The organism is Robinsoniella sp. KNHs210, from assembly GCF_000686105.1.
Lineage (GTDB): Bacteria > Bacillota > Clostridia > Lachnospirales > Lachnospiraceae > Robinsoniella > Robinsoniella peoriensis.
Genome location: NZ_JMLZ01000002.1, coordinates 4,335,687 through 4,451,029, shown reverse-complemented (window position 1 = coordinate 4,451,029; position 115,343 = coordinate 4,335,687). Strand labels below are relative to the sequence as shown.

Sequence of the window (115,343 nt, the reverse complement as noted above, 5' to 3'; positions counted from 1 at the left end):
ATGGCCCGTATTCGCTTCATCTGACTTCCAAGTACAGGGGATACCCGCAGCATCTGTGTATGCTGCCATTTATCCTTTTCCTTTGTCCAGGTACCTTCTGCTACTTTCTTAGGTGCAATAACCAAGACCTTTCTGACTTGAAAACGGTTATACTTAAGTTCTTTTACTGCTGTCAATGTGGTAATTGTTTTTCCTAAACCTTAACCCATATCAAGAAACAGGCCTAATTTCTTCACTTCAATTATCTTGTTGATACAGTGTTCCTGATAGGCATGTGGCTTGAATATCATAGGGCATCACCTCCTCTGTCCGATCATAATTTTACAATTTGCGTTCAATTGCTTTGCTTACTTCTTCATATCCCAGTCCCCGAAAATACTGTGCTAAGTCATTTAATCCATATATGATTTCTACCGGCTGCCCTAGTTTTATCAACCGGTCGCATTGTACTCTTTGCAGGGCACTTAATTTCCCGGTATCTGTTTTCAGTTCTACGAATACGGGTTGCCTGTTAGGCAGAACCACTATTCTGTCCGGAACCCCGCTGTTACCCGGGCTCACCCATTTGTACGCCAGACCTCCCAGCTTTTTAACACTGGTGACTAATATCTTTTCTATATCCTTTTCTAACATCTGCTTACCTCCTTAAAACCTTCTGTACCCAAACGTCTTACACACGTATATGATGTGTCGCATTAGGTGTATTAGGTAATACGCTATACTACCTAATATACCTATTTATATAATTTCCTTTATAACTTTGGGTACATTGGGTACATATATTATAATTCCTAGTATTTATGGGGTTTTAAGTGTTCCCAAAGTATGTACCCATTCATAAATTTTATGGGTACATTGGGTACACTTCCCGTACCCAATGTTTATCACGGTGTACCCAAGACTAACACGACTTTGGTCACATCTTTGGGTACACCTTTTGGCACGCTCTTTCAAAACCTCTCTGTGCACCGTATGGACCGTATCTGCGTTTATCCTTGTTCCGATACCAGCCTTTTAAGCTCAGTAGTGCGTTGTTAATCTCTGTGCTGTCATTTCTTTTCATATAACCTGGATTTCCTCCAAAGCATTCCACAAATATTTCCACAGCACACACTTTATCCCGCTCCACAAGAACGATTTCGTCCGGTACTCTGGTTTGCCCATTAAGAAACATTTTCCTTGCTTGAATGGTCATCTGGTCCCAGTTAGAAGGTATTTTCTTTTCTAAAAACTCCCGGATAATTCCCTCTTTTCCGGATGCCTCTCTATGGCTTTCCTGCTGTTCAGCTGCCATTGCTTCCAGTTCCTTTGATAAATATAATGATTCTCCAAGCATCCAGTAGGCATATGCTTCCGCCCAGACCTGGTCTACCTCTCGCGGTAATAATTCCCAAACAGATTTTTTAGCTTCATAGACACCAACGTCCACCGGCCAAAACCTCCGGTTCCCTGTTACATCTTTTAAGAAATCATCCTCATTCGAAGTGCCAAAGAATACACAGTGCCTGGGATACTTATCTGTGCGCCTCCCATATGCTGCCCGATAAATATCTTCACGTTTACTTAAAAACTGTTTTACCGCATTCGTCTCCTGCTTTGACATAGCTGTTAGTTCCCCTACTTCATTAATCCATGTCCCTTGTATCAGCTCCGCCGCATCTTTTCCTTCGAACGTTGTAAGGCTGTCAGAAAACCAGTCCTTTCCTAAAATTGATAAAAAGGTACTTTTTCCGATTCCCTGTGGTCCCGTAAATATCGGCATGTAATCATATTTAACCCCGCCAATAATTCCCCTGGCTACGGCTGCACACAATGACTTCCGCATTACCGCTCTCGTATAGTCGTTATCCTCTGCGCCTAAATAATCAGGCAACAAGGTATCCAGCCGTTTTATTCCGTCCCATTTAAGCCCTTGTAAATACCGTTTAACATCATTTATTTTATTTTGACTGCTTACAATTAAAAGTCCTTTATCCAGTTTGTCCCCAGAAGAAATACCATAAAAAGTTTCCATGTATCGGTAAAATCCTGCGTCATCTTCGTCCTTCCATCGCCGCCTGCCATTTGATTCATTCCACGGAAGCGTGCCTAATATCATGCCGCAACTTGCAAATTCATCTGTTACAATCTTCCCTTTTAACAAAGGGTCATTTTCCAATATAATCACAACATTATTGATTGTTTTTTCAAATTTATTGTTTCCATCAACGGTTAATCGGTTGATCCAACTAAGATCCGGTTCATGGGTATCCGGTTCATTGCCAGGTGTAGAGAAAGCCTCCTGAGCTTTCTCAAACCGTTCCTTGGCCATCAGATCTGATACCAGCTTATCAGACATAGCTAGCTTACTCATTGCCACAAAAGACGGCAATTTATTAACCGGTGTTCCTTCCTTTGCACCATTATCCACGTCCCCGTACATGTGCAGACGTATCAGATCAAATGCATTCACCAGAAGCCCGGAACATGGATCTGTAGCATGATGGGAATATAAAAATAAATCTCCGTCATATACAACCGCTCCACCCACTGTGGAACCTCCTGTATAGGTATATCTGCCGGGCATTTCAGTTTCTTCATACATACCCGGTATAAATTTATCCATTGCCTGTGTAATGCTATACGTGCGGCAGAATGCTCCGATAACCCCTCGTTTTCCTGTTGGATCCTCCTGCTTCGCCAGCCTGCGCCGTTCTATAGCATCTGTCCCTGGCACCTGCGGCCATTTGGCAACGTCATGCCAGTCTTCGTACATTCCCAGAAGTGCATCAAGACTGCAGAAAGAATTGTCATATATTTCACAAACATACTGACCGTCGCAGCATATACTTGGCCAATACATCAGCCTGGACGCTTCAAAAGTAGTAGGATCGCAAAATTCAACACCAACAAGACTTGCTAGTTTCCTTGCAGCCGGTTCATATTCATCCGCTGTCGATGCCCTGTCAAGGGGAATAATTACCCTTAATCTGGGTGCATAATCTGTATGCTTGCGTGTACTGTAAACTACTGTGGCACATCCTAAACCGCTTACCCTTTTCAAAATATCCCCGGTTTGCCCAGCCGGAATATTATCCAGATCCAGGGTTATCAGGTCTCTTCCTTCTACATTGGAAGCTTTTCTGCGGTCTCCCACAAAGGTTCCCCCAACAAAACCTCCCACATCTTTAAGATCATCCTGTTTTGCTTTTGGCATCGCGAAGTATTCGTCCATGGTTTCCGGGCTACGGACGGGAACTTTTAGTTTTTCCACAAACTCAGTCCACATGATTTCACTTTTTGGCCAATAAGTAGCTTTCCTGCTTCCTCCGGTACTGATTAGCAGCTTTCGGTTATTCTGCAATATGAGTCCCCTCCTTCCGTTTAATCTTTCATATAATAACTGCTTTCGAATCCCGCGCCTTTCAGGATCAGGCCCGGTGCCCATGTTATTGGCTCTGCCATGAGGTCACATATCTGTTCCACAGATACTTCCTTTGGTGCATCAATGATGACCTCGTCATGCACATGGAAAACCACCTGTAATCCAAGTGCATCTATTCTCTGCAACGTTACCGCCAGACAGTCCCTGGCAATCGCCTGGATAATGTTTTCTGTCATCTTACCCCCATAAGTCCCGGTTACTTCCCATTTTTTTGTCTGCTGTCCTACTGTATAGTAGTGAACAGCCATTTTTCCAAACTGATTCTCCTGTAGAAATGGTTTCGGATAGAATAGCTTTCTTCCGGAAGGGAGCTGCACCGTTAAAAAAGACTGCCCATAAATCAAATCACCTTCAAGGGCAAATATTAGTCCTCGTATCGCCTGCGGCTGCGCGGTATTCATGGCCGCAAGTGCAGCCTGCTCCACGGAATACCACAAGTCTACGATCCGCCTGTTTGCCTGTCTCCACCTCTGAACAATATCCGGAAGTTCATCTTCTGTGAGTCCCATATTGAGTGCTCCCATTGCGATCAATGCATTTGAGCCCCCCTGGTACCCTAACGCAAGAGTTGCAACTTTCCCTTTCTGTCTTAAACTGTATTCTGGATTTCCCTTCGTAATCTTCTCAATTGGAACGTGGAACATCTGGCTTGCGGTTGCTTCGTAGATCCTGCCGTGTGTGGCAAATACTTCATTTACCCATTGTTCACCTGCCAGCCAGGCGATCACACGGGCTTCTATGGCGCTAAAGTCTGCTACCACGAATTTGTTTCCTTTCGATGGTATAAAAGCGGTTCGGATCAATTGTGATAAGGTATCTGGTACGTTTCCATACAGAAGTTTGATCCCGGAATAATTTTTCTTCTTCACAGTCTCCCTCGCATAATCCAGTGTTTTAAGATAATTTCTCGGCAGGTTTTGCAGCTGTACCAGTCTGCCTGCCCATCTCCCGGTTCTGTTTGCCCCGTAGAACTGTGTCAGCCCTCTTATGCGCTCCCCTTCCCCCATTGCGGTATCCATGGTTACGTACTTGCCAATACTTGTTTTCCCAAGCTGTTGCCTGATTTCCAATACTCTTTTTACATTTGCCGGATAGTCCTTTAATAAAAGTTCTTCCACAGTTGCTTTCTGCAGATTTGGTATTATTTCACCTGCTTTTTGTTCCAGCCACTCTGTCAGCTGTTTCGGGCTTTTTGGATTTGAAAGCCCGGTTATTTTTATTGCTTCCTCAGTCAAATTTTGTGCACTAACATTGTCTATATAGAGCGCCCCGTCAATTAATTCTCTGTCTGCTTTTACTCCGAAAGCATTCATTTTAATGTCCATCTGCCAGAGCTTTTCTTCTTCATCCGGGACAGGGAACTGGTTAAGGCGTTTCAGGATCGCCCGCTCTGTAACCACATCCTGAATACAATACTCTTTAAATAATTCCCATTTATCCGGAGCATGTTTTGGAAGGTTCCATGTTCTACCCCCATTGCTTTTTGTTGCTTTACATGGTACACAAAAGTACCGTATCAGTGCCTTTCCGGTTGTAAGTTTCTGTTTATCCTGCGGCAGACCGATCGCTCTTCCGGTAGCATCCAGCCCGGCAGTATACCCACAATACAGACCATGGAACATGGTGCATTTCCACTGTTCAATAGGTGTTAAATACCCTGCCCTGTTCAAGCAGTACCACTCAAAAGCTGCATTGTATGCATGTTTCACTACATCAGGATTAGAAAGCGCGGTGATAATCTTCTCGGGAATCTGCCCCCCTTCTGCAAGATCCACTATTTTAACTTCTGAGTCATCCCACTGATATGCAAATAAAAGGATTTCAAAATCTTCTGATTGTGCATAACGATACGAACCGGCTTTTCCAATATCAATACTGCTTTTCGTCTCTATATCAATTGAAAGATGATGTTTCATATGCATATTTCCTTCCTGTCTATAAAAGGGGCTCACGCCCCTTTTATATTTACATTGGTAAACCGGTTATAGGATTAATAGCAGGTTGTGCCTGTGGCATACCTTGGGTTACATTCGTAAAACCCTGTGTCTGATATGACTGGGTATATCCCTGCCCTACAGGCGCATTCTGTGCCGGCTGAGATCCAAAAGCCTGTGATGCGGATGGTGCACTTCCTCCCAGGGCTTCCCCGTCTGCATACTTCTGCACCGGGCCAAGTCCGCACCCAATTCCTTTCTTTCCTCCAAATGCATATGGAAAGAATGTTACATTTACACGGGCATAAACACCACTATAAATCTCAGACTGGTTAATAATCGGATTGCCCTGGAGATCAACGATTTCAGGTGGATAATCTGCTTTTGCACTGGCGGTAAATACCCAGTGCCCTTTACACTCGGGTCCAAATGGCATTCCATCAGATGGTTTTACTCCATCCCCATCATGCACTGGGGTAGGGATCACAGGTGGCTGCACACCGCCCCATTTATCTGATACTCCCTTTGCCTTTGCTGCTTCAATGGCTGCGTTAATGCGTGCCATAGTGTCTGTATCTGTCTTTGGTACTAAAACTGTACAACTGAATTTTTCTTCCTGCCCCGGTGTAAATGCGTATGGTTTAAATAAATGTACAAATGATAATCTTACCTTTCCTGTTGTTACATTTGTTAAATTTTCCATGTTATATTTCCTCCTTGAATGCGTCTTTTGCGCTTATTATGTTTGTTATTGGTTCTCGTTTATCTGTTTCTTTCGCAAGTGTTGGTTTTCCTGGATTTTTAACCACGAATTCTCCAACAGTGTCTATAAAATCTTTCTTGCCCACCAACTTTTCTACCTGTGCAAGTGTAAGTGGTTTCCTTTCGTACAGCATTACGGTATCAGCTATCCCCGTCTTTTCGAGTTTCTCAAAAGCCTGATCCATATCTGTCCAATCACGTGATCCTCTTCCCTCAACTGCTTTCCACCCTGGGACATCTTTCCCTGCAAGGCATTCTGACAATGCATAATCCTGCAGATCCTTCAGCCATTTGGCAACATCTTCACCCTGTGACAAATACTGACCAACCTCATCATTGCTGATTAATGGTGGCTTTTTATCTGTCATAAATGCCAGTTTTACATTTTCTTCAGCCCTTGCCCGACACTGCCCTCGCGCCCTGCACCATTTGCAGGTCCTTGGTGTGGGAAGATATTCACCCTCTCCTTTTATTGCAAGTGCAGCACGTGCCTTCACGAACTCCCCAAATGAAAGCAGTTCTTCAATAGAACACTCCCACTCCGAAACCCCATCAGAAAGTCTTGGTTGAACAATGACCAATTTTACTTTTTTAATCAGGTACAGCATTTTATAGGCTTCACAAGCACCAAGGGCATAAAGTGACAGCTGTGGATTTCCTTCTGCAGATACTCTCCCGTCCGGGCTTTTACCATACTTAAAATCAATCACGTACATTGTATCTCCACATAACAGAATACAGTCTGCTGTACCAAATCCTTCCGGTACGTATGCACTAAAGTCCACACGTTTTTCAATTGCTACATAGGGGGCTGATGATAGTTTCAAAGCAGTTGACTTTATATAATCTAGATATTCATCTGTATAACCCATCATCTCGTCATTCCACAATTCATTTTCCTTAAGTTTCTTTATCGCATTGCTTAGCTTGCGTTTACCGAAATCAACTGTGTAAAAATAGTTTCTAACCTTAAGCTCCGCAAGTTCATGCGCAAGCGTACCTTCCTCCGCAGCTTCCGATGTCGTATCCGGAAACTGCTGTTCCAATAATGCACTCGGAGGACAATGTATCCACCTGTGTGCACCTGACGCACTTAAAAGCGCATGTGCCCTTTCAGAATGATTCATTATATCTGTGCCCCCAATCCCCTTAGTTCTGTGGCAAAAGTTCCGTACTGTTCTAATGGTAACTGGGGAAGAGCCTCAACCCCGTGCTGTGCTAGGAGTTGCTGTAACTGCAGCTGTTTACCGGCATCCATTAAAGTCATAGCAGCCCTCGCCAGGTCATCCAGTGTATACGCTGTAGATGTTGTCTGAACAGCCTGTGCTGCGGGCTGTACGGATTGTTGCGGCGCGGGTACCGGCTCTGGCTGTGGTGCCGGTTGTGGTTGCCGTGCAGGCTCCGGCCGTGGTACATTCTCCGAGTTAACTTTCTCTTGAATGGTCTCCGCCGTCTCCGTGACCTCTAATCCTTCCAGACTTACAATACTTTTTGCAAAGCCTAACATTTCCTCAATACTTGTAAATTCCACTCCTATTTTCATTAATCCAATCCTCCTATAAATTTGCTTTTAAGAACTGCAGTTCTTCTTCGGTTAATGTGGTTCCTTTAGTCATCTTGGTATGATCTGCGTTCCAACCTCTTAAATCATATTTGGCTTCGCGTCCATCCCATTTGACTAGATTTAATTCTTTGCGCCATTCCCCATCCGCCGGGAAAATTATTAATGTCTTTACAATTTGGAAATCTATTTTACTCATGCTTTTCCTCCGATGAATTTCCTGTGAGTGATCACATACAGTTGCCGTAAATTCGAAATATCCGTTATTTTATTAACCATAATTTTGATATACCTTCTATAATCCTCTTCTGACATTTCTTTGACAGAATAACTCGTATCTGCAGTCATTAACCTTTCCTCCCTTTCCTCGACAAAATGCCACTAATAAGATAGTGCACAGACAATATTTCACTGTCTGACAAGTCGCCGTTTGTCAGTTTGTTGACTATTGAGTATTTATAAAATCCGTTCTGCTCCATCACTTCATCATTTGCAAACTCTTCGGATAAACGGTGAAGCGTCTTCAGGTGAAAAACATTTTTGATCTTATCCGCATTTCCCGCTATGGCCCTACGATAATCATTCTTATGGATAGGCTTTGTAATGGTTTTTCGGTGGCTCCGCTCTGCTTTTGTTCCCTGCATATATCCGTAACGAAAGGAATAACTTATCATATCGCATATTCCAGGTGACCCGTTTTTAATTTCATTCATTTGAAATATGCTCATATCATAACGCGAGTCTATTTCTTCCTGCCCTAATCTGATCTTTTCTAAAAAATTCATAATGTCCTCCCCATATTAGATCTTCGATATTACCTTCATGCCTTTAATATCTATTTTTATCGGTTCCACACGAAGCAGATCCCGTAGCTCACCTGCATCATATGGTTTACCCGTATCGAGTAGCTTTTCAAGTTCCTTTTCTGCATCTGCCATACGACTATTTAATATCGATGTGAATAACTGTGAAATCAGGTCCCTTTGTCCTGGATCTAAACAACAATCTTTTAAATAGGAAATGGAACTTAAACCGTCCGGTGATTTAATACTTAACGCTTCAACTCCGTAACGCTTCAAATCGCTTAGAATATTTTGACAATTATCTATTGCCTCCCTTTGAATCTCTATTTCTTCAACTCTTTTTACCGCCAGCTCTAAAATTTTATTGTTCATATTGACTGTCCTCCTGTAACCCCTTATAATAGAGGGTGAATAATAGTTTTTAGTTACTTGAATCCTTAGAAGTTGCCGCTTCCTGGGATTCTTTTATTTCCTTAACATCTTCTATCCATATCATTGTTATCACCTACCCTTTGTTGACTTCACTTTCTTTTTTTAGATAATCCACCATTTCTTGCGCATTTACAAACCACAGAACTCCAACTTGATACGATGGAAAGCCTTCTTTATGAAACAATCTGCACGCTGCTGATCTACTAATCCCATATATCTCCATTACATCTTTTATCTGGTATACCTCAGTCGGTTTGATTTTTAATTCAAGAACACTAGCTATAATTTTAAGCTCTTCAACTTGTTTTTTAAGTTCATTTATTTCACACATTGTTGCCCCTCCTTACACTGGATCTGATATATGAACTGCACCATTTTCGCTTATCGATAAAATTATATTGCAATCATTTTGAGAATCATAAAATACTATCTGTACGAATTCATATCCAGCTTCTCCTACGTGTTCTGTAATTTTAGTTACCATGCAATCTTTGATGACTTCCAATTCATCCTTGCATAAGCTGATTTCATGTAACACAAAATCTTTTTGCACTTCTTCTATTTCTAACCCAATAATCTTCATCAGTTCCGGTAGATTGACCTTTCCCGGGTTGTCTTCAAAATATACCAGCATCCCTGAAAAGTCTTTGGGTACAGACATACATCCCTGACCATCGCAGATATCGTCATCCCCGCATTCGGACACATTCTCATATCCTAATTCCCGTAACCTTCTACATATAGTAGACTTTCCTAACCCTGGTCCATAAAAGCGCACCGGTGTTCCACTTTCAATAACATTAAATAAATCATTACCATTCATTTGCATTTCCTCCTTTTATCCACATATTTGATACGCCCAGACATTCGCATAAATTTTAAATAATTCAAATAATTCATCTGCTTCATCAATGGTGTATACCAAACTTGTTATGTTTGCCTGTCTGCTGGTCTTTTTGGCATATGTCTCCCGCGCTATTCTATTACACTCAGAATGCATACACCAAAACTTGCATTTGTACTTCGCTTCAAGTTCCGTTACGTAACACTCACACTTCCTTTTGAAATAGTTGTAAGGTAATACACCTTTTTGCTGATTTGATTCGATAATATAAATGTTCATCTGTTCTCCTTTCTTATCCAACCTGCCTATTGCTGTTATCCACCATCTTATATACTTCATCTGATACTGAAATATTAAGGTTGAACTTTTCTTTGACTGCCATTAAATCAACTGTATCGTCCAATAGCTCCTGACGGTCAGCCAGCATTTCCGGTGTCATATCAGCTTTCTTAACCATTTTGGGATGACCATACTTTGTGGATACTGCTTTATTGGCTATGACATTGGCTTTTATGAAATCCACCCTGACCGGTTTCTTTAATGTGTAACAGAGTTTCGACATTGCTTCTCTTTGGTGTTCTTTATCCAACATACGGAAGATCTGGAATCCTTCTAATCCTGCTGACCGGCGGAGTTCTTTTAATATTTCATAAACCCAGTCTTGAAATTCTTCTGCTTCTTTCTTATGGCTTTTGAAAACTAATTTAAAAATTCCCGATTCACTTATCACAAGCATATCTTGTTTGCCACCCGGGGTATTTACTTCGCATATACCCTTTTGAGATTCATTTAGACCTTTGCTTCCATTTTTCTGCTTTCTTCTGGTGTTATTTCCATTGACTGCCAGAGATACATTTTTAATATCCAGTGCGGTGCACACATCAGCGGCAACCGCCCACCACTCGCTGTCTTTCTCAACGAATCGGATGTCATAACCGTTCCAATTTTCTACTTTCATCATGTGTCCTCCCTTCTTACTGCACTTTAAATGTAACATCGTGACCGGGATTCTCTCTTATAAGTTTTTCCTTAAGGTCTGCGACCGTCACATTATTGTCTAATGCTGCCTGAACTACGTCTACAAGCCTTTTTCCATAAAGATAAGCCCATACGGTTTTTCTTTTCTGCCTCATCGCTTTTCATCCTTTCATAATTCATATATTTCTTTTTGTAGCAATAATGCGACTTTATTTAAAAAAAATATTAATGGCATCTTCAGTACTTAAAGGAATTACATCAACCATCTTTTTCATCTGCTCTACCGTAAATGTATTTCCCATGTTTTTCATTTTCCTATAAAAAGTACTCCTATTCATTCCTATTGTATCAGCAATTGCTTCCTGGGTTGTACATGCCTCCACTATCTTCCCTTTCAACATCTGAACATTCATAATCCATTCCTCCTTTCTGTTGTAGCGTTTTTGCAACTCCATGTGTATATAATACAACCGAAAGATCTATAAGTCAATACAAAAATTGCATAAACGCTATTTTATATGTTGCATTTTTGCATCATATATGCTATTATAATTTAAAACGGAGGTGACCATATGTTAACTACAGGCCAAAGGATAAGGGATCGTCGCAAAGAATTAGAATTAAGCGCCGATGACGTAGCTATTGATTTAGGAGTTTCGAGATCTACTATATTCAGATATGAAAATGGGAGTATAGAAAAAGTTCCGGCCAATGTTTTAGAAAGGTTAGCTGATATATTAAAAACAACTCCTGGATATCTGATGGGGTGGGAAGATGATCCTGATGACTATGATAATATGGATATTGATATTCCAACGTGGTGGTCCGGATCTCCTAAGGGATATTTAGATTTTCTAAAAGCTGTTAAGGAGGATAATAAGAGAGAGACTAACGAAAAACAATTTTTACAATCTTTCATCTTATTGAATGATAAAAATAAGAAAAAGACTGTAAGTTACGTGGAAAATCTTCTAAGCATACAAAGATTAGATGCTGAACAAGATGATCTTCTTAATGCTGCTCATGAACGTACTGATATAGAAGTAACGGCTGAAATGCACAAAGCTGATGACGATATCATGAATGATGACAATTTTTAATTAGGTGGTGGATTACTTGAATACTTATGAGAAATTATTAGTGAAAGCTGATAATATTGGAATTATAGTTAAAGAGAAGCCTCTTCAAGGTAGCGACGGGAGGATCAAGGGGAATAAAATTGCCATCCGGAAAGATATTAATACCTCTATAGAAAAAGGCTGTGTAACTGCAGAGGAAATCGGACATTTTTATACGACCACTGGAAATATATTTGACCAGGCTATAGAGGAAAATCGAAAACAGGAATTAAAAGCCCGGCTTTTTGCATACCAACAGCTTGTTACACCTGAAAAACTGATATTGGCTAAAAAATACGGATGTAGAAACGTCTATGAAATAGCGGAGTTTTTAGAAGTTACAGAATCTTTTTTGCAGTCAGCCATTGATGCGTATCGGTGTATTTATGGTTGTGCACAACAATTCGGTGACTATCTATTTACATTTGATCCTACATTTAATATTTATAAAATGCAATAAAAACCGCCCGGTGCTGGACACACCGAACGGATTTATATAGATGTAACCTATCAACCACAAGGGTGTCAGATACAACCAATCGTATAAATTGTATCATACATCCTGGAGATTTGCTAGGGTGTATTTTTTATACCCAAAAATAAGGAGGTTTCATAATGATTAAAGCAAAGAAACGATCAGATGGCAGATATGCCAAACAGATTACCATTGGCTACAAAGAAGGAAAACCACATCGGAAAACCATTTATGCCGCAACACTCAAAGAATTAGATAAAAAGTACAGAGAATTTATGGATCTTAAGGAATCCGGAAAACTTATCGAAAACGAAAAAATGATCTTTAGAAAACTATCCGAACTATGGCTCGTGAACACAAAGAAGGGAGAGGTCAAAGATCAGTCTTACAATAACATAAGCAGCCAAATAAAGGGCTTAAATCACTATCTTGGTGATTTATATGTATATGATATTAAACGGTCCCATATTGAGCAAATTCGCTCTGATCTAATATCAAAGAACCAGATAGATAAATACAATAAAGCCCTGAGCAATGCACGAGCGATATTCGATTATGCTATCAGTCTAAACTTAATATCCAAGAATCCTACATTCGGCATGAAACGGATAACCAAAAAAAGTAATAAGAGAGCATTGACAATAGAAGAACGTCACCTTATTGAAAGTACTGAACTTGACGAATTTGAAAAGTGTTTTACTACACTATTACTATATACTGGAATGCGTAGGAGTGAAGCCCTGGCTCTCAACGTAAGCGATATAGATTTTGACAAAATGCGCATAACAGTAAATAAAACATTAGTACTTTCCAAGGCTTCTACCAGTTCGGAAATACTGCAAGACAATACTAAAACTGATGCTGGAACACGTTTTCTTCCGATCACACATGACCTTCTCCCGGTTATAAAAGAATATTGTAGAAACCGTGTTGGCATTTTATTTCTTTCAGAATATGGTAATTATATAGGGACTTCAACTTTTAGAAAACGCTGGCTTAAATTACTTAGCAAGCTCAAGAGCAAGAATGGCGGCGTACTCGCTGATGACATAACCCCTCATATATTCAGACACACATATGCGTCTGATCTATATAAAGCAGGTATTGATATTAAAACAGCTCAGTATCTTCTTGGGCATAAAGATATAAAAACCACACTGGATACATATACCCATTTCGGATACGTAGATGTAAAAATAGATAAACTCGAACAGTACTACAAGTCTGATGCAGTCAAAATGCAGTCAGACAAAAAAATAATCCCCATAAACGCCTAAAATATAGGTGTCTACGGGGATTGCTAATCATCAGATTATTTTAATGTGATCTTAGCGCCTTCTGCTTCTAATTTAGTCTTTAATTCTTCAGCTTCTGCTTTAGAAACGCCTTCTTTAACAACCTTAGGAGCTCCGTCAACTACTTCTTTAGCTTCTTTTAAGCCTAAGCCTGTAGCTTCACGAACAACTTTGATAACTTTAACTTTGTTTGGTCCAACTTCTGTTAATTCTACGTCGAACTCATCTTTTTCTTCTGCTGCTTCTGCTGCTCCGCCTGCTGCTGCTACTACAACACCTGCTGCTGCAGATACACCAAATTCTTCTTCACATGCTTTTACTAAATCGTTTAATTCTAATACAGATAATTCTTTAATAGCATCAATAAATTCTGCTGTTGTTAATTTTGCCATTTTATTTTCCTCCATTTAATTTTTTAAGTTATTTTTTCGGATATCCGATTTCCCGGTTCCACGTTTTACGTTGAATTCTTAAGCTTCTTTTGCTTCTGCAATCTGATTAAGAACACGAGCAAGATTTGTAATAGGTGACTGGATACTTCCAAGTAACTTGCCAAGAAGTTCTTCTCTTGACGGAACGGAAGCCAATGCCTGTACGCCTGTCTCATCGTAGTAAGCTCCTTCTACGACACCTGCGATCAATTTGATTGCCGGAACAGTCTTTGCATGTTTTGCTAAGATTCTTGCCGGAGCAGTTGCGTCTTCTTTCGAAATTGCAATTGCATTTGGTCCTTCCAGATGTTTGCTGAGTGCTTCGCAATCTGTATCTTTGAATGCAAAGTTCATCATTGTATTTTTGTATACTTTGTAGACAACGCCAGCTTCTCTAAGCTCTTTACGAAGAGCTGTGTCCTGTTCCACGCTGATTCCACTATAAGTTACTAAAATAACTGATGCTGCATCTTTGATACTTGCGCTAATCTCTTCAACAACTGGTTTTTTAAGTTCAACTTTTGCCATGAATGGTGCACCTCCTTATGTTAGTATGTGTACCGCCGTAAAAAACCTCTTTGTACAAGACAAAGAGGTTTCATAAATCATTCTTATTAGAACTCATTACTCCTCGGTAGGCGTTTTCACCTTATGCCTTACGGCACCTACTGTCTTCGGCAGTTTTCTAATAGACTATAGCATAGTCTGTCTGAATTTGTCAAGCAGATTTTATAACTTTTTCTGTTGGCAGGCATTATTCTTTGATTTTTTTATGGAACTCCTGTAATGAATGAACCTCTAAACGTTCTCCCATCTTTACTGCCTTAATGCCTTCTGCCGTAGCTTTTGCCGCTGCCATTGTTGTCATGTAAGGTATTTTTTCCTTGATAGCAGCCTTACGGATATAACTATCATCTGTTGCACCTTTTTTATCAATTGGTGTATTGATGATCATTTGGATCTTTTTATTGGTGATGGCATCCAGGATATTCGGTCTTCCCTCATTAATCTTAGATATCTTCTCGGCTTCAAGTCCGGCTTCCTTAATCAGTTCATAAGTACTTCCGGTCGCCATCAGCTTAAATCCGCAATCATGAAGTTCCTGTGCCACTTCTTTTACTTCCGGCTTGTCTCTGTCACTTACGCTGAGGAGTACGGTACCTTCTAATGGAAGTTTGGTCTGAGTAGCTTCCTGCGCTTTATAGAACGCTTCACCGAAACTTTCTGAAATACCAAGTACTTCTCCGGTAGAACGCATTTCAGGTCCTAATAAAGGATCTACTTCCGGGAACATATTAAACGGGAAAACAGCTTCTTTTACACCATAGTGTGAAAACTTCTTCTCTTTTAAATCAAGTACCGGAGACGGTCTTCCAGTTAAATAAGAAGTCATGATATCTGTTGCCAGTTTAACCATTTTAATATTACATACTTTTGATACCAGCGGTACTGTTCTGGATGCACGCGGATTTGCTTCAAGTACATATACTACTCCGTCTTCAATGGCATACTGCATATTCATAAGTCCGACTACATTCATTTCTGCTGCAATCTTTCTCGTATAATCTTTGATGGTTTCGATCTGTTCTTCTGTCAGATTCTTAGACGGAAGAATACATGCGGAGTCACCGGAATGAACACCTGCAAGTTCAATATGCTCCATTACCGCCGGAACAAATACATTAGTTCCATCGCTGATGGCATCAGCCTCACACTCAGTAGCATGATGTAAGAAACGGTCGATCAATATCGGTCTGTCGGGAGTAACTCCAACCGCTGCCTTCATGTAGAATGTCAGAGCCTCATCATCATGAACCACTTCCATGCCTCTTCCGCCCAAAACATAAGAAGGACGTACCATAACCGGATATCCGATCTTATTTGCAATCGCAAGCGCTTCCCCTACGTTAACAGCCATTCCTGCTTCCGGCATAGGAATATTCAGCTTCTTCATCATGTCACGGAACAGATCTCTGTCTTCTGCAAGATCAATCGTTTCCGGTGTTGTTCCAAGAATATTGACACCCGCTTTTTTCAGGTCATATGCCAGATTCAGCGGCGTCTGTCCTCCAAACTGTGCAATAACTCCTACCGGTTTTTCCTTGTCATGGATACTCAGTACATCTTCCAGGGTCAGTGGTTCAAAATACAATTTATCAGAAGTGTCATAATCTGTAGAAACAGTTTCCGGATTACAGTTAACAATGATAGTTTCAAATCCCAGCTCTTTCAATGCAATTGCTGCATGTACACAGCAGTAGTCGAATTCGATTCCCTGTCCGATACGGTTTGGTCCACCACCTAAAATCATGATCTTCGGTTTATCATTATTAACCGGGCTCTCATCTTTCATATGGTAACTGGAATAATAATATGCAGAATCCTTGGTACCGCTTACGTGAACCCCTTCCCAGGCTTCAACGATTCCGGCTTCTATTCTTGTACGTCTTACTTCATCTTCTGTTACTTCCAGGATCTGGCTCAGGTATTTATCAGCAAAACCATCTAACTTCGCCTGTTTCAATAAGTCTGTCTGCGGAACCTTTCCCTTTAAAGCCTTTAATGATTCCTCTTCTTCTACCAATTCTTTCATCTGTTCAATGAAGTAATGCTTAATTTTCGTTAATTCAAATAATTCCTGAACGGAAGCACCTTTTCTCAATGCTTCATACATAATAAACTGACGTTCACTTGTAGGAACGGCAAGCATTTTCAAAAGTTCTTTCTTCGACTTGGTTGCAAAATCCTTTGCATTGCCAAGTCCGTACCTGCCGGTCTCAAGACTTCTGATTGCCTTCTGGAAAGCTTCTTTATAAGTCTTACCGATACTCATAACTTCACCAACGGCACGCATCTGGGTTCCAAGCTTATCCTCAGATCCTTTAAACTTCTCAAACGCCCAGCGGGCAAACTTAATTACAATGTAATCACCGCCTGGAACATACTGGTCCAGAGTTCCATACTTGCCGCACGGAATTTCATCTAAAGTCAAACCACTTGCAAGCATTGCGGAAACCAGAGCAATAGGGAACCCGGTTGCTTTTGATGCCAACGCAGATGAACGTGATGTCCTTGGATTAATCTCAATTACGATAATGCGGTCACTGACCGGATCATGTGCAAACTGTACGTTGGTACCACCAATTACTTCAATGGCTTCAACGATTTTATAAGCCTGCTCCTGAAGTCTTTTCTGAACCTCTCCGGATATGGTCAGCATCGGTGCAGAACAGAAAGAATCGCCTGTATGAACGCCCAGCGGATCAATATTTTCAATAAAGCAGACTGTAATCATGTTGTTCTTCGCATCACGGACAACTTCTAATTCCAGCTCTTCCCAGCCGAGAATTGATTCTTCAACTAATACCTGGCCTACCAGACTTGCCTGTAATCCTCTGGCACATACCGTCTTTAACTCTTCAACATTATATACCAGTCCGCCGCCTGCACCACCCATGGTATATGCAGGACGCAGAACTACCGGATAACCCAGATTGTCAGCAATTTTCACTGCCTCTTCTACGGTATATGCCACTTCACTTTTTGCCATTTCGATTCCCAGGCTGTCCATAGCCTTTTTGAATTCGATACGGTCTTCTCCACGCTCAATAGCATCTACCTGAACACCGATAACCTTTACGTCATATTTTTCCAAAACACCGGCTTTTGCCAGTTCGGAACACAGATTCAGACCGGACTGTCCACCCAGGTTTGGCAGTAACGCATCCGGACGTTCTTTTTCAATAATCTGAGTCAGACGTTCCACATTTAATGGTTCAATATAAGTAATATCCGCTGTTTCCGGATCTGTCATGATTGTTGCCGGATTGGAATTTACCAGAACAATTTCATAACCAAGGTTTCTTAGCGCTTTACACGCCTGTGTTCCGGAATAGTCAAATTCGCATGCCTGTCCAATGATGATAGGACCGGAACCGATAATAAGTACTTTGTGAATATCATTTCTCTTCATGGTTTTACCTCTCATAATATCTTTTTGTATACTATACTACACAAAATCATTAGGTCTATTATACGTTATTGTAAGAGATGTGTAAATATATAATTTTATCCCATGATAAAATTCTGCCTCAGGCGCGTTCTCTTCGCTTATACTTCCTCAGAACTGCTTCAAAATACTCCAGCATTTCCTCTCTTTCATATACCATTGTCCCCTCTTTCAAGGTCTCCATATAATCCTGCAGCATATCATAAGTTTTCTTTTCACTGATTACAACTCTCTGACTCTTGCCTTCCCCGTTTCTTACAAATACCTGTGCCTGGTCCTTGTCGAATACCTCCATATAGATATTCTTCATGGTTCCCGCCTCATCTGTCCTTAACATATAACCTTCCGAGCCGCCTTTTTTTATTTCTGTATAGACCTGCTCCAGAATCTGATATGTATGGCGCAGTCCAAGTGGATGCTGCTCCGCCTCCGGTACTCCAACTATCGTTCCCTGCCTGGCAAACTCTTCCAGTCCGGTATCCGGAAAATAAAACCTGAATTTTCTTTTCCCCTGTATTTCTCTCATATCCCGATTATTGTCATTCATCATCTCACACTACCTCCACCAGATAGATTGTATGTTTAGTTTCTTTTTTCCCTCAAATAATCCTTATATCTTAATATCCTTTTAATATTAAGAATTATTATAACATGTTAACACTTTCATAACAACATCCGATCGAACATGTGACCGTTTTTTGTAAAAAACAGAAGAGTATACTCAGATTCGAATACTCTTCTGCCTTTATTTATGTTCACTTCCTGCAGTCTCTTTCATTGCTTCTACCGTATTTCTGTCACATTCTCCAATGCCATATCTCGCCATCTCATAATATTCGGTCATTTTCGGTCCGCCGGATACCTCGGGAAATAATTCTATGCGAATTTCTTCCGGCGTACAGGATGCTGGCAAATTCCTGCCCTTTTTCATTCTCCCTTTCACAAATTTTTTATACATCTTTCTTATTTTCATGTTATTGCTGCCGGTAAAAAGTTCCCGGATTGTTCGTCTGTTTTTTCGTTTCTTTACCCTTTCCTCTTTCCACAGAAAAGTGCTGGACTCCTGTATCTCTTCGTCCGGCATCTTCTGTTTATATTTCCGGTAGATTCTGTAAATTCCATATGCTGCCAGAAATACAATTCCTGCAGCTACAGCAGCTTTTAAAACCGTTGCAAGAATTTGCTCCAGTATCTCGAGCCACTGACTTTTTTCACTTATTTCCTGCGTGAACATATCAGCCATTTGATTCTGTGCCTGGAATGCCTCTGTCTGCGGCACATCATTGGACTCTTTTAAGAAAAATGCCAGAAGCCATCCCACAATCCCCAGCATTATGTTTTTTAATGCAGTCAGGATCAGGTCCGGGGATAAGTCTTTAAATAGAAAAATTACTGCTGCCCCGCAAAACAGAAAAACCAGCATCATAACATTTCCCACCCATTGAATCCGCTCATAGGGAATACTGGTATTCCTTTTGTTTTTCACAAAAAACTGACGCATATTTTCTAAATATATGAGAATCATTTCAGATAATCCAAAAACGCTGACTGCCAGTACGCTGACCCCCTTCAATATTTCGCTGTTGGTATACCCCCCTATCCCGTAGGACACAAGAAAAACACCTGCCCATGCCAGCCAAGGACGCTCCTGTTTATTCTGTATACGCAGAAACAAAGAAATAAGTGCTGAGAGTCCTGTACAAAAAGCCAGAAGCAGACCGGCAGATTTATCCGGTATTAAAATATACATCCCAGCCGTTATCAGTATATGAAGCATAAGGAACACTATAAAACTTACAGTTGTTTTTCTCAAAATATAAAATACAACAAGCGGAACCACAAACACAATCCCTTTTACAAACCAATCCTTACTCAGCACATTCCCTTTGCAAAGTCCGGCCAGCACCGAAGCATAAATCATATAGTACAGACATGTCTGTGCCGCAATTTCCAAAAATGCCGTATGAAACTGCTGCCTGCCCCCTTTTGATACCATTTTGGACAATTTTTTCACCTGCCTTTTTACCTGCACTCTCAACCGCCTCTTTCTACTTCCCAGCAAATCATGTCACCTGCGATTCCGGGATGCATATCTAACAACGTTCCACGATAAACAGGTGCGATCCAAACAGACCCCCTGCTCTGTTCCCGAAGCCTTAAAAAATCTTCCTGCAGTTCATCCCTGCAGCTGGTGGATACAAAAACATAAAGGACATTTTCGCTTTTCCCATTACAAAGTTCTTCCATACGGCCATGAAAACGCTCCGCTTCCAGAGTCAGATCCATCCTTGCCAGCTGCTCATCCAGCATTTCCCCGTGAGCCTCACCGCTGCCGGCACGAAGGTACAGACTTTCTTTTGTTATTTTGTCTTTCCCATTGGTTAGAAACTGAACCGGAACACCCTGCTCTAAAAACTGTCTGGCTAAAGTACTTACTATACGGATGCCTTCTTCCAGCAGATCATCATGATGCCAAATCGTATCCTGATCCGCATTAAATAGAAAACAAATAGCCTGAGAAGCTGTAGCATCATGTACATTTACCATGTAAGTGCTGTTCTTCGCAGAAATTTTCCAGTTGATGCTCCTCATGGAATCATAACTTTGATATTCTCTTATACCGGCAAATGCAAAAGGATCCTCCTGAAGGTATTTCCTGGTCTGTATATTCCCCATTATCCTTTCATAAGGAACATCTGTCCGTTCCAGATCCGCCTTTGCAGGAAACACATACAGCCTCGCCTTATTTTCACAGGTGCTGTAATATTCCCCGGAAAACCAGATATCACCTGCCGTCAGATCTAATTCATCCACATCATACAATCCCCGCTTTGCACAGGTGACCTTATGACGCCGGACTATTTTTTGATACGGAAACAGCGAAAATATGTCACATTTATAACAGTAATCCGTTATTTTCATATTCTCCTGTTTTTCAAAATGAAGTCCTTTATCGGTCTTAAACATCACTTTTAATGTGGGCAGGATCATCCATTTACGATTGCTTACCATTTCAAACAGAATCGTTTCGCTTCCTTCCGTTACGGCACCGTGTTCAAATGACACCTCCGCATTCAGTCCTTTTTTCCAGTTCTTTTCATATACCAGCCGCTGTATAAACCAGACTATAAATAGTCCCAAAATAATCAGAATAATTTTCATCTTTATACCCATTGTATATTGCAGGCCTGCCTGCAATACTGCCACAAAATAATAAGGTTTCACGTATCACAGTGTGGCTGCCTTCCATCTGAAATTTTCTTTTACCCTTTCTCCATGCATGTCGCAAACAGGCTTGCCATACTTCCCTTACTTTTCCCAGTTCTCAGTAGGAACCGGTACCTGATCCAGGATTTCTTTTATTGTATTTACCGTGTTCCGGGATCGGTTCATTCCGCCGTACATTACCAGGCGGTGTGCCATTACAGGAACGGCAAGTGTTTTCACATCCTCAGGAATAACGTAATCCCTGCCCTCTATGACAGCATAAGCCTGTACTGCTTTTACAAATGCCAGCGTTCCCCGCGGGCTGACTCCCAGTTTGATCTTCTCATGTTTTCTGGTTTTGGTAATCAGTGCCAGTATATATTCTCTGATCCCAGCATGAACAAATACATCTCTATGTACCTGACTCATAAGAAGCAGGGTTTCTTTTGAACACACCGGTTCTATTTCATCCAGCGGATCTCCTTTGATAAAGCGCTCCATCATCTGCAATTCTTCCGACTCTTGTGGTACTCCCATGGACAGCTGCATTAAGAATCTGTCCAGCTGTGCCTCCGGCAACGGATAAGTTCCTGCTGTTTCTATGGGGTTCTGAGTCGCAATAACCAAAAAGGGTTCCTCCAGATGCATGGTCACACCATCTACTGTTACCTGCTTTTCCTCCATGCATTCCAGCAGACTTGACTGGGTTCTGGGTGTGGCCCTGTTGATCTCATCCGCCAGAACAATATTTGCAAAAACAGGTCCCTCACGATATACAAATTCTCCCTGCTTCTGATTGTAGTAATTGATACCGGTTATATCTGATGGCAGTAAATCCGGCGTAAACTGGATTCTGCTAAAGGGAAGATCCAGGGATCTGGCAAGAGACTTTGCCAGCTTTGTCTTTCCTGTACCCGGTACGTCTTCTAACAGTATATGCCCACCTGCTAAAAGTGAAGTCAGAACCAGGTCTATCACTTCTGATTTACCTATGATCACCCTATTTATATTTTCCTTTATGGATTGTGCCGCTGCTGCTGCCTGAACGATATCCATTTATCCTGTCCTCCTGTTCCAGAGCATGTCAGAACAATCATTACACGGTCACATCCTGCCAGGGGCGCAGTCAGTCCGGTGCAAGCCGTTTCTAATACACTCTAATACTGTTTTTATTTTACTACGAATTCAGGAAAATTACTATTTTAATTCAAAAAGATAAAAAAGCAAAAAAAGGGGGCCATCGCACTAAATCTTAATGCGATGACCCCTTTATAAGGGTTTATGCAAATTTTGCTGTGTTAAGCTTCACACCAGGTCCCATTGTAGGAGCGACTGTTACGCTCTTTAAATACTGTCCTTTAAGTGCTGAAGGTTTCGCTTTTAAAATTGCACCCATAAGCGTCTGGAAGTTGTCCGCTAACTGCTCCTCTGTAAAAGAAGCTTTTCCGATTGGCACGTGGATAATGTTTGTTTTATCTAATCTGTACTCAATCTTACCTGCTTTGATTTCCTGAACTGCTTTTGTTACGTCCATAGTTACCGTACCAGCTTTTGGGTTTGGCATTAAGCCTTTTGGTCCAAGTACACGACCAAGACGTCCAACAACACCCATCATATCCGGTGTAGCTACAACTACATCGAATTCAAACCAGTTTTCGTTCTGGATCTTTGGAATTAATTCCTCTGCTCCAACGTATTCAGCGCCTGCTGCACGAGCTTCATCAGCTTTTGCATTTTTAGCGAATACTAAGACACGAACTTTTTTACCGGTACCGTGTGGTAACACAACAGCTCCACGGATCTGCTGATCCGCATGACGGCCATCACAGCCTGTTCTGATATGAGCTTCGATTGTTTCATCAAATTTAGCAACAGATGCTTTCTTTACTAAAGAAATAGCTTCTGTTGTATCATAAAGATTTGCGCGGTCGATTGCTTTTGCAGCCTCTGCGTATCTTTTTCCTTTTTTCATATTAAATAACCTCCTGGTGGTATTTGCGGGAATTTCCCTCCCACTTTTCATTGTTTAGTTTACGTTTTGCTTGATTGCCAAGTATATTATTCCTCAACAGTGATACCCATGCTGCGTGCGGTACCTGCGATCATGCTCATAGCAGCTTCAACAGATGCTGCATTTAAATCTGGCATTTTCATTTCAGCGATCTCTTTGATCTTTTCTTTGCTGATTGTAGCAACTTTTGTTTTATTTGGAACGCCTGAACCTGATTTCAGGTTGCATGCTTTCTTTAATAAAACTGCTGCCGGAGGAGTTTTTGTAATAAAGCTGAAGCTTCTGTCTGCATATACAGTAATAACAACCGGGATAATTAAATCGCCTTTGTCAGCTGTTCTTGCGTTGAACTCCTTTGTAAACTGAACGATGTTAACACCGTGCTGTCCAAGTGCCGGACCAACTGGTGGAGCTGGTGTAGCCTTTCCAGCAGGAATCTGTAATTTAATATAACCTGTTACTTTTTTTGCCATTTTTAGGCACCTCCTATGTGGTATTGGCGGGGGATTTCCCTCCCACTAATCCGTCAGACTGCGAATATTACCCGACGGTCTAATATCATGTTACATTTTTTTAATCTCTGTGAAACTTATTTCTACTGGTGTTTCACGACCGAATAACTCAACATTAATGGTAACGATCTGTTTACCATGATTGATGGACTGAATTACTCCAACGGTATCTTTCCAGACTCCGCCGGTTACAGTAACGGCATCTCCCTCTGTGAAATCCACCTGGACATCGTCCGCCTGGATTCCAAGATTCAGCATTTCCGCTTCGGTAAGTGGCACTGGTTTTGATCCAGGACCAACAAATCCGGTAACACCTCTTGTATTTCTAACGACATACCAGGTGTCATCATTCATGACCATATTCAGAAGTACATAGCCAGGAAACAGTTTCTTCTGAACCTGCTTCTGCACGCCATTTTTTACTTCTACAACATCCTGCATCGGAACTCTGACCTCAATGATCTGATCTTCTAAATGCCGGTTTTCAATCGTTTTCTCAATGTTGGCCTTAACCTTGTTCTCATACCCTGAATAAGTATGAACTACATACCAGTTTGTTTCTGACATAAAATCACCCTTGCCCTTACTTTATTAAGAAATCAATACCATACTGTACAATAACATCAATAATGGTTATAATGACACCTAATACACAAGAAACGGCAACAACCGCAATGGTCTGTTTGCCAAGTGTTTTTTTCTCCGGCCAGATAATTTTCTTAAATTCAGATTTAAGACCTTCAAACCAGCTTTTCTTGGGGGCTTTTTCTGTTTTTGCAGTTTCTCCCATTACATTCACTTCCTTTGCATTATCACTAACAGTTATTTGGTTTCTTTGTGTGATGTGTGTGTTCTACAGAATTTACAGTATTTTTTTGTTTCCATTCTGTCCGGATGATTTTTCTTATCCTTCGTCATGTTGTAGTTACGTTGTTTACATTCCGTACATGCCAATGTGATTTTAACGCGCACAACTTCCACCTCGCCTTCTTTGTAATTTGGTAACAGCTTGCGTAGGCTGTTGAATTTTTAGGCATAAAAAAAAGACCTACTTCCATTCGCTCGTTTATCTTATCATATACAATAGCTGGAAGTCAAGTCTTTTTTTGACAAGATCCATGATCTTATGCAGTGTTTTAATTACAAATATCTCAGAAATCTGCCTGAAGTATCATTCAGATACGCTCCGGATCAGCGGAATTTTTCCTGTCCCTGTTTTAATGATACTTCCCTGCCGAATGCTGTGGCTGCCAGGCCGCCTTCCCCCGTTTCCCGCAGGGAGACATTCATCAGATCTCCGACTTCTTTCATGGCATCAATCACCTGATCAGGGGGAATCCGGCTTTCTATTCCAGCCAATGCCATATCGGCACATGCCAGTGCGTTCACCGCCCCGATCACATTCCGCTTCACACACGGAACCTCTACCAAACCGGCTACCGGATCACAGACCAGTCCCAGCAGATTTTTAAGAGACATCGCGGCCGCATGAGCGATCTGACCTGCATTTCCGCCTCTGAGATGTACCATTGCCCCTGCCGCCATCGCACTTGCCGAACCTATTTCCGCCTGACAGCCGCCGGAAGCTCCGGCAATATAAGCACGGACAGCTATAACCTGTCCAATTCCAGCAGCCACATACAGTGCTTCTCCAATACGTGCATCCTCTGTCTGCTCATTCTTGTAAAAAGGGACCAGTACAGCAGGAAGTACGCCGCAGGCACCAGCTGTGGGTGCAGCCACAATCCGTTTCATGCAGGCATTGGATTCACCCATCTGCAGTGCAGCCGCAATGACCTGTCCCATAAATGCACCGCACAATGGTGTTTCCTTTTGAATATACTGTTCCATAATACCGCCGCTTCCGCCTACCAGACCGCTGTTGGAAATCAGTTTTTCATCATATGCTTCACTGGACGAAAGCATCGCCCGCCACATACCCATCATCTTCTCAAAAGATTCCTCTTTTGTAACTTTCCGCTCATTCATATCATCCTGCAGGATGGTTTCCCAGAATGGAATCTGTGATTCCCTGCATACTTCTAAGATTTCTTCTAATGAGTTATATGCCATGTTACCGGTTCCCTCCTATATCAATATATGTTACCTTCAGTATGCCCTCTTTCTGCTCCAGCCACTCAATGGATTCCTTTGGAATCTTCTGGTCTGTCTCTATGATCATCACCGCATAGCCCCCTCGTTTTTTCCGGTGCAGGGACATATTGGCAACATTCACGGACTTCTGAAAAAGCATGGATGCCACCTCGGCAACATAACCGGGCTGATCCATGTTATGAATAATTAATGTGGGATTCTCACAGGTACAATTGACCTCCACATCATTGATTTTATTCAGCATAATCCGACCGCCACCCAGAGAAGAAGCCTGAACTGTCAGCTTTCTGTGCTGGCCATCCTCCAGTACCATCTGTACGGAATTAGGATGTGCCCCCTTTAAAGTTGTCTCTTCAAATGTAAACTCTAATCCCTTTTCTCCTGCCATTTTAAAGCTTTCCGGAATCCTTACATCATCCGGCTCCATTCCAAGCAGGCCTGCTACTATGGCTTTATCTGTACCATGTCCTACTCCGGTCGCCGCAAAGGAGCCATGCATACAAATCCGTGCTTTTAAGGGCATACATCCCAGCAGCTTTCTCCCCATCAGCCCGATCCTTACTGCCCCGGCCGTATGAGAGCTTGATGGTCCAACCATAACAGGTCCCAAAATATCGAATATGTTCATCCGTTTTTTCTCCTTAGCGTAAATTGAAAGGGAACGCCGAACGCTCCCTTAAAGAATATATTCATTATTATATTTTATCAAATCCCTGTCAAAAAGTATAGGGGGCAGCTAATTTTTTTCTGCGGTTCCCACTCGCAGGGAAACTAGCGTACGAAAAACCTTTTCTTCCTCTTTACACTCCATACTGCCTTCGTATTTTTTTACAATTCCCTTTACAATGTCAAGTCCCAGACCATGGCAGAACTTATCTTTTTTAGAAGTTTTAAAGTTTCCTTCCCGTTTAGCTTCCAAAGCTCTGGTCTCACCGGATCTGGCATTACAAAAAATCAGAACCTGATAGCCTGCACGGTACTGGCTTTTCACATTAATAAAGCGCTCCTGGGAATTCTCCATGCGCATGCAGCTTTCAATTGCATTATCAAATAAATTATAAAAGATACTGAGCCAGTCAACATCATCGACTCTTCCACTGACAAAATGTGCCATGTTTAACTGCAGTTTAATTTTATTTTTCGCACACTCTGTAATTTTATTATGCAGTACTGCATCAATCATTACATTTCTGCTGATATTGCTTTGCAGAAGCTTGTCATATTCTTTATTCAGTCGTTTTGTGATTTCACCCATAGATTCTGTATGATTATCCCGTACCAGCCTTTCTATGGTCTGAAGATGGTTTCCAATATCGTGGCGCATTTTCTGCACCAGTTCGTTTTGCTCTTCCAGAACCTTATAATGCTCTCTCAAAAGCTTTTGCTGCATCAGCAGATATTGATTCTCTCTTTTAAGGTTTTCTCTGCTGTACCAGGTCAGCAATCCGCCGAATACGCACAGCATAGCTACCACATACATCAGTACCCAGGGTTCGAGAAGCCGGTTTGCATTTTCATTCATCATAAAGACAGTTGCAGCCAGATTCACAAATACGGATACAATAGCAAATACCTTCCAGATCCACAAAGGAATTTTTTCAAATACGCAGAATTTAATCACAACACATATGATCGCGGCAGCAAGAATATTTTTAGCCCCGTTTACGGCAGTCACTAATAAAATATTCTCGCCACTGTAAAGAGCAGCAGCGCCGCCAAAACCAAATATGTTGTTCGTAATCAGACTGAACGCCGCACCGATAATCCCAAAAAATTCTATAAATGCGTAAAATTTCACAAAATCATTTACCGGTTTCACCGATATTTTATAGATGACTGCCATCCACAGAATGATTTCTGCCACATAGACCAGAAATGCAGAACCGCCGTTCTTTACAGGCAGCATCAGCAAACCATCCACCACAGCAAGAAGAAGCAGAATCATCCGCTTCTTTCTCAAGTCCATATTTCCGGTATCTACGCACCGAATGGCAAAAATATAGAATATAACAGTTTCTAACAGGGCAGCAACACATTTTCCGGTAAATACCGTCATTATTTCACCTCACATTAGATTGTATTCTAGATATCTTCCCCCAGCCACCTGGCAAATGCCCTGCGGACATCATTCAGATACCTTCGGCTGATCGGAACCTTTTTCCCATTGCGCAGAATCAATTCATTCCGGCAAAATTCTTTTACAAAATTCAGATTCACAATATAACTGTTATGGCATCTTACAAAGTAATCCGATCCAAGCTGTGCCTGCAGTTCGGTCAATCCGGAAGATGTTCTGACAGTTTCTCCGACGCAGACCGCAAGTGTACTGCGCTTTTCCCTTTCTAAGTACTGAATATCCATAGGAAGCAATATAATCTTTCTTCCTTTTACCATGACAACAATACGTTCTCTGGCAACCTTACTTTTCTGTTGGATTTGCTTTTCAATAATCTTTGGCAGATATTTTTCCAGGTCTTTTTTCAAAACAAAATAGCAGTAGTCAACCTCATATACTTTTGAACTGTAGCAAAGATAGTTCGTCAAAAACACAATTTTTGTTCTGGTATCTAATGCTTCCAGCTTTTTCGCAACCTCAACCCCGTTAGATTCACCTATTTCAATATCCAGAAACAGTAAATCCAAATCATAAATACTTTCCCTTACGTAATGGTATAACTCCTCCGGATTCAAAAATTCATGAATTTCATACTCACACTTGTTTTTCTTCAAAAATTTCTCAATGAAATCTTTGCTTACCTGAACCGCCTTTGCTTCATCGTCACATATCCCGATTCGCATCATGATTCATCCCACCTTACTTATTTCTTTTCATTACCCGAATATAATTGCACAATTATATTTCTTGGAATTATACCATCCGTATCACAGTAAATGCAATGCTAAATACACTTTTAACACAGTTCGTGTAATATTTAACCAAAGTTTGTCGATTTCATTAAAAAATAGTCAAAAAATGGTAAATACTTCCATCCATTATAATCCACAAGCTATTTTTTAGGTTATAGATTATTATAATATAACAAAACAAATAATACAATACTTAATAAGTAATTATACAGGGGGTAAGTATGACAATTGATTATACCGCTATCGGACGCAGAATCCGAGCCATGAGATTAACCCAGAAAATTACACAAGAACGGCTCTCCGAACAGGTAGATATCTCTACACCACATCTTAGCAATATCGAAAGAGGGGTCACCCATGTAAGCCTGCCTACATTAATCACTATTGCAAATGCACTCCACACTACGGTAGACAATCTATTGTGCGACAGCCTTCCCGAAGCAAAGTCTTTCTACGTGAAAGAATTAAGGGATTTGTTAAACGACTGTGACGAAAAAGAGCTCCGCATATTGACGGAAACTTTAAGATCTCTGAAATCTTCCCTTCAGGATACTTATGGACAATGAATCATCGCTTGCATAATGACTGATAAAACAAAAAAGGACATTCCATTTGGAATTATCCTTTTTTTATTACCAAGCCGATACCTTTTCTGGCCTTGCACCCGGTATGTGTTCATCCAGTTTCCGAAAAGCTGTTACACTTCTTAGGATATATTATTCAGTATTCCATAAATATAAGTATCTTTCCAGACAGGCTGATTATTCTCATCCTTCCAGAAATATACGTTCTTTCTTAAATATCCTTCCCTGATAAATCCCAATTTCTCCAATAATCCCCAGGAATTCTGATTGTCCGGATCACAGTACGCACAAATCCTATGGATTCCATTTTCAAATGCCCATATAATCAGCTTTTCACAGCTTTCTTTTGCATATCCTTTTTTCCAGTAATTTTCATTAAACACATATCCGATTTCCAGAGAATTACAATCGCATTTGCCCAAATAAACATTACCTATCATTTTACCTGTTGATTTTAGCTCAACCGCAATCATTTCATCCGTTGAAATTCTGGATTCCAGATTTTCCTTAACCTCTTCCATTGACATCGGCTTATATGGCTCATATTCCAGGACTTTCGGATTGGACAAGTATTCATATAGGTCCTGTAAATCACTTGTTGTGTATCTTCTTAATATTAATCGGTCCGTTTCTGCGATTATTATTTTTTCCATAATTATCTCCCCGTAAATTTATCTTTACCAGCTTCCTGCACTTTTTTATTATATCATTGCCATATTCCAAAGTCACTTTATTTTTTCTTTTTTCTGGCATTTTCTAACCTTCCCGGAGTACTATAGCGTGTTTTAAAAAAGTGGGGCGTGCAGATGGCGGGTATGAATTTTCAAACACGCTCTGGCAGCTCCCCACTCAATATTATGTTACCAATACGTCTTCCAGTCTTTTATATTTCTGACCAGTGCCTCAAGATAGAAATAATCTCCCCACAGATTACATTCATCGACCCCTCTGTCGGATACGCTGTTAAATGGACTGCTTTTCGCATAAACACCATGCAGGATCAGTCCGTTTGCTTCCTTCAGTGACCTAACCGCATAGTTGTCTATCAGGCTTTCCAGCATCTTCTGAGCACTTTTACCATAAAAGGATTGCTCTTTCTTTTCCAGTCCCCCGTTTTCACACATTTCCATGATCCCGCAGACTGCTGCTGCGGCGGCTGACGAATCTCTCGGTTCATGGCTCCCCTCTGAAAACTGCAAATCCCAATAGGGAACCATATCCTCCGGGAGATGTCTTAGATAAAAATCCGTCACTTTGCGGAACAATTCTCTGCAGGTTTCATCTTTTGTATACCGCCATGCCAATGCCGTGCCATATATTCCCCAGGCCTGCCCTCTCGCCCAGGCAGAATCATCCTGATATCCCTGAGCCGTAACCCCCCGTAACGGCTCTCCGGTCCTCGGATTAAAAAAATAAGTGTGGTAGGTGGAATTATCTTCCCGCACCAGGTTTTGGATGCTTGTCTTCGTATGACGTACTGCAGCGTCTCTGTACTTTCCGTCCCCAGTTACTCTGGAAGCCCAGTATAATAAGGGCAGATTCAGCAGACAGTCAATAATCAGGCGGTAATTATCCTCTGCCCCCGGCTCTCCCCACGCCTGGAGAAACTCCCCTTTTACCTGAAAACGGCTGATAAGCTGGTCTGCAGCCAGAATAGCCGCCTCTTTTGCCCTTTTATTTCCCGTAATCTGATATGCTGCCACGCAGGAAGGTGTGTATAGAAATCCCATATCATGGTGGTCTACATCTTTTTTCTGTTTTATCCTATTATAAAAGCTCTCAACCTGAACCTCCGCCGCCGATCTGAAACTTCCCTCTGCCGTCAGTTCATAGGCAAGCCAGTATGTCCCCGTACAGAATCCGGTTGTCCACTCTGTATTTTCTGTTTCCGGGTAAAACAGATGCTCACTATTGGATCCCGGAAATTTGTATGTGTAGTTATTCAGATTTCCTTTTAGAATAGATACTGCCTGCGCAGCTGCTTTTTGTACTTTTAACTTCTCCATAAATGCCCTCCTGCTGTAACTCCCGTTCCGCTGAATTCTCCATTTGTGGCAGTCCCATAATTTTTTATTTTGTCACTTTGATATAATTATCGTAAGCCGTCTGCTGAATTTCAATTGCTTTTTCAATATTCCTGTCCTTAAGTTCCTGAATAAATGCATCGTATTCATCGTCTATATTGCTGGAACCTAAAATCCAGCTCTGCAGCTTTTCATAAACAATTGGCTGAATTCCCGACATGATGCTCTTGTATTCATCCATATCCTCTGTGCTCAGTTTCAGCTCCGGAAGTTTGGGAGCACTAAACCATTCATCATGTGAATCATAAAGCTTGTTTGCTGCTTTCCCTGCATCATTCATGGTCGCATACTCATAATCTGCTGCCTGGATATAACCGGCACGGTATTGTGAGCCCAGGGAACGCAGATATTCCACCGGTGCCAGTCCGGATTTGAACACTTCCTCTGTAAAAGCTTTCCCGCCGTTGTCATCCACCGTGTATGTCCTGCCCTCGATACCCCAGTTCATCAAATCGGAACCTTCCTCTGTAAACATGAAATCCATAAACGCAATTGCACTCTCCGGATCCTTGCACTGGGAAGAGATTCCCCATCCGCACTCAGCATAACGGTAATCACGCTCCTTCACATTCCCATTCTGGTCTTTTAACGGTGCAATTGCCACCATATTAAATCCCGGTATTTCCTCTCCCAGAGAATCATTGTAATTACCTGTACTTACCCAGTCATGGGTAAATCCACCTGTGTTATTACTAAGCAGTGTATCTCTTGCGGACATGCCTCTTGTAAAAATCTCCGGATCAATCAGTCCCTCTTTATACCACTGAGCCAGATTTTTTACCGCAAGTTTATAATTATCTGTCAGCGGTTCAAATGTGATTTTACCGTCACGGGGATAGAAGGATGCACTGGAATCCCACAGTGCGAGATACTCTCCCATTTCTGTCTCCGAAGTAGCAGAGCGGTCAAACAGCGGAATCTCGTCTGCCTTTCCATTGCCGTTGGGATCATTGTTCTTAAATGCTGTCAGTACATCATGGAGTTCATCCACGGTTTCCGGTGCCTTCAGCCCCAGTTTATCCAGCCAGTCCTGACGGATCCAGTAAAATTGTGAAGACTTCAGCTCTTTTCCCAACGGGATATTATAGATATGTCCGTCTTCCGCTGTTGCCTGATATTTCAGATTCGGGTCATTATCCAGTGCTTCTTTGATATGAGGGGCATGCTCCTCAATCAGATCATTTAAAGGGATAACCCCTCCGTCCTTACCCAGTTTCTCCATATCAGTCGTTAAATCACATGCAATAATATCAGCCAGCTGCCCGGATGCCACCATATTCTGGAACGCTGTAGCATAATCGGAATTGGATGAGGCAACCAGCCCTTTGAGTTTTACACCCGTTTTCTTCTCCACCTCTTTCCACACTTCCCAGTCAGAATTAAAAGGTGTTCCGGACAGGAACATAAACGCCGTGAATTCTTTGCTGCCCTCTCCCTTAGAAGCAGTTGCTGTGCTATCCTTCACTTTTCCGCATCCTGCTGCACCAAATATCATAGACAAGCCAAGAACTGCGGTCAGTAATAATACTGTAATCTGTTTTCTCTTCATAATGAATAATCCTCCATTTATAATTAGCCTTTGACACCACCCAGGGTGAGGCCTGATTTAAAATATTTTTGAATAAAAGGGAATACAATAATCATGGGAACAACTGCCAGTATAATCAATGCATATACCTGCGTGGTAGGTGAAGTGAGCGATGCCTTTGTCACAATTGCCGCATCGGAAGGGTTGGATACTCTCTCCACGATTAATTTTTTCAGGAATACCTGCAAAGGGATCTTGCCGTCATCTTTTAGAAGCTGCATTGCCCAGAAATAACCGTTCCACCTGCTGATGCCGTAAAACAATCCTACAGTGGCAAGTGCCGGTTTTGATAGGGGCAGATATATATTCCATAATACCCTGAAATGCCCTGCACCGTCAATGAACGCCGCCTCTTCCAGTGCCTCCGGCACCTGCTCAAAAAAGCTCTTCATAATAATCAGATTATACGTCTCAATTGCGAACCCGAAAATAATTGCCGCTCTTGTGTCCAGCAGTCCCAGATTACTGAAATTCATATAAGTGGGAATGATCCCTGCGCTGAACCACATGGTAAAGACTGTGAATAGTGTCAGAGCTTTTCTTCCCATCAGATATTTCTTCGATAACGCATATGCCATAGTAGTTGTAAAGAACATATTTGCCAATAGTCCGAAGACCGTGTAAAAAATAGCATTTCCGTAAGCTGACCACAGCCCGTCACGCTTAAAAACTGCCTCATAACTTGCTGTAGTAAACTCCCTGATCTTCAGTAAAACATCCCCATTTTCAACAAAAAATGGCTTGCTGAAGGAAGAAATCAATACATAATATATGGGATACAGAGCGATAAAGGTAATCAGGATACCCAGAATAACCATCACCACATTGAAGATCTTTTCTTCGAACCCGATAACCTGTCCCTGTTTTATTTTATTTCTCAACATCTCTTTTCCTCCTTACCATAATGCGTTATCGGAAATCTTCTTGCTGATTTTGTTAGCAAGAATTACCATGATGAATGCAACCGCGGATTCAAATAACCCAGCCGCCACAGACAGCCCATAGTTTCCGTTTTCAAATGCCAGACGGTAAGAGTAGGTGGATATAACATCTGCTGCCGAATAAGTTGCCGGCTGGTACAGAAGCAGAATCGCCTCGTACCCTACCTTGATGATCCCTCCCAGCTTGAGAATCAGCATGGTTACAATAGCAGGTACCATACCCGGAATCGTCACATGAAAAATTTTCTTCATTTTCCCTGCCCCGTCCACAGTTGCTGCCTCATAAAGCTGCTGGTCTATTCCCATAATTGCGGCAATATATACCAGTGCATCAAATCCTGCATTCTGCCACAGTGTCATCAAAGTATAGATTCCTTTGAAATATTCCGGTTTTGTCATAAAGTACACCGGATCTGCACCCAGCTTTTCCAATACCAGATTTATCACACCGGTACTGGGTGAAAGAAAGTTAATCACAATACCGCAGACCACCACTACCGATATAAAGTGCGTAAGCAGCGTGGACATCTGCGTCATCCTGCTGACAAACTTGTTCTTCATCTCTGTTACACAAATTGCCAGTGCGATAGGCACCGGAAAGCAGATCAATAACTGCCAGAAAGAAATCATCAGGGTGTTTTTCAATACCCTGGGAAAATCCTTCCCCTTAAAAAATTCAATAAAATTCTGCAGACCTGTAAACGTACTGCCTTCAATGCCCTGAAATACATTGTAATCATAGAACGCAATCTTAAGTTCCGTCATAGGGCGGTATGCAAATAGAAGATACCAGATAATACCCGGAAGCAGCAGAAGATATAATTCCTTGCTTGAAACTATTTTCTTTATAACAAAAGAAAAATTTCTTTTCTTCTGTGTTTTTATTTGTTGTTTAGCCAAAGTCCTCTTTTCTCTCCTTTCTACAGTATCGAAGCGCTTCGAGTCGATAGATCAACCTTAACGGATCATGTTTGAAAAGTAAATCATCAAATTCCCCGGCCTGTTTTTTCTCTGCTTTTTGGGATACCCACTTTTCTCTCAGTACCCTTTTTTCAATGTCCCGCCCATTTTTCGTGCATCATCATTTTTCAAAAGATCACCATTTTGTCCGAATCCTTGTAAAATAGGGCTCTTTCACTTGAATTATCACCAGAATGCAATTATAATTTATACTGAATTTCCAACAATTTACACCAAAAAGGAGGTGCGCGATGATGCTGAAACATCCTTCCGGGTTATATCATCAAAAAATGAAATTTGTCTTCCTGCTCTTAGCCGCTGCTGTGACGCTGGCGTTTGCATCTGTCTCAGGAATATTCCTGTCACAAAAATCGGAAGAAAATTATATGAGTTCCATCACTGTTTCCCGGACTATACTGGAAGAGAAGAGCGCCGCCTCACTCAAAGAGATTTCCAATACTATGACGGATATTGTAAACGATTCCCTGATAAAGGAATGGTCTGTCTCGGAGGGGACACCTGATTTTTATTTTCTGTCCTCCAAGGCCCAAAAGGCATTGTTAAAACATGCCGGTGCCGGAGAGACCCGCTTCCAGGTCTATCTGCTCCTAAATAACGGACAGATTGATCTTGAAAACAACACACATTCCACTGTCCTGTCGCCGGAAGGTTCTTTTTCCATATCCGAATTTTTGAAGAAAAAAGGGCTGTCTGCAAAGGATCTGGCAGATATACAGCATTATTTCGAAACAAATATGTTTCCCTATGTTATCCCTCACTATGATGAAAAAGGCTCACTTGTCTCTCTTTACTATTTGATTAAGGGTTGTAAACAGCCCCGGACATGTATCTATATGGCTGATATCCCCATTTCTTCCCTGGTAGGCACTGCCACCCCCGAGAAATACTGGATTTCCGGCACCGATGGACTTTTCATATCCAGTTCTCAGGATGAAGAGGATTTGAAACTGTTTAAATCACTGCAGAAAGACTTGGATTCCAACAAAGACATAGTCCGGAAATCCGGCTTCTATATTGCAAATACGCATCTTCTGTCAATGAACTGGAATTTATCCTATCTCTATGACCGGTACAGTCTGAACGCTATGAATATTTTTCTTTACCTGGTGTCTGTCATGGCTATTTTCGTGTTGCTGTGTGCTGTCTTTTATTATGTGGCAAACCTTCTGTACAAACCAATTTATAAAGTATTGCAGCCACATATAAAGGAAGATTCCCAGAGCTATGACGAGTTTGGGATTTTGAATGAAAATCTGGCTAAAATTCAGAGCCTGAACCACAGCCTTCTGGCAACCCAGAAAACCACGGATACATTACTTGCACAACAGTATTACCAGAATCTGCTCACAGACCCCAACGGCTGCCTGGCACCAAAAGAAAAGCCTTTTTTTCCTGATAACAGCCGTTTTTGTGTGGGACTGATCTGCTTTACCCCGGATTCCAGTCTTCCTCCGGATGACAGCAGATTCTGCCAGCTGGAGCTTTATAAAAACCTGATCTTTAAAAGCTGTCTGCAGCGTAATGATCTTGTATTTGTAAAATTATCTATGTACCGTTATGCCCTGATCCTGATATCCGACAGTCTTGAGGAAGCAAAGGCACTGGCAGCCCAGGTGATGTCCCCTTCCCCGGAAACGGACGAGGAAGGAGGAAAATACTGGGAAGAACAGATTATTCTGAGTTCGGTAAAAGAAGGCTTTGAGAATCTGCATCCCTGTTACCTGGAAACTTTGAAGATAGCAGAATATCTCCCCATGCTGCCACACGACAAAATCATCACCCATGCTCAGATAGCAGATATAGACTCCGCTACATACTCCTACCCTCTTTCTATGGAGAATAAACTGATACAGACCGTTATCGAAGGACAGGAGCAGGCACTTGAACTGTTCGACAATCTGATCCGTGAAAACCTGGTCCACAAAGTTCTGTCCATGGAGGTTCTGCAGAACTTTATCTACGCCCTGATCGGAACCGTGAACAGAATATTCCAGGAGATGAAAACCTGCCCTGAGGAATTTATTGGCCGCTCCATTGATTACGAACACTGGTATACACATTGGGCGGATTCGGTGACGATCACTGGTATCAAAACGGTTCTCACCGAGACCATCCGTGAGAAAAACCGGCGCACCCAGACCCAGGATGAGGCTGTCCTCTCCCGCATGCTGGACTATATTCACCAGAATTACCATGATAACATCATGCTCAACGACCTTGCTGACCAGTTTAATATCTCACCTAAATACTGCGGTATTCTATTCAAGCAGCTAAGTGACAACAATTTTAAGGATTATCTGAATAACTACCGGATTAATCAGGCCAAAGCCCTGCTGGAAAAAGATCCTTTTCTGAAAACCAAGGACTTAAGTACCCTGACAGGATTCAACAGCTCCAACACCTTCATCCGGGTGTTCAGCAAATATACCGGGTTAACACCACAGAAGTATGCCGATTATGTAATGGAAAAAAGGGACAGAAATAAATAATGGGACAAAAAACAGCGAAGCAATGATTATTTTTCATTGCATACGCTGTTTTTATTATTAATAAACACCCATTATGTTATTAAATCCTAAAAATCCCCAGAAGCATAATCGCTTCTGAGGACTAAAATTATACGCAGCTATCTTAATACAGCTTTGCACCTGCCGGAATCCGGTCATCCACCATCAAAAGATTCAGACCTTCTTTCCATTGTGGTTTCAATATTTGCACGACCCATGATGGATTGAATCACCTTTACATTTGTTTCATTCTCACAAAACCTTGAACAAAAGGTATGCCTCAAATGATGACATGAGAAATGTGGTATTAACACAGGCTCTCTTTTTTCTTTACTATTGCTTTTGTTGCACTAAACTAATAGTGTTTCTATTTTATATTTTATAAATCCACAATATTGAGAAAACAAGACCGTTAGTATAGTCATCGCTATTAATGAAACATATTGAACCAAATTTATCACATTACAAATCCAAGTAATCATAATGATAATAACAACAAGTTTTAGAGTTACTTTCCTAAATTTACTTTTTTCTTCTGCGTCCAGTTCTCTGTTAATATTTCCCACAGGTGCAATTAAAATTATTAAAGCGCTTCCCACCGTAATAATAATCCAGGAAATATTAAGTGGAAAACAATAGAATTTATTGGATAGTAAAACAATAGTTTGTACTATTACAGAGAATGTAAAACATTTCAAAAAAGTATTCATGTGTATTCCACCCGCGTATGACCTTAAGCAAATAAAAATAGTATAAAACACTATAAATTCCAGAATAAAATTCATATATGCTGCAATAATGAAACAGAACAGAAAACAGCTTAATGTTTCAAGTCCAACTTGAAATCCATATTCATATATATCAGACGCTTTTTCAGAAGCTGAACCAAATTTAATAATAAAGTTTGTTAGTTTTTTAGATATCTTTTTCATTTTTCAATTTATTCTTTTTTAGGTTTTCTGGCATCTTAGGCTGATGATATATATAACAACATGCACTTTCTACAGACATTTCGCCAATCTTAATTGCTATTTTTTCCAATATTTTTGCAGAAATACTCTTTATTTTTTTTGTCTTCATAGTTTAAATCTCCTCCTATTCTAAAAATACTATAACACAATATCATAAGTTTTCATTTATTTGTAAAAATATCGAGTATAGATGTAATAATTTCCTTTCAGGTCTAATATACTGGCATAAAAAAAGTGCCCTCTTATAATTGAAATAATCAATCCCAATTCGAAGCGGCACTTTTTATGACTTTCAATGAATATTTACTCCCCATATAATACCACCCTAATTAAAAATATATTTTTGTTCATATCATCAATAGCAACAACTCCATGATATTTATTCGCCACACGATTTATTGTAGATAAACCGACACCATGATTATACGCGTCCGCTTTTGTGGTTTTCAATATGTTCTCTTTGGATTTCAAAAGATATCCTGTATAGGTATTAGACACTGAAATCAATATGTTTTTCTTATTATATTTCATTTGTATTTTTATACATTTATATCCATCAACTTTACTTGCAGCCTCTACGGCATTTTCCAGTAAATTTCCAAGTATTAAACATAAATCTGCACTTGTAAATGGAATCTGCATAGGTATATTTATATTAGCCAAAAATTCAATTCCTAACTTTTCAGCCTCAGCAAACCAATACCCAATTAATGAATCTATCACAACATTACCACTGTTTGTAATATAATATGTACTTATTCTGCCTTCATCCATAACTTCATTGACAAAATCTACAATTTTTTTATATTCTTTCTTTTCTGCGAATGCAAGAATTGAAACCATACTATTTTTCATATTATGTCGTACATCTCTAAGCAATAATGCGGATAATTCTCTTTCTTTTTGGTGTCTATCACATAGTTCTAATTGCTGTTCATAAATTGAGTTTTCTCTTTTTAATTGGAAATCATCTGCTAATTTAATATATATATAGAATATCAATATATTTATACATAATAAAAGCACTGCTGCCACAATTGACTCATAATCTGCATAAACACTATCTACCTTATAACTTAACAAAAAAATATCATTCATAATATAAATACTTCCCGCGGGAATCAGAACAAGCATTATACTATATTTCGCTGGGAATTCTTTAATTTCTTCATCTGTAAACACCTTCTTTAAGCCCAGAACTACGCTCCATAAGAGAAGCTTCGATAGAAATGATCCAACAGATCGTATCATCACATATTCCCTGCAATAAATCGCAAGTAAATATCCACACAAAGTTTCTATTAACATCCAGATTGCAACAAAAGCAATAGCAAGAACGCATTTGCTCCCAAACAATCCTTCATAGATATTTACGGCTGCTAACAATACACAAATAATAGTAATAACTAAGTTTATATAAACAGGAAAAATATTAACATACGCCGAAAACAACTGCCAAAATAAAAACACGACGTAACCAGTTATAACCCCAATACTTCTTTTTTTCTTCAAAAAAAATATACTAAAAAAAGTAATCAACATATACATTGAGAATATAGCAAACAAGATCTCTTCACCAAACTTTAAACCATCAGATATCAACACAGAATGCATCCTCCATTGAACAATATTGTTCACCAATTATTTTTCTTCTATCCTCACTAATAGGAATTATCTTTTTGTTATCTAATTCTATAAAATCATACGCCTGTGCCACTATATACTTATAATTAACAAGAAAAGATTGATGCACCCGCAAAAAGGTCATTTTACTTTTTTTTAAATTTTGTTCAATCTCATTTAGTTTTCCATAGACCTCGAATACTTCAGTTTCCGTAACTATTGATACCTTTCTTTTATTACTTTCAAAGTATAAGATATCGCGAAGCAAAATTTTATGATTTGCCCTCTGATAGTTGTATCGAAAATAAAAATCATTACAACTTATACTATCATATGCATTAATAAAACTACTCTCAATTTGTTTTTCATTAACAGGTTTTACGAGAAACTGGAAGGGTCTCACTTCAAAAGATTCTAACACCTGTTCCTCGTGGCTGGTCACATAAATAATACAAACATTACTATCATACTTCCTTATTTCTTTTGCTGAAGTTATCCCATTCTCCACTCCCATTTCAATATCTAAATAAATAATGTCAAATCTATTTCCTTGCTGAACTGCTGTTGCAATTTCTTCGCCGCTCCAATACACTTCTGTTTCGATATCAATAAATCGTCTTTTTGATATCATTTGTAGCATCGTATCCAATTCCCCGGTAATTAAAATATCATCATCACAAATGGCTATATTCAACATGTTTTTATTCCTTTTCTTTACAAATATTGCTATTATTTCTTTTTATACTAATTTTCTTGATATTCTGCACTATGGATAATATTAATTCTTTATCATACATATCCATCCCCATATACGTATCAACTAAATCATAATATGTGTCTAACACTTTATTCATTTGTATCTGCCCTTGCAGATCCCGTTTAATCTCTGAAATGCCCAGTAAATAATCTGACGTTACGTTAAAGTATCTAGCTATCTTAATTAACACATCAATCTTACAACATGTAATATCTCTTTCATATCTACTAAGTGTCTGTTGGGTCACTCCCAATTCTGTGGCTAAGATTTCCTGTATAAGCCCCCTGCTTTCACGTAGCTCTTTGATTCGGTTTTTCATGATTGACTCCTTACTTTTTTGTCAGCACTATATAATTATATATGCTACCCTAAACAAGAAATAACGATACTAATAATTTAAGTAATAGTTTACTCATTATTAGAGTATTCAAATTCAATCTTATACTTTTAATTCCATAATAACAAGAATCCTTTTCCATATTCATAATAATGTCAAATATAATTAGACTTTTTCCACATATATCGTTGCACAAAAAAAGAGGCATTCCTCCGCACTTGAAGAAAGTCTCTTTGTAACAACTTTAACATTCAATTCCACCAATTCCCTTGCTGTGCTATTTACTCACACAATAATTCTTTTTCCAGATAATATGTCTACTTCTTACTTATTTTGCCATATAGCCAATTATGAAGATAAATGCCATAGCAGTAGCCCGCAGCCAAGCCAATCAACGAGCCTAGCTCTCCTCCCCATTGTTTTCCCAAGCAATACCCAAACATCGCGCACATTGGACCCGTAGCAATAATAGACAATGACTTATACTTTTTATTTTTCTTGTTTTTTTCCGTATCTTCATTCATTATTATACCTCTACTTTTTTTAAATCATATTTCTTTTACTTTATTTGTAAGTATTATAATCTTTTTTATGATTAAAGTCAAAAAAAAATTTATTTATTCGTTTTTATAATAAAGTTCTTTATAGGTAGCACTTACATTTAACAACTCCTGATGCTTGCCCACGGCTTCAAGTTCTCCATCTGTTAAAACCACAATTTTATCAAATTTTTCAATATTAGATAGTCTATGTGCAACAACAACGACTGTAGAATTCATCTGAAACAAACTTTCCATAATACGGCCTTCCGACACATTGTCTAATGAGCTCGTCGGCTCATCTAGCAAAATGACTTTTGGGGCTTTTAATATTGCACGAGCTATACATACTCTTTGTTTTTGCCCTCCTGAAATGTTTCCTCCAGACTCTGAGATTATAGTACTGTCTTTAGACGAATACTTTTGAACCAAATCATCCAAATCTGCATTTTTTATAGCAGCATTAAACTCTTCTTCCGAATAATCCCGCCCCATTGCTATATTTTCTCTTATTGTTCCATTGAATAACATGCTTTGCTGAAGCACGATTCCTAATTGTTTTCTATAAAAATTTTTATTAACAGTTTCATTATTAATCAGGCAATCACCTACGTATATATCACCTTGTTCAGTGTGCAACATAGATGCTAGTAACATTAATAAAGTAGATTTTCCGGAGCCAGATTTGCCTACTATAGCAATCTTCTCTCCATTATATATTTCTAAGTTAATATCCTTTAGTACACAATTAGAAAAGTAATCATATCTAAAAAATATTTTTTTTATACTTATTTTTCCATTTTGAAGAGTAATATTTATGTTTTTTTCAGCATTCTCCGTCCTAGAACGTATTACATCTAAAAGTTGATTAATATATATTTTCGCTGCAGATAACTGCAAATATGAATTTGCTATTGACAGGAGTGGGCTCAAAAAAGACGCACCTATAGTATTAAATGCTACAATTGTTCCAATTGATAATCCTTTTTTTTGTCCTATTATCATACCAATAACATAAACAATTAAACTATATACTGTCTGAAGTGTTACAGAAATATTTCCTAATGAAGAATCTACCTTTGCTTTTTGTAGCTCCATATCCAACTGCTTTTCGAACGCTTCTTCCCACTTTTCAAAATATTCCTCTTCAGCACCTATCGCTTTAAGCGTTTCTATATTATTTACAATTTCTCCCGTAAGATTCTGTACATCTGTAATATTTGCTATCTGCGTTTCATTTTTTTTAATTATAATCTTTGAATTTAAAACAGACAAAGAAACCAATACCACACCTAATAATATGGTAAGTACAGACAATTCCACAGAATAAGTAAACATTATAGTAAAATACAACATCAAAAAAATGAGATCCATAAATAAACTAAGCATTTGATTTGAAAGTATTGCACGTATATACTGATTACAGTTAACTGTAAATATTATTTCTCCCTTACCTCTATTTACAAAAAATTTGTATGGCAGTTTTAATAAGTGCCCAATAGTCTTAGATGTTAGACTTCTATCAAAATTATTTTGAAACAATGCAAGAACTCTTGTTTTTATTAAGCTAAAGGAATAATAAAATGTAATGATCCCTAATAACGTTAAAATCATTTGCATATATTCATTTACATTCTCATATCGATCTACAATTATTTTTATATATATCGGTATTAACAAAGAAATTATCTGTAATACAAAAGATGCACCAATAGATGCAACAATTTCCCTTTTGCTCTCCTTTAAAATATGCCATAATGTCTTATCAGACTTTTTCTTCTTTTTAGTATTTTTACAATTAGATTGAACATAAATCAAAACATCGGAGAAACTTTCCATAAATTGTTCAACCGATAACTTTATTTTTCCCTGTGCCGGGTCTACAATTTTGACATATCTATCTTTGACTTTTTCGATAATAACAAAATGATTATTATTCCAATATGCTATAACAGGTGCTTTTAATTCCCTAATTTTTTGTATGGAACAATGTTTAATAGCTTTCCCTTGTATATTATATCGACCCATTACCTCTAGTATCTGACCAATGTTATATCCTCCCATGGGTGATCCGTATTTTTCTCTTAATTCAGTCAACGTGATATCAGTTTTATAATAATTTATCATCATAGCAACGCAAGCTAAGCCACATTCTGAATGTTCGTAACTTCCAATAAATTTAACCATTGCATCCCCCTTATAATAATAGAGAATTTAAATATTCTTCATAATTTTCACATTCCAGCATTCCTGACTCTAGCCAATATTCCGTTTCTCCGGTAATAGCTTTGCTATCAATTAATGCTTTTTGTAGTTCCCTATATCTAGCAAATAAACTCTCATGAAATCTATTTGTTTCAAACCTCTTGTTCCATTTATTAATGGTGCTTTCTACCATATGGGGAAGTTGCATTTCCATATCACTCAAGAGCAAAAAATTAGCGTTTGAACCCAAGCCGTCCGGGAGAAAGTTTGCACCAATGTATTTGTCAACTATTCGAGCCCCCATATATAACAATTTTAGATGTAAATCGTCTACAACAGAAGTATGTCCATTTGTGTCACATGTGGAAACTAAAATCACATTTTTACCTGCAAGCCGAAATGTATGTGCCCATGTAGCCAATCTATCAATTATATTTTTTACTTCTCCGGGCATTCCCTGCATATAAACAGGGGCTGCAAAAACAATCACATCGGCACTCAACATCTTCTCTTTCAAAATTTCTAAATCATCTTTTTGCACACATTTACCACTTGTAAAGCAGTTTTCACATCCCATACAGGGGTGTATTTTAAAATCGTTTAATGTCATAAACTCGTATTGTATTTTCTCGACACGGTTGATCTCACATAATATTTTTTCTGCAAATAAATACGTCTTCTTCTTACTGGATCTACTACCAACAAAAACAAAAACTTTTTTTTCCATATACATCACCAACAAAGTTGCTTGTTAAGTAAAACTTAACAAGCAACTTTTCCTTATTGTTTTTATACGCAACTTGCTGCCACTGTAATTAATGTAGAAACCGCCTTTGATACTGCTCCTGACAACCCTGCCGATGCTACTGTGAGCGATATTATCACAGGCGTGGCATAAGGCTGTGGAATATCTTCACCATTGGCTCCCTGTAACAGGTACATTTCTTCTACCGAAAGTTCTTCATAAGACTTTCCGACCAATTCAGATATGGTTTTCTTACTCATTTAGATCACCCCTCCAACATTATTTGCATTTCTTTTTGCTGTTAGCAATAGAAACTGTTGCTGCTGAAATCGTTGAAACCAATACTGAAATCGCTTCAGAAACTTCAATTGTAGAAATGACTACAATAGCAGATCTTGGTTCAATATCTGCAGCTCCCTGCAGCTCCATCATCTCCTCAACCGATAACTCCTCAAAAGACTTTCCTACTAATTTTGTTTTGTTCTCCATGTTAAATTCCTCCTATTTTGTTTTTTCTACCTTTGGCCTCTGTGTAGATAATATTTATATTAATGAACTAAGTTCACTAATATCATAATGAAAATGTAAATACATTGTTTACCACATTATTGGTAATTTTCAAAAGTGCAAACCCCACTCCGGCATACCCCATAAACAATCCTGAGTTATTAACACATTGTGTACCGGATAACTGATATCCCTGATAAAGGCTATTACCACACATTTGTGCAAGCATTTTATTTAAAATAATTTGTAATTCTTCAGTATAATCTGTATTGCTTTCAATTAATTGCTTTATAATATAAAGTGTCCCAGCATTACCATGGCAAAGAGTGTCGCCAAAATACATATCCTTTTGGCACTCTATTAGCTTCTTAGTAAGTTCCACAACCTCCAATTTCACCTGATGAGACGAAATAATTCCTTCAATTTCTAATCTCGATTGAATCATTCCACTAAGGCCATGACACCACTTGTCTCTGCTTTCACTCTTCTCCAACTCATACATTTCCATTTCCTTTTTCAAACAAGATATGATAACTTTTTCAATTTCCCCTCTACTATCTCGTTTCATATCCTTACAGCTACGTGCCAGTGCCAGCATAACTCCACTGTATCCATGTGCCTGTCCTACCCCACCAAAACCACTATCTAGCTGTTCTAAAATTATCTCCTGCAACTCTTTTGTAAACTTAGTAAGAATGTTTACTTCTTTATCTGTTAAACATTTTATATTACTTTTAAGTTCCAACATCAGAACTAATAATCCGGATATACCGCTTATCCAATCTATGGCAAATTTTTTGGAATTTATAATATCTTTTTTGTTCTTACCTTCAAGGAGTTCTACTGCTTTGTGAATTAATTTTTCATATTTGCTTTCTCCCTTCCCTTCTATCTCAACCATAATCGGCCAAAGAACGGAAAATTTAGAAGAATATGCATTATATTCGTCAACAGAATAATCAAAATCTTTTTCACAGTTTTTCATACACTTATGATATATACGATAATATTTCTGTTTTTCTGTTATTTTATAGAGCTCTAAAAAAAACAAAGCAATTCCGCTGATTCCATCGTATAAGTCTATACCTGTCAAACCAAAGTTCGCATTATTTTCACCAATATTAATATTTTTCCATGCTATGTTATCAAAAGGATCTTCATCTGCCAATAAAATAAGTTTATCCCCAATTCTCTCAGCTTCTGCCAGTGAATTTATTTTCTCACAAGAAAATGTATAATTTCTTCTTGCGAACTCCGTACGTTTATGTTCATGATATAAACCCAAATGCAAACACAGCAAATCTGTTTGTATTCTCAGCTGTTCTTCATCGAAGTCTATAATTCTCTGTTCTACTTTGTGATACCCAGTTTCAGAAAAGTACTTAGGAAAAATATTCCCATAACTATCATAAAGATTCAGGGAAGTTGTATTACTATAAAAAATAGGAATGTCATTTAATAACATATCCTTATATTCACTCTTTATAATATCTTTATTTTTATGAGGATACGCCCATACGTTTTGTAAAATTCTTTCTCTAATGATCATTTCACTACAACACTCTGGATGATTTAAATATGAAAACATATCTCCATATTTTTGAGTACTTTTAGCTAAAAATCTTATTTTTTTATTTTTAAACACTGCTAATAAAGACTTTTCGTCCTGAATTAAGTACATTTTATTATTTTTAAAATAATCCATAACTTTTAAAAATCCGTTTATTATATAATTACAATATTTTTTATAGTCTACTTTTTCTCCATTGAGCAACGGAATATTTCCTGCGCCGCTCATCAAATATTCTAATTCTTCAAAATGAAAATCTGACGTTCCTACATTTACTGCTGTTAAATATTTCTTTTGTGAAATTTGTTCATCACCAGATAATGCACTCACTTCGAGGGTATTATCTATTTTCGCTGTGTTTGGTAATAGTGCTGTAGTTAATATTGTTTCAACAACATATTTATCGCAAAAACGGGTGAAAACATTCTCCTCGGTATAATATTTAATGCTATTTTGCATCATTGTTTCGCCATCTATAATTACAGGATATTCACCATCTGCAATAATATTTTCTAAATGCAAATCAGTTATAGCGAGAAAATACCCCAAGGCTAATATATACCCAAAACGCTCATAAAATCGCTCTATCCCATTTTCTTCAAGACAACTATTATGTTCCACAAATTCTATAAATGCAAATTCTTTACCGTATACACCTTTAGGTGCTTTAAGTTTTAGACCGTCAAAATTCTCATTAAATAATTCAATAAAATCATAAAATGATTCACATATATCTAAATTTTTGGGCTTATACACAACTTTGCTATTAGTAAAGTTTACAAGAATAACTTCTTTTCCTCTTTCGTGTGAATCTCCTACAGCTAATTCAAGTTTTTGAATTTCTCCTACTTGTATTTTAAATTTTTCGCTTATTTCACTTGCGGAATCAATCAAGTTCTGAAAAAAGACTTTCATATTATCTAAAAAGTATATCGTGCGAGTTGCTGCCAATCGGCTACTTACGGCATATCTCTCATAAAAGTCGTAATAATCTTCTTTTGTAGCAAATCTCTCTTTTAAGAACTCTTCAAATTGTACTGTCTTATCCTCTGATCTAAAATCATTGCACTGCTTATATTTATTCAGTTCAATAACTATACATTTTTCATAAAAACTAAACGTCTGCATCATATAATTTGTCAAAATATCTTGCACTGCTTGTTGTGACAAATTAATTTGAGATTCTTTCCAATCAAAATCAGAGATACCCTCTGCTACAAAAGTAATAAAAGGTAAAAGAATTATAGATACATCTATTTTTTTTAAATTATGTATTTCTTCAATTTTAAATTTTTCAAATATTTCTCTTAACACACCTAACCACTCAGGTGATTTATAATTATCCTCTATTTCAATAGGAGAGATTGAATAGGCGAATTCTTCTTCGCTCATTTTTTCTTTATCCAAAATTAATTGCAAGGTCTTGTCATCTACTAAATTTTTTTGTTTTTTCCATTCATTTAGGTTTTCTAAATTTTCGTTTGATATTATGCCTTTATACATTGTTTTCTTTTCGGAAATTAGCATTGTTTTTTTTAATATTGAAACTAAACATTCTTCTATTGTCATTAGTATTATTTTCCTTTCTTTGGACCTTTTATTCAAATCTATTCTGCCAATACATATTATATTTTTTAAGTACATTGTACCCTACTATATAGTGCTTTTTTATTTTATGTAATTTTATCGACTATTTATGTTATTTTTACTTCATTTTAATATAACACCACCCAGTTATCTCCATTGTTAATTTCCAGCAAATCATCATAGGAAGTAAGCTGAATCTCTTTATTTGGTTTTCGCATGATTCAACACCTCCCGCGCTAGTTTGTCATAGCTTTCAGCTCCTTTACTGCGTCTGTCATATGCGAAAATACTGATACCTTCCGATGCAATCTCCTCTATGGCTTCTGACCTTGGTATCGCATCCACAAAGATATTCATTTCGCTTTCATATGCCTCTGTGACTGCTTTTTTATTTCTCTTTGAATTGTTATATCTGCCGCATAATACTGTGGCTGCACCGGAATTAAAACACTGTCTGCGGCACTCATTGCATTAATGGTCAACATACCAAGAGAGGGCATACAGTCAATGAGTATATAGTCATAATCCCCCTCCAAAAGTTCCAGATACTCTCTTAAAACCTTTTCTCTGTCTTCCACCGTAATCAGTGACATATCCATCCCCGTAAGTAATTTGTTGATGGAATTACATCTACCCCTCTTTATGGCTCAAAATTGCTTCTCTAGGGTCAAAATCACCCCCATGTTAATGTTCTCCATCAATGTTCTTTAAAGTCACTCTATGGATCTTTGAAAAGCCTAAACCGAGGGTTAAATGTCCTTGCGGATCTGAATCCACTAATAAAACACGTTGCCCCAATCTTGCCAGTCCTACACCTAGATTGATACTTGTGGTGGTTTTTCCCACACCACCTTTTTGATTTGCTACTGCGATCACTCTACACATGATAAAATTCTCCTTAGTCTTCTACGAATTTCTACGCAGAATCTTCTCGAACCACTTAATATCATTTTTAGTTTTGACCATAACAAAAAAGGACATCTCTCTAAAATTTTCTTTTAGAAAAATGTCCTTATCGTACAAATTATTAACATGAACTGACACGATTTTAATTTAAAATCATTTATTTTAACCCTTTATGCCGGATTAATTCGTCGTACTCCTGTCGTACCATACAACTTCAAAGTCCGCAAACCCTTGATTTTACTGACTTCATTTATCTAATGTATTAATGTTCTAATTGTTGTTCAATTTGTTAATGTAATATGCAAAGTCCAAATTAATATATTTTTGAGTTCTCCGATTAATAACATAATTTTTTGCATACGATTTAAGCTTGAAATAATAGTTATTATACTTAAGAAATTTTTTGCGTTCTCTTCATCACATTCTTCAAATGTTACGCCCTTTTCAACTAAATCACTTATCTGCTCATCAACTGAAGTTTTCTTTTATATGTATTTTCCATTTATTCTTCCCATAAATTAAAATATTAGAAACTAATACAATGTTTATACTTAATACAAATTATAGACCATTCTATCAATATTATCAATTCTTTTATTAAATTGGATGCTTAGATAAAATAAAATCGGACGAAATCACCTAATATGATTTCATCCGATTTAATATTTGAACGTATTCTCTTTATTTGGTCGTAAATCTTATCCCCTAGTAAAGTTTCGCCCCTGCCGGAATCTTGTCATCTACCATCAGAAGATTCAACCCTTCATGTCCATCTTCCTCATGAACTGCTGAAATCAACATCCCGCAGGAATCAATTCCCATCATCGGTCTTGGTGGCAAATTGGTGATAGCGATACAGGTTTTTCCTATCAGTTCTTCCGGCTCATAATACTCATGAATTCCGCTTAAAATCACTCTGTCTACGCTTGTTCCGTCATCCAGAACAAACTTCAAAAGCTTCTTACTTTTTGGTACTGCTTCACAAGCTTTTACCTTTACGGCTCTGTAATCAGATTTCTGGAAAGTCTCAAAATCTATCATTTCTTCAAATAATGGTTCAATCTGTACCTTTGAAAAATCAATCTTTTCGACTACTTTTTCCTCTGTCTTATCTGCCTTCTTCGGTGCGTCTGTTCCACCCAAGGTCTTCATCGTGGGGAATAACAGCACATCACGAATCGCTGCAGCATTCGTAAGCAGCATTACCATACGGTCAATACCGATTCCAATTCCACCTGTAGGCGGCATACCATGTTCCAGGGCATTTAAGAAGTCTTCATCAACGCTGTTGGCTTCTTCGTCTCCCTGAGCCTTTAATTCTTCCTGTGCTTCAAAACGTCCGCGCTGGTCGATTGGGTCATTTAATTCGGAGAACGCATTTGCCATCTCTCGTTTAGTGATAAACAGTTCGAAACGCTCTGTATAATCCGGATTTCCAGGTATTCTCTTCGCAAGAGGAGATACTTCCACCGGATGATCCATAATAAAGGTTGGCTGAACCAGCTGTTCCTCTACAAATTCTTCAAAGAGAAGATTCAGGATATCGCCCTTTTTATGTCTGGCCTCGTAGTGTACACCCTTTTTATCAGCTAAAGCTTTCGCTTCTTCTTCTGTCTTGATTTCATTAAAGTCCACACCTGCATATTTCTTCACCGCTTCTACCATAGTAAGACGTTCGAAAGGCTTGGATAAATCGATCTCCACGTCACCATAGTTAATTACTGTTGTACCCAGGACTTCCTGCGCTACATGACGGTAAAGGTTCTCAGACAGATCCATCATGCCATGGTAATCTGTATATGCCTGATAGAGCTCTAGTAATGTAAATTCCGGATTATGTCTGGTATCCAATCCTTCGTTACGGAAAACACGTCCAATTTCATAAACGCGTTCCAGTCCGCCTACGATCAGTCTCTTCAGATATAACTCCAGAGAAATTCTCAGATGCACATCTTCATCTAATGCATTATAATGTGTGTCAAAAGGTCTGGCAGCAGCTCCGCCTGCATTTGGAACCAGGATCGGAGTTTCTACTTCCATAAATCCGTTCCCATCCAGGTACTGACGAATGCAGCTAATGATCTTGGAACGTTTCACAAAGGTTTCCTTCACATCCTGGTTCATGATTAAATCCACATATCTCTGACGGTAACGGATATCTGTATTGGTCAGTCCATGGAATTTTTCCGGCAGGATCTGAAGACTCTTAGACAACAGAGATACTGCAGATGCATGAATTGAGATTTCACCTGTTTTCGTTTTAAATACTTCACCCTTTAAGCCAACGATATCACCAATATCCATTTTCTTAAATGCTTTGTATTCTTCTTCTCCGATACTGTCTCTTGCAACATAAGACTGGATATTTCCTTCCAGATCCTGAATATTGCAAAAAGAAGCTTTTCCCATAACACGTTTGGACATAATACGTCCAGCCAGGGAAACCTGTTTGCCTTCCAGCTCTTCAAAATTCTCTTTCACTTCTCTGCTATGATGGTCTACATCATATTTCATAATTTCAAAAGGATTATTACCGTTCGCCTGTAATTCTTCCAGCTTCTCGCGGCGTACCTTTAACAACTGATTAATATCCTGTTCCTGTACCTTCTTCTGTTCAGCCACTGTCTTTCCTCCTTCATTAAATGGATCTTTGTATTTCTAAAACCTTATATTTCATATCTCCCGCCTGGGTTTCCACAACTACTTCATCGCCAACTTTAGCGCCGATTAATGCTTTTCCAACCGGAGACTCATTTGAAATCTTACCCTGAAGACTGTTTGCTTCGGAAGAACCTACGATCTTAAAGTCCAGTTCTTCTTCAAATTCAGCATCATATACTTTCACAGCACATCCAACGCTGATTTTGTCTAAATCAACTTCATCTTCCACAATAACTTCTGCATTTTTTAAGATTTTTTCAATCTGCTCAATTCTTGCTTCTATATCTCTCTGTTCATCTTTCGCTGCATCGTATTCCGCATTTTCGGACAGGTCGCCCTGCTCTCTTGCCTCTTTAATCTTACCGGCAACTTCTTTTCTTTTTACAACCTTTAAATCATGAAGCTCTTCTTCCAGGCTTTTTAATCCCGCATAAGTTAATAAGTTCTTCTTTTCTTCCATTCTTATTGCACCCTTCCTACATCTATTCTTGTATTTGTTTTCAAGCCCCTTCGAACGAAACACCTCAGTTTATAGGACTGTTCCCATTCTATAAAATGAGGTGAATCGTACGTTTACGTAACAATCACAGTATTATATCCTATCAATGGCAAATTGTCAAGAATCTCTAAGTCGAAATAGCGCCATCCAGTATCTTCCAGATATTAAAATTTCTCTTCCAGCATTTTTTCCAACTGTTCCATACTCTCAATCTCATTTACACATCTGCGTATAGCAGCCGAATGAGGATACCCTGCAGTATACCATGCAACGTGCTTCCTCATTTCCCGGATTCCGGTATATGCCCCTTTATATTGAAGCTGAAGAGATGCATGTTTGAGTATCATTTCCTTCAATTCCGGAATCGAAGGTTTCGGGAGTATAACCCCCCTTTCAAAGTATGCAGCCAAGTCCCTGAATATCCATGGATTTCCTCTTGCCGCCCTTCCTATCATGACTCCGTCACATCCGGTCTCTTTCATCATCCTCTCTGCTGACAGTGGATCCGTAACATCACCATTTCCGATAACCGGTATACGAACTGCCTCTTTTACCTGTCTTATTATTTCCCAGTCTGCTTCTCCGGAATAATACTGTTCTCTGGTTCTGCCATGTATCGTAATTGCCGCCGCTCCGCATCCTTCTATAATTCTGGCTATCTCTACCGCATTAACATGCTCTTCGTCAAAACCTTTTCTGATCTTGACGGTTACCGGTTTATTTACGGCTTTTACAGTTTTGCTTACAATTGCCTCAACTCTCCCGGGATCTTTCATGAGTGCGGAACCTTCCTGGTTATTCACTACCTTCGGGACCGGACATCCCATATTAATATCCAGAATATCAAATTCTTTTTCTTCAATTTCCTTTGCCATTTCACTGATAATATGGGGATCTGATCCAAAAAGCTGCAACGCTATGGGATGTTCTGATTTTTCTATTTCCATTAGTTTTTCTGTATTCTTATTATGGAAGGAAATCGCTTTTGCACTCACCATCTCCATACTTAAAAGTCCTGCCCCCTGCTCTTTGCAAAGCAAGCGAAATGGCAGGTCAGTTACCCCTGCCATCGGCGCTAAGACAAATGGATTTGCCAGCTCTACGCTGCCTATCTTAATCTTCATAGTCTTCTCCAAGAAAAAATACTTTATAATACATCTCCAGTGAGCGAAGCAGTTCCTCTTTGCTCCTCTGAAGTTCTTTGATCTTTAGCACGCTCCCGATTTCATCATAGGCATAATCCGATTCATGAGCCTCAGTATGAAAACAAAGCGTTCCATCCTCTTCAAATTCAAGGGTTAACACTCCCCCCACGTCCTGAGTATATAAGACGCACATAATCTTCAACTCGTCTTTTATACTGTCGGGAAGAGCGGCGAAGTTCTCATTTAAATAAAATTTTTGCTCATATGCGCTTGCTCCGCATAATACTACTTTATCCTGGTACATCGTTTCCTCCTGACACCTGTTTACTTTATACATATCCGTAAAATCCACGGACAGATACCTCACCTGCAAACACCCGAACCTGTTCTCCACTTTCTTTGGTAACAAGCAGTTCACCCTGGCTGTTAATGCCATCTGACATTCCCGTATACACATTGCCCGGTTCCAGCACCTTCACCATATTTCCTCTATTTACAAGGACCTCATTATATTCTTCTAATAAAAGGGATAAATCCTGTGTCTGCATAAATTTCTCGTAACACCGCTCAAACTCTTCCATGCAATACTGAATTACTTCTGCGCGATGGATCTTCTTATTACATTCCAGTGATAAAGATGTTGCCACGGCTTCAATTTCTTTAGGTATTTCGTTCATATTTACATTGATGCCTGCACCGATTACAATATAATTCACCGCTTCCATCTCTGCACTCATCTCTGTGAGAATCCCACAGATTTTCCTGCCGTTTAATACCACATCGTTAGGCCATTTAATCTTCGCCGGAAGTCCCAGCATGCGATGCACAGCTCTAGCTACTGCAAGTCCCATTACCAGTGTCAGCATAGATGCTTTCCCCGGATTCATCTGAGGGCGTATGATTAATGTCATTGCCACAGAGCTTTTTTCCGGCATACTCCAGGTTTTACCCCGTCTTCCCTTACCGCCGTACTGACGGTCTGTTACTGCCAGCGTTCCATGTACTGCACCATTTTCTGCCAGCCGCCTGGCATAATTATTGGTAGAATCCACTTCCTGAATATAAGCGATCTGCTGCCCTGCCCACTTCGTATTCAACAGGCTGAGCAGTTCCTCTGCTTTCACGCTGTCCGGGCACCCTTTCAGCCGATATCCTTTATTTGAAATTGCTTCTATCTCATAACCTTCTTCTTTCAGCTGGTTCATTGCCTTCCAGATTGCCGTTCTGGTGACACCGAATTTTTCACAGAGCTCCTGCCCGGAGACATAGTCTTCGGCACTGCGAAGCGCATCTAATATTTTACTTTTCACAAATCATTGCCCTCCTTGAGCGTGTCTTAAATTCTAAACTGCCAGTGCGGCATACACGCAGACACCGAGATAAATCATTGTCAGAATGGTAAACAGAATTCCCGCCGCAATATGACGCCGATACCAGTTCATACCGGCAAGACTTCCATTGAGTATCGTCCCCATAAGAAACACGGCTATAAATATCCGCTGCCCATACTGATAATCCCAAAATGCTGCCACCGTTAATATAATAATGGCAAAACTGGCTATTGTCCCTGCCACCTCAAGATCCAGAGATCTCTTATTTGCAAATTTCTTCATATTAATACCCCTGAATAGCGCAAGCCGGCTGGCTTTCTCCCATACGAAAATTACTCGCCAAGAGTTGCTACCATAACAGCTTTGATTGTATGCATACGGTTCTCAGCTTCATCAAATACAACAGAAGCTGCCGATTCAAATACTTCTTCTGTAACTTCTTTTCCTTTTACTGCAGGCAGGCAATGCATAAAAATAGTTGTATCTTTGCCTGTTTTATGCATCAGTTCACTGTTAATCTGATATGGTGATAATAACGCAATACGTTCTGCAGCCTTGTCCTCTTCACCCATGGAGCACCATACATCCGTATAGAGCACATCCGCACCCTGAACACCGTCTGTAGAATCTGTTATTGTAACCGTTGCCTGAGAATTCTTCGCGTATCCTTCACATAACGCTACCAGATCATCTTTCGGCCATAATTCCCTGGGTGCAATAATTGTGAAATGAACACCCAGTTTGGCGCATCCGATCATCAGACTGTTTGCCATATTATTGCGTCCGTCGCCTAAGTATACAAAACGAAGTCCTTTCAGATAACCGAAATGTTCCTTCATTGTGAGCATATCAGCCAGAATCTGCGTTGGATGATAATCATCTGTCAAACCGTTCCACACCGGTACTCCTGCATATTCTGCCAGTTTTTCAACTGTTTCATGCTTGAATCCGCGAAATTCAATTCCGTCAAACATACGTCCCAGTACTCTTGCGGTATCTTCCACACTTTCTTTATGGCCTAACTGTATATCATCCTTTCCCAAATACTCCGGATGACCGCCTTCATCTGTACAGCCGATAGTAAATGCACATCTAGTTCTGGTTGATGGCTTTTCAAAAATCAAAGCAACATTTTTTCCACGCAGACTGTTTCCCAGTACAGCGCGTTTCTTTTTTTCCTTAAGTTCTCCTGCAAGTTCCAGCAGGTATTCTATTTCTTCAGAAGTGAAATCTTTTAATGTTAAAAAACTGCGTCCTTTTAAATTCATCATCTTTCCTCCTATTTGTGCTCCTGGTACCGTATTGACCAAATAATATCGTGATTTGTTTTCCATCATACCACTGTTCTTCGTTTTGTTCAACATATTATCTCTTATAGAACATAAAAACTGTGGGAATAAAGCAGAATTTCTAATCCCTTCTGCCAAATCCCCACAGCCCTTTACTTCTTCTCGCCCATTATTTTACTCTGTTGAACTTCTTTACTTATTAAATATCCTTTGCAATTTCCGTAATGGACTTTACAAGCCCTGCTACATTTTGTATCTCAGATGGAATAATAATCTTAGTTGCCTGACCATCTGCTACTTTCTCTAATGCTTCGAAGCTCTTAAGTGCTAATACGGACTGATCTGCTCCAGCTTCTTTTAAGAAACGGATACCGTCTGCATTTGCTTTCTGTACTTTAATAATTGCTTCTGCCTCACCTTCAGCTTCACGGATCATCCTTTCCTTTTGTGCTTCTGCACGAAGGATTGCTGACTGTTTTTCTGCTTCTGCTTCTAAAATAGTAGATTCTTTATGTCCTTCAGCTACCAGAACTGTAGATCTCTTCTCACCTTCCGCACGAAGAATCGATTCTCTTCGTTCACGTTCAGCCTTCATCTGTTTTTCCATGGCATCCTGAATTGCTGCCGGCGGAATAATATTCTTTAATTCCACGCGGTTAACCTTGATTCCCCATGGATCTGTTGCAATATCTAGAGATGAACGCATCTTTGTATTAATAATCTCTCTGGAGGTAAGCGTCTGATCCAGTTCCATGTCACCGATAATATTACGTAAGGTGGTGGCTGTCAGATTTTCGATTGCCATAATCGGATTCTCAACTCCATATGCAAAAAGCTTCGGATCTGTTATCTGGAAGAATACAACCGTATCAATTCGCATCGTTACATTATCTTTGGTAATAACAGGCTGAGGTGCAAAATCTACAACCTGCTCTTTTAATAACACTTTTTTAGCAATTCTGTCGATAAAAGGAACTTTAAAATGTAAGCCTACAGACCAGGTTCCCTGGTATCCGCCAAGTCGTTCTACAACTAATGCCTGAGCCTGAGGAACAATCTTAATACAAGATACCACTAACAATAATAAAATAATGATTAACACAATAATCAAAATAGGTACAAAAACCGATGAAACGTTAGTATCCATAACTTAATTCTCCTTCTCTTTTACAATTAATTTCACTCCGCTGATCCGCTCGATTACTACGGTCTTCCCTTCTGCAATCTTCACTTTATCATCACCTGTGCGGGCAGTCCATTCCAAGCCATTCACCACTGCCTGACCTTCCCCCAGAAGATTGTCAATCGCTTTGGTTACGATTGCCTTCTTGCCAACCAAACTATCCACATTCGTCTTAGTCCGATTTTTATTCACATATCTGACTGCAAATGGTCTTGTAAAAATCAAAAGTACCACGGAGACAATAACAAATGCCAGGATTTGAAGTAGAATATTTCCATCCAGAACCGATACAATGAACCCTGCAACGGATCCTCCTGCAAACCAGATTGTTGTCAAACCCATCGTAGCAAGTTCGATTACAATAAGGAGAATAAATAAAACGAGCCAACAAATAGATTCTATTTCCATAATATTACCCTCCTGTCAGAGTATTTATATGTTACCTCTATATTTTACTATAAATAGTAGGAAAATACAACTTAAGTTTCATATATTTCAGAAGGGATAAAAAGGAAGCCGTCACCATTTAGGTGTTCGGCTTCCTTCTATCAATTCACATATTAGTAAAACTGATGTGCTCCAATCTTGATTCCTTTTCCGGAACCTGTGTTGAAGTACAATGCGCCCCCTACCGGATTTTCTCCGTTCAGGGCAGCCTGTGCTGCTTCGTAGCAGTCACTTGGCACTCCATTCGCTAATGCACTTGACATACTTCCATCCCAGGTCGGCATGAACTGTCCGCTTTCGTAAATAACGTCACGGATATTGCCGGCAAATGAAGAACTTGCCACACGGTTCATTACAACTGCACCTACTGCCACTTTACCATCCCGGGGCTGATTTCCTGCCTCACAGTAAATGATAGATGCCAACAGAGTTAAATCATCGGCACTTGCTGAGGAACTTGCATTGGATTCTGTCTCCGGTGCTTCCGTTGCCGGTGCCTCTGTTGCCGGCGTTTCCGTTACAGGTGCTTCTGTCTCCGGTGCCTCTGTCCAGGTTGTCTCTGTCTGAGGCGCTTCTGTCCAGGTCGTTTCCGTCTGTGGTGCCTCTGTCCAGGTTGTTTCCGTCTGCGGTGCTTCTGTCCAGGCTGTCTCTGTCTGAGGCGCTTCTGTCCAGGCAGCCTCTGTCTGCGGTGCTTCTGTCCAGGTTGTTTCTGTCTGCGGTGTTTCCGTCCAGGTCGTCTCTGTTTCCGGAACATTATTCACATTCTGTGAATTATCAGAGTTTCCTGTATTGGCTGAACCGTTATTTCCTGATGTCTGATTGGTACTGTTACTTGTATAATTTCCATTGCTGTAAGCACTCACCGGTGCCACATAGTCGTCCGTCGGAACCGCGGTTTCAAGAAGCAGTGTTTCTTTTACATCTTCAGCAGGAACATACGCACTTTTTGAATTGTCCAGCTGAATATTTACCCAAGTACCGTCATTCGACGTATACTCGTAACCTTCGCCCCTGTTTACCGTATCCACAATTTTCGCTGCCGGATCGGCATTATTAAAAATATTTACTCCGTCCCAAGAGATCTCTACTCCCGGAGTACCATAAACTTCAGCCAGTTTCTTAGCATCTTGTCCAAATGCAAGATATTCTGTCTTTATGTAGCCTACAACATCTCCTGAGCGAACCTTAGTCCAGTCATCCCCTTTTTCCAGAACATATGCTCCGCCGGCACTTGGCAGATAGCCAATAATCTTACCGTTCTCGGAACCCATTGATCTGATAAATAATTCGTCCGTTACATCCGCAACCGCACGATAATTCCAGTCGCTTTCTTGTGTCTGATCTTGTATGTTTGATGTCCCTGCATTTGGCATTTCTTTCGCCATAGACACCATCGATACTGCCATGGAAAGTGTAAGCGCTGATACAGTACAGCAAATTGCAGGTTTCATTCTACCCTTCATTTTTACCTCCTGAATAACTGCGTTGCATGAAATATTTACTACTATTCCATTACAATTATTACAAATCTATTAAATTATGTTACGAATGTATTGTACAATAATATGAGGAGATTGTCAACCTTATTTCTTAAGTTTTCATTAGATTCTCCTCTGGCGCTTCACTTCATACATTAATATAGATGCCGCTATAGCCGCATTTAATGATTCTACCTGGCCTGACATGGGGATCTTGATGTAACAGTCCGACCGGGCGCTTAGCCCCTCACTTAAGCCATTCCCTTCATTTCCAATCAGAAATGCCGTTCCCGCAGAATAGTCTTCCTCATAGTAGCTGCGGGCTCCTTTCAGATGCGCAGCATAGGTTTTTATATTTTTTTCTCTTAATTCTTTTAAAACTTCTTCTATATTACCAGTGTAAAAAAATGGTACCCGGTACAGCGACCCCATCGTAGACCGGATTGTTTTTGGATTATAGATATCTACCGTATCTGATGTCATAATAATTCCATTCACACCGGCACCCTCTGCCGTCCGCATAATCGTTCCAAGGTTTCCCGGATCCTGGAGATTCTCAAGGATTAATAGATGGGGTGTGGCAGAAGATGTAAGAATCTCTCCTAAGTTATAGTGGGATTGTTTTACAATGCTCAAAATTCCCTGAGGGGTTTTAGTATCGGATGCAGAATCAAATACCCGGTCTTCTACCACCTCCAGCCTGTCTCCGGCCAGAAGCTTTTTATTTTCCGGCTTTTCATAGAAGGTCTTCGAAACATAAGTCTTTACAATCCGTTCCCCGGGTGCTTCCTGATACATCTTAACGCCTTCAACCACAAACACATCCTGTTCTTTCCGTACTTTACCCTTTTTCTGAAGTTGAAGCAGATTCTTAATCTGCTGATTTGACGTACTGGTAATCATATTTCTCCTATTCTGACAAAAGGCGCTAATTTTCATCAGCGCCTTTTCATCTTTATCTATTTTATTTTCATTCAAATTCTTCAATTACTTTATGTTAAAACTTATACTACCTGATCTTCCTCAGTTTTTCATTATCACCAACCGTTAGCAGTGTTTGTTCTGCCCGCATCGGTTCATCCGGGTCCAGATTTACATTTACCTGATCCCCTATTTTATAGGCGATGATGTTAACTCCAAACTTATTACGGATATCCAGCTCCCTTAAGGTACTTCCTATCCAGGATTCCGGTACTTCCATTTCCACCATACTATAGGTAGAAGAAAGTTCAAATGTATCTACAAATCTGCCAAATACCATATTCCTTGCTACACGGGATCCCATCTCGCTTTCCGGCGATATTACATGGTCTGCGCCGACTTTTTCCAATACCGTGGCATGAATGCGGCTGGTAGCCTTCGCCAGAATATACGGTATTCCCGCTTCTTTCGCCAATATGGTAGCCATCACACTTGCTTCCATATTTCCGGATATCGCAACAACTGCCCCATCCATATTTCGCAGTCCCAGGCTTTTAAATATTTCCGGATCTGTTACATTCGCTCTTACTGCATATGTTACTTCATCTGCAATGTCCTGTACCTTATCCGGGTCCATATCCACTGCCAGCACTTCACATCCATTATTACTAAGCGCAGTTGCAACGCTGACACCGAACTTACCTAACCCAAAAACTACAAAGGATTTTACTGCCATCCTGATACTCCTTATCTTATACTGAAAGAGATCTGCTTACCTCAAACATAAATTCTGAAATTCCTTTTTGCATTGCCAGAGCTTCATTAATATCGAAATCAGTGAAGTCTCCGTTTTTATATCCAACTACACGGTTTGTCTTACCATCACATAATAAATCAGTTGCATATGCGCCCATCATAGATGCATACACACGATCCTTACAGGTAGGGCTTCCGCCACGCTGCATATGTCCCAGAATCGTTGCTCTGGTCTCAACACCAGTAGCAGCTTCGATTCTTCTTGCCATACTGGTAGAATGTCCGATTCCTTCCGCGTTGATAATAATATGGTGCTTTTTACCGCGTTTTCTATTATTAATAATGTTATTAATTAATTTCTGTTCGTCATAATCATACTTTTCAGGAATCAGAATATCTTCTGCTCCATTTGCAATACCGCACCATAATGCGATATAACCTGCACCACGTCCCATTACCTCGATAATACTGCATCTTTCATGGGATGTAGAAGTATCACGTACTTTATCAATTGCCTGCATCGCTGTATTAACAGCGGTATCAAAACCGATTGTATACTCGGAACAAGCAATATCAAGATCTATTGTTCCAGGAACCCCAATGGTATTTACTCCCAGGTTCGCAAGTTTCTGTGCTCCGGCAAAAGATCCATCTCCACCAATAACTACAAGACCGTCAATGCCGTGTTTTTTGCAGACTTCTGCTCCCTGCTTCTGTCCTTCTGCTGTTCTGAACTCAGCACAACGTGCCGTATAGAGAATCGTACCTCCCCGTGAAATGGTATCTGATACATCACGTGCCGATAAGTCAATAATTTCTTCATTTAACAGGCCATTATAGCCTTTTAAAATACCCTTTACTTTTTTACCGCTTGAAATTGCTCTTCGTACTACTGCACGAATTGCAGCGTTCATTCCGGGTGCATCTCCACCACTTGTTAACACTCCGATTGTCTCTATTTGCTTTGCCATTTTTGTGCCTCCTTCATTTTAGGTTCACCTTAATTCATTTATATACAATTTCCTCATCCTAAACATTCTAATTCATTTTCTACAACTTTTCAATACTCTTTTCTACAACTTTTACGTTATTCCCCCCAAAATTTTCAGCAAGTTTCCGTAAAAGCTGCTCTTCAATCCGTACTGACCAGTTGCGTTCCAGCCTCTTAACAGACTTTGGATTTCGCACATATATGACCACGGCATCTTTCCCATCAGACTGGCGCAGCAGCCCATAGAGTGTCTCTTCTGACTTCACAAAAGTTTCTTTATCTTCAAATTGTATCCAGAGTTCCCTTGGTGCTTCTTCAAATTCCCAGATCTTTTCACAGATCAGTTTGCTGGGTTTGTCGTCTTCGGCAGAAACCCTTCCTTTTACAAATACTTTACTGTCTTCAACAAGAAGATCCTTGAACTTCTCATAATCCTTAGGAAAAATTACCACTTCCACGGTACCCACCAGATCTTCTACGGTAATAAATGCCATTGTTTTATTCGTTCTGGTGTGTTTTATCGTTTTACTAATAATCATTCCTCCGATTATGGCTTTTATACCATCCGCTACCTTTGTTACTCCAATTTCCTCATCAATCATGAAATCTGATGTTACCTGGGAGATATTTTTACGCCATCTTTCTTCATATTCCTGAAGCGGATGACCGCTGATATACACGCCCAGAACTTCCTTTTCAAAACTGAGCAGCTGCTCTTTTTCATATTCTCCTACGTCCGGCAGACGGATTTCGAATTCTTTTTTTTCTTCCTCGCTTACAAGATCAAACAGAGACATCTGTCCGGATAGGGAATATTTCCGTTCCTGATTGACACTGTCCATGATCTGTACGTAAATCATCATGAACTGCTTTCTGGTTCCTCCCAGTCCGTCCAGTGCGCCCGCTTTAATAAAGCTTTCTATTGTCCGCTTATTAACCTCTTTACCGGATAACCGCTCAATAAAATCTTTTAGAGACTTATAGGATCCTCTCTGGACACGTTCGGATACAATTGCCTCAATAACCGGTTTTCCAACACTTTTAATGGCAGACAGTCCGTATCGGATGGATTTTCCATCTGCTGAAAACGCACTTTCCCCTACATTGATATCCGGGGGCAGAATATCGATTCCCATCTGGCGGCAGGTCAGGATATATTCTGATACTTTGGTGGGATTATCAATGACAGACGTCATAAGCGCCGCCATAAATTCAACCGGATAGTAATATTTCAGATATGCTGTCTGATAAGATACCACACCGTATGCCGCCGCATGGGATTTATTAAATGCATACTTGGCAAAATCGATCATATCATCGTATATTTTATTTGCAACTTTTTCATCGATACCATTATTGATACAGCCGGCAACGCCTTCCTCTTCATTTCCATACACGAAATTCTGGCGCTCTTTTTCCATAACCGATGCCTTTTTCTTAGACATGGCACGGCGCAGCAGATCGCTTCGCCCAAGTGTATATCCTCCCAGATCCCGAACAATCTGCATAACCTGTTCCTGATATACAATACAGCCGTATGTGGGCTCCAGGATCGCTTCCAGCTGAGGGCAGTCATAGGTGATGCTCTCCGGATTATTCTTACCACGGATATACTGTGGTATAAAATCCATAGGACCCGGACGGTACAGGGATATTCCTGCGATAATATCTTCCAGACTCTGCGGCTTCAATTCTTTCATAAAGCTCTTCATTCCGGCGCTTTCCAACTGGAACACGCCGTCTGTTCTTCCGGTTCCGATGGAATCCAGCACTTCTTTATCGTTATAATCTATTTTTTCCATATCCAGGCAGATTCCAGTGCTCTTTTCTGCCAGACGAACCGCATTCTGTATTACAGTCAGAGTTCGAAGCCCAAGGAAATCCATCTTCAGCAGCCCAAGTTCTTCCAGGGTGGTCATCGTAAACTGGGTGGTAATGGAACCGTCAGATGCCCTGGAAAGGGGAACATATTCATCCACAGACTTCTGGCTGATAACAACTCCGGCAGCATGCATGGAGGTGTGCCGCGGCAGTCCTTCCAGCCTTTTTGACATATCAATCAGCGTCTTGACCTGTGAATCAGATTCATAGAGGCTTTTCATTTCCCCATTCATGATCAGCGCTTTATCTATGGTAATGTTTAACTCATTCGGTATCATTTTCGCAATGGAATCCACCATTGCATAAGGCAGATCCATAACACGGCCCACATCGCGGATAACACCTCTTGCAGCCATCGTACCAAAAGTAACAATCTGTACAACACGGTCTTTTCCGTATTTCTCCACTACATAATCAATTACTTCCTGCCTTCTTTCGAAACAGAAGTCCACGTCGATATCGGGCATGGATACACGTTCGGGATTCAGAAAACGTTCAAACAGCAGGCTGTATTTAATAGGATCCAGGGTAGTAATCCCCAGTGTATAGGAAACAAGGCTTCCTGCTGCCGAGCCACGTCCCGGTCCCACGATAATATCATGATCTTTAGCGTATTTAATAAAATCCCAGACTATCAGGAAATAATCCACATATCCCATTTCCTTAATAATTCCAAGTTCATATTCCAGACGTGACCGCAAATAATCCGTTACCGGTTGATAACGTTCATCCATACCATCAAAACAGAGCTTGTTCAGGTATTCCCAGGAGGAATATCCATCCGGTACATCATATTTGGGAAGTTTTGTTACACCGAACTCAATTTCCACATGGCAGCGGTCTGCAATTTTTTGTGTATTTTCCAATGCCTCCGGCGCATACGGAAATAAGTTTGACATTTCCTCCGGGGATTTGACATAATACTGTCCTCCCTCATAGCGCATACGGTCTTCGTCATCCAGTTTCTTTGCAGTCTGAATACAAAGCAGAATATCATGGGGAGATTCATCCTCTGCATAAGTATAGTGAACATCGTTTGTGGCTACCAGCCCGATATCCAATTCTTTGCTCATGCGCAGCAGCTGGGGATTTACCATCTTCTGTTCCGGAATCCCGTGATCCTGTAACTCCAGGAAGTAATTCCCTTTTCCAAATATGCCCTCATACCGAAGAGCCGCTTTTTTTGCATCCTCATACATACCACGCACAAGATACTTCTGCACTTCTCCTGCCAGGCAGGCGCTAAGAGCTATTATTCCTTCACTGTAAGTTTCCAGAACTTCCATATCCACACGGGGTTTATAATAAAATCCTTCTACAAATCCTTTGGATACAATCTTCATCAGGTTACTGTAACCCTGGTTGTTTTCTGCTAAAAGGACCAGGTGATAATATCTGTCATCTCCCCCGGCCGCTTCTTTATCAAATCTGGAGTTGGGTGCAACATATACCTCACAGCCGATCACCGGATTAATTCCTGCCTCTTTTGCCGCCCGGTAAAAATCGATGACGCCGTACATAACCCCATGGTCTGTAATCGCCGCACTGTTCATTCCCAATTCTTTGACTCTTGCTACATATTCTTTTATCTTATTCGATCCATCCAGCAGACTGTATTCTGTATGGACGTGTAAATGTGTAAAATTCATCTATACCTCAATTCCAGAACGTGCCTGAAAACACTTCACGCAATACACTGAAATGTCTCCAAACACGTTCAAAGATAGTTCCTGTTTACTTTATCCTTTTTAACCAATTATAATCATCTGAACAATACAGATAAGGGCACCAATAACAAAGCATGGTGTAATTAATCTTCTGTTATCATTCTGTTCTGCAGCCTGCAGTTCGCCATTAACAGTAATGCAAGACATTTCCGGTTCTCTTCTTTTGAATGCATTCCGGAAAATCGAAATAAAATGGATATCCCGATTGCAGTGCTTACTGATCCAGACAAGCACACATCCCGCCAGGGCTGTGCAGATCACTGCAGCAACTGCCACTCCCTGAAGGGCTGTTATAATATAATCAGATGACAGACTCCCGCTCTGAATTGTATCCGACACCTGCGGAACAGCCTGTACCAGTACCTTCTGCAGTTCCAGTACCACTACACTCCATGCATCAATAATAAAATGCGCCAGCATAGGCGCCAGTATGCTTCCGGTAGCCTCCATAAGAAGGCAGAATGCAAATCCTGCTACGAACGCATATAGAAACTGATTCACATTTAAATGTGCCATACCAAAGATCAATCCGCACATAACTGCTCCCTGTACATGATTCTTCCTTCGGTAGCTGCCATAAAATACCCCGCGGAACATAAATTCTTCTGAAACTGCCGGCATTACACCAACCAGAAGCAGATTCACCAAAAAAGGATTGGTATTGAGTTCCTGAGCACTGGCATTGACATGGTTTGTTACAAACAGCATGGAAAATAAATTTAAAAATGAAACCAGCGGCATCAGCAGAATGACAAACAAAACAACCATACATGCTGTAGACCATTTAATTTTCCTGAATGGAATTTCCTCTTTTACAGGTACACGCATTACAACAATATAAAACAAGATTGGAATTAAATACATCAGCTGCCCTAAGATCATAGCCATCTCTGTACCAAGTCCTGTTACAAAAAATCCGATACCATAGGAAAACAGAAAAGCAAAAATCACCATTCCCAGGAACAGCCGGTTAATATTTTTAATTTTATTCATAAAAGTCCTCGCCTGATTCAGTCACTTTTTTCTTTACCAATACATTGATCCACTCTGTATCCGGATGACTGTTTCTTGCATCCTCCGTCTTCCAGATCTCTATAATCTTAATTCCTCTCTGACGTTTTAACATGCGATACAGCGAATCTTCTGTATAGTCATGAAATAAACGCTGGTTACGGAATTCTTCAGATTCACCATAGCGAAATGAAGCATACAGGATTCCTCCCGGATTTAGCGCCTGGATAACTTTCCCCATAATGCGGTCCATATCTTTTTCTTCCACATGAAGCAAAGAAGCACATGCCCAGATTCCGTCAAACACCTCATCAAATTCCATCTCCTCAAAAGTCATATGTAAGACTTCTTTGTCAGTGTTAATCTCTGCCAGCTTACACATTTCTTCTGATCCATCCAGAGGAGTTACATAACAGCCCATTTCTTCCAGATAAAGGCTGTCCCTGCCGGACCCGCAGCCAAGGTCTAATACTTCTGCATTCTCAGGGAGGTAAGAAAGAAACTTGTCCAGTACCCCGTGCATGTCAAGATCTACTGTGTTCTCATAATATACGCCTGCATATCGCTCATAATAGTCTAATGAATCCAAAATTTTTCTCCTTTTCTTAATTGCTGATAAATTTATTATTTACTCTTTTGGTCATTATATCAAATAATGCCTGCAATAACAATAAACATTCTATAAAAATCCAATTTAAAAAAGCTGCCCCCATTGGAGACAGCTCTGCAAATCTTAGTTATTAACCATAAATGAGATTAACTTGTCGATATCATCTTTTTCATATGCTACGATTTCCAATTCCGGAATCTCGCCATTTGAAAATATGTTCGCCATAGATACGTATTGGGAAAGTTTTGATTTCAGATTCAGTCTGTCACCTTCACCTGTTACCAATTCCACTTTACCGCTGCAGCTGTCAACTACCTCAAAAAATTTTTCAATGTTGGTTATATTCTGTACTTTCATCCCCAGCTCTCCTTTCCAATCACTATATTGTATTTACAATTAAATGTCTCCACATATTACTATAAACTACTTGTGGATTAAAATCAAATATTATTTATTATTTCACTGCAACTGCTTCGATTTCAATCAGAACGTCCTTTGGTAATCTTGCAACTTCCACACAGGAACGTGCCGGATAAGTTCCGGTAAAATATTTTGCATAAATTTCATTGATCTTGCCAAAGTCATTCATGTCTTTGATAAATACCGTTGTCTTAATCACCTGTGCCGTTGATGTTCCCGCTGCTTCCAGTAAAGCTGCCAGGTTTCCAATTGCCTGCTCTGCCTGTGCTTCCACACCTTCCGGAATCACACCCGTAGCCGGTACTACCGGAATCACGCCGGATGTATAGATCATTCCATTTACTTCAATTGCCTGTGAATAAGGCCCGATTGCTGCCGGTGCTTTGTCTGTGCTGATTGCTGTTTTCATGTCTTTTCCTCCTGCTTCATCTATTTTATTATTTCCTGTGCAATTTTATTACTGAACCTTGCGGATTGATTTTTCGGTAATTTCAATACGGCCTTCTTTTAAAAGTCTGCCCACGCCCCGCTTGAAAGCATTTTTGCTCAGTCCGAATTCGCGCTTGATCACTTCCGGGGATGCTTTGTCCGTAAATGGCAGAACACCCGAAAACTCTTCTATAACACTCATGATATTCTCAGCATCCTCATCCATCTGAAGATATGCTTTTTCCCTGGTGCTCAAATCCAGTTTTCCGTCTTCTTTCACAGCCGTTACCCGGGCTTCAATGCTGTCACCCACCTGATAATTTCCTGCTGCGTCTTTTTTCGGAATTAAAGCTGAATATTTATGGTCAACTGCAACAAATACACCAAATTCTTCGCTGATCTCATAGACCACTCCGATGACATGATCGTCCTTCTTATAAGGAGAATCCGTACACAGTGCTTCATATACATTCATAGTTGCACATAATCTGCTGCTCTTATCTATATAAAGAGTAACCAGCCACTCTTCACCCTGGCGTACCCTTCTGGTCTGTTCTTTAAACGGGAGCAAAAGGTCTTTTTCCAGTCCCCAGTCTAAAAATGCTCCGATCTTCCCTACTTCTTTTACGTTCAGGACAGCCAGCCCTCCAAGTTCCAGCATTGGTTCCCTGGTGGTCGCGATCAGCCTGTCTTTTGAATCTTTATATAAAAAAACGGTCAGACGGTCTCCTGTCTTTATATCCTTTGGAACTTCTTTTCTCGGAAGCAGCACCCGTTCTTCCGTACTGGTACCATCTCCCAGATAAATTCCAAAATCCACCTGTTTAACAACTTCTAATTCCTGCTTTTTTCCTAATTCCAGCATTTCTTCCTCCATATATTACGCCTGTGCGGTAAATTCTACGATAGCATAAGGCTTTTCTTCTTCATCACAAAGAGCCGTTGTAATACGCCCTTCCTCTGCATGAACTCTGGGAATAATCAGGTCATGAAGAACTGCAGATTTTTTATATTCCACCCGAACCTGATGTACCATGAATGCTTCCGGGAGATATTCCTCAGCCATCTGTATATATTGTCCGTTATTCACATGGCGGTTAGTATCCAGGTGGCATCTCAGCACCGGAAAGGGTTCCCGCTGTTCACATTCTGCAGGTACCGGAATCTTCCTTGGGGCATAATCCATAGAAAGTTTTTCCTCCAGTTGATATCCGTCCGACTCAGCCTCGCTGATCTTAGCCGGATGACCGGTCTCTGTATCCACAAATATCCAAAGAGAGTTGGCATATGCTATTCTTTTTCCATTTTCGTCTGCAAGGGCAAAGTTTCTGCTTCCATAAAATCCCTTAAAATCATACGGCCATGTCTGCACAGTGATCTTTTCTCCAAGTTCGGGATACCTGTCCACCACAATCTGCCACGAAGAGAGCACCCATACCCGGTTTCGCTTCGTCAGATTCTTCAAACCAAGTCCGACCTCTTCAGAATGGAAAGTACTGCTGTCCTGAAAATAATTTACAATCGCATTCAGCGTCAGTTTCTGATCCATTCCAATCTCACTGTAGCGCACCCTGCTGTCAAACTGATAACTCATAATCTGCCTCCAAAACCAAAAAGGCTGCCTTTCAATGAACCTCTGAAAAGCTTCATCAAAGACAACCTGTAAATAGCTGGGCTACAAGGATTCGAACCTTGAAATGACGGAGTCAGAGTCCGTTGCCTTACCGTTTGGCGATAGCCCAATGTGTTACAACACGATGTATTATATATTACCTTTTCCAAAAAAGCAAGTACTTTTTTTAATTTTTTTAAAAAAATTTTTTTAAAGTACTTTTTTGGCGATTTTACAACACATTTCAGGGGAAAAGTAGTATAATCATACACAGATTTAAGCTGCTGTAAATAAAGCCGGAATAAAACAGCAATAATTTTAAGAAATAGAAAGGGCAGGCATGCCTGCAGTGAGCATTGGGTATAATAATGACAAATTTACTTGTAAAAACTTTTATTAAAAATCCTCAGGACACCGATAATATTATGGTACGGACCGCATACGGAACCTTAGCCGGTATCGTAGGCATTTTCTGTAATGTGCTGTTATTCATCGTGAAACTTGTCGTTGGAATCGCTCTGCACAGTGTATCAGTTATGGCGGATGCATTTAATAACCTTTCCGATGCCGGTTCTTCTATTATAAGTCTGATCGGCGTTAAGATGGCGAGCAAACCTGCAGACCAGGATCATCCTTTCGGACATGGGCGCATTGAATATATTGCTGCTCTGATTGTTTCATTTTTAGTTATTGAGGTAGGATTTACTTTTTTCAAGGATTCTTTTGGTAAAATATTTAACCCGGAGGAAATTTCATTCCAGGTGACTTCCCTGGTAATCCTGGTTTTATCCATAGGCGTAAAGCTTTGGCTGGGCTTTTTTAATAAAAAACTTGGTAAACGGATAAATTCTACTGTTATGATGGCGGCCGCCACAGATTCCATGGGGGATGTTATCACTACCTCCGTTACGATTGTTTCGATTCTTGTATTTGGCATTTTCCATATCAACATCGACGGTTATGTTGGAATCCTGGTTGCCGGTATTGTAATCTGGGCAGGAATCGGCATTGCCAAAGATACGTTAAAACCACTGATCGGAGAACCTGCCGATCCCCAGTTGTATAAGGATATCACGGAAATGGTGGAAAGCTACGACGGGATTGCAGGAAGCCACGACTTAATTATCCATAACTATGGTCCGGGACGCAGCATGGCATCCATTCATGCTGAGGTTCCAAATGACGTGGATGTTGAATCCTCTCATGAAGTTATTGATAAGGCGGAGCGGGAAGTCGGCAAAAAGCTTGGGATCTTCCTGGTCATTCACATGGATCCCATCGAAACGAAGAACAGCCGGATTCAAAAACTGAAACAGGAAGTCGACATTGTTATAACCAGTATCGATGACCGGCTCTCCTTTCATGATTTTCGTGTGGTAGAAGGTAAAAACCAGATTAATCTTATCTTTGACCTGGTCATCCCCCATGAATACAGCCCAAAACAGCAAAGCGACATACAGCTTGAAATCATCTCCCAAATAACCCACTTGGATAAACGATACCAATGTGTTATAACTATAGACAAGAGTTTCGTATCAACAAACTAAGACAAAGGAGCAAGTTATGAGTACAATGAATTTAACGCTATTAACAGATTTTTATGAATTAACCATGATGCAGGGTTATTTTAAGAATCATACGGATGAAGTAGTGGTCTTTGATGCCTTTTACCGCAAAAACCCGTCGGACGGGGGCTTTGCCATTGCGGCAGGTCTGGAACAGGTGATCGATTATATTAAAAACCTGAAGTTCAGCAAAGATGATGTAGACTACCTGAGAGGACTTGGTACCTTTGATGAAGACTTCCTGAATTATCTGGCAGATTTCCGGTTTACCGGCGATATTTATGCCATTCCTGAAGGAACTGTTGTCTTCCCAAGAGAACCTCTGGTAAAAGTAATTGCACCTATTATGGAAGCACAGTTAGTCGAAACGGCTATCCTGACAATAATAAATCACCAGAGTCTCATCGCCACTAAGGCATCCAGGGTGGTATATGCCGCAAAAGGTGACGGTATTATGGAATTTGGGCTTCGCCGTGCACAGGGTCCGGATGCAGGCGTATACGGCGCCAGAGCTGCCATGATCGGGGGATGCGTGGGAACTTCCAATGTACTTGCCGGTCAGCTTTTTGATGTACCTGTGAAAGGCACACATGCCCACAGCTGGATTATGAGTTTTCCGGATGAATATACGGCATTTAAAAAATATGCAGACCTATATCCGGATGCATGCTGCCTTCTGGTGGATACCTATGATACTTTAAAATCAGGAGTTCCCAATGCCATTCGTATCTTTACCGAAATGAAGGAAGCCGGCATTCCTCTTAAAAATTATGGAATCCGTCTGGACAGCGGTGACCTTGCATATATGTCTAAAAAAGCCCGTATCATGTTAGATGATGCCGGATTCAAAGATGCTTTTATTTCCGCATCCAGCGATCTGGACGAATATCTGATCGACAGCCTGAAAGCACAGGGCTGCAAAATTACTTCCTGGGGTGTTGGAACCAATCTGATTACCTCCAAAGACTGCCCTGCATTTGGCGGGGTATATAAGCTGGCTGCCATTCAGGATAGTAAAACAGGAGAATTTATACCTAAAATCAAACTTTCTGAAAATACAGAAAAGATTACAAATCCGGGCAATAAAACGATCTACCGCATCTATGATAAAACTGCAAAAAAAATAAAAGCCGACCTGATCGCTCTTGCGGACGAAACCTTTGATGAAGGAAATGACATGATTATCTTCGACCCGCTTGAGACCTGGAAAAAAACTAAAATCCATGCAGGAACCTTTACTCTGCGGGAATTGTTAGTTCCGGTATTTAAAAACGGGGAATGCATTTATACCTCTCCATCCGTAATGGAAATCCGTGATTACTGTAAACAGGAACTGGATACTCTCTGGGATGAAACAAAACGTTTTGTAAACCCACACGACGTTTACGTTGACCTCTCTGACAAGCTGTTCGGTATCAAGTCCGAACTTCTGGAAAAGATGAGCATGGATGCATTAAAGTAAAATTCTTATTTTAAGAATTCACGCATATATAAAAAGACTCCTTCATATACATATATAGCTTATATGAAAGGAGTCTTTTTATGTCCCAATATGATATTCTTGTGAACAGGCACCACCTTTTAGACCCCGGTACTGTTCCCGCGTCCCTTGTAGACCCCGGTGTCCCTTTTGATGCCCTTCCTGATGATCCGAAAAGGCTTCTGGAACCCCAGACTGCCAAAGCAGTAAGAGAACTCTTTGCCCATGCTGTCGATCAGGGTATCAACCTCTACGGCATATCCGGGTACCGTTCTTATTACCGGCAGATGGAGCTCTATAATCCGGACAGAAATCCGCTCTATGTAGCCCCGCCGGGCGGCAGTGAGCACCAGACCGGGCTGGCTCTGGATGTTTCCTGTTCCGCCGTGGGGCTGGATCTGACAGAAGATTTCGCGGATACTGCAGAAGGCATCTGGCTTGCTAAAAATGCACCATTATATGGGTTCATCATCCGCTATCCCAAATCGAAAGAAGACATAACCGGGTATGCATACGAGCCGTGGCACATACGCTATGTAACGAAACCTCTGGCCCATTATCTCACCATCACAGATCTTACCCTGGAAGAATACCATCAGCAATCCATCAAAATATGTTCCTGCTGATACCACTTATTCCCAGAGAAAACAAGGCCGGATATGCCTACGAACCCAAGCATATCTGGTCTTGTCCTGTAATCCCTGGCACTTCATCTTACGATAACCGGATCACCGGGTCTCCATTAGAGGAATACCACAGGCATGTCTCTATTGTTCCATTTGACGTCCCATGAATCCCGAAGCACATTTTGCTACAATCCGTTCTGTATCACCCATTTTTCCCTTCTCATCCTTGCTGATGAGAATCACAGCCCCAATAGCATCTCCCTCGCAGAGGATCGGGCTGATTACCTGTGCAAGGTTCTCTTCCATATCCTCTCCGGTTATTTTTACATAATTTTTGTCATCCCGGTTTGACAAAACATTTTCACGGTCATTGATGATTCGTTCTAATGCTTTACTGATCGCTTTACCAATCATATCTTTTTTTATTCCGCCTGCGGTGGCAATCACCTGGTCACGGTCCGTTATGCAGACTCCATGTCCTGTACTGTAAGCCAGTGATTCTGCATATTCTTTGGCAAATGCCCCCAGTTCACCTATAGGGGAATACTTCTTCAATATAATTTCGCCTTCTCTATCGGTAAAGATCTCAAGTGGATCGCCTTCTCTGATTCGAAGCGTCCTTCTTATTTCTTTTGGTATAACCACTCGACCCAGGTCGTCAATTCTTCTAACAATGCCTGTAGCTTTCATAAAATTAATTCCTCCATTTTATTTTCTCATGGTTCGTACTTTAGTACCCATGATCTATTATTTGTAAAATGGAGGAAATTATGCTTAATTTTTCATTATTTTGAATTTTTTATTTTTAAAGCAGAACAGTAAACCAGATAGACTTACCGCCTTCACTTTGTACGGATATCTTTCCTTTGTGCGCTTTTACGATATTCTGGGCAATGGATAACCCGATTCCATATCCCCCGGTATCTCTGGACCGTGATGAATCTGCCCGGTAAAAACGATCAAACAATTTATTCAGATTATCCTTTGGAAGATCCTTTCCCGTATTATATACTTCCAGCCTGACCGCCTTGCCCGCCGCCGACAAAGAAATTTTAATCTGTCCACCGGGCTCAGCATATTTAACCGCATTATCCACAAGAATTGTAACTAACTGTCGAATACTGCTCTCATCCCCATGCAGGATCAGATTAGACTGGATATTCAGATCAAAATGCTTGTTCTGCAGCTCCGCCACCGCTTCAAAAGGTGCCGCAGCTTCCAGAACCACCTCACTTACCGGAAAATTCCCAAAGATCAGCTGAATATTCTCCTCGTCCATCTTCGCAAGCGCCAGCAGATTTTTCACCAGTTTATCCAGCCTGGCTGTCTGGCTCCGGATACTGTCAACCCATTCATTTTTTCCGGTACTTAATTCCAGCACATCCGCATCCGCAGAAATAATAGCCAGCGGCGTCTTGATCTCATGCCCCGCATCGGTGATAAACTGCTTCTGTTTTTCCATATTCTCAATAACCGGCTGAACTGCTTTTTTCGACAGAATGAAAATCAGAATGAAGATCAGCAGCAGACAGGATATTGCAATTACAAAAGATAAAATTGCGAACAGCGTCACCATCTGTATCTGGGACCGGCAATCTACGAATACGGTCAGTGTACCGAATTCCTTTTCCACAACCATAAACTTATATATTCCATTAAAACCGCTTTTCCTGCCGGTTTCCAATACCTTTGCGGTATATTCTTTAGCCTCCGTCTCGGAAATCGCTGCAACATGACTGGTGTCTGTCTGTAATACTTTGCCATCCACCCCGCATTCCACGATGAAATAGCGCGTCTCATACTGGGTTTCTTCTGTCATTTCAAAACCAAAACCCACATTCAGTTTTTCGGACTTATCCTTCTCAAATTCCGGAAACCTCCCGTCATTTTCTGATAAAACATACAGGACGCCATCCATCTTCCTGTTCATCTGATAAATGTTTGCTGCATTAATTACACCGATTAACAATATCATCACAAGCGCCACCGCCCCCATGGTAATTAATATAAACTTTTTTTGCAGCTTTTTAATCATGTTTATACCTCCTGCATACCGCAGACGGGTCTGTGGTACTGCACCAATAGAAAGTTTGAAATGATTTTTGTTTCAAACTCATTCCTCCAGTGTATAGCCTACGCCCCTGGCTGCCTTAATTTCCACATTTGCATTAAGTGCAGCAAGCTTTTTGCGCAGGTAGGATATATAAACCCATACCACATTCATCTCTGACTCTGAGTCATATCCCCAAATCCGCTCCATAAATTGTTCCGTAGAAATTAATCGCTTTGGATTATTCATTAAAATCTCCATCATCTGGAACTCTTTATTTCCCAGACGAAAGGATGCATTTTCACCGGACAATTCATAGTTTGCTTTATTTAATGTTATATTTCCGATTGTTATGGTACTCGGTGTAAACTCTGACTGCCTTCTCATCATGGCACGTACCCTTGCCAGCAGTTCTCCCATGGCAAATGGTTTTGTAAGATAATCATCTGCCCCCAGATCCAGTCCGGCAATGCGGTCCTGAATCTCCGATTTCGCAGTAAGCATCAGCACCGGAGTTCCAATTCCCCTTTTTCGAAGTTCCTCTAACACTTCCAGTCCGTTCATCTTAGGCATCATAATATCCAGAATAATCCCATCATAGTTTTGCGCAAATCCGTAATCTAATGCATCGGCTCCATCATACACCGCATCTACCGAATAATTATTATGTTTTAAAATGGCGGCCAGCGCCTTTGATAAATCTATCTCGTCTTCCGCTAACAAAATTCTCATGTATCTGCCTCCGTTTTCCCATATAGCGTGTTTGAATATAACTTTCTGACAGCTGCTCTTCACAGTTTGCGGGAGTTTGTCCCGAATGAAGAGCACGTTTTATCCACTATACACCATTTCTATGTAAAATCTGTGTACCTGCCCGCTTTTTTCTGGCATCATCATAAATTATCTCCATCCTCAATCATATCACGGATTGTCTGCAGGTTCAGATCGGCTGATGCAATTTCATCTGCGCAGCGCTTTAATTCTCCTACGATCATTTCCTGGTTTGCAATACTTTTTTTATATTTCAACTGGTGCTCCAGGCTTGCCCAGCAATCCATTGCAATGGTTCTTATCTGGATCTCACAAAACACCCGGCAGATTCCATCCGCCAGATGAATGGGCACTTCCACAATCATGTGGTAACTGCGATAGCCGTTTGGTTTTGGATTTTGAATATAGTCCTTTTCTTCCAGCACCCGGATATCTGACTGTTTATGCAGCATCTTTGCAACAAAATACACATCATCCACAAAAGCGCAGATAACCCGGATTCCCGCTGCATCATACACTTTTGACATGGCATTTTCCCGTGTTGGTTCCAGTCCGTGACGTAACAGCTTTTCTCTCATGCTTACCGGTGATTTAATTCTGGATTTGCAGTATTCGATAGGATCCCGGTTATGGTGTGCTTTGCGGTATTTCCGTATGATATCAAGTCTTGACGTCAGTTCTATGACCGCACCTTCCAGTAATACCAGGGAATCCTGGTAGAAATCACAATCCTGCGAAAGTGCTTTTTCATCTATTGCATATTGAAACATGTACGATACCCCCAATTTTATATTTACAAAGGAGATTATAACTGACCAACCTTAAAATAACTTTAAAGAAACCCATTTTCGTTTCCTTTTCCTGCACAATTTAGAAAAGACAACATATATGTATTGTCAAATGTGTAAGTAAGGTGATAAAATATATTTACAAAACATCATTGCAACTTACAAAGGAGAAACAAAATGGCAAATGCTGTAACGGATTCTATTGATACCTTTTTTGAGGAACATCACATAGAACCGCCGCGCTTTGATTACAATATGAAATACAGTCTCACCACTCTGATTCTTTTATTTTTCAGCTTTTCTTTTATTGGATGGATATGGGAAGTGGGGCTTCACATCGCCCAGGCAGGTGAATTTGTAAACCGTGGGGTACTGTTTGGCCCCTGGCTTCCAATTTACGGAAGCGGCGGCGTTATGATACTGCTCCTGCTGCGCAGATTTTTCCACCGTCCTGTTCTCACCTTCTTTTTAAATATGTTCCTGTGTTCCGGAATTGAATATTTTACCAGTTGGTTTTTGGAAACAACCAAAGGTGTCCGCTGGTGGGATTACAGTGGTTATTTTTTGAATGTAAACGGACGGATTTGTCTGGAGGGCTCCGTAATTTTCGGACTTGGCGGATGTGCTATTATCTATTTTCTGGCACCCTTCCTTGGAAATCTTTATAAACGTATCATACCATTTCTGAAAGTACTGATCTGTATCATTCTGATTGCTTTATTCAGTCTGGATACCGCTCATTCTATGATACATCCCAATACCGGTGAAGGTATTACGGATGATATGAAAGTCAGGGAACTTCCTCCGGCAAAACCGAAACATTAAAAGGCGAAAGGACTAAGCAGCCCTATCGCCTTTTTACATTTTTTCTGTCATTTCATTTCTCAGCGTCATATACAATTCTGCAAATGTGGCACCCCGATATCCATTGGTAAAAAATATGGATACCAGTCCAAACGTAACAACGGACAGCATTTCCCATCCCAAAAATGATAATTCCAAAATAAAAGTACGCCACTTCTGCCCTTTCATCATTTTTTTGGAAAGCTGAAACGCTTCTCTGCGGTCAATCTGAGGATTTTCAGCCAGAATATATGGAATCATCAGATATTCATAATACTTTATGATCCCACCCACAATTGTCAAAAACCATAATCCGGTAAATAATGACCGGAAGAACATTACCTTGACAGCATTCCAATATCTGCCCCTGCGAAACAGAAACATAATTCTTCCTATTCTGGTGCGGGACTCCATCCTGGTTTCCAGGAAAAAGCGTTTTCCCCCAACCAGCAGCAGGTTCGTCACCAACAGTGTAAATGCCAGTTCCCCGCCGGCTGCAAATATAATCAGCAACCCTTCTAAAACCGGATAACGGTCAAATAAGTCCCCGTCTGCGCGTACTACTTTGAATACAAATGATACCGGCGCCGTAATAGTATTAAAGGGAGAAGATATCATCTCATCAATCTTCGGATCAAACAATGGCTGATTATTTTCTTCTCCCCGTATAAGCCTGCGTAAAATCTCCCAGTTGTCCACCCGGTTCTCCGGCTTCACTACCTCCACATCACGTATCTGCCTGACCTCTTCCCGCTGGCTGTACTTGTGGATAGATGTGGCAGATGAACCGTATTCCGCTCCCATGAACGCAAGAATAAAACAGACCGCTACCGCAGCCCAATAATTCTTTTTCAGCACCTTTTTCCCTTTTTTCTTAAGTTCTTGACGCGTCCACATATATTTAAATTCCACCCATCCGTCTTCAATCTGTCTGTTATATTTTTATTATAAAACAACTTTTCTGACTTCGCAACTGAAACCCCGTGCTTTTTTTTTGATTTTGTGTTACAATTTTTCAAACAAAACAGAAAAGAGGCTTAAGTATTATGATTGCATTATTCTTATCACCAATTTATCTGTTGGTGAACTTTTATATTCTTCGATGGATATTGAAATGGATGGGGTCATGTACCCATTACTTTAAGAAAAAATGGTTTCGGGTTGTATTTATTGCAGCTTATATTTTTGTATCTACTTCCCTGTTAACTGCTTTTCTGATTACAAAACCGGTTGTAATTCACCGATTTTTAAAGACGGTAAGTAATTTTTATCTGGGAACATTTCTATACATCCTGCTTACTGTCGCTATCGTAGATCTGATTCGTATAATACTGCGCCATTTGAAATTTATAGATCAGGAAAAGCTTCGCTCCCGCAGAACTTTTGTGCTGACCGGCACAGTTTGTGCCGTGGTCATTATCTCTCTGAGTGTCTTTGGCACCCTGCATGCACGGCATCTATATCATACCAGCTATCAGGTGACCGTAGATAAATCCTGCGGCACTGACCAGTCCCTGAAGATCGCTCTGGTAGCGGACATGCACCTTGGCTATAGTATAGGCAGCTGGCATATGAAGCAGATGGCTGATAAAATTAATGCAATGGAACCGGATATTGTTTGTATTGCCGGAGATATCTTCGATAATGAATTTGAGGCAATTAAAAATCCGGATGAGATTGCCCGGACTCTGCGCAGTATCAAAAGTAAATACGGTGTTTATGCCTGTTGGGGAAATCACGATATTGAAGAACCGATTCTTGCCGGATTTACCTTTGGCTCTCAAAAAAAGATTGGTGCAGATACGCAGATGGTAGACTTCTTAAAAGATTCCGGTATTACGCTTCTGACCGATCAGACAGTTCTGATCAACAATAATTTTTATCTGACAGGACGGGAGGACTACTCCGTTACCAAAAAGGATAAAGAAACCAGGAAAACCCCTGCTCAGTTAACGGAATCCTTAGACAAATCAAAACCAATCATTTTCATTGACCATCAGCCAAAAGCCCTTCAGGAAGCTGCGGATGCAGGTGTTGACCTGAATCTCTGCGGCCACACCCACGATGGCCAGATGTTCCCCGGTAATCTCACTATTGGTTTATTGTGGGAAAATGCATACGGATATCTGAAGAAGGACAACATGCATAACATCGTCACATCCGGCGTCGGGGTCTGGGGACCGAATATGCGTGTGGGTACCAAAAGTGAGGTTGTGGAAATTGATGTTGCATTTACCAAATGATTATAATAGTTCCTTTTCCTAAAAAAGAAGCGCCAGTGCAGCCTGACGCTTCTTTTTTCTGTCTGATATATTTTTCTTACTCAGCAGCTTCCGTTGTTGCTGCTTCTGTTGTAACTGCTTCTGTCGTTGCCGCTTCTGTCGTTGCTGCTTCTGTTGTCGCTGCTTCCGAACCAGCCTCAGTTGTTTTCCCGGATACCGCTTCCGAAGATTTTTCACTTCCGGCAGCCTCCGTAGTTCCTTCACTTCCGGCTTCCGTCGTATTGCTCTGTGCTTCTGTCTCAGTCTGCTTTACGCTAACCTTATCTGTAAAATTAATCTTGCCCCAAACCTTATCTTCTACTTTGAATTCAGCCTTTTCTTTCCAGGCTGTGTAAACTTCTTCGTATTTGTCACTCTTTCTCTGGTTGATAATGGTTTGTTTCTGTGTCTCTGTAGCCTCTTTGTCAAAAGTACTCTTCATCTGCACAACATAATATCCGCTGTCTGTTTCAATTATGCTGTCTGCTGTTTCTCCGTCTTTTAACTTGTCTGCAGCTGTCTTTACTTCATCCGGTAACGTTCCGTTGTCTGTTCCATAAGAAGCGGTGGAAGCTGTCTTTTCTTCATCTACTTCTTTTACGGCTGCTTCCATTTCTTTTCCGCCCTTTACGGCATCTAATACTTTCTGTGCATTGTCTTTTAACGCTTTTTTCTCATCGTCTGTTAAAGATTTTGTTGTTCCATCCGCATCTGTGGTATCAGCGGTACTGAATAATACATAGGAAACCGTCTTCTGAGCCGCCTCATCATCGGATACGTTTGTATCTGCTTTTGCCTCAATTGCTTTTTTCATCTTGTTGTTAATCGTATAAAGTGTTAACACCCTGGAAACCGTCTCCTGGGATGCTGTTAATTCCTCAATCGTTTCTTCTGAATTCTCTTCCATAAACTGCTTTGCAGAGCTTTCAATTTTTGCTTTTTCTTCATCGGTAACCGTAATATCATAATCTGCCATATGTTTCTCTAAGATCAGCATTTCTTCCAGACTGTCCATCATCTGGGTTTTAAAAGTTGTACCATATGGGGTACCGCTTCCCATGAGATCCGTATTCCACATATCTTCACCAAACATGGAACCATAAGAACTCTGCATCTGAGCCTGATTATAACGAAGCATAAAATTAGCAATTCCGAAAGGTACCTTTTCCCCGTCCAATGTTGCCACTGTCGCATCTGCATTTACATTTCCACACCCTGTCAGGGACGCTGCTGCCATACAGATACAGATTCCGGCAGCTACAAGTTTTTTACCTAGCTTATTCATAAATAAGTTTCCTCCTAGAAAGTCTCAATTCCTTATATTATAGCCTGTTTTCAAAATCACCGCAATCCTTTTTGTTCATTTTTCATCTAAAGTTCACTTTTTACCCCATCATTTTCGTAAATTTTCGCTCTTTACTTTCTTAACATCAGAATATCATTCAATATATCCCTTACCACCATAAGAATATCATCGTTATCTTTCAGGCTTTTTCTTGGCTTACTGTAAATAAAATACGGGTTGGCTTCAATGGTGAACTTTACTTTTCCATTATAGCGCTTCAGCATTTCCTCAATCTTCACCGGATCTACGGAAGCCCGCTCAAACATGGTGAACTTAATAAAGTCACCCTTTTGTGATATTTCCACCACAAAACCTTTATGAGCCAAAGCTTTCAAGTTAGCGATCATCAGAAGGTTCTGGACTGATTTTGGCGGTTCTCCAAAACGATCCATCAGTTCTTCTAACATATCATCGTATTCTTCTTCACTTTCAATTCCGGCAATCCTCTTATAGATGTCCAGTTTCTGGAATTCACTGCGGATATAGCGTTCCGGTATAAATGCATCAATATCCAGATCAATTGTTGTCTCATAGGATTCTTCAATTGTCTTTTCGCCTTTTAATTCACGTACCGATTCCCCAAGCATTTTGCAGTAAAGATCATAACCAATCGCTTCCATATGTCCATGCTGTTCTGCTCCCAGCAGATTTCCTGCTCCGCGGATTTCCAGATCCCGCATGGCTATTTTAAAACCGGAACCTAGTTCCGTGAATTCCTTGATTGCGTGAAGCCGCTTTTCCGCTACTTCTTTAAGCATCTTATTGCGTTTATACATCAAAAATGCATATGCTGTACGGTTCGACCGCCCCACACGTCCTCTCAACTGATAGAGCTGAGAAAGTCCCAGGGTATCGGCATCATGAATAATCATGGTATTAACATTGGAGATGTCCAATCCTGTTTCAATGATCGTCGTTGACACCAGCACGTCAATTTCTCCGTTAATGAAATCAAACATAATTCGTTCCAGTTCCCGCTCCTTCATCTGCCCATGGGCAAATGCTACATTTGCCTCCGGCACCAGTTTTGCTATGGTATTGGTCATTTCTACAATGGTATTTACCCTGTTATAGACATAATATACCTGTCCGCCTCTGGAAAGTTCCCTGTTGATTGCCTCTCGGACCATTTCATCATTGTACTCCATCACATAAGTCTGTATCGGCATACGCTCCATAGGTGCTTCTTCTAATACACTCATGTCCCGGATACCGATTAAACTCATGTGCAGCGTCCTTGGAATCGGTGTAGCTGTCAGAGTCAGAACATCTATATTATCTTTTAATTTCTTTATCTTCTCTTTATGGGTTACCCCAAAACGCTGCTCTTCATCAATAATCAGAAGCCCCAGATCTTTAAATTCCACATCCTTAGACAAGACTCTGTGGGTTCCTATTATGATATCTACCATTCCTTTTTTCAGGTCTGTTATCGTCCTTTTCTGTTCAGCCGAGGTACGGAACCGGCAAAGCAGATCCACACGTACCGGAAATTCCTTCATTCTCTGAACAAATGTATTATAATGCTGCTGCGCCAGAATTGTGGTAGGCACCAGATATACCACCTGTTTACCTTCCTGCGCCGCTTTAAATGCCGCCCGGATGGCAATTTCCGTTTTACCGTATCCCACATCTCCGCAGACAAGGCGATCCATGATCTTAGTGCTCTCCATATCCTTTTTAGCTGCTTCTATTGCAAGCAGCTGATCTTCCGTCTCCTCAAAAGGAAACATCTCTTCAAATTCTTTCTGCCAAACCGTATCCGGACCGTAGATAAAACCCTCTCTCGCCTGTCGTACCGCATATAGTTCCACCAGGTCTTTTGCAATATCTTTTACCGCACTGCGTACCCTGGTCTTTGTCTTATTCCATTCCTGGGTACCAAGTTTATTCAGTTTTGGCTTCTTTGCATCGGAATCCGCATATTTCTGGATTACATCCAGCTGGGTTGCCAGTATATAAAGATTGCTGCCACCGCTGTATTCAATCTTCATATAATCCTTTGTGACCCGGTCTACCTCTACTTTTTCGATTCCCTTGTAGATACCAAGTCCATGATTTTCATGAACTACATAGTCTCCTACGCTCAGTTCATTAAAACTTTCTATCTTCTGGCCTTCAAAGCTCTTGCGTTTTTTCTTCTTTTTCTTCTCTTTTCCAAAAATGTCACTTTCGGAAATAATGACAAACTTAATCAGCGGATATTCATAACCTCTGTGGGTATATCCATGGGTTACCAGAATTTCTCCCGGCTTCACTTTCCTGTTCAGATCTTCCGTATAGAAACTGTTCAGGTCATATTCCCTGAGATCTTCTGAAAGGCGCTTTGCCCTGGTTCTGGAACCGGACAGAAGTACTACCTGATAACCGTCTTTTTTAAATCTTCGAAGATCCTGCACCAGAAGTTCAAAGCTGTTATTATAGGGATTTACGGATTTCACATTCATGTGATGCATATTTGTGATCTTCCAGTCCCCTTTTGCCGTTTCCAGCGTACAAAGTGCCAGGCAATTGCGGTTATTCAGCCTGCCTATAATTTCATTATAGCTGTACAGCACTTCCGTCTGCCCGGGCAGTATATATCCCTTTGCCAGACGGTTCATCATGCTTTCCCGGAATTCTTCCTCTACTGCATAACCTTCCTCTTCCAGATGATTCGGCTCATCCAGGAAGAAAATCGTATCCTTTGGATCAAAATACTCCAGGAAAGACACATCCCTGTCATAAAAGTAATGGATATAGCTGTCCAGTCCGGTGATGCCCCGGAAATCCGTCAGCCTCTCCTTAATTTCTTCTGTCAGTTCCTGGATTCTGTGTGCTTCTTCTGTCTTCATCTGCTTACGCAGTGTCTGATAGAGTTTCTTAGACTCCTCTTCGATCTTTTTCAGCCCCTGCTCCAGATGCTTCTTGTCTACAATTACTTCATTCGCCGGATAAACTTTGATTTCTTCCAGGTTTTCAATGGATCTCTGGCTTTCCACATCAAAACTCCGGATCGAATCTATCTCATCTCCCCAAAGCTCAATACGGATCGGATTCTCTTCTGTCAGGGGATAAATATCCAGGATTCCGCCGCGGACTGCAAACTGTCCAAAACCTTCCACCTGGCTGCTTTTCTCATAACCCATTCCGATCAGTTCTTCAGACAGCTGATCCAGTTTTAGACTACTGTCATTTTTCAGACAGAGCACATGCTCTGCAAAGTACTGAAGCGGCAGCAAATGATCCATACATCCGGCGAGGGTTGTAATTACCGTAACCTGTTCATTTTCTAACAGCGCCTTCATGACTGCTATTCTCTGCTGCCCGATGAGATTACTGTGAATATCCGCATTATAAAAAATTAAATCCTTTGACGGATACAGCATGACATTCGGATCAAAAAATTTGTAATCTTCATAAATTTCTTTTGCTTTTAAATCACTGTAAGTAAGGATGATTTTCCTTTGGAAACCATCCCCTGCACTATACATAAAATGTGATTTTTGCGAATCAATACAACCAGATACCTGAAGTACTCCCTGATGATACATTAGCTCCCGCCTGATATCCTCAAACTCGCTTAAATTTTTTAGTGGACTTGTAAAAGTCTTCATCTCACACCTTCTTATTATATTCATTCATGGCCGAAGCCATATCTCCTGTCATTATTTTGACTGCTGCATCTCCTGCTCTTTCCAGCAGCTCGTCGATCAGCTTACGCTCTTCCCGTGGAAAATGTCCCAACACATAATCCGCCAGATCATATCCTTCCGGTTTTTCTCCCACACCAATTTTGATTCTGGGAAAATCCTGGCTTCCCAGATGGGCAATGATATTTTTAATACCATTGTGCCCTCCGGCACTTCCCTTTGCACGAAGCCTCAGCTGACCCGGCTCCAGACTGATATCATCGTAAATCACGATCAGATTCGTTTCAAAATCTACTTTGTAAAAGTCTATGACCTCACGGACACTTTCACCACTCAGATTCATAAAAGTCTGCGGTTTTACCAGAATTACTTTCTGTCCGTCTATCACTCCGCTGCCGCACAATGCTTTAAATTTCTTCGTATCTACATTGATACGGTACTTGTCTGCTAATTTATCTATTGTATCAAAACCTACATTATGCCGCGTATGCGCATATTGTCGTCCCGGATTTCCCAGTCCTGCAATTACAAACATATCTTCCTCCTCTGCCGAATTAACTACGGCTTAAAGGTGCACTAAAAGTGTCCTTCTTTCACATTTCTCTTCCTTATTTTACAGGAAGAATTGCAAAATGTCTATCTTCAAAGTGTATTTCTGTAATTCTGTATAAGTCTATTTGCACATATGTGCAATAACCGAGAATTTGTTGAACATATTCTCACCTTATGATATGCTGATTTTAATAAGAACATAGAGCGTGTCTGAAAATTGCTTTCTGACACACTCTAGTAGAGAAGGAGTGTGGAGTGAATGTATAATATCCATAAGATACCCATTGGCATATATGAAAAAGCACTCCCCGGGGACTTTTCCTGGGATGAGAAAATGAAGGCTGCAAAAGCTGCCGGCTTTGATTATATGGAACTTTCCGTTGATGAATCCGAAGAACGCTTAAGCCGCCTCGACTGGAGTGAAGAAGAAATAGAAGCTCTGAAATCTACCATGGAGCAGACCGGGATTTCATTTCCCACCATGTGTTTAAGCGGCCACCGGAAATATCCTTTTGGCAGCAAAGACCCTCATATCCGCGCAAAAGCATTTGAAATTATGGAAAAAGCTATTCTTTTATCCGTAAAATTAGGCATCCGCTGTATCCAGCTGGCAACCTATGATGTGTACTACGAAGAGTCAGACGAAGAAACAAAAGCTCTTTTTCTGGACGGCATGAAGCAATCCGTAGCCATGGCGGCAAGAGCCGGCGTTATATTGGCTATGGAGATTATGGATACGAAATTCGTAGGCACCATTGTTCGTGCGATGCATTATTTAAAAGAAATCCCTTCCCCTTATTTCAAGATTTATCCTGACATGGGGAATCTCAGCAATTTCAGCAGCGATGTGGAAGGCGAATTAGAACTTGGATTTGCCGACATTGTAGCCATACATGTAAAAGAAACCAAACCGGGCATCTTTAAATGTGTGAACTTCGGAGAAGGCTGCGTCCGTTTTACAGATATATTCCGGAAGTTAAAGGAATTAGGCTATTCCGGAATGTTCTTAATCGAAATGTGGGCAGATAATTCCATAAACAACAGTTTTGAAGATGCTGTAAAAAATATCAAGGATGCCAGAATTTTTGTAGAAGACAAAATGAAACAGGCAGGGTTACTTACAAACACGCTCTAGAATATAAAAACCATGGAGGACAGCAACGTATGTTAAAAGCAGAAAAAAAAGTAATTTCAAATCTTACTAAATGTTATTCGATTGCCCCTTTGACTTATAATGGCAGCCAGCATTTTTTAGTGGCTGCTGAAAAAACGGACCGCTGCATTTTATTTGATCCGGAAGGTAATGAAGAAGCAACCGTGTGGAATGAGCCGGGCGGTGTAATGTCCATTGTGCAGGTTCCCGGCACAAACGGCCAGTTTCTTGCTACCCATAAGTTCTACTCACCAAATGACTCAAAAGAAGCCAAAATCGTAGTTGCCACTCCCACAGAAAACGGGACATGGGACATCCGCACCTTGGTCTGTCTTCCCCATGTTCATCGTTTTGATATTATAGAAAGCCATGGCACCTTTTATCTGATTGCATGTACCTTAAAATCCGGCCACGAATACAAAGATGACTGGTCCATGCCGGGTAAAGTTTATGCTGCAGAACTCCCCGGTGATTTAAGCCTGTATAACGAGGAACGCCAGCTGCCCATGACCGTACTGAAAGATGGAATGCTGAAAAATCATGGCTATTATAAAGTGCCTATGGACGATATCCAGACCTGTGTTATCTCATGCGAACAGGGTGTATTTCAATTTTACCCCCCTGCAAATCCGGGAGAAGATTGGAGGATATTAAGTCTTCTGGACACGCCTGCAAGTGATGCGGTATTAATTGATCTGGATTCTGACGGCAGCAAAGAATTAGTGGTACTCTCTCCATTTCACGGTGACACCATAAGTATCTATAAAAAGATAGATGATGTCTTTACACCGGTGTACGAATATCCGGTTAAATCCCCATTTACACATGCAATCTGGGGAGGCATGCTGGCATGCGGTCCTGCTGCAATCATTGGCCATCGCCAGGGTGAACGTAATTTAATTGCATTTACTTATCATAAAGAAGGCGGCTGTTATCATGCTGATATTCTGGACAGGGACTGCGGCCCTGCAAATGTTATGCACTTTACACATAACAATCAGGATATTCTCATATCCACTAACCGGGAAATCGATGAAGTAGCACGTTATACCATCACGAATATACAGGCTCCAGAGTGTAATTTATAATACCAGCCTGGTTATAAAGGAGACAAAAATGTTAGAAGAATTAAAGCAAAAAGTATACGAAGCAAATATGGCTCTGCCAAAATACAATCTTGTTACCTTCACCTGGGGCAATGTAAGCGCCATCGACCGGGAAAAAGGGTTGTTTGTAATTAAACCCAGCGGTGTGGATTATGATAAACTGGTTCCTTCGGACATGGTGGTTATGGATCTGAACGGAAATAAAATAGAGGGTGGCTATAATCCTTCCTCAGATACGCCTACACATATGGAATTGTACAAAGCTTATCCCGAAATCGGCGGTATTGTACATACCCATTCTCCTTGGGCAACCTCCTGGGCTCAGGCCGGAAGAGGCATTCCCTGCTACGGAACCACCCACGCGGATTATTTCTACGGAGAAATCCCCTGTGCCAGAAGTCTGACACCGGAAGAAATTAATTCTGCTTATGAAAAGAACACCGGATTAGTTATCATAGAAACCGTTTCTGCCAAAAACGTAATGTCCGTTCCAGGTATTCTCTGTAACAACCACGGGCCCTTCACCTGGGGAACAGACGCAGCTAATGCGGTGCACAATGCAGTGGTATTGGAAGAAATAGCGAAAATGTCTTACCGTACCGAAACTTTAAACCCAGCCATAAAACCGGCACCTCAGGTACTCCAGGATAAACATTATCTGCGGAAACATGGGGCGGGTGCATATTACGGACAAAAATAAGGGACATTGAAGGGAGAGCTTGTGGCTCTCCCTTTTTACATATGATTGGTTTTTGATGATTATACAGATCAGATCTCCTTTACAAACCCCCTCATAATTGCTAATATAATCATTAGAAATTAACCACGAGAACAGATTGGAAAGGAGTTGCATGAGGTGGATGATGTGAAAAATTACGAAATGATGAATGATACGGAGAAATGGAATTTTCTTTCTGCCGTAGCAAATCTTTATTACAATTCTGAAATGACCCAGAATGAAATAGCAGACCGGTTCTATACTTCCCGTTCTAAGATTTCCAGGATGTTAAAAGAAGCCCGCAGGATTGGCGTGGTGGAGATTACCATACATGAACCCTGGGAAAGGAACAGTTCTTTGGAACAGGAATTTATGAATACATTTTCTCTGAAGCATGTCCGGATTATCTCTGTAAAGGAGCAGAATTCTTCCTTAGTACTGCAAAAGCTGGGAGAAGCTGCTGCCTATTATCTGGACTCTATTATTAATAAAAATACTATTTTGGGAATGTCCTGGGGAAATACGGTATACCATACGGTTCAGGCCATTAAAACCAGTAAAAATATCCCCCTTACGGTTGTTCCCATAATGGGCGCTGCAATCACCCACAAACCGGAGCGTGATTCCCTGGATCTCTCTAAAGAACTAGCGGCTTCCTACGGAGGCACCTACCATTATATCTATGCTCCGCTTTTCGTGAAGTCACGAAGCCTTCGGGAAAGTCTGATTCAGGAGCCAAATATTAAGGAAACTCTGAATCTGGCCCGGCGTGCGAATGTTATTCTGACCAGCGTCGGTTCCATCGCCTCTAAGTCCTGGAAGGATTTCATCCAGCCCGGATCACTTGAAAAGCTGTCCGCAAAAGGCGCCATCGGACATATCGGAGGACACTTCTATGATATCCGGGGACAGGAAATTCTGACGAGCCTTTCCCAGAAAATGATCGGTATTGATCTGGCGGATATTAAAAATGTAAACGAAGTAATCTGTGTGGCTGGCATGGAGGAAAAGGCAGAAGCCGTTCTGGGAGCTGTCCGGGGAGGATATATCAACACACTGATTATCGACCATTATGCCGCCAGGAAGATTCTGGAATTAAACAATGCTCTCCGTTAAAGAGCACAATTCTTAATCGTGCGTATAGCTGCAAAAGAAACCGCTTATCCTCTGACGAATAAGCGGTTTCTTTACTGTAGTGCATCCATTACATCACGGATCGTATATGCCGATACAGCCTTAAATGCAGTCTGTTTTGCCTCTTCATAGCTGCTGTTTCGGATTACATTTTTAATATTTGCCACTTCACCGGCTGAGATACTGAATTCATCCAGTCCCATTCCAAGAAGCATCTCCGTTGCTTTATCATCACTTGCAAATTCCCCGCACATACCAACTGGAATCTGGTGTGCATGACCGGCCTGAATAATCCGCTGGATCGCTTTCACTACTGCCGGATGAAACGAATTATACCGGGACGCAATCTTTTTATTTCCACGATCTACTGCCAATAAATACTGGGTAAGGTCGTTTGTCCCTATACTGAAGAAGTCCACATGGGCTGCAAATTCTTCCACACACATCACAGATGCAGGCGTTTCAATCATCATTCCCACTTTGATATCTTCTTTATAAGCCAGTCCCTCCGCCTTTAATTCCGTCTTACAGACCTCTAACAGTTCATTTGCTTTATTCAGCTCTTCCATAGAAATAATCATAGGATACATAATCCGGATATCTCCAAATGCACTTGCCCTTAGAAGTGCTCTCAGCTGATCTTTGAACATATCCTCCATTTCTAATGAAATACGAATCGCACGCCAGCCAAGGAATGGATTTTCTTCTTTTTCAAATACATAATAAGGAAGTTCTTTATCCCCGCCAATGTCCAGCGTCCGGATAATCAATTCACTCTTCACCAGTTCCGCAGCTTCTTTATATACCGCAAACTGTTCTTCTTCTGTTGGAAAATGAGAATTTTCCATATATAAAAATTCACTTCTAAATAATCCGATACCATCAATATGGTTTTTTACGGCATTTTTTACATCTTCAATGCTTCCTACATTGGCACATACCTTGACACTTCTGCCATCAGACGTTATAGCCGGAAGGTGGCTCAGGGCCTCCAGTTCTTTCTGATGCTTTGCAAATTCTTCTGCCTTCACCTGATATTCTTCTATCTGTTCCCTGTCAGGCTCTACAATGATCTTCCCTTCTGATGCATCCATGATCAAAAAGTCACCGGAAGACGCATGTTCCAGAATCCCCTTTACGCCCACCAGCGCAGGCAGCCCCAGGCTTCTTGCCATAATGGAAACATGGCTGGTAACTCCGCCCAGTTCCGTTATAAATCCCAGAATATAGTCCAGATTTAGTTTTGCAGTGTCGGAAGGAGCCAGATCTGATGCAACTAAAATTACTTTTTCCTGGATTGCATCAAAATCACTGTCCGGAAGTCCCTTTAATTTACGCATCAGCCTGTTTCTGATATCTTTAATATCCGCTGCCCTTTCTCTCATGTATTCATCTTCCATACATTCGAATATGGCACAATATTCTTCTGCCGTATGTGCTAATGCCATCTGAGCATTTTCTTTACCATTATTGATTTTATCCAGAACACCTTCCATAAGGGCTATATCTTTTGCCAATTCCAGGTGCGCAGAAAAAATATCCGATTCTTCTGCCAGAGGCTCTAACTCTTTAATCACCTCATTTACAGCAGTTTCATATTTTTTTGTTTCTTCCTCATAATCTATTGCAGCATAGCATTCCGGTGACAAATCCTGGTCTTCTTTTCGAAATGCCTGCCCCATAACAATTCCTTTGGAAGAACTCTTTTCAACCTGTATCGTTTTCATTCCTATCCCCTATTCTCCTAAACCACTAGCAATTGCAGCTAAAATTGTTTTTAAATCCTGTTCTTCCGTTTCTCCGTCACACTCTACCGTAATTTCATCCCCACACATGATTCCGGCACTCATCAGAATCAAGACACTTTTGGGATTTACACGCTTTTCGCCTTTTACCAGTGTGATGTTTGATGGACATTTTGCTGCAATTTTAGAAAGTTCTCCTGCCGGTCTTAAATGTAATCCTGACTTGTTAATAACTGTAATTTTTTCGCTAACCATTTGTATCTTCTCCTTTGTTTTCATTATTTTATATTCATTATTTAAAAGTTTCATTTAAAATTTCATAAAGTTTCATTTTAAGTTCCACTTATATTCTGTTTGAAACACCTTTATGCCTTTGCTTTTTTCATTTTCAAAACATCATCCAGCGAACTCTGGATATAGATGTTAGAAACATGTTTTTCCAGCTCTCTAAGAATATCTTTTAACTGGTATTTGCTAAATAAAAGCTTATACTTTCTCTTTTGTGTCACACAGATAATCTGCATCTTGGAGTACTGAAAAGAATCAATCCGGATCTCCTTTATCTGATTCCATGGAACGGTATAACATATCTTTTCCACACCATTTTCAGATAGTCCTCTTTTAATTCCCGCTGATGCAAAAAGCGTAACCAGCACCAGGATATTACGAAAATCCTCAATCATGCTGTTAGCTGTAGTAATTGGGAAAATTAAAAGAGCAAAGAACATAACCAGCGCATAGGTGAAGAAGTCATCTTTTCCCTTTTTTACAATTGTTTTATTTCTCCGGATAATAAAGTAAGCTTCCCCAATAAGACACCCTATCAACAATACACATACCGCATAGTTCAAAATAATCATAAAACCCGCCCCTTTCTTTTTATACGTTCATTATATCATATAATTATTCACAAATCAATCATTATGTTCTTAATTATATGATATATTTCAATATTTTTATGAACATTTAATTTTATATTTGTTCTCTCCTTTTAAAAAAGAGTGCATAAACAGCCTGTTTCCTATATTCAGACCAAAAACGGTCTAACCCATATAGAACCTTCTGTTTACGCACTCCTTCTTTTCAAACGAGTGTGACATATCCATTTTCTTTACCTTCTACAATTCCATATCCCTTCTCACCTGAAAAATATTAATATTATTTTCCTGAAATCCATCCAGTATATTCTGAGGCGCCTTTTCATCTGTAATAATATTGATGATCCGTTCTGTGGGGCAGCTAACGAAACTGCTGTTACGCCCAAGCTTGCTGTAATCAGCCAATATGTAGGATGTACCGGTTACACGGTTTAACATCAGTTCATTGATGTTTACTTCACTTAAGATCTCCGTAGTCATACCACTCTCCACTGATAACCCGCTGCAGCCCAGGAAACTTTTCTTAGCAGTCACCTTGCTGATATTATTCGTGGCAAACTCTCCTACCATAGCTTCCTTAATTTCCCGAAGCTCTCCGCCGCTTAAAATGACAGACACTTTAGAAGAGTGCTCCATAAAGATCGCTTTACCGTTATTAGTGATTACGGTAACACGTTTATCTCTGATATATTTAATCATCTGTAATGCCGTAGAGCTGGTATTGATAAAAATAGTATCTCCATCCTCGACCAGTGATGCTGCATACTGTGCAATTTTCTTGCGGTACATTTTTATCTCGTCTTCCTGAGTGACGATCTCATCGTCTTCGCCGCTTACCGTAGCTCCTCCATAAAAACGCTCTAATTTCTTGTGATCCTCCAGATACTGGAGATCCCTGCGGATTGTAAGCGGTGAAACCTGAAATTCCTCGGCCAGATCCCCCACTTTCACTGACCCGTTACTTTTCAGGGCTTCTAATAATTTCTTTCTTCGATTATCTACTAATGCCCGGCTTCGTTTCATAACACGCTCTCCTTTAGTTTTCTATACCTGTTTAATAACCCATGATATATCTCCAATTATATGAACATTTCATATAAGCGTCAAGCACTTCTTTTCATATAGAATAATTACCGTCAAATATACTCCTGCTAAATAATTACAGGGCGGCATTTAAAAAACGCCGCCCTGTTCCATATTCATTTACTGCTTAAAATTCCCGTATTTTTCAAAACATTCCAGGGCATACAGCATAGATTCCCTGGTTGTTCCAATGGCATCCAGATATCCGTATTCTACACCAATCAGTCCGCCCTTAGGTGTTGCCCATTTTTCTATCAGTTCTTTTGCTTCCTGTTCAATCAACGCTTTGTCACCGGTAGGCAGCGTGGCCTGGATGTCAATTGCCGCTTCAAAGCAGATTCTTCCCTTTGCAATTTCTGATACCTCATCGATACCCACCAGCCTTGGCTGATGAATATTAATAATATCAACTCCCAGTTCGATCAGGTCTTCCAGAATATCATTGATTTTACCATCGGTGTGGAATCGGATATCCATACCGCACTCATGGGCTTTGTCAAAGATCCTTTTGTACTGCGGCTTAAAAATTTCACGGAAAACATTGGGAGATATCATCAGGTTATTCTGTGTTCCCCAGTCATCTGTGGTATCATAGCAGTGGATTCTGCCTTTTCCAAGGCGGTAAGCTTCTTCTATAATTCCTATTTGATAATCAGCCAGTTTTACAGCCATAGCTTCGATTTCTTCCGGCTCAATCAGGCAGTCCATCAGCGTATTTTCAAAACCTCTTAAGAAATGCATTCTTTCAAAAATACATTGCGGGCTGTTAAGCTGTACATACAGTCCGGCTTCCTCCGCCTTATCCAGAGCCTCTTCCAGTCCGTCAAACCGTCCTTCTGCCTTAGGGTCAGGAATTACATAGTCTTCCATGTCCTCCCATTCTTCAATGGGAATATTAGTTACCTGTCCCATATCGGAACCGGTTGCATCATCACTTTCCCACAGGCATCCCCATTCATCATATTCCCCATTGGCGGGACGTACTTTCTTAGAAACCGAATACCTGCCTTTTGGCCTTTTATCTTTCGGTGGAAGGACAAAGATACGACATACATCACCCTTCCCGGCAATGCGGTCAAAACGAAGTCCGATTCGGTCCGGTCCTGTAAAATTAATGTTTCCTTTTATAATTTCATATCCTGTCATATCTGTCTCCTTACCTTCCTTACTTTATTTCATTTGGAAAATGTTCTTTTACTGCGTTTAATAAAGTTTCTGTTACTGCCTTTGTATCAATCAGATTCTTTGTTTCTGCAATTACCGCATTGCTTGGCGGCAGCATTCCTGCCCACTCCGGACTTGTTAATACGATATCTGTGGTTGTAATATAGGAGAGTGCCTCTCCGAATGAACATGACTCTACTGTTGCATCAATATTGTTCTGATCACAGATTTTCTTCACACTGATTTTCAAAATTGTACTTGTTCCCATTCCATTTCCGCATACACATAAAATATTTAACATCTCTTTTGCTCCTTTCAGCAATTTGCTTATTTATAATTGTCACTTTTTATTCTAACCCTGTTTAAACTAACCTGCAATCGGTATTCCGAATAAATGGCCGATACCTTTGAATATGGCAATAATTGCCACCCAAAGTGTTGCATAATCGGCACTTCCCTGCCACCATGTAAGCTGCAGCATCTGAACCGCCAGTGCCGAACCCAAAATCTGGATAATACCATTTACGGTACAAATGACGCCTGCTGCTTTCCAGCCTCCAAACTTATTTGCAAAGATTGCGATCGTAGCATTATCAAAGAATAACGGTATAAATCCGGGTACCAGGAATATCGGGGATTTAAAAATTAATAATCCGCCAAGTCCGATTAACTGTCCCAATGCTCCAAAGAGGAGTCCCAGCACTACTGACTTCGGTGCAAATGCAAATATCGCAGCACAGTCAACACCTGCAACCGCACCAGGAAGCAGTTTTTCAGAAATACCCTTAAAGGAGATCATTAATTCACCTACAAACATTCGAACACCATATAAGAGAACAACGATGTTTGCAGTCAGTGTGATACCAATCCATACCAGGAATACAATGTTGTTCTTCAGTCCGCCCTGGTTCAATCCGTCTGCACTTCTGAGCCAGTCGATCTGGTCGCCGCCGATAACCAGGAAAATAATCGCTGTGGAAATAAACATTACGAGCGCCGTTGCAATAACGTTATCCTGTAAGAAATTCAGAGATTCCGGCATTTTCTTCTTCTCAATATCGTCTTTATCCGGATGTCCCAGTTTTGGAGCAACTTTATATGCAATATAGCTGACAACCATCTGCTGATGGGCAATTGTAAAGTCTGCTCCTGTTATTTCATGAGTAGGTTTAATCAGCAGTGTAGAACAGACACCCCAGTACAATGCTGTTACTGCTGCTGCAATTAATACGGTAGGGATCATGCCAAGTCCTAAGAACCTCCAAACAATGTAAGTACTGATACCAGCCTGTACAATCATTGCATTACCGGTTAAATAAACGGCACGGATCTTAGTAAATTTACGAAGTGCAACCAATACCAGGTTCAGGATAAAAGCAACCAGTAACGTATAAATCCCCCAGGAAGCTCCTGTTCCATCCCCTAAAATCTTGTCCATCTTTTCGTAAGCTGCTGTCATCGTAGGATAAGTATTCAGGCCCGCACCCTGAATTCCGGTTGCATTCTGTAATGCTGTAAGTAACTTACCAAAATTTGCAATCAGGGCGCCCGATCCCATCCCCATTACAATAACACCGATTGAAGCTTTCGCAGCCCCCGTAATAGCCTTAGAGAACTTTTGCTTCATTGCAACGTAACCAATGAAAACGATGATTGCCATAAGTAAAAATGGCTGGCCGAAAATTTGTTTCAATAGTAAATCCAAAATATAGTTTAGCATAATCCCTCTCCTTTCGTATTTCCACGTCCCTCTTATCCGCCCCACCCTGGACAATCGTTATCGTGTGTAATATGCTTTAACTTATATGCTTATTATAATTATTTTTATGAAATATGTCAATTGATTTTTATGATTATTTCATTATTATATGATTATTTTATGCTTTAATGATATTTTCGCCCTCAAAACATTCATATATTTTGTCATTTCGTTCATTTATAATTATTACTTTCATAAATCCAGTTCTTTTTCAAGATAAACTGCCACACCATCCTCATCATTGCTCAGGGTTATTTCACTTGCCGCTTCTTTCAGACACCCAATACTGTTGCCCATAGCAATTCTGCGGTCTGCGCATTCAAACATACTGAGGTCATTGTCATAATCACCGAACACACATACCTGTCTCTTATCAACTCCCAGATGCTCCATAATTTTAAAGAGTGCCGTTCTTTTTGAAACTGACTTATGAAAAGCTCCCTGGAGTCCATATCCGGTAGACTCACAATGAACATTCTCCAGATTCTTGGCAAAATCCAAAAATCCATTCATCTGCATCTCTTCGTCTTCATAAACAACGATCTTGGCAACATCATCAAAATTCCGGTTTATATCATCTGCCGTAATAGATTCTGCTGCCAGTTTCATTGGATATCCCAATTCTTCAGACAGTTTTTCATAATTAGTAATGCGTTTTTTCAGCTTCTCACTGTCATTTGAAAAATACATCGTCTGAGCTGTATACATCATGAAAACCATCTGCCGCTGCGTAAGAAAAGCCAGGATCTGTTGTATATCCGGCTTCTCCAATGCTGCTTCATATAAGATGTTTCCTGTGGTGTCACGTACCAGAGCCCCGTTATTCGAAAGCATATAGCTGCATCCACCAATGCATTTACTATATACTGCCATCATCTGCTCATCTCTGCCGGACGCAAAACAAATATGGATTCCAAGCTCCTTTGTTTTCATCAGTACCTTTCTGGTATAGCTGCTTATCTTCTTCTTGCTGTTCAAAAGCGTTCCATCCAGATCGCAGACAATTAATTTAATATCCCCCACCTAATCCACCTCCTTTATTACTCAGTTTCCCATAGCTTTTATAACTTCTTCTATTTGACTGCTGAGTTCATTGCACATTCGTTCATATAAACGACCGCCTTTTTCAGCCGTGGCACTGGATGCATCTCCAAATGCTCCGGATTTCAAAAAGCTTTTCCAGGGGACCGCCGACAGGGCATATGCCTTTGGTACTTCCGGAAATTCGCAGGTGGCTTTCTCCATATGGACTAACTCAGGTCTTAGATGCAGCATGAGAGACGTTTCTAATTCACCTGCATGCCACACCTTGCCATTCCAAAGGGGTGTAGTTAAAATATCCTCTACGTTTTTTTCGATTCCCGACAGTGATATATGGTATGCCTCCGGCCTGCTGTCCTCATCCTTTAAGATGCGCAGTACCTCTGTAATTACTTTATGATTGCCGTTATGAAAGGAAAATATAAATAACCGCTTCGCCCCGGCTCTTTGTATACTTTTTGCAGCCTGTACACAATATTCTTTCAGACAGTCCGAAGAAATGGATACAGTCCCTTCAAAATCCCGTGCAGACCATACCTGCCCATAAGTAACACAAGGATAAAAATACAGATTCTGGCGCCTGCAGATTTCTTCCGCCAGTGCTTCCGCAATGATTGTATCCGTTCCCATCGGAAGGTGAAATCCATGTTCTTCCACTGATCCCAGAGTCAGGATCACACCTGCGCTGTTTTGGATTTTATTCTTTGCATCTTCCCAGTTTGAATAAAACAAATTTCTCGTCATAATTTTATAATCCGGAGTATTTTTCATCCAATGCCAGCAGGTCTTCTACACTTTTCACTTCCAAAAGCGCATCCATGATATCAGCTGTCAAAAGCATATTTGCAAGCTTCTCCATATTCTGCATATGCATGGTATGATCTTTGGATGCCAGCACGAAGAATAATCTGGCATCCTTTTCCGGGTTTCCTTCTTCAAAATGTACCGGCTCTTCGACTTTCATAAAGGATACCGCCGTGTCATTTACTCCTACTGCTCCCTCCTGTGAATGAGGCATTGCAATATTGGGAGCAAATACAATATAAGGACCGTATTTCTTTACACATGCAATTACCGAATCCACATATGCCTGTTCGATAGAACCATCCGCCAGCAGCGGCTGACAGGACGCTGCCACCGCCTCTTCCCAGGTATCAAATTTCTGATGAAAACATACTCTGTTCTGATCTGCTAATTCCTTTAATAACATAATACTTACCTACCTCTCTTCTTTCCCGCAATATTCTTACTACGCTAATGTTTCTTATAAAATATTAGTTGCACCTATTATACACACATATAGTACTTTACAACAAAATACAATCGTTTACCATATCCACTTATCCTGTAATTTTACAGACTATATTTACAGTACGCTTCTAAACGGAACATTCGGTTCATCCGTAAAGCAATCTTCAAATCCCCTGCGGTAATGGTACTGCAGTTTATCTTTATCGTTCGGATAGATAAATTTGCCGCCAACATCCCAGATGAATGGTTTAAACTTATAATCCAGCACATGTTTTTTGAAATTGTACAACATCATAATTTCAGCCGGATCTGCTTTAAAATTCGTCCATACATCATAATGAAATGGAATAACTACTTCCGTCTGCAGCGCTTCAGCCATTCTCAGAATATCTACCGAAGTCATCTTATCCTGGTTTCCCGCCGGATTTTCTCCATAAGAGCCAAATGCTACATCTATCTTATGATCTTTTCCATGTTTCGCATAATAAACAGAATAATGTGAATCTCCGCTGTGGTAGATATTTCCACCCGAGGTTTTGATCAGATAGTTAACCGCTTTATCATCCATATCCGTCGGGCAGATCCCTGCAAGCGGTTTTTCAGCCGTAACGATACAGGTTCTGTCAAAAGAATCAAGAACAACGATTTCCACATCTTTGACTTTCACTACATCTCCGGGCTTCACAATTTTACAGCGCTCCTTTGGAACACCGTAGCTGAGCCATTTGTTCACACTTTCTAAAGGCCCGATAAATGGTACGTCATCTTTACAGTTTTTCAGAACAGCCGCTGCAAAAAAAGGATCGATATGATCATTGTGATAATGTGTAGATAATACTGCATCCACTGTTGTTACTGCAAACGGATCATAAACAATCGGCATCGCACGCAGATTTGGCTGCATCAGCCTGCCGCCAGTCATATTTCTCATTTGGTGGTATTCATCCATATATGGTTTTTTCTTTGTTCTTTTTCCATTGCCAAACCAAAGATCTATCGCAATATTTGCATTGCCCTCTGACTTAACCCAAATCCCGGTGCAGCCAAGCCACCACATGGCTACGGTGCCTTTTTCCACTTTCTCTGCATCAATTTCTTCATTCAGCCATGTTCCCCATTCCGGAAATGCTCCCAAAATCCAATTCTCTCTTGTGATCTCATCCACTTTACTCATACACTGTTCCTCCTTAAAATATTCATATAATTCATTATTATTATGTTCGTTTCATTTGATATGTTTATATTACTACATTTTTAAGTTCATTTCAATGTTTTTATATGAATATTTATTATTTATATGATCATTTTATTCATAACAATTACCTTTAACCGGAATTACAAAGAAACACCCATGTTCCGCAGCTATGAATCCGGCAATTTTTTAAGAATTATAAGTGATACAACAAAAAAAGATAGCTGTAATGAAGGTCCCTCTCTTCCTCTAACAGCCTATCTTATCCACTGTTTTCGAAAAGAAATTTGCTTTCATTTCTGCTATCTTTTTCTTATAATTCCAAACTGATCTTCTTCCCTGAATCGGGTAGGCTCCTCCGTCGCCGGAGTTCACCCCCCTAAGAACGCAACGTACGATTTTCACCGTATTGCGCTCAAGCAATTGTTAGCTTTAGCCTTGTAGGACTAAAACCGACGACGTTAATTGTAATTCCGGGTGTAGTTTCCTGTGGCATTCCGGATGGACGATCTCTGTCTTTCCTTTTCCATTTCGATGTGTTCTCCATCCGGTTTCCACCACTACACCTTCCATACACAAGGTGCACTTTCCCTTTTGTCCTTTCCATATATTGTTTAATGCTTTTCTTCCTGACATTCCTTCAAACATCCGCTCCCCCTCTCGTTCCTCGAAATAGCTTTGCCATTCTTCGGCGTATGGGTTTGCTTCTTTTTGTATCTTTTTGTGACGGATGATTCTTGTGTCACTTGCCCTTACCAGCCTCACGGTCTTTTCGTTCCCGGTTGTTGCCTCAAATATCCAGTTTCGGTTTCCTTCCCGGTGAAAGTATTTCTCGCTGATCCACCATTTTCCCTTTTTGTTATGTCTGCGCCTGCACCATTTCCATATCGACTTATAAATCTGATAGTCTACATAGCTGTATGTTTCCTTACTCACGACATGGCGGTGGTAATTCGCCCAGCCACGTATCTTTGGGTTCAGTATTGCAATCAGCTCCTCCTGCTTTACCATCTTGTGGCTCTGAATCTCCTCTCTGATCCGTTCTAAGAAGTTCTTAACGTTTCCCTTTGACGGTTTTATCAATACCTTCTTTTTATACTTTCGGATGTTCTGTCCCAGAAAGTCAAATCCCTTGCTGATGTGGGTTATCTTTGTCTTTTCCAGTGACAGTTCCAATCCACGTTCTTCTAAGAATCCTCTTATTTCCGGTAGTATTTGTTCCTCCAGCAGTTCACAGCTTTTACCCGTCACCACAAAATCATCCGCATACGCAATGGTATGTATCTTTGAATACACGGACTTACCTTTTACGTAGTGCACTGGCTTTATCTTCTTTTCCAACCGGCTTCCTAATCCATTAAGCGCAAGTCCTGCAATACACGGCGATATAATCCCGCCTTGCGCGGCTCCTTTTTTCGTTTCTTGCAGACTTCCTTCAAAGATGAATCCCGCTTTCAACCACTCCTTCAGCATCCGTTTATCAGTTGGGATATGTTCCAGTAACCAGTCATGACTGATCTCATCAAAACATGATCTTATGTCACCTTCCAGTATCCACTCGGCACAACCCGCGTTTGCCGACGTTGCTTTGAAGATCGCTTCTATTGCATCGGCTGTGCTGCGCTTTTTCCGAAATCCATAGGTTCCGTGATCCAGTATCGTTTCCGCTACTGGATCGAGCGCCATCAGATACAATGCCTGCTGTGCTCTATCCTGCATCGTTGGTATTCCGAGCGGACGCTTTTTCCCATTCTTTTTGGATATATAGATTCTTCGCAATGGACTCGCTTTATATCCCTTTCGTTTCAGACTTTTTACCGCTTTTTCTTTCTGCTCCGGGCTTTTCCACGTAACACCATCAACGCCGGGTGTTTCCTTCCCTTTGTTGGTTGTCACCTTATGGACTGCCAGTACCTTCGCACTGTAGGAATGGGTCAATAACCATTGCAGTGCTCTTACCTTGTTGTATCTTTGTTGCTCCATCGCCTTTACCATACGCATCTGGAGCTTCTTCACCCGTTCTTTATGCTGCTCTATTTCCTTGCCGCTAAACATTGGATGGGAAGGTGCACACACCTTTTTCGTGTCCATTTGCTTTCCTCCCTTGGGAAGTTCCCCTATTGCAGAATTGCAATTTTGCATACTTGCAACGATTCTCTGGTAATCAATCACCTTACGTGAAAGTCAGCACACTTTCGTGTCAGAGCATTCGCTCCTATCCCCACCGCTACAACAGGGCATTCGCTTTTTCCACCATCTCATATCCACACCCCCTTCGGTACATCTTACGACTTCCTACTCCTTACAAGGAGAGCGATTTGGACTTACCACGTTTCCCATAGATGACTTATCAGGATGACTTAGGTTCTGTCTCTCCGCCGGCAGTTCTTCGTCCGTGTGTTCCGAGGATAAAGCAGAACAACCGACTGCATACCTTTTGGTTCAAGCGATTCAGCATCTTGCGCTTGTTCGTAATCACGGCGTTTATCAACAGTTCACATATGTTAACCTTATTATCCCACAACCTAGCTCCCTACCATCCGATGCTGACAGTTACGTCTTGACCTCACGGCTCAACTTAGAGGGATTCATTGTCACAACAGCTTAACGAAAGATTGTCACCAATCCTACATTGTTGCTAGGTTACTCTTGACGGAACAAGAGGTTCATAATATACTGGAATCACCAGTGTTTATCAGTGTTTCAGCATATCCAAACATTCATCTATGCGACCTCGTGTCGCACTCAGCCCTTAACGGCTCCAATCGTAATCCCCTTTACCAAATACCGCTGCACAAAGGGATAGATTAACATTACCGGAAGAATGCCAGCTACTGCAATCGCCATCTTGATTCCCACACTTGGCAGACTGGCTGCCATTTCGCCCACATTTCCCCCTGCCTGTCCGCTTGCCAGGAACTGGGCATCCTGGAGCATACGGTTTAATATATTCTGAATGGAATATAGCTCTGTACGGCTGGCAATGTAATACAACCCGTTCTGCCAGTCATTCCAGTATCCCAGCCCTACCATCAGCCCAAGGGTTGCCACCATTGGCACCGACATGGGGAATACCACCTTAAAAAGTATTCTGAACTCATTTGCTCCGTCTATTTTCGCCGCCTCTATGATCTCATCGGGAACATTTGCCTTCAGGTAATTTCTCATCATAATTATATTAAACGCGTTCATAAGGAGATTGGGAAGCAGCAGCGCCCACATAGTATCTCTTATATGGAAGGTATTGGACCAGATCATATAAGACGGCACCAGCCCTCCGTTGAACAACATCGTGAAAAAGATGAAAAATGATATCCAGTTTCTTCCCGGCAGTTCTTTTCTGGAAAGGGGATAGGCAAGGAGGATTGTCATCAATATCCCGATGGCTGTACCCACAATGGAGATAAACACCGTAATACCGTATCCCTTTAAAATCTTGGCTGAACCTGAGAAAATATACAGATATGCATCCAGACTGAATGCCTTAGGAAAAAAAGAATACCCATCCCTTATCAGCGCTGCTTCATCCGTAAAAGAGGAAACCACCAGCAGAATGAACGGCAGCAAACAGCATAGCGACAATAGAATCATGACTATATTAATTGTAATATGAAAACCTTTTTTATTATCTACCATAGTAATCTCCCTTTGTCAAAGTTAAAACAGTGCATTCTCTTTTTCTACCTTTCGAACGATGAAATTTGCCAAAAGAACAATTGCAAATCCTACCAGTGACTGATAAAATCCTGCTGCAGAAGCCCTCCCTACATCGTTTAACTGAAGCAGCCCCCGGTATACATAGGTATCAATCGTATTTGTCACATCAAACAGCGGGCCGCTGTTCATAGGTACCTGGAAGAACAGTCCAAAATCAGAGTAGAAAATTCTGCCTATGCTCATAAGTGTCAGCGTAATAATAGTGCCCTTTAAGGAAGGCAGCACGATATCCTTTATCCGATGCCATCTGCTGGCACCGTCCATAACTGCCGCCTCATAAAGAGAACCATCGATGCCCAGAATTGTTGCATAATAAATGATACAGCTGTATCCGAATCCCTTCCACAGATTCACAATTACCAGTATAAACGGCCAGTACTTTTTCTCACTGTACCAGGCAACCGGGTCCATTCCCAGTTTCTGCAGAATACCATTATTGATAAATCCAGACTCCGCACTGAGAAATGCATATACCAGATAACTGATTACAACGGTGGAAATCAGATAGGGTATCAGGATCAGTGTCTGGTAAGCTTTCTTCTTCTTAACGCCCCTGATCTCATTGAGCAGAACAGCCACAGCTATGGACACCACAGTTCCCAGCAAAATAAAGACAAAATTATAGCAAATCGTATTGCGGGTAATAATCCAGGCATCGGATGTCTTAAACAGGTATTCAAAATTATCCAGCCCTACCCAGGGGCTGTTTAAGATTCCCAGACGGTAATCCACCTTTTTAAAAGCCACTACCAGCCCCAGCATAGGCAGGTAGTTATTGATGACCAGGTATATCAGTCCCGGTGCCATCATCAAATAAAAAGGCCAATAGCGTTTCAGGAGTACAGTAAATTTTTTCTTTTTCGGCTTTTGCTTTCCAACAGCGGTGTTATCCATGGCTCCTCCTCGCTTTCCTCCATTGTTACTTTGCTTTCCATTCTTCGTATTGTCTGGATTTCGTTTCAATAATTTTATCAATTCCGGCTGTTTTCAGTTCTTCACGGAATTTCGCCAGACTTTCATCTACATCTACAGCTCCCGCCATTAAAGACGGATTATACTTTGCCACCACATTGGTACAGGCTGTAATCTCATTGGTAATCTCCGATGTATCCGGTACAAAGCCCAATGCTTTTGAGTGAAGCGCCGTATTATTAAAATCTTCAATCTGTTGCCAGTAATCTTTTGGATAAGGTTCCCATACCGGAGTTTCAAAAGCATTGGGCCAGATCCAGGACTGTGCAGTATACGGCGTATTGGATGCATTTATGCCTTCCGGAAAGTTAACCATTTTTTTTGCATCATCTGTGTATATATAGCTTTTTCCTTCAATCCCATTGATAAGTATATTGGCCAGTTGGGGATTGGTGTACATTTCATTCAGTAAGATCATGGCTTCTTCCGGGTGTTTGGTAGAAGCGGATATACCCCACATCATACCCTGAACCGTCTGCGTCTGCAGCGAAGCGGGACGCAGCTCGATTACTTCGATTTCACATCCTGTTATTCTCGCCTGCTGCTCTCCAAACAATGGTTTCAAATGGGAAAGTGCAGAAAACAGCTTGCCCGCCCTCATGGTTACGGAGGGGTCATCGCTCTTGCTCAGTACATCCGGAGAGATGTATCCCGCTTCATACCACTTTCTCATAAGCCGCACATAATCTTCATATTCACCGGATTCATACAGGTTTACAATTTCTCCAGACTGCCCGTTGTCCAGCATAACGCCCAGATTATTGGCATCACTGATCTGATCCCAGCCCCAGGTATTCGTCTGCAGCGTTCCTGCCTGCCCCCCGCTTAAACATTCCATATCCGGATACAGTTCTTTTACCTTTGCGAACAGAGCAGTACAGTCTTCCAGCGTTTTAATATCGGCGGGATCAATTCCCGTCTCGTCCAGAATATCTTTCCTCATCCAGATACCATAGCTGTTTGCCACTTCTCTGTCTGTATATATGCCGTAGATATTTTCATCCACACGTCCAAGCTCCAGCATATCTTCCGGAATCTCCTTTTTGATCCCTTCACCGTATCGGTCCAGCAGTTCGTCCAGCTCCAGCGCCTGTCCGTTATTTACATAAGTAGCCAGAGGCGTTCCATACCAGGGCAGAATATCCACCGTATCACTTCCTCCGGTGAGCAGCAAATTGGTCTGCTGCTGCCAGGAACCAATGTTGATAAACGTAATATCCAAAGCTACCCCTTTATCTTTTAATATTTCATTGGCTGCCTGCTCTACATCCTCAACCAGTGACTGGTCGTTAAATGCCATAGCCGCTACCTTCAAAGTAACCACACCGCCGTTTTTCTTTTCCTCTCCGCTATTTCCTCCTGCTCCGGTTTCCGTTCCTGCCGCCTGCTGTTTTTCTTCTTTTGCCCCACTGCCGCATCCTGTTAACATCCCCCCTGCCATTGATATGGTAAGAAGTACTGCAATCCACTTTTTCTTCATTTTCTTTCCTCCTGTTTTCGCTATTCATAAGCTTTTGTTCCATAGAAACACCTGTCTTCACTGCCGGTACGGACTGCCCGTTAATTTCCGAAATAAATCAGCCAATAAATAGTCCCGGTTAATATCATAAACATATTTGATCAGATGATTCGTAGTATCAAAAGCATACCGGTCATCGTATTCCGGCACCGGGCTGTGAACCAGGCAGTCCCTCTCAAACCCCTCGTCCAGAAGCCACGCCACAGCGGTCACATCCCAGATAATGCGGCTCCAGGTCACATTCCCCCCATCAGCCAGCGCTTCCTTAACCGTTACATCCACCAGATAATCACAGATTTTATTTTTTCCCTTCAGATGATGGATTAATTCCGGTCCGCTGATGCGAAATCCGGATACCACTCCCATGCAAGGAAGCTGTACCAGGGGTACCCCGCAGCCAAACAGGACTCTGGCAGCCGCTATATCCTGGATCAGATTAAATTCCCGGTTATCCGGCCACCAGTGTGCCTGGCCTCCAAGCCATACCACCACTATTCTCTCTTTAATCTCCGGCTCCATCAAAATGGCAGATACAACATTGGTAATGGCGGCAATAGCTACCACATACAGCGGATTCATCGGTGTATGTTCCATCGCTTTTTTAATTAAGTCTTCCGCCGCCTCTGACTGCACCGGAACGGTTTCATTTTCCAGGTAGCGGCTGGAACCTTTTTTGACCAATTCCTTTAAGTCTTCTCTTTCCATCAAGCTGAGAACCTTCAGAATTTCTTCATAGCTTTTTTCCATTCCCTCTCCCGGGGATTCACATTTCTTATTGGAAAAGGGTGCTGCGTATATAGCCTGCAGGTTCAGCTTGTCATCTGATTGAATCAGATAGGCCAGAGCATACTGATCGTCAATTTCATTATAAGTATCCGTATCAAGTACCACATCAACCTTTCCTTTTGGCCTGTTTAACTGTCCCGCAAGCCATCCGTTGTCCACCATCATAATTTCCTTCCTCCTTTTTAGGAAAATAATTTTCTTAAAATGTTTTCCTTATGAGCACATTATATCGGCGGAATTTTCAAATGTCAACCACAATCTTTATTTTTGTTAAATAAAACTATTTTTCAAAATGTTTTCCTGTGCATTTTATACAAAAAATAAATTGACAAAATGGTTTACATCATCCATAATAGGTACATAACAAGAATACAAAAATCTGTAAACCTGGAATTGATTCAGGAATAAAATGACTGAGGTGTTTTATGACAATTAAAGAAATTGCAAATTTGGCAGGCGTATCGATTTCAACGGTATCCAAAATTGTAAATAATAAAGACCAGAATATTAATTCAGCCACCAGAAACAGGGTGCTGGAAATTGTAAAAGAATATAATTACACTCCGTATGGCACGGTAAAAGATATCTCCATGGCGAAAACATTCCTCCTGGGAGTGCTTTTGCAGGATGGCAGCGGATTCAAAACCATGCTGAACGGAATTGTAAAAGCAGCACAGGAAAAAGGTTACAGCATCCTCATCTTTGACAGCTGCCATTCCTCCATGGATGAGTTAAAACATATCACCGCACTCTGCAAAAATAAAATTGACGGACTGTTATGGGAGCCGGTAGATCAGGAAAGTATGCAGCATGAACATTATTTCACCGATACTGGTATCCCTGTGGTTTATGTAAATTCTCCGTTTACAGTGGATACTTATTCCATCGATTACCAGAAACTTGGGTACCTGTGTACGGAAAAGCTGATTCAATGGAGACATCAGAAAATAGGCTGCCTGATGCGGGAAAATAATTTCCGGTCACTGCAGGTATTGGAAGGGATGAAAAACTGCCTCTTTGACCATCATCTTTCGCTATATGACGGAATGGCTTTACATCTGTCCGATTCTTCCTGCATGGCTTCTCTCACATCCGGGGGAATCACCGGTGTTGTGAGCAGTGACTTAGAAGAAACCCTTTCCCTGTACAGCCAGCTGGATAAGATGCACTACCATATTCCATCGGATTTTTCTTTGATTGGACTTTGCGGTGACGATATGGCTTCCATTAACTTTCCTCCCGTTTCCAACTATCGGATTCCCTTTTGGAATCTGGGATATGAGGCCTGCCGTGCACTGATCAATATCTGTGAGAAGAATTCGGATGACAAGCCTGGAATTTCTCTGGATGCATACTATGTGTTAAATCATGAAGAAAGCCTCAATACCCCTGCATCCTGCAGGGGCCGGAAGTTTGTGGTGCTGGGAAGTATCAATACGGATGTTACCCTTACCGTGGATGGTTTTCCGGAAACAGGAAAATCTACCCTGATCACCAATTCTTCCTCCTGTGCCGGCGGAAAGGGAACGAATCAGTCCATGGGATCTGCCAGACTGGGACATGAAGCTGTCCTGATCGGTAAGGTGGGAAACGACGCTGATGCATCCCTTATCTTTGATGCAATGAGCCAGAACCATCTTCTGACGGAAGGTATTTATAAGGATTCAGGTTCTCAGACCGGAAAAGCCTATGTATATGTGCAAAAAGACGGGGAAGTGACCATCACCTATATTCCCGGTGCAAATCTCAGACTGACCGCAGACGATGTCCGCTCACAAAAGGCTTTATTTGAAGGCTGCGAATACTTATTGCTCTCCATGGATATTCCAATGGAAGCCGCTATGGAAGCCGCATCCCTGGCGAAAAAGTCTTCTGCGAAAACCATATTAAAGCCATCGGCATTGAGTACGCTGCCGGAGGTGTTCTACCGGACCACCGATATTTTTGTTCCCAACCAACAGGAAGCTGCTACTTTTTGCCCTCATATAGATACCATTGAGGGGCAGGCAGAATTTTTTTACAAACGGGGAATGCCTGTTGTAATCATCACCCTTGGTCATGGCGGATGCTATGTACGGGCTGAAAACCTGAAGAAGTATTTTCCATCGGCGGACTTCGCTGCGGTGGATGCTACCGGAGGTGCCGATGCTTTTATTTCTGCACTGGCTGTCCATTTAAGCGACGGTTATGACCTGGAGAAATCTGTAAGGATCGCCCAGTATGCTGCAGGATTCTGCGTTTCCCGCCAGGGTGTAACGACTGCGCTGGTAGACAAAGATACCCTTTATCTTCATATCGGACAGACAGAACCCGATCTCTTATCCTTTCAATAATGCCCTTATCAGCCCTCTGATTTTCAGGGGGCTTTTTATGTACAAAAAATACGCCCTGCCTCCCACAGCAGAGCGTATAAACATAACCTTTTCTCTTTTCCTGTACTGCCTGCATAACTATGCGGCAAATAACCAATGTTTCGTTTTTTACCTTGTGTACTACTGGTTTACTTCTATGAAATCTTCGTTGCTAAATTAATAAGCTGCCTCTTCCGATTCAGGTTCCGCTGCTACAACAGCCTCGTACTGATCCAGGATGATACCCTGAATACGGTCTCTTGTCTGGGAATTAATAGGATGTGCGATATCTCTATATTCTCCGTCGGATGCCTTTCTGCTTGGCATGGCTATAAATAACCCCTTTTCTCCTTCAATTACTTTGATATCATGAACAACAAACTCATCATCAATTGTAATTGAAACTACCGCCTTCATCTTACCTTCCTTTGCAACTTTACGTACCCTGACATCTGTAATATTCATGTCTTTTAGCCCCTTTCCATATATAGTCGTAATTTAAAATGTTATAGTACGTAGCGTTCGTTTTTTTCTATAACAATTTTTATTTTGTCCTCGCCAACATGATAAGAATTCGCCCGTATGGTATCGCGGGATTCAACAATACAATTTTCAATATATGTATTATCACCCAGATATACATCATTCAGGATAATGGAATTCTTAATCACACAATTCTCACCCACAAAAGTCTTCTTAAACAACACCGAATTTTCTACATGCCCGTTAATGATACATCCACTGGATATCAGGCTGTTTTTCACTTCACTGCCCGGATTATACTTAGCAGGCGGAAGATCATCAACCTTGGAATATACATCCGGATACTGACGGAAGAAATAATCTCTCACTTCCGGTTTCAGAAAATCCATATTTGTTTTATAATAAGACTCTACCGTAGCAATGTTGCTCCAGTATTCTTTCATTTTATAACCATAGATTCTCTTCAGGTTCTTATAGCGAATCAGAATATCCTTTACAAAATCATGCCTGTCTTCCTGTGCACATCTTTCGATCAATTCGATCAGCTGTCTTCTGCGGATAATATATACACCGGTAGAAACAGTATTCCAGGATGAAACCATTGGTTTTTCTTCAAACTCTTCGATTCTGCTGTCCTCATTCATTTTCAGGACACCGAATCTTGTAATATCTTCGCTTGGAGCCATATCTTTGCATACAACTGTAATATCCGCTTTCTTCTCAATATGATATTCCAGCACTTTATTATAATCCAGCTTGTACACACCGTCACCGGATGCAATGATCACATAAGGTTCATGGCTTTTCTTCAGAAAATCCAGATTCTGATAGATCGCATCTGCTGTCCCCCGATACCAGAAACTATTATCAGAAGTGATGGTTGGTGTAAATACAAACAAACCACCCTGCTTTCTTCCAAAATCCCACCATTTCGAAGAACTTAAATGTTCATTTAAAGATCTCGCATTGTACTGTGTCAATACCGCCACTTTTTGTATAGAAGAATTAGACATGTTACTTAACGCGAAGTCGATGCTTCGATAGCTGCCTGCAATGGGCATTGCTGCAATGGCTCTCTTATTTGATAAATCTCCCATTCTGTGACTGTTGCCACCTGCTAAAATCATTCCTATCGCTCTCATCACGCTTCACCTGCCTTAACTAAAGTTTCTCCACTCTCCAGTACGCCATCCGGATAATCCTCCGCTCTTGTAATTCCATCCACTGCTGTGTTCTTTCCGATTTTCACATTTGGCGGAATGTAAGAATTTTCACCTACCGTTACTAAACCAAAAGAATAAACATTTGGTTTTAATTTGTTTGGAACTTCTTCGCCTATGCCAAGCACTGCGCCTTGTCCGATTTCCGTGTTCTCAGCTACGATAGAGCGGTCCAGAACAGCACCATCGCCGATCTTGGTTCCCCTCATGATAATCGAGTCACGAATGACAGCTCCCTTTCCGATCGTTACCCCGGCTCCAATGACAGAATTATGTACCTCTCCATAAACCTCTGTACCATCGCCGATGATACACCTTTCAATTACCGACTCAGAAGATATATACTGCGGAGGAATAATTTCACTGCTTGTGTATATCTTCCAGAACTCTTCATATAAGTTAAACTCCGGAATGATATCGATCAGTTCCATATTTGCTTCCCAGTAAGAACCTAATGTTCCGACGTCTTTCCAATAGCCGTTATACTCATAAGCTACAAGCTTATCTCCCTTTTCATGGCAATACGGAATAATATGTTTACCAAAATCACAATTACTCTGATCAGACATTGCGATTAAAGCTTCCTTTAATACCTTCCATGAGAAAATATAAATACCCATTGACGCAAGATTGCTCTTTGGTTCTGGCGGTTTCTCCTGAAACTCCGTTATTCTGTTATTATCATCTGTCACTACTACGCCAAATCGGCTTGCTTCTTCCATCGGTACGGGCATAACTGCGATGCTGATGTCGGCATTGCTGGCTTTGTGGAAATCTAACATTACTTCATAATCCATCTTATAGATATGGTCACCTGACAGAATTAAAACATAGTCAGGATTATAATTCTCCATATAGCCCAGGTTCTGGTAAATTGCATTTGCTGTTCCCGTATACCATTCACTGTTGCCACTTTTTTCATATGGAGGAAGTACTGTTACACCTCCGATATTCCTATCCAAATCCCAGGGAATACCAATTCCAATATGCGTATTTAACCGCAATGGCTGATATTGTGTCAGGACACCAACTGTATCTACCCCAGAATTAATACAGTTGCTAAGCGGGAAATCAATTATACGGTACTTTCCGCCGAAAGCCACGGCCGGCTTTGCCACTTTGGCTGTCAGAACGCCCAGACGGCTTCCTTGTCCTCCTGCAAGTAACATTGCAATCATCTCTTTTTTAATCACGCTATCACCTCTCGCTGTAGTATAGTACTATGATGTCAGATGCATCTATAGCCCGTTAACAATCATATTTTCTCATAAATAAAATTGTTAGTTTTTATTATACCACATCTTTCCAAAATAGTGAACATATTTTACAATTTTTTGAAATTTTTTTCTCTCATTTTAGAAGAAATAGCTCAAAATATTGTCTAGCGACTTTTTTCATTCGACATTTCTTTCACATTTATGCTATTTTCCCTTTGTTTTTCCTTTGATCTTTTGTCATATTTTTACATGATTCTTTGTTTTGTTTTAAAAATGCATAAAAATACCGTCGAATATTGTGTTTTTTTAGAATGTGTTTCAGATCTCCCATAGAGTCCCCTCCATGCTGCGAAACCCAGCTTTGTAACGGCAACCGGAACCCGGGAAATCGTCCTTTAATCAGAAAACCTCAAATTTAATCCCCCATAATGTCAAGAAATGCTTTAATTTTTATCCATATGAGGTTATAATGATGACAGAATGCCTTTCACACAGCCTGTGAAAGAGTGATTTTCATAAGGAGAGTATCAATATGTATGAAATAAATTTTAAGCAGCCTATCCATGTACACTTTATTGGTATCGGAGGAATCAGCATGAGCGGTCTTGCTTCTATATTAATAGACCGTGACTTTAAAATCTCCGGTTCTGATGCAAAAGAATCGCCTCTGACTAAATGGATGGAGGATAGAGGGGTTAACGTATACTATGGCCAGCGCGCATCTAATATAGAGGATGGAACAGATCTGGTCGTATATACAGCCGCAATTCATCCGGATAATCCGGAGTATGCAGCCGCAGCCCAAAAGAATATTCCAATGCTGACCCGTGCAGAACTCCTGGGGCAGATTATGCAGAATTACGAAACACCCATTGCCGTTTCCGGAACACATGGCAAAACAACCACAACGTCTATGATTTCCCACATTCTTCTGGCTGCAGATACCGATCCTACCATATCCGTAGGCGGAATCTTAAAAGCGATTGAAGGGAATATCCGCGTCGGCAATTCTGAAACATTTCTGACGGAAGCCTGTGAATATACAAACAGTTTTTTGCATTTTAATCCAAAGATCAGCCTGATTCTGAATATTGATGCAGACCATCTGGATTTCTTTAAGGACCTGGATGACATCCGTAATTCTTTTCGCTTATTTGCCAAAAGACTGCCGGAAGATGGCACACTGATCATCAACGGGGACATTCCCGATTATGAAGAAATTACAAAAGACCTGCCTTGCAAAGTGGTAACCTACGGATTTTCAAAGTCCAGCCATTACAGTGCGGTAAATATCAGCTATGACGCTTTTGCCCATGGTTCTTTTGATGCGGTAAGAGATGGCAAAGTGATTGGGCATATTACTCTGAGTGTTCCGGGAAAGCACAATGTTTCCAATGCTCTGGCTTCACTTGCACTTGGTGAATTACTTGGAATTCCTCTGGATAGAATTCAGCAGGGACTGACTGACTTTGGCGGTACCGACAGACGTTTCCAGAAAAAGGGGGAAATCGGCGGTGTAACGATTATAGATGATTACGCACACCACCCCACGGAAATTACTGCTACACTGAACGCGGCACATCAATACCCCCACAAAACTATCTGGTGTGTATTCCAGCCTCATACTTATACACGTACCAAAGCATTGATGGACGATTTTGCAAAAGCGCTGGCACTGGCTGATAAAGTTGTGCTTGCTGATATCTATGCCGCCCGTGAAACGGATAACCTGGGAATCAGTTCCAAAACCCTTCAGAAAAAAATAGAGGAACTTGGCAAAGAAGCATATTATTTTCCATGTTTTGACGAGATTGAAAACTTTTTGTTAGAAAATTGTATACACGGTGACTTGTTGATAACTATGGGCGCCGGAGACGTTGTAAAAATAGGGGAAAGCCTGCTTGGAGAATAGTTATCCACATTATCCACATGATTATGCACATTAACGTGTATTTTACATGTGGATTTTTTTGTGGATAGCTTGGTTTACATAATTTCGCTGCTGTAATTTTAAAAAATTCGACAATCCCCGACAATTGCACATTTTCTTCTGTTGCACCTATTTTTTTTGTCCCCAAGTTATCCACATTATCCACAATGTCCACAATGGAGAACTTCCCCCTTATCCCTGGAACCCTTGTAAAAACTAGCTGTTCTCTTTTTTTAAAAGGTATGCTATACTGGTTGCATATCAAGAAAATAGCAGGTGAAAGCAATGAATGAAATATCCTTACACATAAATTCCGGCAGCAGTGTTACCATTGTCCAAAATACATTTATCGACAATTACATGCCTTCTGCCAGTGGTGAATTCGTCAAAATATACTTATATCTCTTAAGATGCACCTCTTCTAATATTGGTGTGTCTATTTCGTCTATCGCAGATACTTTCGAACATACAGAAAAAGATGTGAACCGGGCCCTCTCTTACTGGGAAAAGCTTCACTTACTGAAATTGGAACACGATGAAAACGGTGCATTAACCGGAATCTATTTTCTCAGCTCGGCTGATCTCACTTCAGGTGCGGCGAATACATCTGCTTCACTTGAAACTGCGGCCAGCACTGAGCAGCCTAAGCCCGTGAAAAAGGTACTTCCCACCGCCGATAAGGTAAAATCGTTAAAAGAGCAGGAAGATATCCGTCAGCTTTTATTTATTGCAGAACAGTATCTTGGAAAGACTTTAAGTTCCACAGAAGTATCCAATATTCTTTACTTCTATGACGGTCTGCATTTTTCCACCGACCTGATTGAGTACCTGATTGAATATTGTGTCTCCAAAGGCAGCAAAAGTGCCCGCTATATTGAAAAGGTTGCACTTTCCTGGGCAGAAGACGGCATCACTACCGTTGACCAGGCAAAATGCAATACGAATCTGTATAATAAAAATTATTTCACAATTTTAAATACCTTTGGCATTAAAGGACGTGCCCCGGCAGAACCGGAGATTACATTAATGGCTAAATGGCTGGACGAGTACCACTTTACCCTGGATATTATCATTGAGGCATGTAACCGGACTATTAAGCAGACACATCAGCCCAATTTCCAATATGCCAATAAGATTCTGGAAGAATGGAATAAGTCGGGAATCAAACATCTCTCTGAAGTTGCATTATTGGATGAAAAACACCAGAATTCCAAAAAAACTGCTCCTGTTCAGAAAAAAACCGTTGCTTCTAACAATAAATTCAATAATTTCCATCAAAGGGAATATGATTATGACCAGTTAGAGAAACAGTTGCTGAACAGATAAATTTTCATTTTCTAAAGAAGGGAGAACCAGCCTGTGTCATTGAAAAACTCGCAATATGATATGATCATCCGCCAATACCAGAA

General features: G+C 40.7%; 118 protein-coding genes, 1 tRNA gene, 2 pseudogenes and 1 other annotated feature (2 of these 122 cut by a window edge). Of the genes and pseudogenes, 19 read left to right on the top strand and 102 right to left on the bottom strand.

What is annotated here, in order from left to right:
* The 17 genes from CD03_RS39655 to CD03_RS0125725 all read right to left on the bottom strand — a co-directional run.
* Positions 1-176 carry the start of a DEAD/DEAH box helicase gene (locus tag CD03_RS39655; RefSeq protein WP_044289667.1) on the bottom strand. Its footprint begins 1,096 nt before the window's first position, so 176 of the gene's 1,272 nt are visible here — the first part of the coding sequence; its start codon is at positions 174-176; the stop codon falls past the left edge of the window.
* Positions 177-321: 145 nt separating this feature from the next.
* Entirely contained in the window at positions 322-633 is a 312-nt protein-coding gene (locus CD03_RS34860) for a VRR-NUC domain-containing protein (RefSeq protein ID WP_044289666.1), read from the bottom strand.
* A 283-nt stretch (positions 634-916) separates the two neighbouring features.
* A complete protein-coding gene (locus CD03_RS0125795; protein ID WP_027296087.1) occupies positions 917-3,343 on the bottom strand; it encodes a virulence-associated E family protein in 2,427 nt (808 codons plus the stop codon).
* 20 nt (positions 3,344-3,363) lie between these two features.
* Positions 3,364-5,346 (bottom strand): DNA polymerase, encoded by a 1,983-nt coding sequence (locus CD03_RS0125790; RefSeq protein ID WP_334291687.1) that lies wholly within the window; start codon positions 5,344-5,346, stop codon positions 3,364-3,366.
* A 43-nt stretch (positions 5,347-5,389) separates the two neighbouring features.
* Positions 5,390-6,061 (bottom strand): DUF2815 family protein, encoded by a 672-nt coding sequence (locus tag CD03_RS0125785; RefSeq protein WP_027296085.1) that lies wholly within the window; start codon positions 6,059-6,061, stop codon positions 5,390-5,392.
* 1 nt (position 6,062) lies between these two features.
* Positions 6,063-7,247 carry a DUF2800 domain-containing protein gene (locus CD03_RS0125780; RefSeq protein WP_027296084.1) on the bottom strand — a complete coding sequence of 395 codons (1,185 nt, stop codon included), beginning with the start codon at positions 7,245-7,247 and terminating at the stop codon, positions 6,063-6,065.
* Positions 7,247-7,663 carry a hypothetical protein gene (locus tag CD03_RS0125775; RefSeq protein WP_027296083.1) on the bottom strand — a complete coding sequence of 139 codons (417 nt, stop codon included), beginning with the start codon at positions 7,661-7,663 and terminating at the stop codon, positions 7,247-7,249. The genes CD03_RS0125780 and CD03_RS0125775 overlap by 1 nt, the downstream gene beginning before the upstream one ends.
* A gap of 13 nt (positions 7,664-7,676) precedes the next feature.
* Positions 7,677-7,880, bottom strand: a complete 204-nt coding sequence (locus CD03_RS0125770; protein ID WP_027296082.1) for a YdbC family protein — start codon at positions 7,878-7,880, stop codon at positions 7,677-7,679.
* Positions 7,877-8,029, bottom strand: coding sequence for a hypothetical protein (locus tag CD03_RS38070; protein ID WP_156043035.1), 153 nt, complete (start codon positions 8,027-8,029; stop codon positions 7,877-7,879). The genes CD03_RS0125770 and CD03_RS38070 overlap by 4 nt, the downstream gene beginning before the upstream one ends.
* A complete protein-coding gene (locus CD03_RS0125760; RefSeq protein WP_027296081.1) occupies positions 8,029-8,466 on the bottom strand; it encodes a hypothetical protein in 438 nt (145 codons plus the stop codon). Before CD03_RS0125760 ends, CD03_RS38070 begins: the two co-directional genes overlap by 1 nt.
* A gap of 15 nt (positions 8,467-8,481) precedes the next feature.
* Positions 8,482-8,856 (bottom strand): hypothetical protein, encoded by a 375-nt coding sequence (locus CD03_RS0125755; RefSeq protein ID WP_027296080.1) that lies wholly within the window; start codon positions 8,854-8,856, stop codon positions 8,482-8,484.
* 133 nt (positions 8,857-8,989) lie between these two features.
* Positions 8,990-9,247, bottom strand: a complete 258-nt coding sequence (locus CD03_RS0125750) for a helix-turn-helix domain-containing protein (protein ID WP_027296079.1) — start codon at positions 9,245-9,247, stop codon at positions 8,990-8,992.
* Positions 9,248-9,259: 12 nt separating this feature from the next.
* Positions 9,260-9,739 (bottom strand): hypothetical protein, encoded by a 480-nt coding sequence (locus tag CD03_RS0125745; RefSeq protein WP_027296078.1) that lies wholly within the window; start codon positions 9,737-9,739, stop codon positions 9,260-9,262.
* Positions 9,740-9,754: 15 nt separating this feature from the next.
* Complete coding sequence (locus CD03_RS34855; RefSeq protein WP_052377979.1) at positions 9,755-10,039, bottom strand: hypothetical protein; 285 nt, start codon at positions 10,037-10,039, stop codon at positions 9,755-9,757.
* Between the two features lie 13 nt (positions 10,040-10,052).
* Complete coding sequence (locus CD03_RS0125735; protein WP_242849155.1) at positions 10,053-10,721, bottom strand: BRO-N domain-containing protein; 669 nt, start codon at positions 10,719-10,721, stop codon at positions 10,053-10,055.
* A 13-nt stretch (positions 10,722-10,734) separates the two neighbouring features.
* A complete protein-coding gene (locus tag CD03_RS38350) occupies positions 10,735-10,893 on the bottom strand; it encodes a hypothetical protein (protein WP_197041697.1) in 159 nt (52 codons plus the stop codon).
* 54 nt (positions 10,894-10,947) lie between these two features.
* The gene (locus tag CD03_RS0125725) at positions 10,948-11,151 is read right to left on the bottom strand and encodes an XRE family transcriptional regulator (protein ID WP_197041696.1); all 204 of its coding nucleotides are present in this window, start codon (positions 11,149-11,151) and stop codon (positions 10,948-10,950) included.
* A gap of 159 nt (positions 11,152-11,310) precedes the next feature.
* On the opposite strand from CD03_RS0125725, the gene CD03_RS36510 reads away from it, so the two are divergent.
* The 3 genes from CD03_RS36510 to CD03_RS0125710 all read left to right on the top strand — a co-directional run bounded on the left by CD03_RS36510 (position 11,311) and on the right by CD03_RS0125710 (position 13,608).
* Positions 11,311-11,838, top strand: coding sequence for a helix-turn-helix domain-containing protein (locus tag CD03_RS36510; RefSeq protein ID WP_027296075.1), 528 nt, complete (start codon positions 11,311-11,313; stop codon positions 11,836-11,838).
* A 16-nt stretch (positions 11,839-11,854) separates the two neighbouring features.
* Positions 11,855-12,316: an ImmA/IrrE family metallo-endopeptidase gene (locus CD03_RS0125715; RefSeq protein ID WP_027296074.1), complete on the top strand. Its 462-nt coding sequence runs from the start codon at positions 11,855-11,857 to the stop codon at positions 12,314-12,316.
* Between the two features lie 155 nt (positions 12,317-12,471).
* On the top strand, positions 12,472-13,608 hold the full coding sequence (locus CD03_RS0125710) for a tyrosine-type recombinase/integrase (RefSeq protein ID WP_027296073.1): 1,137 nt from the start codon (positions 12,472-12,474) through the stop codon (positions 13,606-13,608).
* A gap of 35 nt (positions 13,609-13,643) precedes the next feature.
* On the opposite strand, the gene rplL is transcribed toward CD03_RS0125710, so the two are convergent.
* The 16 genes from rplL to CD03_RS0125635 form a co-directional block, all read right to left on the bottom strand.
* Complete coding sequence (gene rplL, locus CD03_RS0125705) at positions 13,644-14,018, bottom strand: 50S ribosomal protein L7/L12 (RefSeq protein WP_027296072.1); 375 nt, start codon at positions 14,016-14,018, stop codon at positions 13,644-13,646.
* A gap of 78 nt (positions 14,019-14,096) precedes the next feature.
* Complete coding sequence (rplJ, locus tag CD03_RS0125700) at positions 14,097-14,585, bottom strand: 50S ribosomal protein L10 (protein WP_027296071.1); 489 nt, start codon at positions 14,583-14,585, stop codon at positions 14,097-14,099.
* Between the two features lie 29 nt (positions 14,586-14,614).
* Positions 14,615-14,753, bottom strand: a sequence feature (ribosomal protein L10 leader region).
* 58 nt (positions 14,754-14,811) lie between these two features.
* A complete protein-coding gene (carB, locus tag CD03_RS0125695) occupies positions 14,812-18,030 on the bottom strand; it encodes a carbamoyl-phosphate synthase large subunit (RefSeq protein WP_044289665.1) in 3,219 nt (1,072 codons plus the stop codon).
* A 118-nt stretch (positions 18,031-18,148) separates the two neighbouring features.
* Positions 18,149-18,616: a hypothetical protein gene (locus tag CD03_RS0125690; RefSeq protein WP_027296069.1), complete on the bottom strand. Its 468-nt coding sequence runs from the start codon at positions 18,614-18,616 to the stop codon at positions 18,149-18,151.
* A 195-nt stretch (positions 18,617-18,811) separates the two neighbouring features.
* Positions 18,812-20,098 carry a hypothetical protein gene (locus CD03_RS0125685; protein ID WP_027296068.1) on the bottom strand — a complete coding sequence of 429 codons (1,287 nt, stop codon included), beginning with the start codon at positions 20,096-20,098 and terminating at the stop codon, positions 18,812-18,814.
* Positions 20,099-20,100: 2 nt separating this feature from the next.
* Positions 20,101-21,273 (bottom strand): DUF58 domain-containing protein, encoded by a 1,173-nt coding sequence (locus CD03_RS34845; RefSeq protein ID WP_156043034.1) that lies wholly within the window; start codon positions 21,271-21,273, stop codon positions 20,101-20,103.
* 102 nt (positions 21,274-21,375) lie between these two features.
* On the bottom strand, positions 21,376-22,329 hold the full coding sequence (locus tag CD03_RS0125675) for an AAA family ATPase (protein WP_027296067.1): 954 nt from the start codon (positions 22,327-22,329) through the stop codon (positions 21,376-21,378).
* 223 nt (positions 22,330-22,552) lie between these two features.
* Positions 22,553-23,245: a 50S ribosomal protein L1 gene (rplA, locus tag CD03_RS0125670; RefSeq protein ID WP_027296066.1), complete on the bottom strand. Its 693-nt coding sequence runs from the start codon at positions 23,243-23,245 to the stop codon at positions 22,553-22,555.
* 86 nt (positions 23,246-23,331) lie between these two features.
* Complete coding sequence (gene rplK / locus CD03_RS0125665; protein WP_027296065.1) at positions 23,332-23,757, bottom strand: 50S ribosomal protein L11; 426 nt, start codon at positions 23,755-23,757, stop codon at positions 23,332-23,334.
* Between the two features lie 90 nt (positions 23,758-23,847).
* Entirely contained in the window at positions 23,848-24,363 is a 516-nt protein-coding gene (nusG, locus tag CD03_RS0125660) for a transcription termination/antitermination protein NusG (protein ID WP_027296064.1), read from the bottom strand.
* Between the two features lie 16 nt (positions 24,364-24,379).
* Positions 24,380-24,586, bottom strand: coding sequence for a preprotein translocase subunit SecE (gene secE, locus CD03_RS0125655; protein WP_027296063.1), 207 nt, complete (start codon positions 24,584-24,586; stop codon positions 24,380-24,382).
* A 32-nt stretch (positions 24,587-24,618) separates the two neighbouring features.
* Positions 24,619-24,768: a 50S ribosomal protein L33 gene (rpmG, locus tag CD03_RS37445; RefSeq protein ID WP_138002359.1), complete on the bottom strand. Its 150-nt coding sequence runs from the start codon at positions 24,766-24,768 to the stop codon at positions 24,619-24,621.
* 219 nt (positions 24,769-24,987) lie between these two features.
* A complete protein-coding gene (gene sdaAA, locus CD03_RS0125650) occupies positions 24,988-25,869 on the bottom strand; it encodes an L-serine ammonia-lyase, iron-sulfur-dependent, subunit alpha (protein ID WP_027296062.1) in 882 nt (293 codons plus the stop codon).
* Position 25,870: 1 nt separating this feature from the next.
* Positions 25,871-26,539, bottom strand: coding sequence for an L-serine ammonia-lyase, iron-sulfur-dependent subunit beta (sdaAB, locus tag CD03_RS0125645; protein WP_027296061.1), 669 nt, complete (start codon positions 26,537-26,539; stop codon positions 25,871-25,873).
* 108 nt (positions 26,540-26,647) lie between these two features.
* Positions 26,648-27,967 (bottom strand): sensor histidine kinase, encoded by a 1,320-nt coding sequence (locus CD03_RS0125640; RefSeq protein ID WP_027296060.1) that lies wholly within the window; start codon positions 27,965-27,967, stop codon positions 26,648-26,650.
* Between the two features lie 26 nt (positions 27,968-27,993).
* Positions 27,994-28,713 (bottom strand): LytR/AlgR family response regulator transcription factor, encoded by a 720-nt coding sequence (locus tag CD03_RS0125635; protein WP_027296059.1) that lies wholly within the window; start codon positions 28,711-28,713, stop codon positions 27,994-27,996.
* Between the two features lie 287 nt (positions 28,714-29,000).
* On the opposite strand from CD03_RS0125635, the gene CD03_RS0125630 reads away from it, so the two are divergent.
* Positions 29,001-29,345: a helix-turn-helix domain-containing protein gene (locus CD03_RS0125630; protein ID WP_027296058.1), complete on the top strand. Its 345-nt coding sequence runs from the start codon at positions 29,001-29,003 to the stop codon at positions 29,343-29,345.
* 140 nt (positions 29,346-29,485) lie between these two features.
* On the opposite strand, the gene CD03_RS0125625 is transcribed toward CD03_RS0125630, so the two are convergent.
* Positions 29,486-30,016 (bottom strand): GNAT family N-acetyltransferase, encoded by a 531-nt coding sequence (locus CD03_RS0125625; protein WP_027296057.1) that lies wholly within the window; start codon positions 30,014-30,016, stop codon positions 29,486-29,488.
* A gap of 138 nt (positions 30,017-30,154) precedes the next feature.
* Here CD03_RS0125625 and CD03_RS40200 point away from each other — a divergent pair.
* Positions 30,155-30,202 (top strand): annotated as a pseudogene (locus CD03_RS40200) (DUF6783 domain-containing protein); the annotation flags it as partial.
* Between the two features lie 21 nt (positions 30,203-30,223).
* Here the strand turns inward: CD03_RS40200 and CD03_RS0125620 are convergent.
* The 4 genes from CD03_RS0125620 to CD03_RS0125605 form a co-directional block, all read right to left on the bottom strand.
* Positions 30,224-31,369 (bottom strand): glycoside hydrolase family 88 protein, encoded by a 1,146-nt coding sequence (locus tag CD03_RS0125620; RefSeq protein ID WP_027296056.1) that lies wholly within the window; start codon positions 31,367-31,369, stop codon positions 30,224-30,226.
* Positions 31,370-31,433: 64 nt separating this feature from the next.
* Positions 31,434-32,996, bottom strand: coding sequence for an extracellular solute-binding protein (locus CD03_RS0125615; RefSeq protein WP_027296055.1), 1,563 nt, complete (start codon positions 32,994-32,996; stop codon positions 31,434-31,436).
* A gap of 23 nt (positions 32,997-33,019) precedes the next feature.
* Positions 33,020-33,919, bottom strand: a complete 900-nt coding sequence (locus CD03_RS0125610; RefSeq protein ID WP_027296054.1) for a carbohydrate ABC transporter permease — start codon at positions 33,917-33,919, stop codon at positions 33,020-33,022.
* A gap of 12 nt (positions 33,920-33,931) precedes the next feature.
* Positions 33,932-34,876 carry an ABC transporter permease gene (locus CD03_RS0125605; RefSeq protein ID WP_044289663.1) on the bottom strand — a complete coding sequence of 315 codons (945 nt, stop codon included), beginning with the start codon at positions 34,874-34,876 and terminating at the stop codon, positions 33,932-33,934.
* Between the two features lie 311 nt (positions 34,877-35,187).
* On the opposite strand from CD03_RS0125605, the gene CD03_RS0125600 reads away from it, so the two are divergent.
* Positions 35,188-37,446 carry a helix-turn-helix transcriptional regulator gene (locus CD03_RS0125600; RefSeq protein ID WP_242849154.1) on the top strand — a complete coding sequence of 753 codons (2,259 nt, stop codon included), beginning with the start codon at positions 35,188-35,190 and terminating at the stop codon, positions 37,444-37,446.
* 173 nt (positions 37,447-37,619) lie between these two features.
* On the opposite strand, the pseudogene CD03_RS37440 reads toward CD03_RS0125600, so the two are convergent.
* The 36 genes and pseudogenes from CD03_RS37440 to CD03_RS0125415 all read right to left on the bottom strand — a co-directional run.
* A pseudogene (locus CD03_RS37440) lies at positions 37,620-37,796 on the bottom strand (tyrosine-type recombinase/integrase); the annotation flags it as partial.
* 18 nt (positions 37,797-37,814) lie between these two features.
* Positions 37,815-38,396, bottom strand: coding sequence for an accessory gene regulator B family protein (locus tag CD03_RS0125595; RefSeq protein WP_027296051.1), 582 nt, complete (start codon positions 38,394-38,396; stop codon positions 37,815-37,817).
* Positions 38,380-38,544: a cyclic lactone autoinducer peptide gene (locus tag CD03_RS37435; RefSeq protein WP_081820377.1), complete on the bottom strand. Its 165-nt coding sequence runs from the start codon at positions 38,542-38,544 to the stop codon at positions 38,380-38,382. Before CD03_RS37435 ends, CD03_RS0125595 begins: the two co-directional genes overlap by 17 nt.
* Positions 38,545-38,738: 194 nt before the next feature.
* On the bottom strand, positions 38,739-40,040 hold the full coding sequence (locus tag CD03_RS0125585) for a sensor histidine kinase (protein ID WP_027296050.1): 1,302 nt from the start codon (positions 40,038-40,040) through the stop codon (positions 38,739-38,741).
* Positions 40,027-40,755, bottom strand: coding sequence for a LytR/AlgR family response regulator transcription factor (locus tag CD03_RS0125580; protein ID WP_027296049.1), 729 nt, complete (start codon positions 40,753-40,755; stop codon positions 40,027-40,029). Before CD03_RS0125580 ends, CD03_RS0125585 begins: the two co-directional genes overlap by 14 nt.
* Positions 40,756-40,759: 4 nt before the next feature.
* Positions 40,760-41,134, bottom strand: a complete 375-nt coding sequence (locus CD03_RS0125575; protein ID WP_027296048.1) for a helix-turn-helix domain-containing protein — start codon at positions 41,132-41,134, stop codon at positions 40,760-40,762.
* Between the two features lie 335 nt (positions 41,135-41,469).
* A complete protein-coding gene (locus CD03_RS0125570) occupies positions 41,470-41,676 on the bottom strand; it encodes a hypothetical protein (protein ID WP_027296047.1) in 207 nt (68 codons plus the stop codon).
* Positions 41,677-41,769: 93 nt separating this feature from the next.
* Positions 41,770-43,878, bottom strand: a complete 2,109-nt coding sequence (locus tag CD03_RS0125565) for a peptidase domain-containing ABC transporter (RefSeq protein ID WP_027296046.1) — start codon at positions 43,876-43,878, stop codon at positions 41,770-41,772.
* Between the two features lie 10 nt (positions 43,879-43,888).
* Positions 43,889-44,623: a flavodoxin family protein gene (locus CD03_RS0125560; protein ID WP_027296045.1), complete on the bottom strand. Its 735-nt coding sequence runs from the start codon at positions 44,621-44,623 to the stop codon at positions 43,889-43,891.
* 62 nt (positions 44,624-44,685) lie between these two features.
* Positions 44,686-44,901 carry a lichenicidin A2 family type 2 lantibiotic gene (locus CD03_RS0125555; RefSeq protein ID WP_027296044.1) on the bottom strand — a complete coding sequence of 72 codons (216 nt, stop codon included), beginning with the start codon at positions 44,899-44,901 and terminating at the stop codon, positions 44,686-44,688.
* Positions 44,902-44,920: 19 nt separating this feature from the next.
* The gene (locus CD03_RS34840; RefSeq protein WP_044289661.1) at positions 44,921-45,130 is read right to left on the bottom strand and encodes a lichenicidin A2 family type 2 lantibiotic; all 210 of its coding nucleotides are present in this window, start codon (positions 45,128-45,130) and stop codon (positions 44,921-44,923) included.
* Positions 45,131-45,212: 82 nt separating this feature from the next.
* A complete protein-coding gene (gene lanM / locus CD03_RS0125545) occupies positions 45,213-48,287 on the bottom strand; it encodes a type 2 lanthipeptide synthetase LanM (RefSeq protein WP_027296043.1) in 3,075 nt (1,024 codons plus the stop codon).
* Between the two features lie 219 nt (positions 48,288-48,506).
* Positions 48,507-48,662: a ParA family protein gene (locus tag CD03_RS38065; protein ID WP_156043031.1), complete on the bottom strand. Its 156-nt coding sequence runs from the start codon at positions 48,660-48,662 to the stop codon at positions 48,507-48,509.
* Positions 48,659-48,898 (bottom strand): AAA family ATPase, encoded by a 240-nt coding sequence (locus CD03_RS39060; protein ID WP_027296042.1) that lies wholly within the window; start codon positions 48,896-48,898, stop codon positions 48,659-48,661. The genes CD03_RS38065 and CD03_RS39060 overlap by 4 nt, the downstream gene beginning before the upstream one ends.
* Before the next feature lie 91 nt (positions 48,899-48,989).
* Entirely contained in the window at positions 48,990-49,190 is a 201-nt protein-coding gene (locus CD03_RS39055) for a ParA family protein (protein WP_027296041.1), read from the bottom strand.
* A 726-nt stretch (positions 49,191-49,916) separates the two neighbouring features.
* Positions 49,917-51,833, bottom strand: coding sequence for a lysine--tRNA ligase (gene lysS, locus CD03_RS0125520; RefSeq protein ID WP_027296040.1), 1,917 nt, complete (start codon positions 51,831-51,833; stop codon positions 49,917-49,919).
* A gap of 16 nt (positions 51,834-51,849) precedes the next feature.
* Entirely contained in the window at positions 51,850-52,332 is a 483-nt protein-coding gene (greA, locus tag CD03_RS0125515) for a transcription elongation factor GreA (protein WP_027296039.1), read from the bottom strand.
* A 203-nt stretch (positions 52,333-52,535) separates the two neighbouring features.
* Entirely contained in the window at positions 52,536-53,495 is a 960-nt protein-coding gene (dusB, locus tag CD03_RS0125510; RefSeq protein ID WP_027296038.1) for a tRNA dihydrouridine synthase DusB, read from the bottom strand.
* The gene (locus CD03_RS0125505; RefSeq protein ID WP_027296037.1) at positions 53,485-53,820 is read right to left on the bottom strand and encodes a DUF6145 family protein; all 336 of its coding nucleotides are present in this window, start codon (positions 53,818-53,820) and stop codon (positions 53,485-53,487) included. The genes dusB and CD03_RS0125505 overlap by 11 nt, the downstream gene beginning before the upstream one ends.
* 25 nt (positions 53,821-53,845) lie before the next feature.
* Positions 53,846-54,826 carry a biotin--[acetyl-CoA-carboxylase] ligase gene (locus CD03_RS0125500; protein WP_027296036.1) on the bottom strand — a complete coding sequence of 327 codons (981 nt, stop codon included), beginning with the start codon at positions 54,824-54,826 and terminating at the stop codon, positions 53,846-53,848.
* Positions 54,827-54,859: 33 nt separating this feature from the next.
* Complete coding sequence (locus CD03_RS0125495; protein ID WP_027296035.1) at positions 54,860-55,129, bottom strand: hypothetical protein; 270 nt, start codon at positions 55,127-55,129, stop codon at positions 54,860-54,862.
* Between the two features lie 50 nt (positions 55,130-55,179).
* Positions 55,180-56,115, bottom strand: coding sequence for an ornithine carbamoyltransferase (gene argF / locus CD03_RS0125490; protein WP_027296034.1), 936 nt, complete (start codon positions 56,113-56,115; stop codon positions 55,180-55,182).
* A 220-nt stretch (positions 56,116-56,335) separates the two neighbouring features.
* Positions 56,336-57,283: an SPFH domain-containing protein gene (locus CD03_RS0125485; RefSeq protein WP_044289659.1), complete on the bottom strand. Its 948-nt coding sequence runs from the start codon at positions 57,281-57,283 to the stop codon at positions 56,336-56,338.
* A gap of 3 nt (positions 57,284-57,286) precedes the next feature.
* Positions 57,287-57,727, bottom strand: a complete 441-nt coding sequence (locus CD03_RS0125480) for an NfeD family protein (protein WP_176731019.1) — start codon at positions 57,725-57,727, stop codon at positions 57,287-57,289.
* A 152-nt stretch (positions 57,728-57,879) separates the two neighbouring features.
* Positions 57,880-59,229, bottom strand: coding sequence for a cell wall hydrolase (locus tag CD03_RS36505; RefSeq protein WP_052377977.1), 1,350 nt, complete (start codon positions 59,227-59,229; stop codon positions 57,880-57,882).
* Positions 59,230-59,367: 138 nt separating this feature from the next.
* The gene (locus tag CD03_RS0125470; RefSeq protein ID WP_027296031.1) at positions 59,368-60,147 is read right to left on the bottom strand and encodes a TrmH family RNA methyltransferase; all 780 of its coding nucleotides are present in this window, start codon (positions 60,145-60,147) and stop codon (positions 59,368-59,370) included.
* 106 nt (positions 60,148-60,253) lie between these two features.
* Positions 60,254-60,901, bottom strand: a complete 648-nt coding sequence (locus tag CD03_RS0125465; RefSeq protein WP_027296030.1) for a potassium channel family protein — start codon at positions 60,899-60,901, stop codon at positions 60,254-60,256.
* A 16-nt stretch (positions 60,902-60,917) separates the two neighbouring features.
* Positions 60,918-61,892 carry a 6-phosphofructokinase gene (gene pfkA, locus CD03_RS0125460; protein WP_027296029.1) on the bottom strand — a complete coding sequence of 325 codons (975 nt, stop codon included), beginning with the start codon at positions 61,890-61,892 and terminating at the stop codon, positions 60,918-60,920.
* A 79-nt stretch (positions 61,893-61,971) separates the two neighbouring features.
* Positions 61,972-65,442 carry a DNA polymerase III subunit alpha gene (locus CD03_RS0125455; RefSeq protein WP_027296028.1) on the bottom strand — a complete coding sequence of 1,157 codons (3,471 nt, stop codon included), beginning with the start codon at positions 65,440-65,442 and terminating at the stop codon, positions 61,972-61,974.
* Positions 65,443-65,541: 99 nt separating this feature from the next.
* Entirely contained in the window at positions 65,542-66,513 is a 972-nt protein-coding gene (locus CD03_RS0125450) for a CPBP family intramembrane glutamic endopeptidase (protein ID WP_027296027.1), read from the bottom strand.
* On the bottom strand, positions 66,506-67,120 hold the full coding sequence (locus tag CD03_RS0125445; RefSeq protein ID WP_027296026.1) for a class I SAM-dependent methyltransferase: 615 nt from the start codon (positions 67,118-67,120) through the stop codon (positions 66,506-66,508). Before CD03_RS0125445 ends, CD03_RS0125450 begins: the two co-directional genes overlap by 8 nt.
* A 144-nt stretch (positions 67,121-67,264) precedes the next feature.
* Positions 67,265-67,498, bottom strand: coding sequence for a hypothetical protein (locus CD03_RS0125435; protein ID WP_027296025.1), 234 nt, complete (start codon positions 67,496-67,498; stop codon positions 67,265-67,267).
* A gap of 97 nt (positions 67,499-67,595) precedes the next feature.
* A complete protein-coding gene (locus CD03_RS0125430; protein ID WP_027296024.1) occupies positions 67,596-67,970 on the bottom strand; it encodes a RidA family protein in 375 nt (124 codons plus the stop codon).
* Positions 67,971-68,018: 48 nt separating this feature from the next.
* Positions 68,019-68,855 (bottom strand): CvfB family protein, encoded by an 837-nt coding sequence (locus CD03_RS0125425; protein WP_027296023.1) that lies wholly within the window; start codon positions 68,853-68,855, stop codon positions 68,019-68,021.
* A 15-nt stretch (positions 68,856-68,870) separates the two neighbouring features.
* The gene (locus CD03_RS0125420; protein ID WP_027296022.1) at positions 68,871-69,584 is read right to left on the bottom strand and encodes an acyl-[acyl-carrier-protein] thioesterase; all 714 of its coding nucleotides are present in this window, start codon (positions 69,582-69,584) and stop codon (positions 68,871-68,873) included.
* Positions 69,585-69,660: 76 nt separating this feature from the next.
* Positions 69,661-69,732 (bottom strand) — tRNA-Gln (locus CD03_RS0125415).
* A 238-nt stretch (positions 69,733-69,970) separates the two neighbouring features.
* Here CD03_RS0125415 and CD03_RS0125410 point away from each other — a divergent pair.
* The 3 genes from CD03_RS0125410 (at position 69,971) to CD03_RS0125400 (ending at position 73,273) form a co-directional block, all read left to right on the top strand.
* Entirely contained in the window at positions 69,971-71,149 is a 1,179-nt protein-coding gene (locus CD03_RS0125410; protein ID WP_027296021.1) for a cation diffusion facilitator family transporter, read from the top strand.
* Positions 71,150-71,165: 16 nt separating this feature from the next.
* Positions 71,166-72,629 carry a nicotinate phosphoribosyltransferase gene (locus tag CD03_RS0125405; RefSeq protein ID WP_027296020.1) on the top strand — a complete coding sequence of 488 codons (1,464 nt, stop codon included), beginning with the start codon at positions 71,166-71,168 and terminating at the stop codon, positions 72,627-72,629.
* 80 nt (positions 72,630-72,709) lie between these two features.
* A complete protein-coding gene (locus CD03_RS0125400; RefSeq protein WP_027296019.1) occupies positions 72,710-73,273 on the top strand; it encodes a M15 family metallopeptidase in 564 nt (187 codons plus the stop codon).
* Positions 73,274-73,414: 141 nt separating this feature from the next.
* Here the strand turns inward: CD03_RS0125400 and spoVT are convergent, their stop codons facing one another.
* From spoVT to CD03_RS0125380, 4 genes are all read right to left on the bottom strand, one after another.
* Positions 73,415-73,963 carry a stage V sporulation protein T gene (gene spoVT / locus CD03_RS0125395; protein WP_027296018.1) on the bottom strand — a complete coding sequence of 183 codons (549 nt, stop codon included), beginning with the start codon at positions 73,961-73,963 and terminating at the stop codon, positions 73,415-73,417.
* Positions 73,964-74,078: 115 nt separating this feature from the next.
* On the bottom strand, positions 74,079-75,308 hold the full coding sequence (locus CD03_RS0125390) for a sensor histidine kinase (protein WP_027296017.1): 1,230 nt from the start codon (positions 75,306-75,308) through the stop codon (positions 74,079-74,081).
* A 78-nt stretch (positions 75,309-75,386) separates the two neighbouring features.
* Positions 75,387-76,055 (bottom strand): response regulator transcription factor, encoded by a 669-nt coding sequence (locus tag CD03_RS0125385; RefSeq protein ID WP_027296016.1) that lies wholly within the window; start codon positions 76,053-76,055, stop codon positions 75,387-75,389.
* A gap of 161 nt (positions 76,056-76,216) precedes the next feature.
* The gene (locus tag CD03_RS0125380; RefSeq protein ID WP_027296015.1) at positions 76,217-76,864 is read right to left on the bottom strand and encodes a GTP pyrophosphokinase; all 648 of its coding nucleotides are present in this window, start codon (positions 76,862-76,864) and stop codon (positions 76,217-76,219) included.
* A gap of 195 nt (positions 76,865-77,059) precedes the next feature.
* On the opposite strand from CD03_RS0125380, the gene CD03_RS34825 reads away from it, so the two are divergent.
* The gene (locus CD03_RS34825; RefSeq protein WP_052377976.1) at positions 77,060-77,707 is read left to right on the top strand and encodes a putative ABC transporter permease; all 648 of its coding nucleotides are present in this window, start codon (positions 77,060-77,062) and stop codon (positions 77,705-77,707) included.
* A gap of 33 nt (positions 77,708-77,740) precedes the next feature.
* On the opposite strand, the gene CD03_RS36500 is transcribed toward CD03_RS34825, so the two are convergent.
* Positions 77,741-78,622: a DUF975 family protein gene (locus tag CD03_RS36500; RefSeq protein WP_027296014.1), complete on the bottom strand. Its 882-nt coding sequence runs from the start codon at positions 78,620-78,622 to the stop codon at positions 77,741-77,743.
* 149 nt (positions 78,623-78,771) lie between these two features.
* Here CD03_RS36500 and CD03_RS0125365 point away from each other — a divergent pair, with 149 nt between their 5' ends.
* Entirely contained in the window at positions 78,772-79,968 is a 1,197-nt protein-coding gene (locus CD03_RS0125365; protein WP_027296013.1) for a metallophosphoesterase, read from the top strand.
* Between the two features lie 76 nt (positions 79,969-80,044).
* Here the strand turns inward: CD03_RS0125365 and CD03_RS34815 are convergent, their stop codons facing one another.
* The 3 genes from CD03_RS34815 to pth all read right to left on the bottom strand — a co-directional run bounded on the left by CD03_RS34815 (position 80,045) and on the right by pth (position 85,498).
* Positions 80,045-81,271 (bottom strand): peptidylprolyl isomerase, encoded by a 1,227-nt coding sequence (locus CD03_RS34815; RefSeq protein ID WP_052377975.1) that lies wholly within the window; start codon positions 81,269-81,271, stop codon positions 80,045-80,047.
* 131 nt (positions 81,272-81,402) lie between these two features.
* A complete protein-coding gene (gene mfd, locus CD03_RS0125355; protein WP_027296012.1) occupies positions 81,403-84,927 on the bottom strand; it encodes a transcription-repair coupling factor in 3,525 nt (1,174 codons plus the stop codon).
* Position 84,928: 1 nt separating this feature from the next.
* A complete protein-coding gene (pth, locus tag CD03_RS0125350) occupies positions 84,929-85,498 on the bottom strand; it encodes an aminoacyl-tRNA hydrolase (RefSeq protein ID WP_027296011.1) in 570 nt (189 codons plus the stop codon).
* Between the two features lie 276 nt (positions 85,499-85,774).
* Between pth and CD03_RS0125345 the strand changes: the two genes are divergently transcribed.
* The 4 genes from CD03_RS0125345 to CD03_RS0125330 all read left to right on the top strand — a co-directional run bounded on the left by CD03_RS0125345 (position 85,775) and on the right by CD03_RS0125330 (position 89,608).
* On the top strand, positions 85,775-86,650 hold the full coding sequence (locus CD03_RS0125345) for an L-ribulose-5-phosphate 3-epimerase (RefSeq protein WP_176731018.1): 876 nt from the start codon (positions 85,775-85,777) through the stop codon (positions 86,648-86,650).
* A 29-nt stretch (positions 86,651-86,679) separates the two neighbouring features.
* The gene (locus CD03_RS0125340; RefSeq protein ID WP_027296009.1) at positions 86,680-87,756 is read left to right on the top strand and encodes a hypothetical protein; all 1,077 of its coding nucleotides are present in this window, start codon (positions 86,680-86,682) and stop codon (positions 87,754-87,756) included.
* Positions 87,757-87,784: 28 nt separating this feature from the next.
* Entirely contained in the window at positions 87,785-88,474 is a 690-nt protein-coding gene (locus CD03_RS0125335) for an L-ribulose-5-phosphate 4-epimerase (RefSeq protein ID WP_027296008.1), read from the top strand.
* A 165-nt stretch (positions 88,475-88,639) separates the two neighbouring features.
* On the top strand, positions 88,640-89,608 hold the full coding sequence (locus CD03_RS0125330) for a sugar-binding transcriptional regulator (protein WP_081820502.1): 969 nt from the start codon (positions 88,640-88,642) through the stop codon (positions 89,606-89,608).
* A gap of 71 nt (positions 89,609-89,679) precedes the next feature.
* On the opposite strand, the gene ptsP is transcribed toward CD03_RS0125330, so the two are convergent.
* The 16 genes from ptsP to CD03_RS34800 all read right to left on the bottom strand — a co-directional run bounded on the left by ptsP (position 89,680) and on the right by CD03_RS34800 (position 106,898).
* Entirely contained in the window at positions 89,680-91,353 is a 1,674-nt protein-coding gene (gene ptsP, locus CD03_RS0125325; RefSeq protein ID WP_027296006.1) for a phosphoenolpyruvate--protein phosphotransferase, read from the bottom strand.
* A gap of 9 nt (positions 91,354-91,362) precedes the next feature.
* Positions 91,363-91,626 carry an HPr family phosphocarrier protein gene (locus CD03_RS0125320; protein WP_027296005.1) on the bottom strand — a complete coding sequence of 88 codons (264 nt, stop codon included), beginning with the start codon at positions 91,624-91,626 and terminating at the stop codon, positions 91,363-91,365.
* 110 nt (positions 91,627-91,736) lie between these two features.
* A complete protein-coding gene (locus tag CD03_RS0125315) occupies positions 91,737-92,231 on the bottom strand; it encodes a hypothetical protein (protein ID WP_027296004.1) in 495 nt (164 codons plus the stop codon).
* 258 nt (positions 92,232-92,489) lie between these two features.
* Entirely contained in the window at positions 92,490-93,272 is a 783-nt protein-coding gene (locus CD03_RS0125310) for a DeoR/GlpR family DNA-binding transcription regulator (RefSeq protein ID WP_027296003.1), read from the bottom strand.
* A 180-nt stretch (positions 93,273-93,452) separates the two neighbouring features.
* Positions 93,453-94,478 carry a uroporphyrinogen decarboxylase family protein gene (locus CD03_RS0125305; protein WP_027296002.1) on the bottom strand — a complete coding sequence of 342 codons (1,026 nt, stop codon included), beginning with the start codon at positions 94,476-94,478 and terminating at the stop codon, positions 93,453-93,455.
* Positions 94,479-94,497: 19 nt separating this feature from the next.
* Positions 94,498-94,797 (bottom strand): PTS sugar transporter subunit IIB, encoded by a 300-nt coding sequence (locus tag CD03_RS34810; RefSeq protein WP_044289655.1) that lies wholly within the window; start codon positions 94,795-94,797, stop codon positions 94,498-94,500.
* A gap of 66 nt (positions 94,798-94,863) precedes the next feature.
* Positions 94,864-96,216, bottom strand: a complete 1,353-nt coding sequence (locus CD03_RS34805; protein ID WP_052377974.1) for a PTS transporter subunit IIC — start codon at positions 96,214-96,216, stop codon at positions 94,864-94,866.
* 231 nt (positions 96,217-96,447) lie between these two features.
* Positions 96,448-97,278 carry a Cof-type HAD-IIB family hydrolase gene (locus CD03_RS0125290; protein WP_027296001.1) on the bottom strand — a complete coding sequence of 277 codons (831 nt, stop codon included), beginning with the start codon at positions 97,276-97,278 and terminating at the stop codon, positions 96,448-96,450.
* Positions 97,279-97,299: 21 nt separating this feature from the next.
* Complete coding sequence (locus CD03_RS0125285) at positions 97,300-98,067, bottom strand: creatininase family protein (protein ID WP_027296000.1); 768 nt, start codon at positions 98,065-98,067, stop codon at positions 97,300-97,302.
* Positions 98,045-98,506 carry a PTS sugar transporter subunit IIA gene (locus tag CD03_RS0125280; RefSeq protein ID WP_027295999.1) on the bottom strand — a complete coding sequence of 154 codons (462 nt, stop codon included), beginning with the start codon at positions 98,504-98,506 and terminating at the stop codon, positions 98,045-98,047. The genes CD03_RS0125285 and CD03_RS0125280 overlap by 23 nt, the downstream gene beginning before the upstream one ends.
* Before the next feature lie 156 nt (positions 98,507-98,662).
* Positions 98,663-99,721, bottom strand: coding sequence for an L-ascorbate 6-phosphate lactonase (ulaG, locus tag CD03_RS0125275; protein WP_027295998.1), 1,059 nt, complete (start codon positions 99,719-99,721; stop codon positions 98,663-98,665).
* Positions 99,722-100,171: 450 nt separating this feature from the next.
* Complete coding sequence (gene ltrA, locus CD03_RS0125270; protein ID WP_027295662.1) at positions 100,172-101,830, bottom strand: group II intron reverse transcriptase/maturase; 1,659 nt, start codon at positions 101,828-101,830, stop codon at positions 100,172-100,174.
* A 654-nt stretch (positions 101,831-102,484) separates the two neighbouring features.
* A complete protein-coding gene (locus CD03_RS0125265) occupies positions 102,485-103,375 on the bottom strand; it encodes a carbohydrate ABC transporter permease (protein WP_027295997.1) in 891 nt (296 codons plus the stop codon).
* Between the two features lie 21 nt (positions 103,376-103,396).
* On the bottom strand, positions 103,397-104,350 hold the full coding sequence (locus CD03_RS0125260; RefSeq protein WP_044289653.1) for an ABC transporter permease: 954 nt from the start codon (positions 104,348-104,350) through the stop codon (positions 103,397-103,399).
* 25 nt (positions 104,351-104,375) lie between these two features.
* Positions 104,376-105,908, bottom strand: a complete 1,533-nt coding sequence (locus tag CD03_RS0125255) for an ABC transporter substrate-binding protein (RefSeq protein WP_027295995.1) — start codon at positions 105,906-105,908, stop codon at positions 104,376-104,378.
* A 57-nt stretch (positions 105,909-105,965) separates the two neighbouring features.
* Positions 105,966-106,898 carry a nucleoside hydrolase gene (locus CD03_RS34800; RefSeq protein ID WP_044289652.1) on the bottom strand — a complete coding sequence of 311 codons (933 nt, stop codon included), beginning with the start codon at positions 106,896-106,898 and terminating at the stop codon, positions 105,966-105,968.
* Between the two features lie 260 nt (positions 106,899-107,158).
* Between CD03_RS34800 and CD03_RS0125245 the strand changes: the two genes are divergently transcribed.
* The gene (locus CD03_RS0125245) at positions 107,159-109,066 is read left to right on the top strand and encodes a PfkB family carbohydrate kinase (protein WP_027295994.1); all 1,908 of its coding nucleotides are present in this window, start codon (positions 107,159-107,161) and stop codon (positions 109,064-109,066) included.
* A 195-nt stretch (positions 109,067-109,261) separates the two neighbouring features.
* Here CD03_RS0125245 and spoVG read toward each other — a convergent pair whose 3' ends face one another.
* The 4 genes from spoVG to CD03_RS39050 form a co-directional block, all read right to left on the bottom strand.
* Positions 109,262-109,549 (bottom strand): septation regulator SpoVG, encoded by a 288-nt coding sequence (spoVG, locus tag CD03_RS0125240; protein ID WP_027295993.1) that lies wholly within the window; start codon positions 109,547-109,549, stop codon positions 109,262-109,264.
* 41 nt (positions 109,550-109,590) lie between these two features.
* Positions 109,591-110,709 (bottom strand): glucose-1-phosphate adenylyltransferase subunit GlgD, encoded by a 1,119-nt coding sequence (glgD, locus tag CD03_RS0125235; RefSeq protein ID WP_027295992.1) that lies wholly within the window; start codon positions 110,707-110,709, stop codon positions 109,591-109,593.
* Positions 110,709-111,980 (bottom strand): glucose-1-phosphate adenylyltransferase, encoded by a 1,272-nt coding sequence (locus CD03_RS0125230; protein ID WP_027295991.1) that lies wholly within the window; start codon positions 111,978-111,980, stop codon positions 110,709-110,711. Before CD03_RS0125230 ends, glgD begins: the two co-directional genes overlap by 1 nt.
* A 223-nt stretch (positions 111,981-112,203) precedes the next feature.
* Positions 112,204-112,335: a hypothetical protein gene (locus tag CD03_RS39050; protein ID WP_255348119.1), complete on the bottom strand. Its 132-nt coding sequence runs from the start codon at positions 112,333-112,335 to the stop codon at positions 112,204-112,206.
* A 201-nt stretch (positions 112,336-112,536) separates the two neighbouring features.
* Here CD03_RS39050 and murC point away from each other — a divergent pair, with 201 nt between their 5' ends.
* The 3 genes from murC to CD03_RS0125210 form a co-directional block, all read left to right on the top strand.
* Complete coding sequence (gene murC / locus CD03_RS0125220; protein WP_027295990.1) at positions 112,537-113,916, top strand: UDP-N-acetylmuramate--L-alanine ligase; 1,380 nt, start codon at positions 112,537-112,539, stop codon at positions 113,914-113,916.
* Positions 113,917-114,219: 303 nt separating this feature from the next.
* Positions 114,220-115,260, top strand: a complete 1,041-nt coding sequence (locus tag CD03_RS0125215) for a DnaD domain protein (RefSeq protein ID WP_027295989.1) — start codon at positions 114,220-114,222, stop codon at positions 115,258-115,260.
* Between the two features lie 33 nt (positions 115,261-115,293).
* Positions 115,294-115,343 carry the start of an ATP-binding protein gene (locus CD03_RS0125210; protein ID WP_027295988.1) on the top strand. The gene runs 943 nt beyond the window's last position, so only the first 50 of its 993 coding nucleotides appear in the window; its start codon is at positions 115,294-115,296; its stop codon lies beyond the right edge, outside the window.

Bases quoted from the DNA above. Each gene is read 5' to 3' on its own strand.
- CD03_RS0125410 (WP_027296021.1), top strand. From the start codon at position 69,971: ATGACAAATTTACTTGTAAAAACTTTTATTAAAAATCCTCAGGACACC.
- nusG (WP_027296064.1), bottom strand. From the start codon at position 24,363: ATGTCAGAAACAAACTGGTATGTAGTTCATACTTATTCAGGGTATGAG.
- CD03_RS34805 (WP_052377974.1), bottom strand. From the start codon at position 96,216: ATGCTAAACTATATTTTGGATTTACTATTGAAACAAATTTTCGGCCAG.
- CD03_RS0125420 (WP_027296022.1), bottom strand. From the start codon at position 69,584: ATGAGTTATCAGTTTGACAGCAGGGTGCGCTACAGTGAGATTGGAATG.
- ltrA (WP_027295662.1), bottom strand. From the start codon at position 101,830: ATGGACACGAAAAAGGTGTGTGCACCTTCCCATCCAATGTTTAGCGGC.
- CD03_RS0125365 (WP_027296013.1), top strand. From the start codon at position 78,772: ATGATTGCATTATTCTTATCACCAATTTATCTGTTGGTGAACTTTTAT.
- mfd (WP_027296012.1), bottom strand. From the start codon at position 84,927: ATGAAGACTTTTACAAGTCCACTAAAAAATTTAAGCGAGTTTGAGGAT.
- CD03_RS0125630 (WP_027296058.1), top strand. From the start codon at position 29,001: ATGACAATTGATTATACCGCTATCGGACGCAGAATCCGAGCCATGAGA.
- secE (WP_027296063.1), bottom strand. From the start codon at position 24,586: ATGGGAGAAACTGCAAAAACAGAAAAAGCCCCCAAGAAAAGCTGGTTT.
- CD03_RS0125285 (WP_027296000.1), bottom strand. From the start codon at position 98,067: ATGAAAAATACTCCGGATTATAAAATTATGACGAGAAATTTGTTTTAT.
- dusB (WP_027296038.1), bottom strand. From the start codon at position 53,495: ATGAAGATTAAGATAGGCAGCGTAGAGCTGGCAAATCCATTTGTCTTA.
- CD03_RS36500 (WP_027296014.1), bottom strand. From the start codon at position 78,622: ATGTGGACGCGTCAAGAACTTAAGAAAAAAGGGAAAAAGGTGCTGAAA.
- CD03_RS0125345 (WP_176731018.1), top strand. From the start codon at position 85,775: ATGTATAATATCCATAAGATACCCATTGGCATATATGAAAAAGCACTC.
- CD03_RS34810 (WP_044289655.1), bottom strand. From the start codon at position 94,797: ATGTTAAATATTTTATGTGTATGCGGAAATGGAATGGGAACAAGTACA.
- CD03_RS0125485 (WP_044289659.1), bottom strand. From the start codon at position 57,283: ATGGATACTAACGTTTCATCGGTTTTTGTACCTATTTTGATTATTGTG.
- CD03_RS0125305 (WP_027296002.1), bottom strand. From the start codon at position 94,478: ATGACAGGATATGAAATTATAAAAGGAAACATTAATTTTACAGGACCG.
- pth (WP_027296011.1), bottom strand. From the start codon at position 85,498: ATGTTTGTAATTGCAGGACTGGGAAATCCGGGACGACAATATGCGCAT.
- CD03_RS0125760 (WP_027296081.1), bottom strand. From the start codon at position 8,466: ATGAATTTTTTAGAAAAGATCAGATTAGGGCAGGAAGAAATAGACTCG.
- CD03_RS0125575 (WP_027296048.1), bottom strand. From the start codon at position 41,134: ATGAAAAACCGAATCAAAGAGCTACGTGAAAGCAGGGGGCTTATACAG.
- CD03_RS0125735 (WP_242849155.1), bottom strand. From the start codon at position 10,721: ATGATGAAAGTAGAAAATTGGAACGGTTATGACATCCGATTCGTTGAG.
- carB (WP_044289665.1), bottom strand. From the start codon at position 18,030: ATGAAGAGAAATGATATTCACAAAGTACTTATTATCGGTTCCGGTCCT.
- murC (WP_027295990.1), top strand. From the start codon at position 112,537: ATGTATGAAATAAATTTTAAGCAGCCTATCCATGTACACTTTATTGGT.
- CD03_RS38350 (WP_197041697.1), bottom strand. From the start codon at position 10,893: ATGAGGCAGAAAAGAAAAACCGTATGGGCTTATCTTTATGGAAAAAGG.
- CD03_RS34855 (WP_052377979.1), bottom strand. From the start codon at position 10,039: ATGAACATTTATATTATCGAATCAAATCAGCAAAAAGGTGTATTACCT.
- sdaAA (WP_027296062.1), bottom strand. From the start codon at position 25,869: ATGGCATATAACTCATTAGAAGAAATCTTAGAAGTATGCAGGGAATCA.
- CD03_RS34860 (WP_044289666.1), bottom strand. From the start codon at position 633: ATGTTAGAAAAGGATATAGAAAAGATATTAGTCACCAGTGTTAAAAAG.
- CD03_RS37435 (WP_081820377.1), bottom strand. From the start codon at position 38,544: ATGAAGACAAAAAAAATAAAGAGTATTTCTGCAAAAATATTGGAAAAA.
- CD03_RS0125640 (WP_027296060.1), bottom strand. From the start codon at position 27,967: ATGACGGTATTTACCGGAAAATGTGTTGCTGCCCTGTTAGAAACTGTT.
- CD03_RS0125745 (WP_027296078.1), bottom strand. From the start codon at position 9,739: ATGAATGGTAATGATTTATTTAATGTTATTGAAAGTGGAACACCGGTG.
- glgD (WP_027295992.1), bottom strand. From the start codon at position 110,709: ATGAGAGCGATAGGAATGATTTTAGCAGGTGGCAACAGTCACAGAATG.
- CD03_RS0125380 (WP_027296015.1), bottom strand. From the start codon at position 76,864: ATGTTTCAATATGCAATAGATGAAAAAGCACTTTCGCAGGATTGTGAT.
- CD03_RS39060 (WP_027296042.1), bottom strand. From the start codon at position 48,898: ATGTCACTGATTACGGTGGAAGACAGAGAAAAGGTTTTAAGAGAGTAT.
- sdaAB (WP_027296061.1), bottom strand. From the start codon at position 26,539: ATGAACATATTCGATATTTTGGGACCTGTTATGGTTGGACCATCAAGC.
- CD03_RS0125755 (WP_027296080.1), bottom strand. From the start codon at position 8,856: ATGAACAATAAAATTTTAGAGCTGGCGGTAAAAAGAGTTGAAGAAATA.
- CD03_RS34840 (WP_044289661.1), bottom strand. From the start codon at position 45,130: ATGGAGAACAAAACAAAATTAGTAGGAAAGTCTTTTGAGGAGTTATCG.
- CD03_RS0125620 (WP_027296056.1), bottom strand. From the start codon at position 31,369: ATGGAGAAGTTAAAAGTACAAAAAGCAGCTGCGCAGGCAGTATCTATT.
- CD03_RS34800 (WP_044289652.1), bottom strand. From the start codon at position 106,898: ATGATGGTGGACAACGGATGGCTTGCGGGACAGTTAAACAGGCCAAAA.
- CD03_RS0125565 (WP_027296046.1), bottom strand. From the start codon at position 43,878: ATGGTTAAATTTATTGGAAGTTACGAACATTCAGAATGTGGCTTAGCT.
- greA (WP_027296039.1), bottom strand. From the start codon at position 52,332: ATGGAAGAAAAGAAGAACTTATTAACTTATGCGGGATTAAAAAGCCTG.
- CD03_RS0125750 (WP_027296079.1), bottom strand. From the start codon at position 9,247: ATGTGTGAAATAAATGAACTTAAAAAACAAGTTGAAGAGCTTAAAATT.
- CD03_RS38065 (WP_156043031.1), bottom strand. From the start codon at position 48,662: ATGAATATCTTTGTGGATGCGATACCAAGGTCAGAAGCCATAGAGGAG.
- CD03_RS0125615 (WP_027296055.1), bottom strand. From the start codon at position 32,996: ATGAAGAGAAAACAGATTACAGTATTATTACTGACCGCAGTTCTTGGC.
- CD03_RS0125385 (WP_027296016.1), bottom strand. From the start codon at position 76,055: ATGAGAATTTTGTTAGCGGAAGACGAGATAGATTTATCAAAGGCGCTG.
- CD03_RS0125560 (WP_027296045.1), bottom strand. From the start codon at position 44,623: ATGGAAAAAAAAGTTTTTGTTTTTGTTGGTAGTAGATCCAGTAAGAAG.
- CD03_RS0125690 (WP_027296069.1), bottom strand. From the start codon at position 18,616: ATGATGAATGACAATAATCGGGATATGAGAGAAATACAGGGGAAAAGA.
- CD03_RS0125625 (WP_027296057.1), bottom strand. From the start codon at position 30,016: ATGGAAAAAATAATAATCGCAGAAACGGACCGATTAATATTAAGAAGA.
- lanM (WP_027296043.1), bottom strand. From the start codon at position 48,287: ATGACAATAGAAGAATGTTTAGTTTCAATATTAAAAAAAACAATGCTA.
- CD03_RS0125790 (WP_334291687.1), bottom strand. From the start codon at position 5,346: ATGCATATGAAACATCATCTTTCAATTGATATAGAGACGAAAAGCAGT.
- CD03_RS0125320 (WP_027296005.1), bottom strand. From the start codon at position 91,626: ATGGTTAGCGAAAAAATTACAGTTATTAACAAGTCAGGATTACATTTA.
- CD03_RS0125400 (WP_027296019.1), top strand. From the start codon at position 72,710: ATGTCCCAATATGATATTCTTGTGAACAGGCACCACCTTTTAGACCCC.
- CD03_RS0125255 (WP_027295995.1), bottom strand. From the start codon at position 105,908: ATGAAGAAAAAGTGGATTGCAGTACTTCTTACCATATCAATGGCAGGG.
- CD03_RS0125280 (WP_027295999.1), bottom strand. From the start codon at position 98,506: ATGTTATTAAAGGAATTAGCAGATCAGAACAGAGTATGTTTTCATCAG.
- CD03_RS0125310 (WP_027296003.1), bottom strand. From the start codon at position 93,272: ATGAAACGAAGCCGGGCATTAGTAGATAATCGAAGAAAGAAATTATTA.
- CD03_RS0125480 (WP_176731019.1), bottom strand. From the start codon at position 57,727: ATGGAAATAGAATCTATTTGTTGGCTCGTTTTATTTATTCTCCTTATT.
- CD03_RS0125775 (WP_027296083.1), bottom strand. From the start codon at position 7,663: ATGAAAATAGGAGTGGAATTTACAAGTATTGAGGAAATGTTAGGCTTT.
- rplK (WP_027296065.1), bottom strand. From the start codon at position 23,757: ATGGCAAAAAAAGTAACAGGTTATATTAAATTACAGATTCCTGCTGGA.
- CD03_RS0125600 (WP_242849154.1), top strand. From the start codon at position 35,188: ATGATGCTGAAACATCCTTCCGGGTTATATCATCAAAAAATGAAATTT.
- CD03_RS38070 (WP_156043035.1), bottom strand. From the start codon at position 8,029: ATGACTGCAGATACGAGTTATTCTGTCAAAGAAATGTCAGAAGAGGAT.
- CD03_RS0125315 (WP_027296004.1), bottom strand. From the start codon at position 92,231: ATGATTATTTTGAACTATGCGGTATGTGTATTGTTGATAGGGTGTCTT.
- CD03_RS0125785 (WP_027296085.1), bottom strand. From the start codon at position 6,061: ATGGAAAATTTAACAAATGTAACAACAGGAAAGGTAAGATTATCATTT.
- CD03_RS0125265 (WP_027295997.1), bottom strand. From the start codon at position 103,375: ATGGTAGATAATAAAAAAGGTTTTCATATTACAATTAATATAGTCATG.
- spoVG (WP_027295993.1), bottom strand. From the start codon at position 109,549: ATGAATATTACAGATGTCAGGGTACGTAAAGTTGCAAAGGAAGGTAAG.
- CD03_RS0125570 (WP_027296047.1), bottom strand. From the start codon at position 41,676: ATGAATGAAGATACGGAAAAAAACAAGAAAAATAAAAAGTATAAGTCA.
- CD03_RS0125260 (WP_044289653.1), bottom strand. From the start codon at position 104,350: ATGGATAACACCGCTGTTGGAAAGCAAAAGCCGAAAAAGAAAAAATTT.
- CD03_RS0125470 (WP_027296031.1), bottom strand. From the start codon at position 60,147: ATGATTACCAGTACGTCAAATCAGCAGATTAAGAATCTGCTTCAACTT.
- CD03_RS0125335 (WP_027296008.1), top strand. From the start codon at position 87,785: ATGTTAGAAGAATTAAAGCAAAAAGTATACGAAGCAAATATGGCTCTG.
- CD03_RS0125215 (WP_027295989.1), top strand. From the start codon at position 114,220: ATGAATGAAATATCCTTACACATAAATTCCGGCAGCAGTGTTACCATT.
- CD03_RS0125580 (WP_027296049.1), bottom strand. From the start codon at position 40,755: ATGTTGAATATAGCCATTTGTGATGATGATATTTTAATTACCGGGGAA.
- CD03_RS0125495 (WP_027296035.1), bottom strand. From the start codon at position 55,129: ATGAAGAAATTTGCAAATAAGAGATCTCTGGATCTTGAGGTGGCAGGG.
- CD03_RS0125780 (WP_027296084.1), bottom strand. From the start codon at position 7,247: ATGAATCATTCTGAAAGGGCACATGCGCTTTTAAGTGCGTCAGGTGCA.
- CD03_RS39050 (WP_255348119.1), bottom strand. From the start codon at position 112,335: ATGGGAGATCTGAAACACATTCTAAAAAAACACAATATTCGACGGTAT.
- CD03_RS0125425 (WP_027296023.1), bottom strand. From the start codon at position 68,855: ATGCTGGAATTAGGAAAAAAGCAGGAATTAGAAGTTGTTAAACAGGTG.
- ptsP (WP_027296006.1), bottom strand. From the start codon at position 91,353: ATGAAAACGATACAGGTTGAAAAGAGTTCTTCCAAAGGAATTGTTATG.
- rplL (WP_027296072.1), bottom strand. From the start codon at position 14,018: ATGGCAAAATTAACAACAGCAGAATTTATTGATGCTATTAAAGAATTA.
- CD03_RS0125610 (WP_027296054.1), bottom strand. From the start codon at position 33,919: ATGTTGAGAAATAAAATAAAACAGGGACAGGTTATCGGGTTCGAAGAA.
- pfkA (WP_027296029.1), bottom strand. From the start codon at position 61,892: ATGGCAAAGCAAATAGAGACAATCGGAGTGTTAACAAGTGGTGGAGAT.
- CD03_RS0125450 (WP_027296027.1), bottom strand. From the start codon at position 66,513: ATGAATAAAATTAAAAATATTAACCGGCTGTTCCTGGGAATGGTGATT.
- CD03_RS0125340 (WP_027296009.1), top strand. From the start codon at position 86,680: ATGTTAAAAGCAGAAAAAAAAGTAATTTCAAATCTTACTAAATGTTAT.
- spoVT (WP_027296018.1), bottom strand. From the start codon at position 73,963: ATGAAAGCTACAGGCATTGTTAGAAGAATTGACGACCTGGGTCGAGTG.
- CD03_RS0125245 (WP_027295994.1), top strand. From the start codon at position 107,159: ATGACAATTAAAGAAATTGCAAATTTGGCAGGCGTATCGATTTCAACG.
- CD03_RS0125430 (WP_027296024.1), bottom strand. From the start codon at position 67,970: ATGAAAACAGCAATCAGCACAGACAAAGCACCGGCAGCAATCGGGCCT.
- CD03_RS0125390 (WP_027296017.1), bottom strand. From the start codon at position 75,308: ATGATTAAAAAGCTGCAAAAAAAGTTTATATTAATTACCATGGGGGCG.
- CD03_RS36505 (WP_052377977.1), bottom strand. From the start codon at position 59,229: ATGAAGGGTAGAATGAAACCTGCAATTTGCTGTACTGTATCAGCGCTT.
- CD03_RS0125710 (WP_027296073.1), top strand. From the start codon at position 12,472: ATGATTAAAGCAAAGAAACGATCAGATGGCAGATATGCCAAACAGATT.
- CD03_RS0125635 (WP_027296059.1), bottom strand. From the start codon at position 28,713: ATGATGCGAATCGGGATATGTGACGATGAAGCAAAGGCGGTTCAGGTA.
- CD03_RS0125555 (WP_027296044.1), bottom strand. From the start codon at position 44,901: ATGAGTAAGAAAACCATATCTGAATTGGTCGGAAAGTCTTATGAAGAA.
- CD03_RS0125595 (WP_027296051.1), bottom strand. From the start codon at position 38,396: ATGAAAAAGATATCTAAAAAACTAACAAACTTTATTATTAAATTTGGT.
- CD03_RS0125455 (WP_027296028.1), bottom strand. From the start codon at position 65,442: ATGAATTTTACACATTTACACGTCCATACAGAATACAGTCTGCTGGAT.
- CD03_RS0125465 (WP_027296030.1), bottom strand. From the start codon at position 60,901: ATGGCAGTAAAATCCTTTGTAGTTTTTGGGTTAGGTAAGTTCGGTGTC.
- CD03_RS34815 (WP_052377975.1), bottom strand. From the start codon at position 81,271: ATGAATAAGCTAGGTAAAAAACTTGTAGCTGCCGGAATCTGTATCTGT.
- CD03_RS34825 (WP_052377976.1), top strand. From the start codon at position 77,060: ATGGCAAATGCTGTAACGGATTCTATTGATACCTTTTTTGAGGAACAT.
- CD03_RS0125505 (WP_027296037.1), bottom strand. From the start codon at position 53,820: ATGTACCAGGATAAAGTAGTATTATGCGGAGCAAGCGCATATGAGCAA.
- ulaG (WP_027295998.1), bottom strand. From the start codon at position 99,721: ATGAGTAAAGTGGATGAGATCACAAGAGAGAATTGGATTTTGGGAGCA.
- CD03_RS0125405 (WP_027296020.1), top strand. From the start codon at position 71,166: ATGAGTACAATGAATTTAACGCTATTAACAGATTTTTATGAATTAACC.
- CD03_RS0125675 (WP_027296067.1), bottom strand. From the start codon at position 22,329: ATGGATATCGTTCAGGCAGCAGCAGCGGCACAATCCATAAAGGAAAAT.
- argF (WP_027296034.1), bottom strand. From the start codon at position 56,115: ATGAATTTAAAAGGACGCAGTTTTTTAACATTAAAAGATTTCACTTCT.
- CD03_RS39055 (WP_027296041.1), bottom strand. From the start codon at position 49,190: ATGTGTAGAGTGATCGCAGTAGCAAATCAAAAAGGTGGTGTGGGAAAA.
- rplA (WP_027296066.1), bottom strand. From the start codon at position 23,245: ATGAAAAAAGGAAAAAGATACGCAGAGGCTGCAAAAGCAATCGACCGC.
- CD03_RS0125770 (WP_027296082.1), bottom strand. From the start codon at position 7,880: ATGAGTAAAATAGATTTCCAAATTGTAAAGACATTAATAATTTTCCCG.
- CD03_RS0125435 (WP_027296025.1), bottom strand. From the start codon at position 67,498: ATGAAAGTACAGAATATAACCAACATTGAAAAATTTTTTGAGGTAGTT.
- CD03_RS0125725 (WP_197041696.1), bottom strand. From the start codon at position 11,151: ATGAATGTTCAGATGTTGAAAGGGAAGATAGTGGAGGCATGTACAACC.
- rplJ (WP_027296071.1), bottom strand. From the start codon at position 14,585: ATGGCAAAAGTTGAACTTAAAAAACCAGTTGTTGAAGAGATTAGCGCA.
- CD03_RS36510 (WP_027296075.1), top strand. From the start codon at position 11,311: ATGTTAACTACAGGCCAAAGGATAAGGGATCGTCGCAAAGAATTAGAA.